The 106,681-nt window shown below is 44.1% G+C and carries 101 protein-coding genes; 97 read left to right on the forward strand and 4 right to left on the reverse strand.

Annotated elements, in window-relative coordinates; translation table 11 throughout:
* Positions 1-877 precede the first annotated feature (877 nt).
* A complete protein-coding gene (locus tag LQ216_RS15570; protein ID WP_230130387.1) occupies positions 878-2,092 on the reverse strand; it encodes a nucleotidyltransferase in 1,215 nt (404 codons plus the stop codon).
* 225 nt (positions 2,093-2,317) lie between these two features.
* Here LQ216_RS15570 and LQ216_RS15575 point away from each other — a divergent pair, with 225 nt between their 5' ends.
* The 4 genes from LQ216_RS15575 (at position 2,318) to LQ216_RS15590 (ending at position 4,892) form a co-directional block, all read left to right on the forward strand.
* Entirely contained in the window at positions 2,318-2,839 is a 522-nt protein-coding gene (locus tag LQ216_RS15575) for a DUF177 domain-containing protein (protein ID WP_230130388.1), read from the forward strand.
* 71 nt (positions 2,840-2,910) lie between these two features.
* On the forward strand, positions 2,911-3,084 hold the full coding sequence (gene rpmF / locus LQ216_RS15580; RefSeq protein WP_230130389.1) for a 50S ribosomal protein L32: 174 nt from the start codon (positions 2,911-2,913) through the stop codon (positions 3,082-3,084).
* A gap of 323 nt (positions 3,085-3,407) precedes the next feature.
* Positions 3,408-4,172, forward strand: coding sequence for an enoyl-CoA hydratase/isomerase family protein (locus tag LQ216_RS15585; protein WP_230130479.1), 765 nt, complete (start codon positions 3,408-3,410; stop codon positions 4,170-4,172).
* 90 nt (positions 4,173-4,262) lie between these two features.
* The gene (locus LQ216_RS15590) at positions 4,263-4,892 is read left to right on the forward strand and encodes an RsfA family transcriptional regulator (RefSeq protein WP_230130390.1); all 630 of its coding nucleotides are present in this window, start codon (positions 4,263-4,265) and stop codon (positions 4,890-4,892) included.
* A 40-nt stretch (positions 4,893-4,932) separates the two neighbouring features.
* Here LQ216_RS15590 and LQ216_RS15595 read toward each other — a convergent pair whose 3' ends face one another.
* Positions 4,933-5,397 (reverse strand): N-acetyltransferase, encoded by a 465-nt coding sequence (locus LQ216_RS15595; protein WP_230130391.1) that lies wholly within the window; start codon positions 5,395-5,397, stop codon positions 4,933-4,935.
* 416 nt (positions 5,398-5,813) lie between these two features.
* Here LQ216_RS15595 and LQ216_RS15600 point away from each other — a divergent pair, with 416 nt between their 5' ends.
* The 42 genes from LQ216_RS15600 to pyrE all read left to right on the forward strand — a co-directional run bounded on the left by LQ216_RS15600 (position 5,814) and on the right by pyrE (position 52,305).
* On the forward strand, positions 5,814-6,704 hold the full coding sequence (locus tag LQ216_RS15600; RefSeq protein WP_230130392.1) for a 2-dehydropantoate 2-reductase: 891 nt from the start codon (positions 5,814-5,816) through the stop codon (positions 6,702-6,704).
* Complete coding sequence (locus tag LQ216_RS15605; RefSeq protein ID WP_230130393.1) at positions 6,701-7,090, forward strand: DUF3397 domain-containing protein; 390 nt, start codon at positions 6,701-6,703, stop codon at positions 7,088-7,090. Before LQ216_RS15600 ends, LQ216_RS15605 begins: the two co-directional genes overlap by 4 nt.
* 112 nt (positions 7,091-7,202) lie before the next feature.
* Positions 7,203-8,819, forward strand: coding sequence for a bacillithiol biosynthesis cysteine-adding enzyme BshC (bshC, locus tag LQ216_RS15610; RefSeq protein WP_230130394.1), 1,617 nt, complete (start codon positions 7,203-7,205; stop codon positions 8,817-8,819).
* Between the two features lie 203 nt (positions 8,820-9,022).
* Complete coding sequence (gene mraZ, locus LQ216_RS15615; protein WP_230130395.1) at positions 9,023-9,454, forward strand: division/cell wall cluster transcriptional repressor MraZ; 432 nt, start codon at positions 9,023-9,025, stop codon at positions 9,452-9,454.
* Between the two features lie 46 nt (positions 9,455-9,500).
* The gene (gene rsmH, locus LQ216_RS15620) at positions 9,501-10,445 is read left to right on the forward strand and encodes a 16S rRNA (cytosine(1402)-N(4))-methyltransferase RsmH (protein ID WP_230130396.1); all 945 of its coding nucleotides are present in this window, start codon (positions 9,501-9,503) and stop codon (positions 10,443-10,445) included.
* A gap of 11 nt (positions 10,446-10,456) precedes the next feature.
* Entirely contained in the window at positions 10,457-10,810 is a 354-nt protein-coding gene (gene ftsL, locus LQ216_RS15625; RefSeq protein ID WP_230130397.1) for a cell division protein FtsL, read from the forward strand.
* Complete coding sequence (locus tag LQ216_RS15630) at positions 10,810-12,972, forward strand: penicillin-binding protein (RefSeq protein ID WP_230130398.1); 2,163 nt, start codon at positions 10,810-10,812, stop codon at positions 12,970-12,972. Before ftsL ends, LQ216_RS15630 begins: the two co-directional genes overlap by 1 nt.
* A gap of 510 nt (positions 12,973-13,482) precedes the next feature.
* Positions 13,483-15,405: a stage V sporulation protein D gene (locus LQ216_RS15635; protein WP_230130399.1), complete on the forward strand. Its 1,923-nt coding sequence runs from the start codon at positions 13,483-13,485 to the stop codon at positions 15,403-15,405.
* 108 nt (positions 15,406-15,513) lie between these two features.
* Positions 15,514-16,983 carry a UDP-N-acetylmuramoyl-L-alanyl-D-glutamate--2,6-diaminopimelate ligase gene (locus LQ216_RS15640; RefSeq protein WP_230130400.1) on the forward strand — a complete coding sequence of 490 codons (1,470 nt, stop codon included), beginning with the start codon at positions 15,514-15,516 and terminating at the stop codon, positions 16,981-16,983.
* Between the two features lie 152 nt (positions 16,984-17,135).
* Entirely contained in the window at positions 17,136-18,113 is a 978-nt protein-coding gene (mraY, locus tag LQ216_RS15645; protein ID WP_230130401.1) for a phospho-N-acetylmuramoyl-pentapeptide-transferase, read from the forward strand.
* Positions 18,114-19,466, forward strand: coding sequence for a UDP-N-acetylmuramoyl-L-alanine--D-glutamate ligase (gene murD, locus LQ216_RS15650; RefSeq protein ID WP_230130402.1), 1,353 nt, complete (start codon positions 18,114-18,116; stop codon positions 19,464-19,466).
* Between the two features lie 158 nt (positions 19,467-19,624).
* Positions 19,625-20,725: a stage V sporulation protein E gene (gene spoVE / locus LQ216_RS15655; RefSeq protein WP_230130403.1), complete on the forward strand. Its 1,101-nt coding sequence runs from the start codon at positions 19,625-19,627 to the stop codon at positions 20,723-20,725.
* A gap of 186 nt (positions 20,726-20,911) precedes the next feature.
* The gene (gene murG, locus LQ216_RS15660; RefSeq protein WP_230130404.1) at positions 20,912-22,009 is read left to right on the forward strand and encodes an undecaprenyldiphospho-muramoylpentapeptide beta-N-acetylglucosaminyltransferase; all 1,098 of its coding nucleotides are present in this window, start codon (positions 20,912-20,914) and stop codon (positions 22,007-22,009) included.
* A gap of 62 nt (positions 22,010-22,071) precedes the next feature.
* Positions 22,072-22,980, forward strand: coding sequence for a UDP-N-acetylmuramate dehydrogenase (gene murB, locus LQ216_RS15665; RefSeq protein ID WP_230130405.1), 909 nt, complete (start codon positions 22,072-22,074; stop codon positions 22,978-22,980).
* A 149-nt stretch (positions 22,981-23,129) separates the two neighbouring features.
* A complete protein-coding gene (locus tag LQ216_RS15670; RefSeq protein ID WP_230130406.1) occupies positions 23,130-23,927 on the forward strand; it encodes a cell division protein FtsQ/DivIB in 798 nt (265 codons plus the stop codon).
* Positions 23,911-24,612 carry a DUF881 domain-containing protein gene (locus LQ216_RS15675; protein WP_230130407.1) on the forward strand — a complete coding sequence of 234 codons (702 nt, stop codon included), beginning with the start codon at positions 23,911-23,913 and terminating at the stop codon, positions 24,610-24,612. The genes LQ216_RS15670 and LQ216_RS15675 overlap by 17 nt, the downstream gene beginning before the upstream one ends.
* 156 nt (positions 24,613-24,768) lie before the next feature.
* Positions 24,769-25,488, forward strand: a complete 720-nt coding sequence (locus LQ216_RS15680; RefSeq protein WP_230130408.1) for a DUF881 domain-containing protein — start codon at positions 24,769-24,771, stop codon at positions 25,486-25,488.
* Positions 25,488-25,850, forward strand: coding sequence for a small basic family protein (locus LQ216_RS15685; protein WP_230130409.1), 363 nt, complete (start codon positions 25,488-25,490; stop codon positions 25,848-25,850). Before LQ216_RS15680 ends, LQ216_RS15685 begins: the two co-directional genes overlap by 1 nt.
* Positions 25,851-26,071: 221 nt before the next feature.
* Complete coding sequence (gene ftsA / locus LQ216_RS15690; protein WP_230130410.1) at positions 26,072-27,367, forward strand: cell division protein FtsA; 1,296 nt, start codon at positions 26,072-26,074, stop codon at positions 27,365-27,367.
* Between the two features lie 39 nt (positions 27,368-27,406).
* The gene (ftsZ, locus tag LQ216_RS15695) at positions 27,407-28,543 is read left to right on the forward strand and encodes a cell division protein FtsZ (protein ID WP_230130411.1); all 1,137 of its coding nucleotides are present in this window, start codon (positions 27,407-27,409) and stop codon (positions 28,541-28,543) included.
* Between the two features lie 488 nt (positions 28,544-29,031).
* Positions 29,032-29,961 carry a sigma-E processing peptidase SpoIIGA gene (spoIIGA, locus tag LQ216_RS15700; protein WP_230130412.1) on the forward strand — a complete coding sequence of 310 codons (930 nt, stop codon included), beginning with the start codon at positions 29,032-29,034 and terminating at the stop codon, positions 29,959-29,961.
* A 56-nt stretch (positions 29,962-30,017) separates the two neighbouring features.
* Entirely contained in the window at positions 30,018-30,737 is a 720-nt protein-coding gene (gene sigE, locus LQ216_RS15705) for an RNA polymerase sporulation sigma factor SigE (RefSeq protein ID WP_230130413.1), read from the forward strand.
* 349 nt (positions 30,738-31,086) lie between these two features.
* Entirely contained in the window at positions 31,087-31,866 is a 780-nt protein-coding gene (sigG, locus tag LQ216_RS15710; protein ID WP_117305208.1) for an RNA polymerase sporulation sigma factor SigG, read from the forward strand.
* 406 nt (positions 31,867-32,272) lie between these two features.
* Positions 32,273-32,518, forward strand: a complete 246-nt coding sequence (locus LQ216_RS15715) for a YlmC/YmxH family sporulation protein (protein WP_230130414.1) — start codon at positions 32,273-32,275, stop codon at positions 32,516-32,518.
* 137 nt (positions 32,519-32,655) lie between these two features.
* Positions 32,656-33,480: a peptidoglycan editing factor PgeF gene (gene pgeF, locus LQ216_RS15720; RefSeq protein ID WP_354959166.1), complete on the forward strand. Its 825-nt coding sequence runs from the start codon at positions 32,656-32,658 to the stop codon at positions 33,478-33,480.
* Positions 33,481-33,487: 7 nt separating this feature from the next.
* The gene (locus LQ216_RS15725; protein WP_230130415.1) at positions 33,488-34,165 is read left to right on the forward strand and encodes a YggS family pyridoxal phosphate-dependent enzyme; all 678 of its coding nucleotides are present in this window, start codon (positions 33,488-33,490) and stop codon (positions 34,163-34,165) included.
* 12 nt (positions 34,166-34,177) lie between these two features.
* Positions 34,178-34,636, forward strand: a complete 459-nt coding sequence (locus tag LQ216_RS15730) for a cell division protein SepF (RefSeq protein ID WP_230130416.1) — start codon at positions 34,178-34,180, stop codon at positions 34,634-34,636.
* 6 nt (positions 34,637-34,642) lie between these two features.
* The gene (locus tag LQ216_RS15735) at positions 34,643-34,906 is read left to right on the forward strand and encodes a YggT family protein (RefSeq protein ID WP_230130417.1); all 264 of its coding nucleotides are present in this window, start codon (positions 34,643-34,645) and stop codon (positions 34,904-34,906) included.
* A 120-nt stretch (positions 34,907-35,026) separates the two neighbouring features.
* Entirely contained in the window at positions 35,027-35,797 is a 771-nt protein-coding gene (locus LQ216_RS15740; RefSeq protein ID WP_230130418.1) for an RNA-binding protein, read from the forward strand.
* Between the two features lie 97 nt (positions 35,798-35,894).
* On the forward strand, positions 35,895-36,398 hold the full coding sequence (locus LQ216_RS15745; RefSeq protein WP_230130419.1) for a DivIVA domain-containing protein: 504 nt from the start codon (positions 35,895-35,897) through the stop codon (positions 36,396-36,398).
* A 403-nt stretch (positions 36,399-36,801) separates the two neighbouring features.
* Positions 36,802-39,567 carry an isoleucine--tRNA ligase gene (gene ileS, locus LQ216_RS15750; RefSeq protein WP_230130420.1) on the forward strand — a complete coding sequence of 922 codons (2,766 nt, stop codon included), beginning with the start codon at positions 36,802-36,804 and terminating at the stop codon, positions 39,565-39,567.
* Positions 39,568-39,810: 243 nt separating this feature from the next.
* The gene (gene lspA / locus LQ216_RS15755) at positions 39,811-40,281 is read left to right on the forward strand and encodes a signal peptidase II (RefSeq protein ID WP_230130421.1); all 471 of its coding nucleotides are present in this window, start codon (positions 39,811-39,813) and stop codon (positions 40,279-40,281) included.
* Complete coding sequence (locus LQ216_RS15760; protein ID WP_230130422.1) at positions 40,274-41,191, forward strand: RluA family pseudouridine synthase; 918 nt, start codon at positions 40,274-40,276, stop codon at positions 41,189-41,191. The genes lspA and LQ216_RS15760 overlap by 8 nt, the downstream gene beginning before the upstream one ends.
* A gap of 182 nt (positions 41,192-41,373) precedes the next feature.
* On the forward strand, positions 41,374-41,916 hold the full coding sequence (gene pyrR, locus LQ216_RS15765; RefSeq protein ID WP_230130423.1) for a bifunctional pyr operon transcriptional regulator/uracil phosphoribosyltransferase PyrR: 543 nt from the start codon (positions 41,374-41,376) through the stop codon (positions 41,914-41,916).
* A gap of 284 nt (positions 41,917-42,200) precedes the next feature.
* Positions 42,201-43,520 carry a solute carrier family 23 protein gene (locus LQ216_RS15770; protein WP_230130424.1) on the forward strand — a complete coding sequence of 440 codons (1,320 nt, stop codon included), beginning with the start codon at positions 42,201-42,203 and terminating at the stop codon, positions 43,518-43,520.
* A gap of 179 nt (positions 43,521-43,699) precedes the next feature.
* Positions 43,700-44,986: a dihydroorotase gene (locus LQ216_RS15775; protein WP_230130425.1), complete on the forward strand. Its 1,287-nt coding sequence runs from the start codon at positions 43,700-43,702 to the stop codon at positions 44,984-44,986.
* Positions 44,983-46,089, forward strand: coding sequence for a carbamoyl phosphate synthase small subunit (locus tag LQ216_RS15780; RefSeq protein ID WP_230130426.1), 1,107 nt, complete (start codon positions 44,983-44,985; stop codon positions 46,087-46,089). The genes LQ216_RS15775 and LQ216_RS15780 overlap by 4 nt, the downstream gene beginning before the upstream one ends.
* Entirely contained in the window at positions 46,068-49,274 is a 3,207-nt protein-coding gene (gene carB, locus LQ216_RS15785) for a carbamoyl-phosphate synthase large subunit (RefSeq protein ID WP_230130427.1), read from the forward strand. The genes LQ216_RS15780 and carB overlap by 22 nt, the downstream gene beginning before the upstream one ends.
* Positions 49,271-50,050 (forward strand): dihydroorotate dehydrogenase electron transfer subunit, encoded by a 780-nt coding sequence (locus LQ216_RS15790; RefSeq protein WP_230130428.1) that lies wholly within the window; start codon positions 49,271-49,273, stop codon positions 50,048-50,050. Before carB ends, LQ216_RS15790 begins: the two co-directional genes overlap by 4 nt.
* Positions 50,047-50,988: a dihydroorotate dehydrogenase gene (locus LQ216_RS15795; RefSeq protein WP_230130429.1), complete on the forward strand. Its 942-nt coding sequence runs from the start codon at positions 50,047-50,049 to the stop codon at positions 50,986-50,988. Before LQ216_RS15790 ends, LQ216_RS15795 begins: the two co-directional genes overlap by 4 nt.
* Positions 50,960-51,676, forward strand: coding sequence for an orotidine-5'-phosphate decarboxylase (gene pyrF / locus LQ216_RS15800; RefSeq protein ID WP_230130430.1), 717 nt, complete (start codon positions 50,960-50,962; stop codon positions 51,674-51,676). Before LQ216_RS15795 ends, pyrF begins: the two co-directional genes overlap by 29 nt.
* Positions 51,673-52,305, forward strand: coding sequence for an orotate phosphoribosyltransferase (pyrE, locus tag LQ216_RS15805; protein WP_230130431.1), 633 nt, complete (start codon positions 51,673-51,675; stop codon positions 52,303-52,305). The genes pyrF and pyrE overlap by 4 nt, the downstream gene beginning before the upstream one ends.
* A 40-nt stretch (positions 52,306-52,345) precedes the next feature.
* Here the strand turns inward: pyrE and LQ216_RS15810 are convergent, their stop codons facing one another.
* Positions 52,346-54,073, reverse strand: coding sequence for an NFACT RNA binding domain-containing protein (locus LQ216_RS15810; RefSeq protein WP_230130432.1), 1,728 nt, complete (start codon positions 54,071-54,073; stop codon positions 52,346-52,348).
* A 152-nt stretch (positions 54,074-54,225) separates the two neighbouring features.
* Here LQ216_RS15810 and LQ216_RS15815 point away from each other — a divergent pair, with 152 nt between their 5' ends.
* The 17 genes from LQ216_RS15815 to spoVM all read left to right on the forward strand — a co-directional run bounded on the left by LQ216_RS15815 (position 54,226) and on the right by spoVM (position 72,342).
* Complete coding sequence (locus LQ216_RS15815) at positions 54,226-56,904, forward strand: calcium-translocating P-type ATPase, SERCA-type (RefSeq protein WP_230130433.1); 2,679 nt, start codon at positions 54,226-54,228, stop codon at positions 56,902-56,904.
* Between the two features lie 94 nt (positions 56,905-56,998).
* Positions 56,999-57,874 carry a YicC/YloC family endoribonuclease gene (locus tag LQ216_RS15820; RefSeq protein ID WP_230130434.1) on the forward strand — a complete coding sequence of 292 codons (876 nt, stop codon included), beginning with the start codon at positions 56,999-57,001 and terminating at the stop codon, positions 57,872-57,874.
* 54 nt (positions 57,875-57,928) lie between these two features.
* Positions 57,929-58,192 (forward strand): extracellular matrix/biofilm regulator RemA, encoded by a 264-nt coding sequence (gene remA, locus LQ216_RS15825; RefSeq protein ID WP_230130435.1) that lies wholly within the window; start codon positions 57,929-57,931, stop codon positions 58,190-58,192.
* Positions 58,193-58,201: 9 nt separating this feature from the next.
* Positions 58,202-58,816, forward strand: coding sequence for a guanylate kinase (gmk, locus tag LQ216_RS15830; RefSeq protein ID WP_230130436.1), 615 nt, complete (start codon positions 58,202-58,204; stop codon positions 58,814-58,816).
* Between the two features lies 1 nt (position 58,817).
* Entirely contained in the window at positions 58,818-59,024 is a 207-nt protein-coding gene (gene rpoZ, locus LQ216_RS15835) for a DNA-directed RNA polymerase subunit omega (RefSeq protein ID WP_230130437.1), read from the forward strand.
* 201 nt (positions 59,025-59,225) lie between these two features.
* Positions 59,226-60,431 carry a bifunctional phosphopantothenoylcysteine decarboxylase/phosphopantothenate--cysteine ligase CoaBC gene (coaBC, locus tag LQ216_RS15840; RefSeq protein WP_230130438.1) on the forward strand — a complete coding sequence of 402 codons (1,206 nt, stop codon included), beginning with the start codon at positions 59,226-59,228 and terminating at the stop codon, positions 60,429-60,431.
* A gap of 7 nt (positions 60,432-60,438) precedes the next feature.
* Positions 60,439-62,850 carry a primosomal protein N' gene (gene priA / locus LQ216_RS15845; protein ID WP_230130439.1) on the forward strand — a complete coding sequence of 804 codons (2,412 nt, stop codon included), beginning with the start codon at positions 60,439-60,441 and terminating at the stop codon, positions 62,848-62,850.
* Between the two features lie 392 nt (positions 62,851-63,242).
* A complete protein-coding gene (gene def / locus LQ216_RS15850; RefSeq protein ID WP_230130440.1) occupies positions 63,243-63,728 on the forward strand; it encodes a peptide deformylase in 486 nt (161 codons plus the stop codon).
* The gene (gene fmt, locus LQ216_RS15855) at positions 63,725-64,678 is read left to right on the forward strand and encodes a methionyl-tRNA formyltransferase (protein WP_230130441.1); all 954 of its coding nucleotides are present in this window, start codon (positions 63,725-63,727) and stop codon (positions 64,676-64,678) included. The genes def and fmt overlap by 4 nt, the downstream gene beginning before the upstream one ends.
* A complete protein-coding gene (gene rsmB / locus LQ216_RS15860; protein WP_230130442.1) occupies positions 64,675-66,024 on the forward strand; it encodes a 16S rRNA (cytosine(967)-C(5))-methyltransferase RsmB in 1,350 nt (449 codons plus the stop codon). The genes fmt and rsmB overlap by 4 nt, the downstream gene beginning before the upstream one ends.
* Positions 66,024-67,115, forward strand: a complete 1,092-nt coding sequence (rlmN, locus tag LQ216_RS15865) for a 23S rRNA (adenine(2503)-C(2))-methyltransferase RlmN (protein WP_230130443.1) — start codon at positions 66,024-66,026, stop codon at positions 67,113-67,115. Before rsmB ends, rlmN begins: the two co-directional genes overlap by 1 nt.
* A 4-nt stretch (positions 67,116-67,119) precedes the next feature.
* The gene (locus LQ216_RS15870) at positions 67,120-67,899 is read left to right on the forward strand and encodes a Stp1/IreP family PP2C-type Ser/Thr phosphatase (protein WP_230130444.1); all 780 of its coding nucleotides are present in this window, start codon (positions 67,120-67,122) and stop codon (positions 67,897-67,899) included.
* Positions 67,877-69,874: a Stk1 family PASTA domain-containing Ser/Thr kinase gene (gene pknB, locus LQ216_RS15875; RefSeq protein ID WP_230130445.1), complete on the forward strand. Its 1,998-nt coding sequence runs from the start codon at positions 67,877-67,879 to the stop codon at positions 69,872-69,874. The genes LQ216_RS15870 and pknB overlap by 23 nt, the downstream gene beginning before the upstream one ends.
* A 22-nt stretch (positions 69,875-69,896) precedes the next feature.
* Complete coding sequence (rsgA, locus tag LQ216_RS15880; RefSeq protein WP_230130446.1) at positions 69,897-70,778, forward strand: ribosome small subunit-dependent GTPase A; 882 nt, start codon at positions 69,897-69,899, stop codon at positions 70,776-70,778.
* Between the two features lie 2 nt (positions 70,779-70,780).
* Positions 70,781-71,425 carry a ribulose-phosphate 3-epimerase gene (rpe, locus tag LQ216_RS15885; RefSeq protein ID WP_230130447.1) on the forward strand — a complete coding sequence of 215 codons (645 nt, stop codon included), beginning with the start codon at positions 70,781-70,783 and terminating at the stop codon, positions 71,423-71,425.
* 70 nt (positions 71,426-71,495) lie between these two features.
* Complete coding sequence (locus LQ216_RS15890) at positions 71,496-72,143, forward strand: thiamine diphosphokinase (RefSeq protein WP_230130448.1); 648 nt, start codon at positions 71,496-71,498, stop codon at positions 72,141-72,143.
* A gap of 118 nt (positions 72,144-72,261) precedes the next feature.
* Entirely contained in the window at positions 72,262-72,342 is an 81-nt protein-coding gene (spoVM, locus tag LQ216_RS15895) for a stage V sporulation protein SpoVM (protein WP_046522178.1), read from the forward strand.
* Positions 72,343-72,706: 364 nt separating this feature from the next.
* Here spoVM and rpmB read toward each other — a convergent pair whose 3' ends face one another.
* Complete coding sequence (gene rpmB, locus LQ216_RS15900) at positions 72,707-72,895, reverse strand: 50S ribosomal protein L28 (RefSeq protein WP_230130449.1); 189 nt, start codon at positions 72,893-72,895, stop codon at positions 72,707-72,709.
* A 251-nt stretch (positions 72,896-73,146) separates the two neighbouring features.
* Here rpmB and LQ216_RS15905 point away from each other — a divergent pair, with 251 nt between their 5' ends.
* From LQ216_RS15905 to dprA, 34 genes are all read left to right on the forward strand, one after another.
* Positions 73,147-73,509, forward strand: a complete 363-nt coding sequence (locus LQ216_RS15905; protein WP_117305293.1) for an Asp23/Gls24 family envelope stress response protein — start codon at positions 73,147-73,149, stop codon at positions 73,507-73,509.
* Positions 73,510-73,527: 18 nt separating this feature from the next.
* Positions 73,528-75,210, forward strand: coding sequence for a DAK2 domain-containing protein (locus LQ216_RS15910; protein ID WP_230130450.1), 1,683 nt, complete (start codon positions 73,528-73,530; stop codon positions 75,208-75,210).
* Positions 75,211-75,432: 222 nt separating this feature from the next.
* Entirely contained in the window at positions 75,433-76,095 is a 663-nt protein-coding gene (sdaAB, locus tag LQ216_RS15915) for an L-serine ammonia-lyase, iron-sulfur-dependent subunit beta (RefSeq protein ID WP_230130451.1), read from the forward strand.
* A 56-nt stretch (positions 76,096-76,151) separates the two neighbouring features.
* Positions 76,152-77,036, forward strand: a complete 885-nt coding sequence (gene sdaAA, locus LQ216_RS15920) for an L-serine ammonia-lyase, iron-sulfur-dependent, subunit alpha (protein WP_230130452.1) — start codon at positions 76,152-76,154, stop codon at positions 77,034-77,036.
* A complete protein-coding gene (gene recG, locus LQ216_RS15925) occupies positions 77,033-79,081 on the forward strand; it encodes an ATP-dependent DNA helicase RecG (protein WP_230130453.1) in 2,049 nt (682 codons plus the stop codon). The genes sdaAA and recG overlap by 4 nt, the downstream gene beginning before the upstream one ends.
* Positions 79,082-79,185: 104 nt before the next feature.
* On the forward strand, positions 79,186-79,770 hold the full coding sequence (fapR, locus tag LQ216_RS15930) for a transcription factor FapR (protein ID WP_230130454.1): 585 nt from the start codon (positions 79,186-79,188) through the stop codon (positions 79,768-79,770).
* The gene (gene plsX / locus LQ216_RS15935) at positions 79,767-80,750 is read left to right on the forward strand and encodes a phosphate acyltransferase PlsX (RefSeq protein WP_230130455.1); all 984 of its coding nucleotides are present in this window, start codon (positions 79,767-79,769) and stop codon (positions 80,748-80,750) included. Before fapR ends, plsX begins: the two co-directional genes overlap by 4 nt.
* Positions 80,751-80,775: 25 nt before the next feature.
* Positions 80,776-81,729 (forward strand): ACP S-malonyltransferase, encoded by a 954-nt coding sequence (fabD, locus tag LQ216_RS15940; RefSeq protein ID WP_230130456.1) that lies wholly within the window; start codon positions 80,776-80,778, stop codon positions 81,727-81,729.
* Positions 81,722-82,462 (forward strand): 3-oxoacyl-[acyl-carrier-protein] reductase, encoded by a 741-nt coding sequence (gene fabG / locus LQ216_RS15945; RefSeq protein ID WP_230130457.1) that lies wholly within the window; start codon positions 81,722-81,724, stop codon positions 82,460-82,462. The genes fabD and fabG overlap by 8 nt, the downstream gene beginning before the upstream one ends.
* Positions 82,463-82,532: 70 nt before the next feature.
* Positions 82,533-82,766, forward strand: a complete 234-nt coding sequence (locus LQ216_RS15950; protein WP_117305311.1) for an acyl carrier protein — start codon at positions 82,533-82,535, stop codon at positions 82,764-82,766.
* A gap of 122 nt (positions 82,767-82,888) precedes the next feature.
* The gene (gene rnc / locus LQ216_RS15955; protein ID WP_230130458.1) at positions 82,889-83,629 is read left to right on the forward strand and encodes a ribonuclease III; all 741 of its coding nucleotides are present in this window, start codon (positions 82,889-82,891) and stop codon (positions 83,627-83,629) included.
* Positions 83,630-83,665: 36 nt separating this feature from the next.
* The gene (gene smc / locus LQ216_RS15960; protein ID WP_230130459.1) at positions 83,666-87,232 is read left to right on the forward strand and encodes a chromosome segregation protein SMC; all 3,567 of its coding nucleotides are present in this window, start codon (positions 83,666-83,668) and stop codon (positions 87,230-87,232) included.
* A gap of 23 nt (positions 87,233-87,255) precedes the next feature.
* On the forward strand, positions 87,256-88,242 hold the full coding sequence (gene ftsY / locus LQ216_RS15965) for a signal recognition particle-docking protein FtsY (protein WP_230130460.1): 987 nt from the start codon (positions 87,256-87,258) through the stop codon (positions 88,240-88,242).
* Entirely contained in the window at positions 88,239-88,595 is a 357-nt protein-coding gene (locus LQ216_RS15970) for a hypothetical protein (protein WP_230130461.1), read from the forward strand. Before ftsY ends, LQ216_RS15970 begins: the two co-directional genes overlap by 4 nt.
* Positions 88,596-89,090: 495 nt before the next feature.
* Entirely contained in the window at positions 89,091-89,423 is a 333-nt protein-coding gene (locus tag LQ216_RS15975) for a putative DNA-binding protein (protein ID WP_230130462.1), read from the forward strand.
* Positions 89,424-89,436: 13 nt separating this feature from the next.
* Positions 89,437-90,780: a signal recognition particle protein gene (gene ffh, locus LQ216_RS15980; RefSeq protein WP_230130463.1), complete on the forward strand. Its 1,344-nt coding sequence runs from the start codon at positions 89,437-89,439 to the stop codon at positions 90,778-90,780.
* Positions 90,781-90,865: 85 nt separating this feature from the next.
* Positions 90,866-91,138, forward strand: coding sequence for a 30S ribosomal protein S16 (gene rpsP, locus LQ216_RS15985; RefSeq protein WP_117305323.1), 273 nt, complete (start codon positions 90,866-90,868; stop codon positions 91,136-91,138).
* 13 nt (positions 91,139-91,151) lie between these two features.
* Positions 91,152-91,382 (forward strand): KH domain-containing protein, encoded by a 231-nt coding sequence (locus LQ216_RS15990; protein WP_117305467.1) that lies wholly within the window; start codon positions 91,152-91,154, stop codon positions 91,380-91,382.
* Positions 91,383-91,587: 205 nt separating this feature from the next.
* Positions 91,588-91,974, forward strand: coding sequence for a YlqD family protein (locus LQ216_RS15995; protein WP_230130464.1), 387 nt, complete (start codon positions 91,588-91,590; stop codon positions 91,972-91,974).
* A 10-nt stretch (positions 91,975-91,984) separates the two neighbouring features.
* Positions 91,985-92,503 (forward strand): ribosome maturation factor RimM, encoded by a 519-nt coding sequence (rimM, locus tag LQ216_RS16000; protein WP_230130465.1) that lies wholly within the window; start codon positions 91,985-91,987, stop codon positions 92,501-92,503.
* Positions 92,503-93,237, forward strand: coding sequence for a tRNA (guanosine(37)-N1)-methyltransferase TrmD (gene trmD / locus LQ216_RS16005; protein WP_230130466.1), 735 nt, complete (start codon positions 92,503-92,505; stop codon positions 93,235-93,237). The genes rimM and trmD overlap by 1 nt, the downstream gene beginning before the upstream one ends.
* 128 nt (positions 93,238-93,365) lie before the next feature.
* Positions 93,366-93,713 (forward strand): 50S ribosomal protein L19, encoded by a 348-nt coding sequence (gene rplS, locus LQ216_RS16010; protein ID WP_230130467.1) that lies wholly within the window; start codon positions 93,366-93,368, stop codon positions 93,711-93,713.
* Between the two features lie 175 nt (positions 93,714-93,888).
* Entirely contained in the window at positions 93,889-94,440 is a 552-nt protein-coding gene (lepB, locus tag LQ216_RS16015; protein WP_230130468.1) for a signal peptidase I, read from the forward strand.
* Between the two features lie 23 nt (positions 94,441-94,463).
* Positions 94,464-95,327: a ribosome biogenesis GTPase YlqF gene (ylqF, locus tag LQ216_RS16020; RefSeq protein ID WP_230130469.1), complete on the forward strand. Its 864-nt coding sequence runs from the start codon at positions 94,464-94,466 to the stop codon at positions 95,325-95,327.
* Between the two features lie 132 nt (positions 95,328-95,459).
* Positions 95,460-96,236: a ribonuclease HII gene (locus tag LQ216_RS16025; protein WP_230130470.1), complete on the forward strand. Its 777-nt coding sequence runs from the start codon at positions 95,460-95,462 to the stop codon at positions 96,234-96,236.
* Between the two features lie 26 nt (positions 96,237-96,262).
* The gene (locus LQ216_RS16030) at positions 96,263-98,203 is read left to right on the forward strand and encodes a hypothetical protein (protein ID WP_230130471.1); all 1,941 of its coding nucleotides are present in this window, start codon (positions 96,263-96,265) and stop codon (positions 98,201-98,203) included.
* Positions 98,200-98,481 (forward strand): FlhB-like flagellar biosynthesis protein, encoded by a 282-nt coding sequence (locus LQ216_RS16035; protein WP_230130472.1) that lies wholly within the window; start codon positions 98,200-98,202, stop codon positions 98,479-98,481. The genes LQ216_RS16030 and LQ216_RS16035 overlap by 4 nt, the downstream gene beginning before the upstream one ends.
* Before the next feature lie 100 nt (positions 98,482-98,581).
* Complete coding sequence (locus tag LQ216_RS16040) at positions 98,582-99,439, forward strand: MurR/RpiR family transcriptional regulator (protein ID WP_230130473.1); 858 nt, start codon at positions 98,582-98,584, stop codon at positions 99,437-99,439.
* A 151-nt stretch (positions 99,440-99,590) separates the two neighbouring features.
* Positions 99,591-100,475, forward strand: coding sequence for an N-acetylmuramic acid 6-phosphate etherase (gene murQ, locus LQ216_RS16045; protein ID WP_230130474.1), 885 nt, complete (start codon positions 99,591-99,593; stop codon positions 100,473-100,475).
* A gap of 30 nt (positions 100,476-100,505) precedes the next feature.
* On the forward strand, positions 100,506-101,867 hold the full coding sequence (locus LQ216_RS16050) for a PTS transporter subunit EIIC (RefSeq protein WP_230130475.1): 1,362 nt from the start codon (positions 100,506-100,508) through the stop codon (positions 101,865-101,867).
* Between the two features lie 66 nt (positions 101,868-101,933).
* The gene (locus LQ216_RS16055; protein WP_230130481.1) at positions 101,934-103,001 is read left to right on the forward strand and encodes a MupG family TIM beta-alpha barrel fold protein; all 1,068 of its coding nucleotides are present in this window, start codon (positions 101,934-101,936) and stop codon (positions 102,999-103,001) included.
* Positions 103,002-103,341: 340 nt separating this feature from the next.
* Positions 103,342-104,502: an ADP-forming succinate--CoA ligase subunit beta gene (gene sucC / locus LQ216_RS16060; protein WP_230130476.1), complete on the forward strand. Its 1,161-nt coding sequence runs from the start codon at positions 103,342-103,344 to the stop codon at positions 104,500-104,502.
* An 18-nt stretch (positions 104,503-104,520) separates the two neighbouring features.
* Positions 104,521-105,423, forward strand: coding sequence for a succinate--CoA ligase subunit alpha (sucD, locus tag LQ216_RS16065; RefSeq protein ID WP_230130477.1), 903 nt, complete (start codon positions 104,521-104,523; stop codon positions 105,421-105,423).
* A 100-nt stretch (positions 105,424-105,523) separates the two neighbouring features.
* Positions 105,524-106,405 (forward strand): DNA-processing protein DprA, encoded by an 882-nt coding sequence (gene dprA, locus LQ216_RS16070; RefSeq protein WP_230130478.1) that lies wholly within the window; start codon positions 105,524-105,526, stop codon positions 106,403-106,405.
* Positions 106,406-106,681: the final 276 nt, after the last annotated feature.

Here is a 106,681-nt window from a genome sequence, read left to right on the forward strand (position 1 = left end):
TAAGTTTACTCATTTTGTTTCCCCCGATATGATCTCTGAAATGATTATAATCGGGTTTCTGTCATATGCATACAAAAAACCCGAATAAGAGACTTTTTTAAGTGTCCATTATTCGGGTCATAGTTCAATCTTCACCGGGAGCGGCTTTTTATAGTTTTATCTTCAATTTTGTAATGGATTATCCGAATTCTGCTCGATAATCTAGGCTACTGCTCGATTAATCGAATTTGTGCTCGATGATCCAGGCTTCTACTCGATTAATCGAATTTGTGCTCGATGAACCGGATTTCTACTCGATAAATCGAATTTGTGCTCGATGACCAGATTTCTGCTCGATTAATCAAATTTGTGCTCGATGAACCGGATTTCTACTCGATAAATCGAATTAGTGCTCGATCAACCGGATTTCTGCTCGATTAACTGAATTTGTGCTCGATGATCCAGGCTTCTACTCGATTAATCGAATTTGTGCTCGATGAACCGGATTTCTACTCGATTAATCGAATTTGTGCTCGATGAACCGGATTTCTGCTCGATTAACTGAATTTGTGCTCGATGATCCGGAATTCTGCTCGATTAATTGAATTTGTGCTCGATGAACCGGATTTCTGCTCGATTAACTGAATTTGTGCTCGATGATCCAGGCTTCTACTCGATTAATCGAATTAGTGCTCGATGAACCGGATTTCTGCTCGATTAACTGAATTTGTGCTCGATGATCCGGAATTCTGCTCGATTAATCGAATTTGTGCTCGATGATCTAAATTTCTGCTCGATTAATCGAATTTGTGCCCGATGAACCGGAATTCTGCACGATTAATCAATTTGTGCTCGATGTCTAAATTTCTGTTCTTTTATCATACTTCTAATCGACTATTCAAAGATTGTCCAGTAGTATCGGGGCCTCAAATTCTCGTTTCATCAGTCTGCTTTGATATGGTTCAGACAGTCCGAGTGCGTAAATCCGGGATGCACGAATGTCCGGCTCAATTTCTTTGGCAACAAACGATGACAGCTTTGAGACTACCGGTATCGGCACTTTCTTTTTTATATTTCGTAAATAGCTTCTTCCGACGGGTGACATGCCTAATAGCCGTAAATAGGAGGGGCTTTCCTGCAAGGGAAACATCTCTGCTTTTGTTGTGTTTGTCAGAATATGCACACACATTCTTTGGAGTCTTGTCCAGGTGTAGCGCTTCGTCTTTAGCGCTGTCATAAATTCATGAAAATTTTGCGCTTGTCCGGCAGCATCCTTTATACGATACTGGATGCCTTCCTCGATTTCATATATTTGTTCTAATTCGTCTGCTGAAGCAGAAAGAATGCAGTATTTCAGAAGCGGCCAATATAGATCCCAGCTATGGAAAAGTTGATACTGATCAAGGTATTCCTTTAAAATAGTACTCGAAGCAGCGGGAACATATCCGTCGATATCTTCGGCTTTTTTTTCATTTTCAAAAAGTGCTTTTCGGATAGCTGTTGCACTTGCGATAGAGTTTTCAGTAAGTGTCGGGTCATGATATTCAGCCTGGATCCGTGGAATTGTCGCGGGCTTGATGGCGAAATCATTCGATAAAGCGGCACGAATGTATTCGATGCCAAGAATGTTATTTGGCTTTGACAAATCGAGTGCATCATCGACCGATAGTCCTCCGAAAGCAAGGGAAGCCGCACGGGGATAACTGTATCCCTCTTTTATATGCTCTTTAATTAACTCATTATACTTTTCCTGATACTCTTCAAGCAGCTGATAGGTACTAAGGAAAGGTTCGATCTGCCCATTTTCGCTGCCGAAGCAGAATGAATCGCATTGCAATGCCTCTAGAATGGAGATCGCACCGCGAGCAAAAATTTCCGCCTTTTGCGAGGCGAAAGGATAGGGAAGTTCAATGACTAGATCGACACCTGCCTGGAGAGCCATTTCCGTTCGCGCCCATTTACTTATAAGTGAAGGCTCGCCGCGTTGGAGAAAAGGGCCGCTCATAACGGCGATAACTGTGTCAGCATCCGCAGCTTCTTTGCTTTTCTTTAAGTGATATGCGTGTCCGTTATGAAATGGATTGTATTCAACAACTAATCCTACCGCTTTCATTGCTTCACCTCCCTTATCATTTTGTTTTTTTAAGTTCTAATGGTAAAATAGGCTATCGTAAAACCTCTTGTTTTATAGATGCGAACATCAGGATTTTGATAACTTTTAATGAGGCATGAACCGGCCGCAAAGCGGGTATAATGTCTAATTATAGTGTAAAGAAAAAATATTGACAAACGGTAGATTGAAAGCTATAATTACCTTTGTTGCCTTGAGGTGATTCATTTGGAATGGACAATTAGTCAACTTCAAAAAATACGGGAAAAAGAACTACAGCTTGATGAAACGGTAGATGTTTCAGATCTAAAGGAGCGGGACAAACAAATTCGTGACGTCTCTCCGATAAAAGTGACCGGCAGAGCTGACATCAGTTCTTCAAAGGTTACCTTCCATCTGCATTTATCCGGACAATTCATTTTGCCTTGTTCCCGAACGCTGGTAGATGTAAAATATCCGATTGATATTGACACAACGGAAACCTTTCTATTAAATGCGGCGAGTTATGATCTGGAAGATGATGATGTTACTGTATTGAAAGGCGATGTTGTAGACCTTATACCGGTAATTAAAGAAAATTTATTGCTCGAAATTCCAATGCAGGTATTTTGCGAGGATGCCCACAGCGAAGATGCTGCTCCTCAATCAGGGAATGACTGGGCTGTTGTGACCGAAGAAGAAAGCAAACAAAAAGTCGATCCCAGGCTGGCAAGTCTTGCGAACTTTTTTGACAACAATAAGGAATCTTGATTGTAAACTCCGAAGACTAAACTTTTCGGTCTTCACTGCTTCTTCATCTATTTTTTAAGGAGGTGGGAATAATGGCTGTACCCGCTAGAAGAACGTCTAAAACTGTTAAAAGAAAGCGCCGTACTCATTTTAAGCTTCAAGTACCAGGTATGGTAGCATGCCCGAACTGCGGTGAAATGAAACTTTCACACCGTGTATGTAAAGAATGTGGAACTTACAAAGGAAAAGACGTTGTGAACAACTAATTCCTTTCGTGTAAAGCACAGAGACCTTGTCTCTGTGCTTTTTTCTATAAACTTTCCGATCTGCGTAAAGCAGAACACAGGCTAAGTGCGCCACGTCCTTATGTCTTCGCCTGTGTGACCCACATCCTCGAAAAGCTATCGCTTTCCTTCGTGCGATGTATCGCTACCGCAGCTTTCCTTGTCCTGTGGGCCTAACTACGTCTAATCTCCGCCTTACGGCTCGTCAATCGACGAATTTTCTATATATTAAAAGCAGGATATCGACCTTACATTCGAGAATGTATTAAAGTTCCTATCAGGATAAGAGAGTGTTGGTGAATAGAATGAATGATGCTGTACTAACTGAAAAAATTGAGAATGGTTGTTTATTGGTGACGATAAACCGTCCAGACAAAAGAAATGCAATAAATGATGAAGTGATGAACGGTCTACATACTGCATTCATGCAGGCAGAAGCTGATGATGCTGTTAAGCTGGTCATATTGACCGGAGCCGGAGATGCTGCTTTTTGTTCCGGTGGGGATCTTAGTGAATTTCATGTTCTTAAGACAGAAGAAGAGTCATCCAAAATGCTATCAAAAATGGGAGAAATCGTATACAAGCTAGCGACGTTTCCTAAACCAACGGTTGCTTTCCTGAATGGAAGCGCTGTTGGAGGAGGCTGCGAACTCGCAACGGCGTGTGACTTCCGAATAGCCAGAGAGAAAGCAAAATTCGGTTTTATCCAAGGCCGGCAAGGAATAACGACAGGCTGGGGCGGGGCCTCACTATTATATGAAAAGTTTCCGTATCAGGTTGCGCTTAGGCTTTTATTGGAAGCGAATGTCTTACCTGTAACAGAAGGAAAGCAAATCGGTTTCATTGATTATATCGTGGGGGATTCTGCATCGGTCTGGAACAGTCCTATCAATGAGCTCATCGGCCTTGAAACAGGGGTTATGGTAGCATACAAGCAGCTGATCGTGAAAAAATGGGAGCAGCTTAGGCTAAAAGAGAGAATAAGCCAGGAAATCGCAGCTTGCGCAAGGCTGTGGGAAACGGAAGCCCATCTTGTTGCTGTTGAAAGCTTCTTAAACAAGAAAAAATAATCCGGGATTTTTCAAGAAACACCTCTATCTCCCTTCTATCTACTCTAGCAAGTGCATATGAATGAATAAAACTTGCTTGGGGGTATAAAGATGTCGTTAGCGAGACAGGATGCATGGACGCAAGATGAAGATTTATTGCTAGCAGAATTAGTATTGAGGCATATCAGAGAAGGAAGCACTCAGCTCAAGGCTTTTGAAGAAGTAGGCAGAAGATTGTCCCGGACATCGGCAGCATGCGGTTTCAGGTGGAATTCATACGTGAGGAAGCAATATCAATCTGGTATTGAGCTCGCCAAAAAACAACGAAAAGAGAATAAGAAAGCAAATGGGGAAGAAATAGACAGCATTCTTGAATCTTCCCGGGTGCCCTTACCTGCTGCTGAACAGATTGAAACGCAAGCTCCCACATCTTCGACAGGGGTCACGATTGAGGAAGTCATTCAATATTTAACGAAGCTCGATGAGTTTTCGAAGCTTTTCAACAAAGAGAGAGATCAGCTGACAAACGGGTATAATGAAGTAAAAAAAGGATATGAAGCCCTGCAGGAGGAAAACAGCAAATTAAAGGAACAACTTAGGGCTGTCGAAGAAGATTATCACTCGTTGCTGCAGATTTTGGAAAGGGCGAGAAAACTGATTATTTTGGAAGAGGACCAGAAAAGCACCAAGGTGAAATTCCAAATGGACAAAAACGGTAATCTGGAAAAGGTAAATAAATAAAGGGTGTGCCCTGTTTGAATTAGGGGCACACCTTTGTAAGTTATTTTGATTGTTCGCCTGGTTGCCATAGAAGTGGATTTTCTCCAAGATCTCTTTCCATATCATATTCAACAGGCTGAAAGTCCATTTTACTCCAGAAATCGTGGGACCGTACCCTTGGATTTGTTTTAATGGGAAGGCCGAACCCTTTCGCGAACTTAACAAGGGCTTCTCCATACCCCTTTTTCTGATAGTTCGGGAGCACTTCCAGTTTCCATAACTCAAGGAAATCCTGCTTCGGTTCAAAATAGTGGTCAAACTTTGCGCTTCTTTCATATAAGCTCATCCGGGCAACCAATTTATCGCCGAAATAAATGCCATAAAAAGGCGACTGGCTATCATTTTCAATGATGTTTGCTTCCAAATCATCCACCATTGATAATTCCTGAAGACCGTATTCTTTAAACTTTTTGAATTCTTCCAGTGTTTTATAATTCACAAGTAAGCGTTCCACCTTGTATTCCATAAAGCTCCCCCTCACGTCTGCAGAATATCTTATTATAAACAGTATATTAGCGTTGATTCTATATAGAAACCACTTTAATTTCATTATATAATAAATCATCAAATTATTCCGCTAAAGAAAACTCGTCGATTGACGAACCGTAAGGCGGAGATTAGACGTAGTTAGGCCCACAGGACAAGGAAAGCTGCGGCAGCGATACATCGCACGAAGGAAAGCGATAGCTTTTCGAGGATGTGGGTCACACTGGCGAAGACATAAGGACGTGGCGCACTTAGCCTGTGTTCTGCTTTATGCAGAAAGGAAAGTAAGCTGGATGGAGTATATAGTTATGAGATAATCTAACAAGTGACATAAATTCTTTCATGGAAAGTGGTTGTTTGTTACAATATGAAGATAATCATACTGGAGCGGGTATTATGAAAGTAGGCATCATTGGCGGGGGAGCAGTCGGTCTGCTTATTGCGTCATATTTAAGTGATTTTCATGAAGTTGTGCTATATACAAGGACGAAAGAACAAGCGGAGCTAATAAACGAGGAAGGCGTAACTCTCTTAAAGGGAAACGAGCGGTTTTATAAAAAAGTGCGCGCGATGACCTCAGGGAATGTCAGCGGTCAGGAAGAGCTATTAATTATCGCAGTTAAGCAATACCATCTCGAGGGACTCATTGAAATAATCAAAAAAAACCCTTCGCCAATATTGTTTATCCAAAATGGATATTCCCACGTGAAGATGCTTAAAGAGCTGCCACAGGACGATATTTATCTGGGCGTAATTGAGCATGGCGCTCTGAAGCATAATGGGAATGCTGTTGAGCATACCGGTGAAGGAATCACGAAGATAGCTCCGTACCGCGGGGAAATAGACCACCTGCAGCTTTTACATAAGAAAATAGCAAGCTTTCCAATTACTGTGAATGAAAATTATCGCCAAATGTTACAGGAAAAGCTGGTCGTAAATAGCGTCATTAATCCATTAACAGGCATCCTTGGCATTAGAAATGGTGAATTAGTGGAAAATCCTTATTATTACGGCCTGTTCAGAGATTATTTCAAGGAGATTAGTGAGATTCTTGAATTGGAAGATGCCGCTGCATATGAAGAGCATGTGAAGCAGGTTTGCCAAAAGACAGCAAACAATCGGTCCTCTCTATTAAAAGACTTAGAAAATGGAAGAAAAACAGAAATTGACGCGATTTCAGGCTATTTAATTTCAATCGCCAAAGAAAAGAACAAGAGCCATCAACTTACAGATGCAGTTTATCGGATGGTTAAAGGCAAGGAATATCGGGGGGAGGATCGTTTGTGACGACTTTATTTTCAGCAATTGCCGCTACAATGATCACAATCCCCTTCTTCGCGTATCTTATTTTTTTCGTAATTGCTAAACAGATTACGAAGAATCATCGTCGGGCTGTTCATCTTTCCATGGATTTCAGCACGCTTTTATTTATTTTATCTGTCCATTATCTGATTCTGGCAATATGGGGGGAGTCTGTGTTTTGGCTGCTCTTGCTGATTATGATTGCGCTGGCCCTTCTAGTGGTAATTGTGCATTATAAAGTAAAGGGAGAAATCGTGATACATAAAGTAGCCAAAGGGTTTTGGAGAATGAACTTTGCCTTTTTCTTCTGTGCCTACTTTTTTCTCGTTCTCTGCGGTCTCGTATTCCGGATTACAAGCGTTTTCATATAGGATGAAAAAAAATGCCCGAGGTGCAGGTTGTTCCGGGCAACTTTTTTTGTTTTCTAAACACACAATGATATACTACTTAAGAAATTGAAAGCTTGAGAAAGGGAGTACATAAATGGAGATTAAAAATCTCATGTTGCCGTTATTAAATCAGTTCGCTTCAGATTATACACAAGGTAATCTGCAAGTGGAAGATTACTTTCATTATAACCTGTCAAGTTCTGACCTTTTTCAGGCAAGATATAACGAGCTCATGACCCGTTCCTTTCTGCGTGATGAATTGGCAGATTACATACAGAATTATATGTCCAGATTTAATCCGGGACCGGAAGTGCTGAAAAATATGGAGGATCTCCGAAAACGAGATTCGGTAGTCGTCATTGGTGGACAACAAGCGGGCTTACTGTCGGGACCGTTGTATACTGTCCATAAAGTCATTTCTATCATTAAGCTTGCCGAGCAACAGGAAAAAGCTCTTGGCAAAAGAGTCATTCCTATATTTTGGATTGCGGGTGAGGACCATGATTTAGCCGAGGTAAATCATGTGTATACGATGCAGGGCAAAAAATCATATCCATTCTATCATCCTTTTAAAACAATGATATCCGATATGAAATTAGATGCCGGGTCGGCAATGGCCTGGATTGAGGATGTTGTGGAAACATACGGAGAAAGCGAATTCACCAACGATCTGCTTCATCAAGCAAAAGAGATGCTTGAAAAGGGAGAGACATTCGTCGATTTTTTTGCTTCGTTAATTCTTGAATGGTTTAACAAATATGGCCTTCTACTGATGGATGCCGGAGATCCCGAACTTCGCAGAATTGAGGCAGGCTATTTTAAAGAACTGATTGAGAAGAGTGGCAAAGTGAAAGACGCTGTTTTATCCCAGCAGGCATTCATGCTGGAAAAAGGCTATAAACGCACAATCCAAATGGAGGAGAGCGCAGCCAACCTCTTCTATTATGATCGGGAAAAACAGGAACGTACCTTGCTTGAGTTGTCCGGGTCAAATTACGTTGGAAAAAATGGTGGCGTTTCTTTCACTGAAGCCGAGCTTATCGAAATGGCCGAGAAACAACCGGAAAAGTTAAGCAACAATGTTGTGACCAGGCCGATTATGCAGGAAATGCTTTTTCCGGTGCTCGCTTTTATTTCGGGCCCCGGCGAAATAGCCTATTGGGCAGAATTAAAGCAAGCCTTTGAACAATTCGGCTTAAAAATGCCGCCTATCATACCGAGATTGAATATTACCATTTTAGAGCGTGGCATCGCAACGGATCTGGAGGAGACTAGACTCGATTTGGAGACTGTTTTAACCACTGGAACAGAGTCTGCAAAACAATCCTTTATTGATTCTGTGAAGGATAAGTCGCTTGAGGATGAATTTAAGTTAGTGAGAACAATATTGGAAGAAAAGCATATCGCTTTAACTAGAAAAGCAGTTGAAGTTGACAAAGGATTACAGCCATTGCTTGAAAAAAACCGGAATTTGTTGATAGGGCAGCTGGATTTTATGTACGATCGAATCATAAACAGCACCAAGGATAAACATTCGGTAGTACTTGCAAAATATAATAGAATAGAAACATCCCTATTTCCGCTTGGTTCACCACAGGAACGAATCTGGAATATTTTTTACTATCTTAATAAATATGGCCCCACTTTCATTGAAGATATCATGAAAATGGACTATGAATTTGATAATAAACACAAGGTTATCTACTTATAATCTTTACAATTTAGTTAAGAGGCAGGAATTATTTCCTGTCTTTTTTTTATGCGAAAAATAAAAAACGAAAAAAAATACGCGACAAAGACCTATATAAAAGGGTTTTTAATCGATGAATCCAATCGTTGGGAAATAATTTTAAAAAGTGGTGGTGAAAAGTGGGGGATTGTGGTACATTTATATGGAAAGTGGGGTAAGTGGCTATGTTCATGGGTGAATACCATCATAACATCGATAATAAGGGTCGCTTAATCGTACCTGCCAAGTTCAGGGACAACCTCGGTGATGAGTTTGTGATTACCCGCGGACTGGACCAGTGTTTATTTGGTTACCCAATGGACGAATGGAGACAGCTTGAAGAAAAGCTGAAAGCCCTGCCTTTAACCAAAAAAGATGCCCGCGCTTTTACACGATTTTTCTTTTCAGGTGCGACGGAATGTGAATTGGACAAGCAAGGACGGATTAATATCCCTGCTCCGCTTACTTCCTATGGTCAGCTTGAAAAAGAATGCGTCATTCTCGGAGTTTCCAGTCGAATTGAGATTTGGAGCAAGTCCCTTTGGGAAGACTATTTTTCAACCTCAGAAGATTCTTTTGCTGAGATTGCAGAGAATATGATTGGTTTTGATATTTAATTTGCAGTCTTTAAAGGAAGATATCAGCGATTGGAAGGATGTTAATATGTTTCAACATACAACTGTATTACTTAGGGAAACGGTGGATGGACTAGACATTAAGCCCGATGGCGTCTATGTCGATTGTACACTTGGGGGCGCAGGACACAGCGAATATTTACTATCAAAACTTTCGGAAACTGGCAGGTTATATGGGTTTGATCAAGATATAACCGCGATTAGAAATGCCGAAGAAAAGTTAAGCGGCTATGGGGAACGTGTCACCCTTATTCAAAACAATTTCAAACATATTAAAGAAGAGTTAACAAGCCGGGGAATACATAAGGTCGATGGGATTTTATATGATTTGGGAGTATCGTCTCCGCAACTAGATACACCGGAGCGTGGCTTTAGCTATCATCATGACGCGCCACTCGATATGAGGATGAATCAAAGCGCGCGGATCTCCGCCTATGACGTTGTAAATACCTGGTCATTCCAGGATCTTACCAGGATTTTCTTTCAATATGGAGAAGAAAAATTCGCTAAACAAATATCAAGAAAAATAGAGGCTGCAAGAGAAAAAAAACCGATTGAGACAACCTATGAATTAGTCGAGCTGATTAAAGACGGAATACCAGCACCGGCTAGGAGAAAGGGAGGACATCCCGCAAAGAGGATTTTCCAGGCGATTCGCATTGCCGTGAATGATGAACTAGGCGTGTTTGAAGATTCTCTGGAACAATCGATCTCGATTTTAAAGCCAGGGGGAAGAATTTCGGTTATCACCTTTCATTCGCTAGAAGACAGGATTTGCAAATCTGTCTTTAAGAAATACAGTGATCTACCAGAGCTTCCACCGGGACTTCCTATCATTCCCGATGAATTTCAGCCGACACTAAAGTTGGTAAACAGAAAACCGCTCTTGCCAAGCGACGAAGAACTGGAAAAAAACAATCGATCAAGATCAGCTAAGTTAAGAATTGCAGAAAAAATTAAAGAGATTATTTAGGGGGAATTCCGATGAGTTCTATCGCGAAAAGAATCCAAGAACAGCAACAATCAGAACAACAAAAAACAGTCCAGACAGTCATAATCCATAAAACAAAAATATCCTTTGGGGAATTGGTGCTTTTATGTGCGTTGGCTCTGGCGATTGCCTTTGCCGGGGTGAAAATCATTTCGAACCAAAGCGCCATTTATCAAACGAATAAAGAAATCCAGCAGACAGAAGCATCCATTGATGAACAAATAAAAGTAACGAATGATTTGGCGGTCCAGGTAGATGAGCTAAGTACTTATGAACGCATCTGGAAGAAAGCTGCTGAGCTTGGCCTCATGTTAAACGAAAATAATGTGAAGGTTGTGCAGGAATAATGCAAATCAAGCAAAAAAATATGAAAACAGGAGCAGCGCTGCTATTTGTATTATTCGCTCTGCTCTTTTTTGTATTAATCGGCCGCTTTCTCTATATTCAAACTACGGGTAGGGCTGGCGGTGAAGCGTTAGCTGCCAAAGTGGAGGAAAAGTATGAAAAGCAAAGAGTCATCGAAGCAGAACGCGGCACGATCTATGACGCAAAAGGCGAAGTGATTGCCGAAGATACATCTTCCTATTCGCTTCAGGCAGTGCTGGATAAAAAGATGCCTAATCATGTTGTGGATCCTGAGATGACGGCTAGACAACTAGCCAAATATTTAGATAAGGATAAGCAGTATTTTTATGAACGTCTGACAAAAAAAGGCTCTGACCAAGTAGAATTCGGCACAGTTGGAAGAGATATAACTCATGAAATAAAGGGAAAAATTGAAAAGCTGAATTTGCCAGGCATTACCTTTGGCCGCGATACAAAGCGATTTTATCCGAATGGCGTATTTTCATCGCACTTAATCGGCTATGTGGAAAACGATAATAAAGGCGAAGTAGTTGGCAAACTGGGTGTTGAACGCTTTTTGAACAGTGATCTCAAGGAAGAAGATGGCGCTTTGAAATACGATAGCGATTTCTGGGGTGTTCTGCTTCCGGGAAGTGAAGAAAAGATTACTCCTCCCAAAAACGGAAAAGATGTAACCTTGACGATCGATAAAAAAATCCAGACATTCCTAGAGGACTCGATCACGAAAGTCCAAAATGAATACAAGCCGGAACAGATCATTGCGATTGTATCTAATCCAAAAACAGGCGAAATCGTTGCCATGGCACAACGGCCAACCTTCCATCCGCAGACGAAGGAAGGGTTAACCGATACTTGGCATAACCTTGCTGTGGAAGAAAGTTTCGAGCCGGGTTCTACAATGAAAACATTTACTTTGGCAGCTGCTGTGGAAGAAGGAAAGTTTAATCCGACTGCGACTTTCACGACTGGTTCATATAAAGTGCCTGGCACTAAACCGATAAATGACCACAGCGGAATCCCTAAAGGAAAGCAGATAACATTTTTGGAAGGAGTGCAGCGATCTTCCAATGTGGGTTTCTCAACTCTGGCTATGGAAGGAATTGGATCAGAGAAATTGAGGCAGTACTTAACGGATTTTGGCTTTGATAAGCCTACAGGAATTGATTTGCCCCATGAAGCGACCAGTAAAATACAATACAAGTATAAACGTGATAAAATTTCTACGGCATTCGGACAAGCCAGTGCGATTACACCCATTCAACAAATTCAAGCCGCATCAGCAGTAGCCAATGCCGGAAACATGATGAAGCCTTATGTCATAAAAGAAATCAGCGAAGCAGGTAACGATAGGGTAATCAAAGAAACAAAACCCCATGTGGCCGGTAAGCCAATATCGGCAGAAACAGCAAAAAAAGTCCGTGAATATTTAGGTACCGTCATTACAGCAAAGAATGGAACGGGGAAAAAATATAAAATTGACGGCTATGAAGTTGCCGGTAAAACAGGTACGGCTCAAATGTCCGGACCTGGAGGCCTTTATCTCACAGGCTCTGAGAACTATACGTTCTCATTCCTTGGAATGGCTCCAAAGGATGACCCGCAATTGGTCATGTATGTTGCGGTCAAACAGCCGGAGCTAAAAGGTGGCAAGGTAGGTGCTGATCCGCTCTCTGAAATCTTCAATCCTGTTATGAAGAGCAGCCTGCAGTACCTGAACATAAAGCCTTCTAATTTCGATAAAAAAGAACTGAAAAAGATCGACGAATATAGCGACCAGCCTGTAGAGGAAGTTGTTCAGCAATTAAAAGAAGCTGGTTATGATGCCGTAACCATTGGGAAAGGAAACAATGTTGCGGATCAAGCGCCAAAAGCGGGAAGCGTGCTCCTTGAAGGTGAAAGGGTCATCATCAAAACGGATGGTGAAATGACGGTTCCTGATATGCATGGATGGTCATTAAGGGATGCGATGAAGGTTGCGAGCCTTGCAAAGCTGGATTTAAACACGGCAGGCAGCGGATATGTCAGCAAACAAAATCTAAAGCCGGGAAGCATCGTTAACGAGGGAGATTATTGTATCATCGAACTGAAAAAACCAGAAGATATATTAAAAAAGTCAGCGAAAAAAAATGAAGTACATGATTAACTTTGCAAAGGAACCCGCCAAAAAGTGGGTTCCTTTGTTTTAGTTGAAAAAAGTATAATTTATTACTTTGATAGTTAAGTAGAGGACTTACAGAATTAGTCTTTCTTCCTTTGGTACCGAAAATAAGGACCGGCAACAAAAATTATATTCCGGCAACGAAAGTCCCTGTTCCGGCAACAAAATGAAAAAAGCGGCAACAAAACGGAAATTTCGGCAACAAAAACAGGGGCAGGCAACAAAAACTATAATCCGGCAACGAAAGTCCCTGTTCCGGCAACAAAATGAAATAAGCGGCAACAAAATGAAAATTCCGGCAACAAAAAATGGGCCCGGCAACAGAATGAAAATGCCCCTATAAACCTCATCAATCTACTTCAATCAGCAAAAAACTCGCTACAATATTGAACTTTCCGTTAAAAGACTGCCAATCGCTGAGTTTTGTTACAAGGTTCTAGGTTGGTTCGGACGAGCATATAGTTGAACATGCTGAAATGGAGGTAGGTGCTTTTTTTGCGTGTTTCTAATGTGACGGTCAGAAAGAGGCTGTTGATAGCGTTATTGGTAGGCTTGGGCATATTTCTTATCATTGATATCCGCCTGGGAATTGTCCAGCTTTATTTAGGGGAATGGCTCACTGGACAGGCAAAGGAATCATGGAGCCGTGATATTCCGTTTGAGCCTCAGCGGGGAGAAATTCTTGACCGTAACGGCGTCCCGCTTGCCACGAATGTTTCCGCGCCGACTGTTTATGTCGTTCCCAGGCAAGTAGAAGATCCTGCCGAGACTGCCGGGAAGCTTGCAGGTATTTTGGACATGCCTAAAGAAACGGCTTATAAAGAAATCACAAAAGGTGAAATGTATATCCGCCTTTCCAAAGGAAGAAAGATTTCTCATGAAAAAGCCAAAGAAATCAAGGCACTCGGTTTAAAAGGCATATACATAGCCGAGGATTCCAAACGCCATTACCCTTTTGGATCCTATCTGTCTCATGTTCTCGGTTTTGCCGGTGTTGATAATCAGGGGCTTACAGGAATTGAGCTTTCCTATGATGAGGAATTAAAAGGAGAGAAGGGGTATGTTAAGTTTTATTCAGACGCCAAGGGAAAGCGGATGGAAAACATGGCGGATGATTACAAACCGCCTAAAAATGGCTTGAACCTAAAGCTTACGATCGATAATAAAATTCAGACAATTATAGAAAGGGAGCTTGAAATCGCGGAGGCGACCTATAAACCGGATGGCATCGTTGCCATTGCCATGAATCCTACTAACGGGGAAATCCTTGCGATGTCAAGCAAGCCTTCTTTTGATCCGACGAACTTCAGGAATGTACCTCAGGAAATCTATAACCGAAATTTACCGGTATGGAGCACCTATGAGCCTGGATCTACCTTTAAAATCATTACCTTGGCCGCTGCTCTTGAGGAAAAAAAGGTGAATTTACTAGACGACCATTTCTTTGATTCAGGACATGTGAAGGTGGGAGGTGCCACGCTCCATTGCTGGAAAAGAGGCGGACATGGCTCACAATCTTTTTTGGAAGTTGTCGAAAACTCTTGCAACCCTGGATTTGTGGAGTTGGGCAGTCGCTTAGGAAAAGATACCCTTTTTAAATACATTAAAGATTTCGGTTTTGGCCAAAAAACTGGAATCGACCTTCAAGGCGAGAGTACTGGAATCATGTTCAAAATGGATCGGGTCGGTCCTGTTGAGCAAGCAACGACTGCTTTCGGACAAGGTGTTTCCGTTACTCCGATCCAGCAGGTCGCAGCCGTTTCTGCCGCGGTCAATGGAGGCACGCTATACACACCATATGTCGCCAAGGAACTCGTTGACCCCGTAACGGGCGAAGTCGTCATGAGGAAAACACCTCAATCAAAAAGGAATGTCATTTCAGAAGAAACGTCCAAGCAAATCCGTGGTGCCCTAGAATCTGTCGTCGCCAAAGGAAGCGGAAGAGGAGCTTTTGTTGAATCGTACCGTGTTGGGGGAAAAACAGGTACCGCCCAAAAAGCGCAGGGAGGCCGCTATTTGGAAAATAACCATATTGTCTCTTTCGTCGGCTTTGCCCCTGCCGATAAGCCGGAAATTGTCGTTTATGTAGCTGTTGACAATCCGAAAGGTGTCAGACAATTCGGAAGCACTGTTTCAGCACCGATTGTCGGTAAAATCATGGAAGATGTTTTGCGAGCGTTGAAGGTGGAACCTCGTAAAGAACAGATAGAAAAAGAAAAAAAATACGGAGATCCGATTATGGTGGAAGTTCCTGAGCTTGTCGGGATGAGTAGGAAAGATTTGCAAACACAGCTGATCGATTTAAGACTGGATGTCGCCGGACAAGGAGAGAACGTGGTAAAACAGTCACCCGAACCGGGAGTGAAGGTAAAAGTAGGCTCAACTATAAGAATATATCTTGGCGAAAGCACAGAATAAGTATAAAATAATAAATGGCAGAAAAGCGGCTGGGTACTTTCAGCCGCTTTCTTTACTGAATAAAAAATTACTAATGCCTCAAGTCAGGCTTGAGAGGAATGGAAAAAAATGAAGCTCCACACTTTACTTTCTTACTTGCACTCATTTTCCAAATATACAGGAGACAACCCGGATATCACATCCATCGAACATGATAATCGGCAAGTGAAAGCAGGAAGTTTATTTATTTGCGTTAAGGGCTACACAGTAGACGGTCATGATTATGCCGCCCGCGCTGTCAAAGCAGGCGCTGCCGCCGTCTTAGCTGAAAGAGAGATGTCTCTGTCGGTGCCGGTAATCGTCGTGAAGGATACACAGCGGGCGATGGCTGTGCTTGCGGATGCCTTATACGGCCATCCGACCCAGAAGCTCCGACTGATCGGGATAACGGGAACGAACGGCAAAACGACAACAAGCCATTTACTAGAAAAAATCTTTCATGACGCCGACCAAAAGACCGGATTGATCGGTACGATGTATACAAAAGTCGGAGAGAAAATCTACAATACCCGGAACACGACCCCAGACAGCGCAACGCTCCAAAAGGTCTTTCATGAAATGGAAGAAAGCAGCGTAGAAACGGCGATTATGGAGGTCTCGTCACATGCCCTTGAACTCGGCAGGATACATGGCTGTGATTTTGACATTGCCGTGTTTACGAATCTTACCCAGGACCATTTGGACTTCCACGGAACGATGGAACGTTATAAGTATGCGAAATCCTTGTTTTTTTCCCAGCTTGGCAATGCCTTTATCGAGGGAAAGCCGAAATTTGCCGTTTTAAACGCGGATGACGAAGCGACTGAGGATTACAAAAAATGGACCGCAGCTCATGTGCTGACTTACGGGATTGATAAGGACGCAGATATAAGGGCAAAAAAAATCAACATTACATCAGAGGGTACCGAATTTTTACTTGAGACCCCTCAGGAAATGAGAAAGGTTACATTGAAGCTCGTAGGGAAATTCAGCGTATATAACGTGTTGGCTGCACTGGGAGCTGCGATGTGCGCGGGAGTCGGCCTCGATCAAATACTTGCTTCGATCGAAGAGGTTGAAGGAGTGTCGGGAAGGTTTGAACTTGTCCAAGCCGGACAGGATTTTTCGGTAATTGTTGATTATGCCCATACCCCTGACAGCCTTGAAAATGTGTTGAAGACGGTTGGAGAATTTGCCGAGAAGAGGATCTTTGTGATTATCGGCTGTGGTGGGGACCGCGATAAAACAAAACGGCCGATCATGGCGAAAATAGCATGTGATTTGGCGACGGATCCCATTTTTACTTCGGATAACCCGCGAAGCGAGAACCTGCACGAGATTCTTCGGGACATGGAAAAAGGTGTCGAAGGCAAATCTTATCTGGTAATCGCAGACAGAAAAGAAGCGATACAGCATGCTGTATCAGAGGCAAATGCGGGGGATGTAATCATCATTGCCGGAAAAGGTCATGAAACCTATCAAATCATCGGCGATGAGGTTCTCGATTTTGATGATAGGATTGAAGCAAAAGCAGCGATTGTAGCTAATAAAATTAAATGAAAAGTTGAAGAATGCGGCGAGCGTAAAGAATGATTATCAATAAATGTAACAATTGCATTCTGAAAAAAACAACGATAACATATCATGAAAGTGATGAAATACACATGAATATTATGAATAGCTTAATTGCGTCAGGAATGAGGGAGTAAGGCATGTTGCAGCAGGTTATTTTTTATACAATACTAATGGGGTTTCTAATAACGGTTCTTCTCTCTCCTATATTTATCCCGTTTCTAAGAAGACTGAAGTTTGGGCAAAGTATTCGCGAGGAAGGACCTGAATCACATCAAAAGAAGACCGGTACACCAACAATGGGAGGCATTGTCATCCTCTTGTCTATCACATTGGCGACATTGGTCATGACTTTTAAGTTTTCGGAGCCATCCGTGAGAACCTATCTTCTTCTGTTTGTCACTCTTGGTTTCGGATGCCTCGGATTTCTTGATGATTTTATCAAGGTGGTCATGAAAAGAAACCTGGGCTTGACTTCACGCCAGAAGTTATTCGGCCAGATTATCATAGCAGTCATTTTTTATTTTGTTTACAGACAAACTGATGAATTCGTGCCGGATATTTCGATTCCGGGAACCGCTTTGTCGATTAATCTCGGCTGGTTCTATGTGCTTGTGATCATTTTTTGGCTTGTCGGTTTTTCGAATGCCGTAAATCTGACGGATGGGTTGGACGGGCTGGTTTCAGGAACAGCAGCTATCGCGTTTGGTGCGTATGCGGTGCTTGCCTGGAATCAGTCGCAATATGACGTAGCCATCTTTTCTGTTGCAGTCGTGGGAGCGGTGCTTGGCTTTTTAGTATTTAATGCCCATCCCGCAAAGGTATTTATGGGGGATACTGGCTCGCTTGCGCTCGGGGGGGCAATCGCAACGATTGCTTTACTAACAAAACTTGAGCTTATGCTTGTCATCATCGGGCTTGTGTTTGTCATCGAAACGCTGTCCGTCATCCTGCAAGTCGCTTCTTTCAAGTTAAGGGGAAAGCGGATTTTTAAGATGAGTCCTTTGCATCATCATTATGAGCTTGTCGGCTGGTCTGAATGGAGAGTGGTCGTGACCTTTTGGTCTGTAGGCCTGCTTGCGGCGATACTCGGAATCTACTTAGAGGTGTGGTTATAATTGAAACAGACTGATAAATATTTAAGAAAAAAAATACTCGTATTAGGGCTGGCAAAAAGCGGTGTAACGGCAGCTTCTCTTTTGCATAAGCTCGGGGCCTTTGTTACTGTGAATGATGTGTTGCCTCTTTCTGAAAATCCAGAGGCGCAAGGATTGCTTGAACAGGGCATTAAGGTCATATGTGGAAGCCATCCGATTGAACTGCTAGATGAGGGCTTCGAACTAATCGTAAAAAACCCCGGCATTCCATATACGAACCCTCTTATTAAAGGAGCGATAGAGAAGGGGATAACCGTTATTACTGAGGTGGAGCTTGCCTATCAAATAAGCGAGGCGCCGTTCGTAGGGATTACCGGCACGAACGGAAAAACAACGACGACGACTTTGATTTACGAAATGCTAATAGAGGGAGGAAAGCTGCCGCTGATCGCCGGTAACATTGGCACGGTCGCTTCCGGTGTGGCAGAGGAGGCTGAGGCGGAGAATACGATCGTAATCGAGCTTTCTTCCTTCCAGCTTATGGGGATAGAAGAATTCCAACCAGAAATTGCCGTAATGACGAATTTATTTGATGCTCACCTTGACTATCATAGTTCGAAGGAAGAATACGCCCACGCGAAAGAGAACATAACCAAAAATCAGACAGATAAGCAGTTTTTTATCTATAATGGTGACCAGAAAGAAGTTTCTGAAATGGCCGAGCGCTCGAACGCCCAATTAATACCATTTTCAGCTAGCAAGAAATATGAAAATGGAGCTTATGCAGATGATGGTTTTCTTTTCTTCCAAGGCGAAAAAGTCGTCCGGATAGCTGACATCGTCCTGCCTGGTAAGCATAACTTAGAAAATATTTTGGCTGCCCTATCTGTCAGTAAGCTAAAGGGAGTGTCCAATGACGCGATTCAAAAAGTGGTAAGCAGCTTCCGCGGCGTTACCCACCGGACACAATATGTGGCTACGATTGATAACCGGAAATTTTATAACGATTCAAAGGCAACGAACATTTTGGCGGCGTCAATGGCTCTTTCTTCTTTTAGTGAGCCAATCATCCTCCTTGCAGGGGGTCTTGACCGCGGCAATGAGTTTGATGATTTGAAGCCTTATTTAAAAAATGTCAGGGCGCTTGTCACTTTTGGACAAACAGCCGAAAAACTAGAACGTGTGGCAAAGGAATCGGGAATAACAAATATAAAACGTGTCGATAATGTAGAAAGTGCTGTACCGGCTGCTTTTGAATTGTCTGAAAGTGGCGACTGCATTCTCCTCTCCCCGGCTTGTGCAAGCTGGGACCAGTATAAAAGTTTTGAAATCAGAGGGGACATGTTTATGACAGCGGTGCATAAACTGAAATAAGGGCTTGCCCATCGAGCTTTGCATAAGGAAGACTTTTCTTCCATCTTCGACACCTCAGAAAAAAAGCGATAAGAAGGTTTATCGCTTTTTTTTGGCAGATGCGGACTTTTAGGTCCGAGGCTCATACGGCTCTAATATCTTGCTAGAGGTGTATTTCTGTGCCATTAAAAAAATCCCATCCCGATCTGATCCTCATTCTTGTCACATTAACGCTGCTGTCTATTGGACTGATCATGGTGTACAGTGCCAGTGCTATATGGGCAGATTATAAATTCAGCGATTCCTTCTTCTTTGCAAAAAGGCAAATGCTTTTTGCAGGTGTCGGGATTGCCGCGATGTTTTTTATTATGAATATCGATTATTGGACATGGAGAACATGGGCAAAGGTTTTAGTTATCGTCTGCTTCGTTTTGCTCGTGGCCGTGTTAATCCCGGGTATCGGTAGAGAACGAAACGGAGCCCAGAGCTGGATTGGGGTAGGTGCCTTTTCAATTCAGCCTTCTGAATTCATGAAGATTGCGATGATTATGTTTCTTGCCAAATACCTCTCTGAAAGGCAAAAACTGATTACCTCTTTCAAGAAAGGCCTGCTTCCTTCGCTTTCGCTTGTTTTTCTGGCGTTTGGCATGATCATGCTTCAGCCTGATTTAGGGACAGGGACAGTTATGGTCGGCACCTGTATCGTGATGATTTTTATTTCCGGTGCCCGGATTTGGCACTTTGCGGGACTTGGGCTTTTAGGGATAGCAGGGTTTGTAGGATTAATCCTTTCGGCGCCTTACCGGATGAAGCGGATTACCTCGTTCCTTGATCCATGGCAGGATCCGCAGAACAGCGGGTTTCAAATCATTCAATCACTGTTCGCAATCGGTCCTGGCGGCCTGTTTGGGCTGGGACTTGGCCAAAGCAGGCAGAAGTTTTTCTACCTGCCTGAACCTCAGACGGATTTCATATTTGCGATTTTATCCGAGGAGCTTGGCTTTATTGGTGGCTCACTCGTTATCTTGTTGTTTGCGCTGCTTTTATGGCGAGGAATCCGGATTGCTCTGGGTGCGCCTGATTTGTACGGGAGTTTCCTGGCGGTGGGGATCATTGCAATGGTGGCGATTCAGGTCATGATTAATGTCGGGGTCGTCACTGGACTGATGCCCGTTACCGGAATCACCCTTCCCTTTTTAAGCTACGGCGGATCGTCCTTGACACTCATGCTTATGGCAATAGGGGTGTTATTGAATATAAGTAGATATTCAAGGTATTAAGGTAGACAGCAAACTCCTCTACATTGTTAGGGGAGTTTTTTATCAATTTTCCAAAATCCATTCATTACAAAAGCGAAGAAATGGTTGGCTTTGCCCGCTGTTTAGACTATAGTATATAGAGGGTAAAGCGTCACAGAGCTTTACTTTTTTCGCTTTTTATACAGAACGATGTTGGGGTGACTAAACATGAAGATTGTTGTTAGCGGCGGAGGAACAGGGGGACACATTTATCCGGCTCTCGCGCTCATACGGGAAATCAAAAATAAGGATAAAAACAGTTCATTCCTATATATTGGTACAGAAAACGGCCTCGAGAAGGATATTGTTACTAGCGAACAAATCCCGTTTAAATCCATACATATTACCGGTTTCAAACGTAAACTTTCTTTCGAAAACGTGAAAACGGTCACGAGATTTCTTAAGGGTGTTCGTGACAGTAAAAAAATGCTGAAGGAATTCAAGGCCGATGTGGTCATTGGAACAGGGGGATACGTCTGCGGACCCGTCGTTTATGCTGCGGCAAAGCTCGGCATTCCATGCATTGTCCATGAACAGAACAGCATACCTGGACTGACTAATAAATTTTTGAGCAAATATGTTGATAAGGTAGCGATTTGTTTTAATGAAGCAAAGCAATTTTTCCCGGAAAACAAGACCGTCCTGACAGGAAATCCTCGCGCGTCAGAGGTGCTCCATTTCGAAGGCAAAGCAGGATTAAAAAAGCTTGGCTTAAATCCTTCGATTCCCACGGTGTTAATCTTTGGGGGAAGCCGCGGTGCGAGGCCGATTAATGAAGCGGTTTTAAAGGTCATGTCAGAGCTTAGAGGGAAATCTTATCAGGTTTTGTATGTGACTGGTGAGGTCCACTTTGATCAGATCTCTAGGGAAATAGAACTGATCGGTAACCCCGAAAATGTGATGATTAAGCCATATTTGAGTAATATGCCGGAAATTTTATCAGGAGTTGATTTAGCGGTAACCCGCGCGGGCGCGACGACACTTGCCGAACTGACGGTACTCGGGATACCAAGTATTTTAATTCCAAGTCCGTATGTTACGAATAATCATCAGGAAAGGAATGCCCGCTCCTTAAGCGACCACGGCGCAGCTGAGCTTGTACTCGAAAAGGAACTGAACGGCAGCAAACTGATCAGCACGATCGATTCCATCATCACTGACAAGAAGAAGCTTGAATCAATGAAACAGGCAGCAATTGACCTCGGTCTGCCGGATGCAGCTGACAGGCTGTATCAAGTAATCATGGACATTGCTAAAAAGAACTGATCCATAGTGAAAGCATACAATGTAACAAACATTTTATTCAGTCATATATTGGGAGGATTATCATGAAAGAGGCAGTTGAAAAACTGAAGGACTTACAGGTAGGAAAAGTACTTGAAAATGAAGCGCTTGCCAACCATACAACGATGAAAATAGGAGGGCCGGCTGATCTGTTCATTGAGCCATCCTCCGTTGACAATCTTGAGAAAACCATGGAAGTTATAAAGGAATTTGAGCTTAAGTGGACGGTTATTGGGAGAGGCTCCAATCTTCTTGTATCAGACATGGGGATTGAAGGGGCCGTCATTAAGCTTGGAAAAGGTCTGGATAATCTTGAGATAAATGATACGGAGATAACAGTCGGAGCTGGATTCTCCCTCGTAAGCTTGTCTGTGCAAATCAGTAAAAAAGGACTTGCGGGGCTTGAGTTTGCGAGCGGTATCCCCGGATCGGTAGGCGGTGCGGTTTATATGAATGCAGGTGCCCACGGCTCCGATATCTCCAATATATTAAAAAAAGCTTATGTGTTATTTGAAGACGGAAGCCTGGAATGGTTGACAAAAGAGGAAATGGAGTTTTCTTACCGAACTTCGGTCCTACAGAAAAAACGGCCAGGAATTGTGGTCGTTGCCGTTTTCAGCTTGCATTCAGGCAATCGCGAAGAAATTGTCGAAAGAATGCAGAACAACAAAAACTACCGTAAAGAAACCCAGCCATACAATCTGCCATGTGCAGGAAGCATTTTTAGAAATCCGCTCCCAAATCATGCGGGCAAGCTTGTTCAGGAAGCCGACCTAAGAGGCCATTCCATCGGGGGGGCAAAGATTTCCGAAATGCATGGAAACTTTATTGTCAACGCAGGAAATGGCAGGGCGGAAGATGTCTTGGCTTTAATCCAGCATGTAAAAGATACCGTATATGAAAAGTACGGCATCGAAATGGAAACTGAAGTTGAAATTATTGGACGGAAATAGCCGGTAACCATACTTATGCATCCGAATTTTTGATATAATATCCTGGAAAAGATTTGTCCTGCTTTCAGGACACATCGCTTTTTATATGGACAGGCTGCGGTTAACAGTAGTTTAGGTGTCCATTTGTTTTCAGGAAGAGGTGAACAGGGATGGAGAAAGGGAAAATCGTTTCCATTGAGGATCGCATCCCCAAGCTTAAAGAATTAAGAAAAAGAAAAGCCAACCGGCGAATGATACTGCTGCTTTCTTTGTTCTTCGTGTTGATTGCGTGTGTTATGTATTTTCTCTCACCGCTCAGCCACATTCGTACAATTGACGTTGAAGGTAACCGTTATATCTCTTCCGAGCAGGTTGTCAAGCTAAGCGGGTTAACAAACGATACGAATATATGGCAGATTGATAAAAAGCAAGTCAGTAGAGAAATAAAAACGAATCCGGAAATCAAACGGGTTGATATAAAAAGAAGAATCCCAAATTCTGTCGTTTTTACAATAACTGAAAGAGACCGGCTCGCCTACGTCGTGAAAGAAGGCCGCTTCCAGCCTGTTTTGGAAAATGGTGAGATTCTCGAACCTCTACCGAAAGGGGAAATCCCTGTTTATGCCCCTGTTTTGGTCGGATTTTCAAAAGGTCAAGAGCTTAATCTGCTTCTTGGGGAATTGGGCAAGCTGCCGCAGGAGATTTTGAATTCTATTTCCGAAATACACGAAGCACCCACAAAAACTGACAACTATCAGATAACTTTATATATGAATGACGGTTTTGAGGTAAGGGCGACAAGCAGGTCTTTATCAGAGAAGCTTGTGCATTATCCGGCGATAATCAGCCAGTTGGATCCCAATGTCAAGGGGGTCATTAATCTTGAAGTAGGTTCTTATTTCAAGGCTTATGATTCACCTGATACAAAAAACGATAAGGAAACGAAGAAAAATGCCGATGAAAGTTAAAGGGAAGCAAGTCATTCTTTCTCTTGTTTGTTTAGTGCTGGGGTTCATGGTTGCCTTTTCGTATAATTTGACGCAAAGGGAAAATAACAAGCCGGACTCAGATAATAAAGGATGGGATCGAGAATATCAGCTTAGAACTGAGCTGATCGAGCAGGAAGAGAAAAACCGGGAATTGCAAAAAGAATTGATTCAAAAACAGTCGGATATAACTGCAATCGAAAAAGAACTTTCACAGGAAGCCCGGGTGTTTTTTAACTTAGCTGAAGATACGGAGAAGTATCGGCTGTTCCTTGGGAAAGTAAAAGTGAAGGGCAAGGGTGTGGAAGTGACTCTCGAAGATGGTGCAATGGATGAGGCAACTGAAAATCCGAACAGCTATATAGTCCATGAACAGCATGTATTTAACGTTGTAAATGAACTCTACATATCCGGTGCGACAGCGGTAGCGATTAATGGCCAAAGATTGAAGCACAATTCTTACATTGTCTGTGATGGCCCGGTGATCACTGTTGATGGCAGACAACATCCGGCTCCGTTCATCATCTCCGCAATTGGTAGCCCAGACGTATTGGCGGCTGCTCTAAATCTGTCCGGTGGGGTAAAGGATCAGCTCGTGAACGACAATATTGTGTTCAAGCTTGAGAGGCAGGATAACATGATTCTGGATCCGACTGTGGGAAGCTAGACCCTCTGGACTGATGTATAGCTGCGACGTACAAGATGTGGCGGTGTTAGTCGTTCTTCCATACTTGCAGGGCGCTTCCGCTTAGGCCCACACGATGTGGGTCATGAAGGCGAAGACATAAGGCCGTGGCGTGTTCCTTTAGAAAGATTGGTGGGAATGTTGAAAAGAATAAATAATTTTGCTTTTACTTTTATAGCTGTTATTATCGGATTTATGCTTGCCATTCAATTTCAATCTCATAAAAATCCTGAAGTCCGTGATACGAGAGATACATGGGAGCTTCGGGGAGATTTGTTGCAGGAGCAGCAGAAACAATCTGAATTGATCAAGGAAATTGGCGCTCATGAAGAAAAGCTGGCAAAATATCAAACTGAGCGAAGCCTTGGCAAGGAAGAAGTACTCCGGGAAACGCTGGCCGAACTGAAAAGGGAGGCAGGACTTACTGATATTCGTTCTGAAGGAATTATTCTGACGATTGAACCTTCCAAGGAGAGTCTGTTGCTCGGTGAACGGGCGAAAAATGTCTCACCACATTTACTAAAGAGATTGGTGAATGAGCTAAATATGTATGAAGCAGAGCATATTTCCATAAATGGACAAAGAATCATTAATACAACGGTGATTCGTGATGTTAATGGAGAGACAAAAGTTGACGGGTTCTCGCTTGATGATTACCCGGTTGAAATAAAGGTCATCGCTCCAGATGCCAAAGAACTGAAGAATCGTATCCAAGTCTCCGAATCGGTCGATAATTTTTTTGTGGATAATTTGAATGTCAACATATCAAACCCTCTGGAAGTTACCATTCCCGCTTATGGTGACACGATAAGAGTTAAGGAAATGGAACCTATTGAAGGAAATGGGGGAGAATCATAATGTGGCTTCCTATTTTCGGACTTCTAATAGGTGTCCTGCTTGGCTTGCTCACCGACTTGAAAATACCCGAAGAATACTCCAATTACCTCTCAATTGCTGTGCTTGCCGCTTTTGATACCCTTTTTGGCGGAATCAGGGCTCATTTGCAGGATATTTATGATGAATGGGTATTTGTATCAGGATTTTTCTTTAATATTATCCTGGCTGCAAGTTTAGCTTTTCTAGGCGTACATCTTGGTGTAGACTTGTATTTAGCCGCTGTATTTGCATTTGGTGTCAGGCTCTTCCAAAACATAGCGGTGATTAGAAGAATCCTGTTGTCCAGGTGGTCCGATTCCCGCAAAAAAGCTGAAAAAAATTAAAGGGAAAAACCCATGCATGACGAATAGGTAAAAGATTAAAAACGTGTTACCTGCGCGATTTTAACATCAATACCTTACAAAAATTTCTGTTTAATGACGGATCTTGGATTTCCATTGGTAATTTGTACAGTAGTATACTATCCTATATATAATAGGTTTTTTCTGGTATAATCATGGATTTAAGAAACAAATTTGTTTTATTCAGAAGGAGGTGCCATGGAATGAACAACAATGAGATAAACGTAAGTCTTGACATCGGTACATCCAGTGTAAAAGTTATCATTGGGGAAATGGTCAATGACACATTAAACATAATTGGCGTAGGAAATGTAAAATCAGAAGGCTTGAAAAAAGGCTCAATCGTCGACATAGATGAAACAGTCCACTCCATCAAACAGGCAGTGGAACAGGCTGAAAGAATGATCGGCATGGATATCAAAAAAGTAGTCGTCGGCATCGGCGGAAGCCACGTAACGCTTCAGCCTTGCCATGGTGTTGTAGCGGTATCCAGTGAGAACAAAGAAATTACGGATCATGACGTACAGCGCGTAAAAGAAGCTGCGGAGTTAATTACAATTCCATCTGACAGGGAGATCATTAGTATTTTGCCCATTCATTACAAAGTGGATGAATTAGACGAAATTAATGATCCGAGAGGCATGATCGGCGTCCGTCTTGAAATGAGAGGGATTTTAATAACAGGGCTGCGGACACTATTACATAATACTCTGCGTTGTGTCGAACGGGCAGGGCTTGAAATTACTGATATAGCGTTACAGCCTCTTGCCGCAGGTTCTCTGGTTCTTTCTAAGGATGAAAAGGAATTGGGTGTAGCCCTTATTGATATTGGCGGAGGTTCTACTACTTTAGCAATCTTTGAAGAAGGGCATATGAAGTATACCTCTGTTATCCCAATAGGCGGGGAAACGGTAACGAAGGACCTTTCCATCGTTCTTCGCACGACTATGGATGATGCTGAAAAAATTAAAATCAAACATGGACATGCTTTCTATGATGATGCTTCAGAGGATGATGTCTTCAATATTCCAATCATCGGCAGCGATCAGCAGCAGCCATGCAATCAACTGATGATTTCGGAAATTGTCGAAGCCCGTCTAACTGAAATCTTTGAAATTATCGTAGATGAATTGGAAAGATTGGGCTATCGGGACGTGCCGAGCGGCTTTGTCTTGACCGGTGGTGTCGTGAAGATGCCTGGTGTTCTTGAACTTGCCCAGTATGTATTCCAAAACAGGGTGAGAGCTGCTGAACCGAATTATATCGGTGTGCGTGAGCCTCAATATACAACGGCTGTAGGGCTGATAAAACATGCCTTCAAAAAAGAGCGAACTTTGAAGAAAAATGGCGAATCTGAAGTCAGGGCCCCTGCTATATATGATAACACCGAAATGAGAAGCCAAAAAGCAGCTCCTCAGCCAAAGGAGCGTTCTGAGAAAAACCAGGCTGACAAAGGTGATTCTAAATTCAAGAAAATAATCGGCTATTTTTTTGAGTAAGCAATACAAGCCAGGAATTCATCAAATAGGAGGATTATCATGTTAGAGTTTGATTCTAATTTAGATCAATTAGCTACAATAAAAGTCATTGGCGTCGGCGGTGGCGGCAATAACGCGGTAAATCGTATGATTGAGCATGGTGTTCAGGGTGTGGAATTTATTTCTGTCAATACGGATGCCCAGGCTCTTAATCTATCAAAAGCTGAAATTAAAATGCAAATTGGCGGTAAACTGACCCGTGGTCTTGGAGCAGGTGCTAATCCTGAGGTTGGTAAAAAGGCTGCTGAAGAAAGCAAAGAACAAATCGAGGAAGCGCTTCGCGGTGCTGACATGGTGTTCGTTACTGCCGGTATGGGAGGCGGTACAGGGACAGGAGCTGCACCAGTCATTGCAGAGATTGCGAGAGATTTAGGTGCGCTGACAGTTGGGGTCGTCACACGTCCATTTACATTTGAAGGTCGTAAACGTGCAACCCAGGCACAGGGTGGCATTTCTTCCATGAAGGAAGCCGTTGATACATTAATCGTCATCCCGAATGACCGTCTTCTTGAAATCGTTGACAAAAGCACACCAATGCTTGAAGCATTCCGTGAAGCCGATAATGTTCTTCGTCAGGGTGTTCAGGGTATTTCTGACTTGATTGCCACTCCGGGGTTAATAAATCTTGATTTCGCTGACGTGAAAACGATCATGTCAAGCAAAGGATCAGCGTTAATGGGTATCGGTGTTTCCACCGGTGAAAACCGCGCTACCGAAGCAGCCAAAAAAGCAGTTTCAAGTCCGTTGCTGGAAACATCCATCGAAGGTGCACAAGGTGTCCTGATGAATATTACGGGCGGAACCAATCTAAGTCTGTTTGAAGTCCAGGAGGCAGCTGATATCGTCGCAAGTGCTTCAGACCAGGACGTAAATATGATATTCGGGTCTGTCATTAATGAAAACCTGAAGGATGAGATCATAGTCACGGTCATTGCAACTGGTTTTAACGAAGCTGAAGTCAATCCGCGCCAAACAAACCGTCCGGCATTTGGTCAAACCAGGCCTGTGGCTCAACCGGTAAAACGCGAAATGAAGCGCGAGGAAACAAACGAGCCGGTGCGTACTAATAATACAAACCAGGCTGATGATGCACTCGATATTCCGGCATTTCTTCGCAATCGTAACAGACGTCGTTAATGGAATACTTATAATGAAAGCTGTCCTATATTTAGGGCGGCTTTTTTTTGAGAGAAAGGGTATAAACTTTCCTTTCCTTTCTGCATCAAGCAGAATCACAGACTAAGTACGCCACATCCATATGTCTTCGCCTGTGTGACCCACATCCTCGAAAAGCTATCGAGGAAAGGCGAAACGTCGGCTAAAACCTGCCACGTCCTTATGTCTTACGCCGACGCCAGCGCATCCGCGCTAGTGATGCATCGCTGTCGTAGAATTCCTTGTCCTGTGGGCCTCAACTACGTTTAACCTCCACCTTACGGCTCGTCAATCGACGAGTTTTTCTTTAGATTATTTATCTAAATTATTTATAAAAATTTTTCTACAAAATTTGAACAAATTACTAAAAAACTCTTTGGTTTCCAATACAAAAAGCGACACACTTACATCGGGGATGTACGATATACTTTTGAAAATAGCAGATAGAAGAGTTTCGAGGAGGGGAGTGCTTGACATTATACTTAGATGTTATCTGGCTGTTGAATTGGTTATTTGATTGCCTCCTCTTATATTGGACCGCGATTATTTTAAAGAGAAGAGCGGCGGCGTGGAGGATTATTTTTGGAGGGCTGATAGGCTCCTCGATTGTAGTGCTTGCCTTTACTCCATACCATCACTTGGTTGATAACCTATACATGAAGCTCAGCTTTTCCGTATTCATGATAGTTGCTGTTTTTGGATTTATCAGGTTGAAGGTTTTCTTGAAAAATTTGGCTTCGCTTTATTTGGTCACATTTTTGTCCGGGGGAATATTGCTTGGCCTTCATTATTTATTCCAATTTAATATCCATACGCTGCACCCGGGAATGGGTGCCGGCATCAACAGGTTTGGAGATCCTGTGAGCTGGATATTCGTCATGTTCGGTTTTCCGCTCGCATGGCAATTCTCAAAACGCGCCTTTGGCAGTATGGAAATGACCAGCATAACCTTTGATCAAATGGCGAGGGTACATGTGAAAATGGAAGGCTTTGAATGCAGTGTGGATGGCTTGATTGACAGCGGCAATCAGTTGTATGATCCCTTGAACCGCTCTCCGGTCATGATTGTCTCATTGGAAGGCATTGATGTAACCGGCATTCCAAACGACGTGCTTGAGCTTATCCACGATCCCGACGTTCTCCTGCAGCACCAAGATTCATTTGATTACACTTGGTCAGAAAGAATGAGGATCATCCCGAGTAAAGTGGTTGGCAACGATCATCAACTGTTAATAGCCTTTAAACCGGATTGGATTAACATCCACCACAACGGAAAAGAATACCATGTCCACAAAGGGTTAATATCATTTACTGTCCAAAAGTTGTCTTCAGATCAGTCGTATCAATGCATCGTCCATCCGAAAATGCTAACAGGCATTCCGGAACAAAATGCTTCGTAAAATCATGCGTTATTAATCTATACTCCAAATCTAAAAAATTAGAAGGGAGAATCCTTTTGAAAAAATTACGGCTCCGTTTCACATATTATTGGTATAAACTGTTAATCAAACTCGGGTTGAAATCAGATGAAGTTTTCTACATCGGTGGGAGTGAAGCATTGCCGCCACCGCTTTCCAAGGACGAAGAAGAACTGCTAATCCACAAGCTTCCGAAAGGAGATGAAGCGGCACGTTCCATCCTTATCGAACGTAATCTGCGGCTGGTCGTATATATTGCCAGAAAATTTGAAAACACCGGCATTAATATTGAGGACTTAATAAGCATCGGAACGATCGGGTTAATAAAAGCGGTAAATACATTCAATCCCGAGAAGAAAATCAAACTTGCTACATATGCTTCGAGATGTATTGAAAACGAAATTCTCATGTACTTGCGCAGAAACAATAAAATCCGTTCTGAGGTCTCGTTTGATGAGCCGCTTAATATCGATTGGGATGGAAATGAACTTCTTCTATCAGATGTGCTTGGTACAGAAGAAGACATTATCACAAAGGATCTTGAAGCAAACGTAGACCGCAAGCTCCTTACAAAGGCGCTCACCCAACTGAGTGATCGTGAAAAGCAAATCATGGAACTTAGGTTCGGGCTTACCGGCGGGGAAGAAAAGACGCAGAAAGATGTGGCTGACATGCTCGGCATCTCCCAGTCGTATATTTCGAGACTGGAAAAAAGGATCATTAAAAGGTTAAGGAAAGAATTTAATAAAATGGTTTGACACTCCTACAGCTGAAGCAGTGGGGGTTTTTTCCCCACATGCCATAAGTCGCCATATCTCTAAATGTTCCTAAACAAGATATACGCCATTAAAAAAGAAAAGTTGAACGATTAACGTATCTAAAGATATGCCTGGTTCGACCTCCCTTTCAGCCCACCCCTAAAGGAGTGGGCTTTCTCGTTCACGGGAATGGTAAAAAAAATTTCCTCGCCTTAGAATCAAATCATATCAATGCTTGTACAATAATTTACCCTGTTCAACAAAATATTGCGGTGTGTGTATGTGCATATTTTTCCCTCTCGAGGAGATACTGTCTTTTGTACAGCAGCTCCTGTAAGGAGGGAATATTTTGTCTCGAAACAAAGTTGAAATTTGTGGTGTGGATACATCAAAATTACCGGTTTTAAAAAATGATGAAATGAGAAAGCTCTTTAAAGAAATGCAGGACGGCGAAACGTTAGCAAGAGAAAAACTGGTAAACGGAAATCTCAGGCTTGTATTGAGCGTAATTCAGCGTTTTAATAACCGTGGAGAATTTGTGGATGACTTATTTCAGGTCGGTTGTATAGGCTTAATGAAGTCGATTGATAACTTCGATTTAGGTCAAAATGTAAAATTCTCTACATATGCTGTACCAATGATTATCGGTGAAATCAGAAGATATTTGCGTGACAATAACCCGATAAGAGTTTCCCGTTCTTTGCGAGATATTGCCTATAAGGCATTGCAGGTAAAAGAACGGCTGATGAGCCAGACATCAAGGGAACCAACCGCGGAAGAAATCGCTAAAGTATTGGATGTTACACACGAAGAAATTGTTTTTGCCCTTGATGCCATCCAAGATCCCGTTTCCTTATTTGAGCCGATTTACAATGACGGCGGTGATCCGATTTATGTACTGGACCAATTGAGTGATGAGAAAAATCGCGACAGCCAGTGGATTGATGAAATTGCCCTTAATGAAGGTATGAGGCGATTGAATGAACGGGAAAAAATGATTCTGCGAAAAAGATTTTTCCAAGGGAAAACCCAGATGGAGGTAGCCGAAGAAATCGGCATTTCACAGGCACAGGTGTCCCGTCTCGAAAAAGCGGCCATACGGCAAATGAATAAAAATATTCAACAATAAGGATGACGTCTTAAAATGTTTCAGGGTCAGGCCCCTGTGTCACATTTTAAGACGTCATTTTTTGGCAGATAAGAAAGTTTATACTTTCTTATCTGCATAAGCAGAACACAGACTAATTGCGCCACCTCCTTATGTCTTCGCCTGTGTGACCCACATCCTCGAAAAGCTATCGAGGAAAGGCGGAACGTCGGCTAAACCCTGCCACGTCCTTATGTCTTACGCCGACGCCAGCGCATCCGCGCTAGTGATGCATCGCTGTCGTAGAATTCCTTGTCCTGTGGGCCTAACTACGTCTCTGATTTCGCCTTTCAGGCTTGCCAATCGGCGAGCTTTCTTTATACCGTGCCACATGGTTACAAGCGGGTCATCATATACATAAATAAGAAGACAAAGGGAGTGGATAGCATTGCTCAAAATTTCGGAATTCCAGGTGAAGGATATCGTGAATGTTTCGGATGGAAAAAAGCTCGGGAGCCTGGCGGATCTAGATATAAATTTATCGACAGGAGCGATCGAAGCCATTATCGTATCGGATGGCAGCAAGCTTATGGGGTTGTTTGGCAAGGAAGCGGATCTTATTATCCCCTGGCACAGGATCAAAAAAATAGGAGCCGATGTCATACTGGTAGATTACAATACCAGAGATAAGTAACGATTTTTACTTGTGGAAAGCGTGGCTGGGAAGTGAGTCAGTCAATTCCAAGAACCTCTGGCGCGTGAGTAACAGCTGATAAGTAAAAAAACTCGGGCATTTGTGTTAAACTATTAAAAAATAAATGGAGAGGTTTAATGATGAGTGAACCGTTTGTTTTAAAGAAAAAACAATACTTTGAAATCAATTGCTGGCAATCAGCCTGGCCCGGGCTGGTTGTCGGATTTACGACAAAAAATGGGGGCAGCGGAAAGGCGGAATATGAAAGTTTGAATACAGGCTTTCATGTCGGAGACAAATTGGAAGATGTCGTCAGAAACCGTGAATTAATTGCGGATCAACTTAAGTTTCCCCTTTCTTGCTGGGTCGGCGCTGAACAAACACACGAAACCAACATTGTGAAAATTGATGCCGGTGAAAAAGGCAAAGGCGCAAGAGATTATGGTTCCGGCTTGAGGGCAACGGATGGGTTTTATACCGACCAAAAAGGAATATTGCTTACACTATGTTATGCTGATTGTGTCCCGCTGTATTTTATGGCACCTAGGCTAGGATATATCGGAGCAGCCCATGCTGGCTGGAAGGGAACGGTTGGCGGAATTGGACGGAAAATGATTGAAAGATGGAACGACGAAGGCATTCCTTCCTCGGAAATATATGCGGTAATTGGTCCCTCAATTTGCAAAAACTGCTACATTGTGGATAATAAAGTTATCACATTGGTGCAAAATATGCTGGAAGAAAATGACGAAAAGCCATATACTTTAATCAGTGAAGGACAATATCAATTGAACTTAAAAAAAATGAACGCACTCCTAATCGAGAGAGCGGGCGTTCCCGAAAACCAGATCGAAGTATCTTCACTGTGTACAAGCTGTGAAAACGAGCAGTTTTTCTCTCATCGGCGCGATAAAGGGAAAACGGGACGCGAGTTGAGCTTCATCGGCTGGAAGGAGGACTAAAGAGAGAGTGAAAGTTGCAGAGAATTTGGCATCAATCGAAGAGAAAATCCGGCAGTCCTGCCAAAAAAGCGGCAGAAACCGTGAAGAAATAACAATCGTAGCCGTCACGAAATATGTCTCAACCGAACGGGCCATAGAAGCTGTAGAGGCAGGGGTCATTAATCTTGGAGAGAACCGCGACGACGGCTTATTAAATAAATATTCCGTTTTGAACGACAAAGCTGTCTGGCATTTCATCGGCAGTCTGCAGTCGAGAAAAGTGAAGAATATAATCGATAAAATAGAATACATCCATTCGCTTGACCGCTTTTCTTTAGCTGAAGAAATTCAAAAAAGGGCGGATCGGCCGATAAAATGTTTAATCCAGATCAATGTTTCCGGGGAGGATTCCAAGCATGGCATCACACCGGCGATGGCACTCCCATTCATTAACAGTCTTAAAGAATTTGACAAGGTTACTGTGGCCGGTTTAATGACGATGGCGCCATTTACCGAAGATGAAGCTGTGCTTCGAAGCTGTTTTAGACAATTAAAGGAGCTTCAAACAGAAATCCAGCATGCGGGTCTTGACAATGCGCCATGTACAGAACTGTCAATGGGAATGTCTAATGATTTCCAGATTGCCATCGAAGAAGGCGCAACGATGATTCGTATAGGAACCGCCCTTGTTGGCAAAGATTCTTAAGGAGGTACATTTATGTCTATCGTATCAAAATTCAAATCTTTTTTTGCACTTGAAGATGAATATGAATACAGAGAAGAAATTATCGAACAAGAGGTCGAGGAACCAAAGGCTAAGAACCCTTCTGCTAAACAGTCCCAGGCGGCCGGAACGGTAAACCAGAATGTTGTGAGTCTGCAAAGCTTACAAAAGTCTTCGAAAGTGGTATTATTGGAACCTAGAGTATATGCCGAAGCTCAGGAAGTGGCCGATCATTTGAAAAACCGTCGGGCCGTTGTCGTTAACCTGCAGCGTATTCAGCATGACCAGGCCAAAAGAATTGTTGATTTCCTGAGTGGAACCGTGTACGCCATCAGCGGCGACATCCAAAAAATTGGAACGGATATTTTCCTATGTACTCCTGACAACGTGGATGTTTCAGGAAACATCGCCGGCTTTGCTCTGGAAGAAGAGTTTGACGATGCGAGGTGGTAAGCTTTAATGGGATTGGTACTTAATATTTTATTGAATTTAATCACGATTTATTCTATGGCTTTAGTCATATACATATTGATGTCTTGGTTTCCAAATGCAAGAGAGACATCAATCGGACGATTCCTGTCTAGAATTTGTGAACCGTACTTAGAACCTTTTCGAAAAATCATCCCGACGATTGGCATGATTGATATTTCACCAATCGTGGCTTTGCTTGTCCTGCGATTTGCCGAGAGCGGATTAAGACAGCTTTTCAGATGGCTGATGTAGAGATGGATTTTAGGACTGGCCATAGGGACCCACGCAGAAGGAACTGGTATACAGTTCCTTTTTGCTGCCCTATGGATAGTCTTTTTTTATTTTTCTATTAGACCGTAAAGGAGAATACATATGAGCATCTATCAGCACTTCAGGCCGGAAGAGAAAGAATTCATTGATCAGGCCCTGAATTGGATCACGCAGGCAAGAACTTTATATGCTCCTAAACTGACGGATTTTCTTGATCCACGCGCGCAGCAGATCGTACAAACCTTACTTGGAAACGATGAAGAAATTTCGTTTCATCTATTTGGCGGGAATGATACGGCGGAAAGAAAGAGAGCGATTCTTTGCCCGGACTATTTTTCCCCTGCGGAAAGCGATTTTCAGGTCGCTTTATTCGAAATCACCTACCCCAGTAAATTTGTGAACATCGATCACAGGCAGGTGCTCGGTACACTGATGTCACTTGGGTTGAAGCGCGAAAAATATGGGGACATTCTCATTTCCGGCGAACGGGTGCAGTTTATTGCTGCCGCAGAAATTGAAACCTATTTGCTAAACAATCTGGACAAAATCGGAAAGGCTTCAGTTACGCTAAAAAAGCGGGCGTTAAAGGACGTCCTTCAATCAGAAGAAGAATGGGTGGAACATACCGTCACGGTCAGCTCGATGAGACTTGACACAATCATTTCGACGGTTATTAATCTCTCCCGTCAGAAAGCGCAGGTCTTGATTTCAAGCGGCAAAGTCAAAATGAATTTTAAGCAAACGGAGAATGTATCCATCGAATGCAAAGAAGGGGATACGCTGTCCATCCGCGGATTCGGGCGCTGTAAAATCATGTCGTTAGAAGGAAAAACCAAGAAGGACAAATGGAGAATCACAATTGGAAGGTTATGAGAACCAAAAATAATTGAAAAATAAGCAGGATTTACTAAATTGTTGTCGAAACTTATAGTATTATATAATAGAGTAGAATTTGTTTTGGAGGTGCCATATGGCCTTAACCCCGTTAGATATACATAATAGGGAATTCAGTAAAGGATTCCGTGGGTATGATGAGGATGAAGTAAATGAATTTCTTGACCAGATTATAAAAGATTATGAGATTGTTCTTCGCGAAAAGCAGGAACTTGAACACAAGTTGAATGAAGTACACGATCGGCTGGGCCATTTTACTAGTATCGAAGAAACATTGAACAAGTCTATCGTGATTGCCCAGGAAGCTGGAGAAGATGTAAAAAGGAATGCCCAAAAAGAAGCAAAGCTTATTATAAAAGAAGCTGAAAAGAACGCTGATCGCATCGTCAATGATTCCTTGTTCAAAGCGAGAAAAATCGCGATGGATATTGAAGAGTTGAAAAAACAGTCCAAAGTTTTCCGGACACGTTTTAAGATGCTCGTTGAGGCACAGCTTGATTTGCTGGATAATGATGACTGGGACAACCTGTTGGAATACGATATCGATGCCACCGATATAACCGTTGACGAAGAAATGTAAGAGCTCACTTGACGGTTCGCACTTATTTCGCATATAATTTGTAAACAATAGAATCATATCGATATCATACGATGAGAGGGACAGTACGTTTCTTCAAAGCCATATGAAAAAAGGTTCTTCCTTACAATGAGCGAGCCGGGGAAAGTGGAAGCCCGGTATAGGCGGAGAAATGGAAAATCACCCTGGAGTTCCGAGTTGAACCCGAAAGGAAGTAAGCGAGGCGAGTCATTCACGTTACGAATGCTCAAGAGGACAAAGCGTGGCTGTAAGCCTCGTTTATGTCTAACCAGGGTGGTACCGCGGGAATCAAGCTTTCTCGTCCCTTATATGGGATGAGAGGGCTTTTTTTATTTTCTTGAACCAGATCTTCATTATATCGATATAAAAATTTGGAGGAATGGAAATGGAGTACAAAGATACATTATTGATGCCAAATACTGAATTTCCAATGCGCGGCAACCTGCCAAAGCGTGAGCCGGAAATCCAGGCAATTTGGAATGAAAAAGATATTTATCGTAGGGTACAGGAACATACAAAGGGCCGCCCTTTATTTATTTTGCATGACGGACCGCCCTATGCAAATGGGGATATTCATATGGGGCATGCGCTAAACAAAATTCTGAAGGATTTTATTGTCCGTTATAAATCGATGAGCGGCTATCATGCCCCGTATGTGCCCGGCTGGGATACGCATGGTCTTCCAATCGAAACGGCCCTGACGAAAAAGGGAGTAAAGCGTAAAGAAATGAGCGTGGCGGAATTCCGCAAGCTGTGTGAAGAATACGCATACGAGCAAATTAGTAGCCAACGTGAGCAATTCAAGCGACTTGGCGTTCGCGGCGATTGGGAAAATCCTTATATTACGCTCAAGCCTGAATATGAAGCGCAACAGATTAAAGTATTCGGCGAGATGGCGAAAAAAGGGTATATCTATAAAGGGCTTAAGCCGGTTTACTGGTCACCGTCCAGTGAGTCTGCGCTTGCCGAAGCCGAAATCGAATACCAGGACAAACGTTCAGCATCCATTTATGTAGGGTTTGAGGTTACCGATGGAAAAGGCGTAATTGAAGAGGGCGTTAAAATTGTCATTTGGACGACTACGCCTTGGACAATTCCAGCGAATCTCGGAATTTCGGTCCACCCTGACTTAACTTACGTGGTCGTTGAAACAGAAGGCGAAAAGTATTTAGTAGCGGAAGCTTTACTTGAATCTGTGGCACAAGAGGTTCCATGGGAAAGCCATAAAGTTGTCAAAACAGTAAAGGGAAGTGAGCTTGAAAGAATCGTGGCCAAACATCCGCTCTACGATCGTGAATCTCTTGTTGTACTCGGTGATCATGTTACGACGGATGCCGGAACAGGCTGTGTCCACACGGCACCAGGTCACGGGGAAGACGACTTCATTGTCGGGCAGAAATATGGGTTAGACGTACTTTGCCCGGTCGATGAAAAAGGAGTTATGACAAAAGAAGCCGGAGAATTCGCGGGGTTATTCTATGATGAAGCGAACAAGCCGATCACGGAAAGGCTTCAAGAAGCAGGTGCTCTTTTAAAGCTTTCGTTCATTACCCACTCCTACCCGCATGACTGGCGTACGAAAAAGCCGACGATCTTCCGGGCAACGGCGCAATGGTTCGCCTCAATCAAGGATTTCCGCCAGGATTTATTAAAGGCTGTGGAGGAAACCAAATGGGTGCCCACATGGGGTGAGACACGTCTGTATAACATGGTGCGTGACCGTGGGGACTGGTGTATTTCCCGCCAGCGTGCATGGGGTGTTCCGATTCCGGTCTTTTATGCAGAAAACGGAGAACCGATTATTACCGACGAAACAATTGAACATGTTTCCGGCCTGTTCCGCGAGCATGGTTCTAATGTATGGTTTGAGCGTGACGCTAAAGATTTGCTTCCGGAAGGCTTTACGCACGACGGCAGTCCAAATGGAAAATTCACAAAAGAAACGGATATCATGGATGTTTGGTTCGATTCCGGATCTTCCCACCAGGCAGTGCTTGTAGAGCGTGAAGAACTAGAGAGGCCTGCTGATTTGTATCTGGAGGGCTCTGACCAATATCGCGGCTGGTTCAACTCTTCGCTTTCCACAGGTGTAGCGGTAAGCGGAAAAGCTCCTTATAAAGGCGTGTTAAGCCACGGTTTTGCTTTGGATGGCGAAGGAAGGAAGATGAGTAAATCGATTGGTAATACCGTTGTACCTGCAAAAGTCATGAATCAACTCGGTGCTGACATACTGAGGCTGTGGGTGGCATCTGTTGACTATCAGTCAGATGTACGTGTGTCCAATCCAATCTTAAAGCAGGTTTCCGAAGTGTATAGAAAGATCCGTAATACGTTCCGTTTCCTTCTCGGAAACCTGGATGGATTTAATCCTGAAACGGATAAAGCTAGCTTTAACGAGCTTCGCGAAGTCGACCGATTTATGCTTATTAAATTGAACAAGCTTGTGAAGCATTCAAAAAAGGCATACGACAATTACGAATTTGCAAACATTTATCACCTGGTCAATAATTTCTGTACGCTTGACCTCAGTGCTTTCTATCTTGATTATGCGAAGGATATTTTATACTGTGAAGCGCCGGACAACCATGAAAGAAGAGCGATCCAAACGGTTCTTTATGAATCATTACTAGTCCTTGCCAAGCTTGTATCGCCAATTCTTTCCCATACAGCGGATGAGGTATGGACCTTCATTCCTGGCGTAAACGAGGAAAGCGTTCAAATGACGCTTATGCCTGATGAAATTGAAATAAATAATGCACAGGAAATCGAAGAGAAATGGAACACGTTTTTATCTTTGCGTAACGATGTTCTAAAAGCATTGGAAGAAGCACGTAATGAAAAAATCATCGGTAAATCTTTAAATGCGAAAGTGACGGTTTATGTAAATGAGGATAGCAAGCAATTGCTTGACAGCATCGATGAAAACCTGGAGCAATTGTTCATCGTCTCTGCATTCGAGGTAGCAGGCAATATCGAAGCCGCTCCCGAACATGCGCTTAAACTCGAAAAAGCAGCGATTGTAGTTACGAAAGCGGACGGGGAGACATGCGAGCGCTGTTGGAATGTTTCTGAAGATGTTGGTCATGTTGAGGAGCATCCAACTCTCTGCTCTCGCTGTGCTACTGTCATCCATGAACATTATTCAAACTAATAATTGTAATGAGGAGTGGTAGCCTTTTGGCTCTGCTCCTTTTTCTATAGCACGCAGGGGTCCCCCCTTGAACTTTCGCTGAAATCAGAGGTATTTTCGCTTATGTACGGGCAGTTTGCGTAAATGGACATTCTTTTCGCGTAAGTCGGCTTGCGATTTTTCTAGCTGATTTTAATTAGGCAAATTTTTCGGAGTATGCTACAATTCAAAAGGAAACTTTTTAGATAGTTTGGGGGATAAAGTGTGTTTTATTACTTGATTGCCATGTTGATTATTGCTCTGGATCAGTTTACGAAATGGCTGGTCGTGAAAAACATGGAGCTTGGACAAAGTATCGAAATTATCAATAACTTTCTATACATAACGTCGCATCGCAATCGCGGGGCGGCTTGGGGTATTTTAGAAGGGCAAATGTGGTTTTTTTACTTGATTACGACTATCGTGATCATTGGCCTCGTATATTACCTTCAGAAAATGGGAAAGCAAAGTGTATTGCTTGGAACAGCGCTTGGTTTTATGCTCGGCGGTGCGATTGGCAACTTTATTGACCGATTAGTGAGAAAAGAAGTGGTCGACTTTGTTCATACGTTTCCTTTCGGTTATAATTTCCCGATATTCAATATTGCGGATTCGGCCCTTTGTATTGGAGTAGGGATGCTAATTATTTATATGTTTTTAGAAGAAAAGCTAGCCAAGGAGAAAAAGAATGGATAACGTAACATACACCCTGAATGAAACACATCAAAAAGAACGGATTGATAAAGTACTGTCCGTCTTAAATGAAGATTGGTCCAGGTCATATGTACAGCAGTTGATAAAGGACGGGCATGTACTTGCTAACGGGGCGGTCATTAAGACGAATTACAAATGCAGTTCCGGGGACGAGGTCGAAGTGAATCTGCCTGATCTCCAGGAGCTTGATGTAATGCCTGAAGACATGGATCTCGATATTTACTATGAAGACAGCGATGTGCTCGTCGTCAACAAGCCGCGCGGAATGGTCGTCCACCCCGCACCCGGTCATACATCCGGCACGCTTGTAAATGGTTTGATGGCGTATTGCCAGGACTTATCAGGCATCAATGGCGTCATGCGTCCGGGAATTGTGCACCGGATTGATATGGATACGTCTGGGCTTCTAATGGTTGCGAAGAATGATATGGCCCATGAAAGCCTCGTGCAGCAGCTTGTTGATAAAACGGTTACCCGCAAATACCAGGCAATCGCTCACGGTGTGGTCCCGCATGATTACGGAACGATCGACGCGCCGATCGGTCGCGATAAAAAAGACCGGCAAAGCATGACGGTAACTGAAGAGAATTCGAAGCATGCAGTGACCCATTTTAAGGTTCTGGAGCGGTTTCAATCATTTACTTATGTGGAATGCCAGCTTGAAACAGGCCGGACCCATCAGATTCGAGTCCATCTGAAATATATTGGCTACCCAATTGCCGGAGACCCGAAATACGGCCCGAGAAAAACCTTGACCGATATTAAAGGACAGGCGCTACATGCAGGAGTTTTAGGATTTGTGCACCCAAGGACAAAGGAATATATAGAATTTGAGGCGCCGCTTCCGAAGGATTTCGAACACGTGCTTGACTATTTGCGAAAAAGCAATTGACAAAATCCGCAAAAAAATTTAAGATGAATCTAATCAAATAAGAACCTTTAACACAGTCCAGAGAGGCTGAGAAGGAAGCGGAGCGTTAAGGATATACTACAGCTATATCCTGATTCTAACGAGCAAAATCCTCATGCCCTCTTGGCATGGGGATTTTTTTATATGAAACGGGGTGAATCTATATGAGTGAAAAGGCAATTGTTTTGGATGAACAAGCGATCCGCAGGGCCCTGACGCGAATTGCTCACGAAATGATTGAAAGAAATAAAGGAGTCGAGGATTGCATATTAATCGGCATCCGGACACGCGGGATTTTCCTTGCCAACCGGCTGGCTGAGAGGATCAGCGAGATTGAAGGTAAAGATATTCAAGTCGGTGAACTGGACATTACTTTATACAGAGACGATTTGAGTAAAAAAACAAGTGATGGAGAGCCGCTTGTCAAAGGTTCAGACATCCCTGTTGATATTGCTGACAAAAAGGTAATCGTCATCGATGATGTCTTGTTCACAGGGAGAACGATCAGGGCGGCAATGGACGCTTTGGTCGATATCGGCCGGCCTTCGCAGATCCAGCTTGCTGTATTAATCGACAGGGGACACCGGGAGCTGCCGATCCGCGCCGACTATGTCGGGAAGAATGTGCCTACTGCACAGACCGAAAAAATCGCGGTAGCTTTAGCGGAAGTAGATGGCATTGATCAAGTAAGCATCATTGAAAAATAAATTTAGAGCCTTTTTAAAAGCAGTCCAGCGAGGCTGACAAGAGGAGTATAAGCTGCATGGAAACGGCATGCTTACTTTCAACACAACCTCTTTGTCATTCAGACAAAGAGGTTTTTAAAAAGAAGAAAGTATAATTTTTCAATAAGGACAGGTGTCTAGCTCCAGCGCCTAGCCCCTCGAGGTCATAAGCCACCCCGCTTCAGAAATCAGGATTTCCTGCGTGGGGTTGTCTTATGCTTGTCGGGGCTGAGCAAGGCGCTTGCGCTTTTCAAGGGGGAATTGTCATGGAAGAAACAAAAAGAGATGTCATTTTAGATGTAAGGGACGTACCTTCACCGGCTCAATGGTTTACGTTAAGCTTGCAGCATTTATTCGCCATGTTCGGGGCTACCGTTTTAGTACCCTTCCTGGTGGGATTGAGCCCGGGTATCGCACTCATATCAAGCGGCCTTGGAACGCTATCATACTTACTTATTACAAAAGGGCAGATTCCGGCCTATCTCGGATCATCTTTCGCGTTCATCGCGCCGATTATCTCGGCAAAAGCGCTCGGTGGACCGGAAGCAGCGATGATTGGTTGTTTCTTCGCAGGCATGGTATACGGAATCATCGCTTTGATTATCAAAAAGGTCGGGCTACAATGGCTGATGAACATTCTGCCTCCAGTAGTTGTCGGTCCGGTCATTATTGTTATTGGATTGGGACTCGCAGGTACAGCAGTTAATATGGCGATGTATGAAAATCCCGGGGCACCTGCGGATGAACTCATTTACAGTACAACCCATATTACCGTCGCCCTGGTTACATTGGCTGTGACCATTGTATGTTCGATTTTCTTAAGAGGGTTCCTTGGGCTGATTCCAATCCTGATTGGGATCATTGTCGGCTATGCCACAGCTTATTTTTCTGGAATCATCGATTTCAGCGGAATCCAAAACGCTAAATGGTTCCAAATGCCCGACTTCATGGTTCCGTTCGCCACATACACACCGAACTTTTCATGGGAAGTAATTTTCATCATGGTGCCGGTGGCCATTGTCACGCTGGCGGAACATATTGGCCATCAGATGGTGTTAAGCAAAGTAGTTGGAAAGAACTTTATTGAAAAACCGGGTCTGCACAGATCGATTGCCGGTGACGGGGTCGGAATTATGATTGGCTCGGTTATCGGAGGACCGCCGCTAACCTCTTACGGGGAAAATATCGGTGTGTTGGCAATCACACGGGCATTCAGTGTCTATGTCATCGGGGGAGCCGGCGTAATCGCCATTATATTCGGCTTTATTGGAAAAATTTCAGCCGTCATCAGTTCGATTCCGCAAGCTGTCATGGGAGGGATCTCCATCCTGCTTTTTGGGATTATCGCTTCCAGCGGACTGCGTATGCTGATTGATAATAAAGTTGATTTTGGAAAGAACCGAAACTTGATGATCGCTTCTGTAATTCTTGTCATCGGCGTCGGCGGTGCGTTTGTAAAACTATCTGATAAAATTTCACTTTCCGGAATGGCCTTAGCCGCGATTATCGGTATCTTGCTCAACTTGGTTCTTCCGGGAAGGGATCAGGCAACCAGTGCTAGTGCTACAATTGTAGAAGAAAAATAAACGAAGCAAATAATGATTCACCTTTTAATTGAAGTCCAGAGAGGCTTAAAAGGGTGGTGCGAAAATCAAAGACAGGAAGGCTGGCAATGACTGCTTTTCATCTTTGATTTGCATATTGCCGCCCTGAGCCTATCTTTGGCCAGGGTGTTTTTTATTGAAAAAGCAGAGGAGGAAGATTCATGAAAACGGTCATCAAAAATGGGGTATTACTCGATAATGAAGGGAATCTTGTGCAAGCTGACATTGCTTTTGAAGGAAAGATAATCACCGATGTGGCAGAAGATATTTCGACCGAAGACTGTGAAATGATAGATGCGGCCGGAATGCTTGTAGCCCCAGGTTTTATAGATTTGCACATCCACTTGCGAGAGCCGGGCGGAGAAAAGAAAGAGACGATTGAGACGGGTACGATGGCCGCTGCCAGGGGCGGATATACAACAGTGGCCGCAATGCCAAACACTCGGCCGGTGCCGGACAGCAAGGAACAAATGAACTGGCTCAAGCAAAGAATCGATGAAACCGGGCATGTCCGGGTGCTTCCTTACGCTTCGATTACCGTACGGGAGCTTGGAAAAGAACTGACCGATTTTGAAGGGTTGAAGCAAGCAGGCGCATTTGCATTCACAGATGACGGGGTTGGAGTCCAAGAAGCAGGAATGATGCTTGCCGCCATGAAAAAAGCCGCTGCTGTGAATATGCCGATTGTCGCCCATTGCGAGGATAATACGTTAATCAATAAAGGATCTGTTCATGAAGGTGATTTTTCGAGATTAACCGGATTAACCGGGATTCCTTCAGTTTGTGAATCCGTGCATATCGCCAGGGACGTTCTGTTAGCGGAAGCCGCCGGCTGCCATTACCATGTCTGCCATATCAGCACGAAGGAATCAGTAAGGGCAGTAAGGGACGCTAAAAGAGCCGGGATCCATGTTACCGCTGAAGTGACACCCCATCATCTGTTGCTTTGTGATGAGGACATTCCGGGACTGGACCCGAATTATAAAATGAATCCCCCGCTAAGAGGTCGGGATGATCGCGCTGCACTGCTGGAAGGGCTGCTGGACGGAACGATCGATTTTATCGCCACAGACCATGCTCCCCATACGGCTGAAGAAAAAGCGGAAGGCATGAAGCTCGCTCCATTCGGAATTGTTGGTTTGGAGACGGCATTCCCGCTTCTTTACACCCATTTTGTAAAAAAAGGAATTCTCTCTTTGAAAGAATTAATCGACTTTTTAACGGTGAAACCTGCTGAAAGCTTTTCGCTGCCATATGGCCGGTTAGAAGCAGGCGCGATTGCCGATATGGTTTTACTTGATTTAGAAACAGAAAAAGAAATTGACATCCGAGAATTCGCATCCAAAGGGAAGAATACTCCTTTTCATGGCCAAACCTGCTGTGGCTGGCCGGTTATGACGATTGCGGAAGGCAAAAAGGCTTGGGAAAAAGGACGTGGAAATCAATGAAAAGACAGCTGATTCTTGAAGACGGTACTGTATTTATCGGCGAAGCATTCGGAAGCGATACAGAAAAAATCGGAGAAGTTGTATTCAACACGGGTATGACGGGCTATCAGGAAATCTTATCCGATCCTTCTTACTGCGGACAGATTGTGACTCTTACCTATCCCCTTGTAGGGAATTACGGAATAAACCGGGACGATTTCGAATCGATTAATCCAGCGATTTCAGGTTTTATAGTCAAGGAAGCAGCTGATTTTCCTTCTAACTGGAGAAGCGAAATTTCTTTGGATGAATTTTTTAAAGAAAAAAACATTCCTGGAATCAGCGGGATTGATACTAGAAAGCTAACGAGAATCATCCGGCAGTATGGGACATTGAAGGGAGCCCTATGCAATATCGAAAAAACAGCGGAAGAAGTACTTCAGCTGTTGAAGGCGACAGTATCCCCGAACGACCAAGTGAAACGAGTGTCTACAAAAACGGCATATCCAAGCCCGGGAAGAGGCAGACGGGTCGTTCTCGTCGATTTTGGAATGAAACATGGCATCTTAAGGGAATTGAATGACCGGGATTGCGATGTAATTGTCGTCCCTTACAACGTAACCGCCAAAGAAATTCTGTCCTTACACCCGGACGGAATCATGCTGTCAAACGGACCGGGAAACCCGAAGGACGTCGATGAAGCCATCGAGATGATCAAGGAAATCCAGGGGAAGGTGCCAATATTCGGAATCTGTCTAGGCCATCAGCTGTTTGCGCTCGCGAACGGGGCTGATACCGAAAAAATGAAATTTGGCCATCGCGGCTCCAACCACCCGGTTAAGGATTTGCGGTCCGGAAAAATTGCGCTGACTGCACAAAACCATGGCTATACAGTCCGGAGTGAATCGGTTGACCAAACAGGATTGGAAGTAACCCATATCGCTTTAAATGATGGAACAGTGGAAGGGTTAAGACATAAGCAATTCCCGGCATTTACGGTGCAATACCATCCGGAAGCATCCCCTGGGCCGGAAGACGCCAATTATTTATTTGATGAATTTATAGATATGATCGAATCGGCTAAGACGGAAGGGGAATTGACATGCCAAAACGTACAGATATAAAAAGCATCCTGGTGATTGGTTCAGGTCCAATCATAATCGGGCAGGCAGCGGAATTTGATTACGCGGGCACCCAGGCATGTATCGCCTTAAGAGAAGAAGGATATAGGGTCATTCTCGTAAACTCGAATCCGGCGACAATCATGACCGATACCGAAATTGCCGATGCCGTTTATATTGAACCGATCACGCTCGAGTTCGTCAGCAAAATCATCCGCAAAGAACGGCCAGATGCCTTATTGCCTACGCTGGGCGGGCAGACTGGGCTTAACATGGCCGTTGAACTGGCAAATGCAGGTGTTTTGGAAGAATGCCATGTGAAAATTCTTGGGACAGAACTTTCCGCGATTCAAAAAGCGGAAGACAGGGATTTATTCAGGACACTAATGAATGAACTGGGAGAACCGGTCCCTGACAGTGATATCGTCCATTCAATAGAAGAAGCGCGCCGCTTTGTTGATCGCGTAGGCTATCCGGTCATCGTCCGTCCGGCATTTACGCTCGGTGGGACAGGCGGGGGCATTTGCGTCAATGAAGAAGAGTTAGTTGAAATTGTCACCGGTGGATTGAAAAGCAGCCCGGTAACCCAATGCTTATTAGAAAAAAGCATTGCCGGCTTTAAGGAAATAGAATACGAGGTTATGAGAGACAGCAATGATAATGCGATTGTCGTCTGCAATATGGAAAACTTTGACCCGGTCGGCATCCATACGGGTGATTCAATCGTAGTTGCACCGAGCCAAACGCTCAGCGACCGGGAATACCAGATGCTGCGGAACACCTCTTTAAAAATCATCAGGGCACTTGAAATTGAAGGCGGTTGTAACGTACAGCTTGCTTTAGATCCAAATAGTTTTGATTACTTTGTAATCGAAGTCAATCCGCGGGTCAGCCGCTCGTCGGCGCTAGCTTCGAAAGCGACCGGGTATCCAATTGCCAAGCTGGCGGCAAAAATCGCAGTCGGCTTAACACTGGATGAAATGTTAAACCCTGTAACAGGAAAAACGTATGCAAGCTTTGAGCCTGCCCTTGACTATGTGGTCACAAAAATCCCACGCTGGCCGTTTGATAAGTTTGAATCCGCCAACCGTAAACTCGGGACACAAATGAAAGCAACCGGAGAAGTGATGGCAATCGGCAGGACATTTGAAGAGTCGATCCTGAAAGCCGTTCGCTCGCTTGAGGCAGGTTTCTCTCATATCGGACTGGATGAGCCAATCGTAGATGAGTTAATCGAGAAAAGAATCAGAATGGCCGGCGATGAACGGTTATTTTACATCGGGGAAGCGTTGCGAAGAGGAATCAGCATGGAGAGAATCCATGAGTGGAGCCAGATTGATTTGTTTTTCCTTTATAAACTCCATAAAATCGTCGTATTTGAAGAACGTCTCCTCGAGAATCCTTTTAACGAAGAAATCGGTCGGAAAGCAAAGCAGATGGGCTTTGCTGATGTAACACTTGCGTCTCTATGGAACGCAAGTGAAAAATCGATTTATGAATGGCGAAAAGACAAAGGGATCATGCCAGTATATAAAATGGTCGACACTTGCGCCGCAGAATTTGAATCCGAGACACCTTATTTTTACGGAACGTATGAGGACGAAAACGAGTCGATCGTCACTGACCGGAAAAGCGTGGTTGTCCTCGGTTCAGGCCCGATCAGGATCGGCCAGGGGGTAGAATTCGATTACGCAACCGTGCACTCGGTCTGGGCGATTAGAGAAGCGGGATATGAAGCGATTATCATCAATAACAATCCGGAAACCGTCTCCACCGATTTCAGCATTTCCGACAAGCTTTATTTCGAACCGCTGACAATCGAAGACGTCATGCATATCATTGACCTCGAAAAACCAATGGGTGTTGTGGTTCAATTCGGGGGACAGACAGCGATCAATTTAGCGGACCAGCTTGTAGAGAGAGGCGTGACCATTTTAGGAACAACGCTTGAAGACCTGGACCGCGCGGAGAACCGGGATAAGTTCGAACAGGCGTTGCGTACTTTAGAAATTCCCCAGCCGAAAGGAAAAACGGCCACTTCGATTGAGGAGGCGGTTAAGATTGCTGAAGATATCGGCTATCCGGTGCTGATCCGGCCGTCGTATGTTCTGGGCGGTAGAGCGATGGAAATCGTCTACCAGCAGGAAGAATTGCTTCACTACATGAAAAATGCCGTCAAAATCAACCCTGAGCATCCCGTCTTGATTGACCGCTACTTAACCGGAAAGGAAATCGAAGTCGATGCCATTTCAGACGGAAAAGACGTCGTCATACCGGGAATCATGGAGCATATTGAACGCGCAGGCGTCCATTCCGGTGATTCGATCGCGGTATACCCGCCGCAAAACCTTACAAAGCAAATCAAAGAAAGAATAGAGGAATATACAACGAAGCTGGCAAAAGGTTTAAAGATTATCGGACTATTAAACATTCAATACGTCGTCAGCAATGATGAAGTGTTTGTTATCGAAGTAAATCCACGCTCAAGCCGCACGGTTCCTTTTTTAAGCAAGATTACGAATGTGCCGATGGCGAATCTTGCGACGAAAGTGATCCTTGGGAACTCACTGGAATCGATGGGCTATAAAAGCGGCCTTGTCCCGGAAAAAACGGGCGTATACGTAAAAGTGCCGGTATTCTCCTTTGCCAAACTTAGAGGGGTCGATATCACGCTAGGCCCTGAAATGAAGTCAACGGGAGAAGTGATGGGGAAAGACACTACGCTCGAGAAAGCACTTTATAAAGGGCTCGTAGCTTCCGGAATCCAGATTAAGGAACACGGCTCCGTACTCTTGACAGTAGCGGACAAGGATAAACAGGAAGCGCTGCAAATTGCCCGCAGGTTTAACAATTGCGGTTATCGTTTAATTGCCACTCATGGAACAGCGACCTTATTAAAAGAAGCGGGAATTCCAGTCGCTGTCGTCGATAAAATCGGAGAAGCCGGACACAACCTTATTGATGTAATTCGAAGCGGAGAAGCGCAGCTGGTCATCAATACGTTAACGAAAGGCAAGCAGCCGGAACGGGATGGTTTCCGCATAAGAAGGGAATCTGTCGAAAATGGAATTCCATGCTTAACTTCATTGGATACAGCAGAAGCCATTCTTCGGGTAATCGAATCGATGACATTTTCCGCGGAGGCAATGGGAAACGCTGAACCGAGTCGTGAGGTGACTTTTTCATGATCAAAAAAGAAGAGATGAAGATTGTCAGCCAAAGAGAAATCTCCAAATCGATATATGAGCTCACCCTTCAAGGTGAGCTTGTTTCTGAAATGAACGAGCCGGGGCAGTTTGTCCATGTGAAAGCGGGAAAAGGCATTGATCCTTTGCTGAGACGGCCGATCAGCATTTCGTCTATCAATCTTAAAGAAAAACAATTTACAATGATTTACCGCGCCGAAGGAAAAGGGACCAGACTGCTCTCACATAAGCGAATAGAGGGGAGTGTGGATGTGCTTGGGCCGCTTGGGAACGGTTTTCCAGTCAGCGAGGCAGCAAAGGGCGATTCAGTTCTTCTCGTCGGAGGGGGCATTGGTGTCCCTCCTTTATACGAACTTTCTAAACGGCTAAGAGAAAAGGGAATCTCTGTAACCCATGTATTGGGATTTCAAACAAAAGAGAATGTTTTTTATGAAGAAGAATTTTCAGCTCTGGGAGAAACATTCGTGGTAACGAACGATGGCTCATACGGTGCAAAAGGATTCGTAACCGATGTGATCGGGGATTTGCCCGGTGATTTTCCAGTGATTTATGCTTGTGGGCCGACACCGATGCTGCGGGCAGTGGAAACAGCTTACAGCCATAAGAAACTATTTTTATCACTGGAGGAGCGGATGGGCTGCGGAATCGGCGCCTGCTTTGCATGCGTGTGCCATACAGCGGACGACCCAACCGGCCATTCCTATAAAAAAGTGTGTAGCGACGGACCGGTATTCCGGGCAGGGGAGGTTCTATTATGAAATCACTTTCGATCAATCTACCTGGATTGGAACTGAGAAATCCCGTCATGCCGGCATCAGGCTGCTTTGGCTTTGGGCGTGAATACAGCCAGTTTTATGACTTAAGTAGGCTTGGGGCAATCATGATCAAAGCGACGACGCCGCTGCCGCGGTTTGGTAACCCGACACCGAGAGTAGCGGAAACGTCCGCAGGCATGCTGAATGCGATCGGGCTGCAGAATCCGGGTCTCGAAAAAGTGATTGAGGAAGAACTGCCATGGCTTGATAACTACAATGTTCCGATTATCGCAAACATTGCCGGTTCGCAGATTGAGGATTATATCGAGGTTGCGCGTGAGATAAGCAAGGCCCCGAACGTGAAGGCATTGGAATTGAATATCTCCTGCCCGAATGTGAAGGAAGGCGGAATCGCTTTTGGAACGGATGCGGCAACAGCGAAAAGCGTGACCAAAGCAGTGAAGGAAGTTTCACAGGTACCTGTTTATGTCAAACTGTCACCGAATGTCACCAATATTACCGAAATTGCGAGAGCGGTCGAAGAGGGCGGTGCTGATGGACTGACGATGATTAACACACTGCTCGGGATGAGATTGGACTTGAAAACAGCAAAGCCGGTCCTCGCCAATGGAACGGGTGGCTTATCCGGTCCGGCGATTAAGCCTGTTGCGATCAGGATGATTCATGAAGTTAGCCAGCATGTATCGATTCCGATTATCGGCATGGGCGGGATTGCAACAGCTGAGGATGTAATCGAATTTTTCTATGCCGGGGCAAGCGCCGTCGCGGTTGGTACAGCCAATTTCGTCGATCCTTTTGTATGCCCGAACATCATTGAAGAGCTGCCGCTTTTGCTCGAAAAGCTAGGATATGGTCATATTTCTGAATGTACCGGAAGGAGCTGGGGAAAGAATGAATCACTCGCTTATCATCGCACTTGATTTTCCAGGACAAAAAGAAACAAAGGAATTTCTGGACCAATTCGGCAAAGAACGATTATTTGTTAAAGTCGGGATGGAACTGTTTTATCAAAACGGTCCCGCGATCCTTGATTTGATTAAGGGCAAAGGCCATGATGTATTTCTCGATTTAAAGCTTCATGATATCCCGCATACCGTAAAGCAAGCGATGAAGGGGCTCGCACGGTTGAATATTGACCTGGTGAATGTCCATGCCGCCGGCGGACGGAAGATGATGGAAGCAGCATGGGAAGGCCTGGAAGCGGGAACCCCTGCGGGAAAGTTGAGGCCTGCATGCATTGCGGTCACCCAGCTGACAAGCACCTCCACGGAACAAATGAACAAAGAACAGTTGATTAAGTCAAGCCTTGAAGAATCGGTTCTCCACTATGCTGAATTGGCTAAACGATCCCGCCTTGATGGAGTCGTCTGTTCAACACATGAAGTAACAAAGATTCATGAGAGAACTGGGAAGGGCTTTTTGACGGTAACACCGGGCATCCGCATGGCCGATGGGGAACACCATGACCAGAAGCGAGTGGCGACCCCCGAACAGGCAAGGCTGCTTGGAGCGGATGCCATCGTTGTCGGCCGGGCGATTACAGCCGCAAAAGATCCGGTACATTCTTATCAAATGATAAAGGAAGCCTGGGAGGGAATCGGTGTATGAAACATTCAATCGCAGAGCATTTATTAGAAATCGAGGCCGTCTATTTACAGCCGAATAACCCATTTACATGGGCGTCAGGAATCAAGTCGCCGATCTATTGTGATAACCGCTTGACGCTTTCCTATCCGGAAATCCGCTCAAAAATAGCCAAAGGCTTGCAAGTTTTGATTACAGAGCATTTCCCAGATGCGGAAGTGATTGCCGGCACAGCAACGGCCGGAATCCCCCATGCGGCATGGGTAAGCGATTTGTTAAATCTCCCTATGTGCTATGTTCGTTCAAAGCCAAAAGGCCACGGGAAAGGCAATCAAATCGAAGGTAAAGCTGCACCCGGTCAAAAGGTTGTCGTTGTCGAAGATTTGATTTCGACAGGCGGCAGCGTAATTGAGGCAGTAAAAGCATTACGTGAAAATGGTTGTAATGTTTTAGGGGTCGTTTCGATTTTCAGCTATGAACTGCAAAAAGGAAAAGAACAGCTCAATTCAGAAGGCATCCTAGCATACTCTTTAAGTGATTACACAACGCTGATTGAAGTAGCGGTAAAACATGGCTATATCGAAGAGAGCGATCTGGAGAAGCTGAACAAGTGGAGGGGAAATCCGGCTGATACCGGTTGGATTACCGCTTAAGACAAAGAGCCAGTTGGGAAATTCCAACTGGCTCTCTGTTTTAGCTTTTTGATGCAACTGCTTCCTTCATCCCGATCACCTGATCAGCATCCGGCGTAACGAAGATCGTTTGCTGGTTATCATAGATCACAAATCCCGGTTTTGCGCCGCTTGGTTTTTTTACATGCCGCACTTTTGTGAAATCTACTGGCACGGAGCTGGAATCTTTCGCTTTGCTGAAATAGGCCGCGAGCACCCCGGCTTCCTTTATCGTTTGCTCGCTTGGGTTTTCATTGCGAATTACCACATGCGAGCCAGGAATATCCTTCGTATGCAGCCATATTTCGTCTCTTCTCGCAAATTTATTAGTTAAATAATCATTTTGTTTATTGTTTTTTCCAACGAAAATTACATCGCCATCGGATGATACATAGCTATCAAGCTGCGGTTTGGCATGAGCGGGTTTTTTCATGCCTTTCCGCTGCTTTTTCTTTAGATAGCCTTCCTCCTGAAGCTCTTCGCGGATTTCCTCGATATCCTTCGGGGAAGCGGAATGGAGCTGCTGCAGAAGGGTATCGAAATAAGCCACTTCTTCATTGGCAAGTTTGATTTGTTGTTGGACAATCCCGATTGCGTTTTTCGCTTTTTGATAACGTGTAAAGTATTTCTGGGCATTTTCCGAAGGTGTTTTCTGCGGATTAAGCGGAATGATGACGATTCTGCCATCTTCTTCATAGTAATTGCTTACTTCAATGTCCTTCATCCCTTTTTTGGCTTGGTAAAGGTTAGCCGTCAACAGCTCCCCGAATAATTGATATTGCTCACTCCGTTCACTTTCCTTCAGTGTTCTCTCGAGCTTTTTGACCTTCTTTTCGTTTTTCTCGATCTCATTTGAAATAAATCGTTCCAGATCATTTCCCTGCTGCTTCACCCGGTCCCGCTGTGCTTTTCCAAAATAGAAGCGGTCAAGCATTTCACTTAATGTAGCAAAAGGGCGGCTTTCTCCCTGCAGATGCTCCAATGGAATCATATAAAAAGCTTCTTTGTTGCCATCGGCAATAAGGGTGGGGCTGTAATCTTTTTTTGCGAGCCTGTCAATAAGCTTCAAAAATGTCTCAGGCAAAGTTGAGCGGTTGGCAAGCCCGGCTCGGTGGATGACTTCCTTTGCAAATAGAGGAGAGACACCGGAAAAATGATCGACAATCTGCTTGTCGAGCTTTCCGGCATTGAAATCAAGCCTTTGCAATATTTCCTCTTCTTTAGCTGTGAATGGATTTACTTTCTCCTGGGCAGGAGGAGCTTTGTAATCCTGGCCGGGCAGCACAGCCCGGTAGCTATTGACAGCATAGGAAACATGCTTAATGCTGTCTAAAATCATATGCTTCTCTTTATCAACTAAAATGATATTGCTGTGCCTGCCCATGATTTCAACAATTAACTGCTTCTGGGAAACGTCTCCGAGTTCGTTCCTCCCTTTTACTTCAAAAATAATCATTCGATCGAGCCCGGATTGATAAATGTCTTCTATTACATACCCTTCCAAATGCTTGCGCATCATCATACAAAACATCGGTGGTTCCTTGGGGTTGTCATAGCTCTCCTGTGAAATTTGGACCCTGGCATAGCTTGGATGTGCAGACAGCAACAATTTATGATTTTTACCGCCTGAACGGATGACAAGTATCGCTTCATTTTTATATGGCTGATGAATTTTATTGATGCGTCCGCCCTTAAGCAGACCGGATAATTCCTCTGTCATTGCTTTTGTAAATAAACCGTCAAAAGACATCTATATAACTTCCTTTTCGTTGAGATCATTATTTGCTGTGGATTAGAGTTCACAATAAAGTATAGCATTTTTTTGGACGAGACTGAATAAGCATGGAAGGAGAGAAGAATTATGCCGGTTTAATACTATGTGTGGAGGATGTGTGATACTTAATGAAGTTCCGTGAAATGGATACACAAGATGTTGAAGCAGCCCTTCAAACCAACATTGAAAAAGGGTTGGAAGGGAATGAGGCTAGGAGAAGGCAGCAAAAACAAGGGTTTAATGAACTTCAAGAAGGTGAAAAACAATCAGCCCTCCTGTTATTTTTTGCTCAATTCAAGGACTTCATGGTGCTCGTTTTGCTCGCAGCTACGTTAATTTCGGGGCTGCTCGGGGAGTATATCGATGCCATTGCGATCATCGCCATCATCTTAATAAATGGATTTTTAGGTTTTTTCCAGGAAAGAAAGGCGGAAAAGTCGCTTGATGCTTTAAAAGAAATGTCTGCGCCGCAAGTATATGCATTAAGGGATGGGGAATGGTCGAAAATTCCGTCAAGGGAAGTCGTGGCAGGTGACGTCCTGAAATTCTCAAGCGGTGACCGGATAGGTGCAGATATGAGAATTATTGAGGCGGTGAGCCTTGAAATAGAAGAATCGGCACTGACAGGCGAATCCGTTCCATCGGTCAAGTATTCCTCTCCGTTAAAGAATGATATCGACAGCATAGGCGACCAGGAAAATATGGCGTTTATGGGGACAATGGTGACAAGGGGAAGCGGTATTGGCGTTGTTACGGACACAGGGATGGATACCGCGATGGGCAAGATCGCCGATCTGCTGCAATCAGCGGCAACGATGGACACCCCGCTGCAAAGGCGACTGGAACAGCTTGGGAAAATCCTGATCATCACAGCGTTATTCTTAACTCTGCTTGTCGTCATTATCGGGGTTATCCAAGGCAACGATTTGTATACGATGTTTTTAGCGGGTGTTTCGCTTGCGGTAGCAGCAATTCCTGAGGGGCTTCCCGCGATCGTTACTGTCGCACTGTCTCTCGGCGTACAGCGGATGATTAAGCAAAAGTCCATCGTCCGCAAGCTTCCCGCGGTTGAAACGTTGGGATGTGCTTCCGTCATATGTTCAGATAAAACCGGGACAATGACTCAGAATAAAATGACGGTTACCCATCTTTGGAGCGGAGGAAAAGAGTGGAATGTAAGCGGCACAGGCTATGAACCAAACGGGATCTTTATGGATGAAACCGTTGAAGTAAATCCGAAACAGGAGAAAGCACTCCACCAGCTTTTGACTTTTGGCCTTCTTTGCAATAAAGCCGGGCTTCTGACAAAAGACGACCAATATGTCCTGGATGGTGATCCGACTGAGGGAGCGCTGTTGGTCGCAGCCATGAAAGCTGGATTAACGCGCGATAAGCTGAAGCAGAAATTTACGATTGTCAAAGAGTTTCCGTTCGACTCGACCCGGAAGATGATGAGTGTCGTCGTGAAAGATGAGAACGGGAAGCAATTTGTGGTGACAAAAGGAGCACCGGATGTGCTCATATCTCAATGCGGTTCTATTTTATGGGATGAAAAACTTCAACAACTAAACCGCGACATGAAGAATTCCGTGCAGGCTGCCATCGATGGCCTAGCAGCGCAAGCACTGCGTACCATCGCGGTTGGGTATAAACCGATCAGTCCCAATACGGTATTGTTGGATGAAGCCGAAGCAGAAAAAGAATTGACGTTCATGGGGCTCCACGGCATGATTGATCCTCCTCGTCCGGAAGTAGCCCGTGCAGTTAAAGAGTGCAGGGAAGCCGGAATCAAAACGGTCATGATCACCGGGGATCATGTTTCCACGGCCAAAGCGATCGCGAAACAACTGGGAATTTTAAGAGGAAAAGATAAAGTATTAGATGGAAAAGCTTTGTCGGACATGTCGGTGGCCGAGCTGGAAGACGTCGTCGAGAACGTTTCCGTTTTTGCTCGCGTCTCGCCTGAACATAAACTGAAGATTGTTAAAGCTTTCCAAAACAAAGGACATGTCGTGGCAATGACGGGTGACGGGGTAAACGACGCCCCGGCAATCAAATCAGCCGATATCGGGATCTCGATGGGGATTGCCGGTACCGATGTTGCCAAAGAAGCTTCATCACTTATCCTGCTTGATGATAATTTCGCAACCATTAAATCGGCGATTAAAGAAGGACGTAACATATATGAAAACATCCGGAAGTTCATCAGATATTTGCTGGCATCCAATGTCGGTGAAATCCTCGTCATGTTTTTTGCGATGATTTTGGCCCTGCCGCTGCCGCTTGTCCCCATTCAAATATTATGGGTGAATCTTGTGACGGATGGTTTGCCGGCTATGGCCCTTGGTCTCGATAAGCCGGAAGGAGACGTAATGAAAAGGGCCCCACGCAGTCCAAAGGAAGGTGTATTTGCCAGAGGACTAGGCTGGAAAGTCATTTCACGGGGATTTTTAATCGGAATCTCGACGTTGATTGCTTTTATGGTTGTTTATAAGAATGATCCGGATAACCTTGCATATGCGCAAACAATCGCATTTACGACTCTCGTCTTGGCGCAGCTGATCCACGTTTTTGATTGTCGCAGCGAACGGTCCATATTCTCCCGAAATCCTTTCGGAAATAAATATCTCGTTTGGGCGGTTATTTCTTCTTTATTGTTGATGCTACCGGTCCTATACTATCCACCGCTGCAAGCAATCTTCCATACCTTACCGATCGAGCCAAGAGACTGGCTGCTCGTTATAGGCATGGCGTCGATTCCAACTTTTTTACTGGCGGGATCATTTTTGGTAAGTAAATCAAAATAGTTTATGATATAATTCTAAAGGTAGTAGAGACTTCTCTATTACCTTTTTACTTTATAAAACGAAAAACATTTAACGTTGGATAGGAAGTGTTGCCGTGGTTGTAAGTATGACAGGCTACGGGATTGGGATGGCGGAGAATACCAATATAAAGGTGACCGTCGAAATAAAAACTGTTAACCATCGTTTTTGCGAATATCATATTCGGATGCCGCGCCAGCTCTTCATTTTAGAAGATAAAGTCAAAAGACAAGCAAATGAATACATAAGAAGAGGCCGGGTTGAAATATTCATTGCGATTGAAGGCGAAGGCCTTTTGACAAAACGGCTTAAGCTCGATTGGTCGCTCGCTGATCAATATTTTGCCATCATGAGTGATGTGAAAGATAAATATTCTTTAAGCTCATCTCCTTCCTTGCAGGATTTGCTGCACATCAACGATGTTTTTTCAGTGGAGGAAATACAAGCTGAGAATGAGGAACTGGACACGATTTTGCGCACGGCCACTCAAGCTGCCTTGAGCAATGTCAAAGCTATGAGGTTGCAAGAAGGTGCTGAGCTGAAGATTGACCTGCTGAAACAGCTCGAAAAGATTTCTTTTATCGTCGGCGGGCTAAAAAATTATGCTCCCGCTGTCGCTGAAGCCTATAAAGAAAGGCTGAAAACAAAATTGGCAGAAGTTACATCAGGAATGCTGGATGAAAGCAGACTTTTAACAGAGGTTGCAATTTTTGCCGATAAAGCCGATATAAATGAGGAACTAACACGCCTTGAAAGTCATCACATCCAATTTTTAGAAACGCTTGAAATGATAGAGCCGATTGGCCGGAAGCTGGACTTTCTCGTACAGGAAATGAACAGGGAAGTCAATACGATCGGTTCCAAAGCAAATGATTCAACGATTACGAAAGAAGTCGTTGAAATGAAGAGTTTACTTGAAAAAATAAAAGAACAGGTTCAAAATATCGAGTAGCTTGTTTATGATACTTATATCGAGGCGAGAATAGAATATGATCGGGGGACAAAAATGTCTATCAAGCTCATTAATATCGGTTTCGGGAATATCGTTTCCGCTAATCGGATTGTATCGATTGTGAGTCCGGAATCGGCTCCAATAAAAAGAATCATCCAGGACGCACGTGATCGCGGCTCCTTAGTGGATGCTACCTATGGAAGAAGAACGAGAGCTGTCATCATTACTGACAGTGACCATGTGATTCTTTCTGCTGTTCAGCCGGAAACCGTTGCGGCCCGGCTGCATGACCGGGATGACAGTGGGGAAGAGGGGTAAAGGAAGTTTATGAGAGAAAAAGGTCTGCTAATCGTATTATCCGGCCCGTCCGGCGTCGGCAAAGGAACGGTCAGAAAAGAAATCTTTTCCCAACCCGACACAGCTTTTGAATATTCGATTTCAATGACGACGAGAAAACCGCGGGAGGGAGAAGTCGATGGCATCGATTACTTCTTCAAAACCCGCGAGGAATTTGAGGAATTAATTGAACAGGATAAGCTGCTGGAATATGCCGAGTTCGTTGGCAATTTCTACGGGACACCGGTTGACTATGTAAGGGAAACACTTGTGGCTGGCAAAGATGTTTTTCTTGAAATCGAAGTACAAGGCGCAAGGCAGGTCCGTGAAAAATTTCCGGAAGGTCTGTTTATTTTCTTGGCGCCACCGAGTCTTTCTGAACTGCAAAACCGAATCGTCACACGCGGCACCGAAACAGAAGAAGTCATCCAAAGAAGGATGCAGACCGCCAAGGAAGAAATCGAATTAATGGACTTATACGATTATGTAGTGGAAAATGATCGGATAGAGGCGGCTTGCCAAAAGATAAACGCAATCGTTATCGCAGAGCACTGCCGAAGAGAGAGAGTATCAATCCGATATAAAAAAATGCTGGAGGCTGAATAATATGTTGTACCCTTCTATTGATGCACTATTAGAAAAGATTGATTCAAAATATTCGCTTGTATCCGTTGCCGCAAAACGCGCACGCCAAATGCAGCAAAAGGATGATACGAAAATTGAAAACCCGGTATCGTTTAAACAGGTTGGCAAAGCACTCGAGGAAATTCACTCGGGGAAACTGACCTATCAAAACGAATACGAGGAAAAATAAACGAGACATCTGGGCCGGACGCCTTCTAATACATATATTTCAGCAATTGGAAATTTGTTGAAATCATGTGAGGGGGTTCCGGCCCTTTTGTATTGTCAAATTAAATTAGAAGGTTTACAGCTCGTCTAACTCAAAAAGGTGAAAAAAATGTCATAATCCTTCATAATAAAGACAAAGAATGCTTAAGTTGGGGGAAACAGCATGCTAACAGATAAAAAGATTCTACTCTGCGTAACAGGCGGCATCGCCGTATACAAAGCGGCCGCGTTAACGAGCAAACTTACCCAGGCAGGCGCGAAGGTAAAGGTGATCATGAGCGATTCCGCCGGGAAATTTGTCACTCCGCTTACCTTTCAAGCGCTTTCCAGACACGATGTCTATACAGATACATTTGATGAGAAAGACTCTTCAGTCATTGCTCATATAGATCTGGCTGACTGGGCAGATCTCGTCTTGGTGGCGCCTGCGACCGCAAACGTAATCGGAAAGCTGGCAAACGGGATTGCAGACGACATGATCACGACCACATTGCTTGCGACAAGTGCGCCTGTATGGGTTGCGCCGGCCATGAATGTGAATATGTACGGTCATCCTGCCGTCGAGAAGAACTTGAATACGCTAAAGAAGTTTGGGTATCAATTGATTGAACCCTCAGAAGGCTATCTTGCCTGTGGGTATGTTGGAAAAGGCAGATTAGAGGAACCCGAAACGATTGTGGAACACTTGACGTTATTTTTCAATGCTCAAACAGAACAGCCGTTAAAAGGCCAAAATATCATTGTTACAGCAGGACCTACAAGAGAGAATATTGATCCCGTCCGTTTTATTATGAACCGGTCAACGGGGAAGATGGGATATGCAATCGCGGAACAGGCTCAAAAAATGGGCGCGCGGGTCAAATTGATTTCCGGTCCGGTTTCGCTTTCACCACCAGCGAATGTGGACGTAATCCATGTGGAATCCGCAGCTGAAATGTATATAGAAGTGATGAAACATTTCACCGGTGCCGATGCCATCATTAAAACAGCGGCAGTAGCGGATTATAAGCCAAAAGTTTACCAGGAACAAAAAATAAAAAAGCAGCCTGGTGACAGCAGCATCACCCTGCAACGGACTGTGGATATTTTGAAAGAGCTTGGTGCTAAGAAAGACAATCAAGTCGTTGTTGGCTTTGCCGCGGAAACGGAGAAAGTGGAGCAATATGCCACGGATAAGCTTCAAAAGAAGAATGCTGATATGATCGTAGCCAATAACATCGCATCTGACGGGGCTGGATTTGGAACAGACACAAATATCGTTACGATGTATAAGCGAGATGGCAGTAAAGTGGAACTGCCGAAAATGAGCAAGGCTGAAGTGGCAAAAAATATTCTAATTGAAGTAAGCCGGATGCTGAAAAAGGAATGATGGATTTATGAATATTGCCTCTGTAATTGTAGATGTCCCCGCGAAACAAACGGATAGGGAATTCGATTATCAAGTTCCGCCTAAATGGAAAAATGTTGTCCAGCCGGGAATGAGAGTGATTGTCCCGTTTGGTCCAAGAATGGTACAAGGCTTTGTCACGGAACTCAAAAACGAATCAGAGCTGACAAAACTCCGCGAAATTAAAGAGATCCTCGATTTGGAGCCTGTCCTGAATCATGAGCTCCTGCAGCTTGGCGAATGGCTGACGACTGAAACCATGTGTTTCAAGATCTCTGCGCTGCAATCCATGCTTCCGGCTGCGTTGAAGGCAAAATACGAAAAAGTGCTCCGGATAAGCGCGGGCAAGCAGGAATTAGTAGATGAAAAAGTTCTTGCTGCTTTCGGGGCCAAAGAAATCATTTCCTGGAAAGATGTCCTTCAGTTTGAACATGCAGCGCTTTTCCAAAAGCAGGTTCAAAAAGGAAATCTTGAAGTTTTATATTATGTGAAAGACAAATTGAATAAAAAAACGGTTCGGTTCGTGGAACCACTCATGAATAGAGAAGATCTGGCCCAATACGCGTCGACCCTTTCTCCCAAAGCTAAAAAACAGAACGAGGTGCTCCAATTTTTCATCGAGAATCCGAGTGAAATCCAGCTTCGCGACTTGCTTGAAGCTGTGAATGCGTCGAACGGAACGATTAAGTCTCTTGTTGAAAAACAGATACTGGCTGAAAAAGACGTAGAGATCTATCGTGATCCATACGAAAACAGGGTATTTGAAAAAACCGAGCCATTCAAGCTGACCGATGAGCAGGCAGCGGCCTTGATGCCGATCAATCAATCTATAGAAGAAAATAGTCATGAGGTTTTTCTCTTATACGGTGTGACCGGGAGCGGGAAAACGGAAATCTATTTACAGGCGATTGACACGGTCATTAAAAAAGGCGAGGAAGCGATCATGCTCGTTCCGGAAATCTCTTTAACGCCGCAAACCGTCAAACGTTTTAAAGAAAGATTCGGCGATCAGGTGGCTGTTATGCACAGTGGTTTGTCGATTGGGGAAAAATATGATGAATGGCGTAAAATCCACCGGAAGGAAGTAAAGGTGGTCGTTGGGGCCAGATCGGCGATTTTCGCACCTTTTGAAAATATCGGGCTCATCATTATTGATGAAGAGCACGAATCCAGCTATAAACAGGAGGAAACACCGCGTTATCATGCACGTGATGTAGCGATTGAGCGGGCGAAGCACCATAACTGCGCCGTCATCCTTGGGAGTGCCACTCCTGCGTTGGATTCTTTTGCAAGAGCAAAGAAAAACGTGTATCACCTTTTGACCTTGAGCAAACGAATGAACAACAATGAGCTTCCCCAGGTTGAAATTGTAGATATGCGGGAGGAACTGCGCGGAGGCAACCGTTCCATGTTTTCAGAAAGTTTGTTTGCTAAGCTCAAGGACCGGATAACTAAAAAAGAACAAATTGTTCTGTTATTAAACAAGCGCGGTCATTCCTCATTTGTCATGTGCCGGAGCTGCGGCCTCGTGGTCAATTGTCCGAATTGTGATATCTCGCTAACGTACCATCGCTACAATAACACCTTGAAGTGCCATTATTGCGGCCATGAAGAAGGCATGCCGCAAACGTGCCCGGATTGCGGAAGCGACCATATCCGTTTTTTCGGAACCGGGACACAAAAGGTCGAGGAAGAGCTAGGCAAGATTCTTCCTGAAGCAAGGGTCATCCGAATGGATGTTGACACGACAAGCAAGAAAGGTTCGCATGAACGTCTGCTGAACGACTTTCAGGAAGGCCGGGCCGATATTCTCCTTGGTACGCAAATGATTGCCAAGGGGCTGGATTTTCCAAACATCACCCTTGTTGGCGTACTTTCAGCGGATACGATGCTCCATCTTCCCGATTTCCGGTCATCGGAGAAAACGTTCCAGCTTCTGACCCAGGTCAGTGGGCGGGCCGGACGCCACGAGCTAGAGGGGGAAGTGGTAATCCAAACGTATTCTCCCGAGCACTATAGTATCGAGCTTGCGGGTAACCAAGACTTTGATGTTTTTTACGAGCGGGAAATGTACATGAGAAGGCAAAGTCATTATCCGCCCTATTACTATGTCGCCCTTATTAATGTTTCTCATGAAGATTTAATGAAGACAGTCGCGATCACTGAAAAAATCACGAAATATATAAGTTCCGGTTTAAGCCAGGAAGCGATCGTATTAGGACCGGTTGCGTCCCCGATCAGCCGTATCAAAAATAGATATCGATATCAATGTTTGATAAAATACAAACGAGAACCGCAATTGAAAAAGCTGTTGAGGACCATTCTTGAGAACTATCAGCAAGAGACGGCCCAAAATCAGCTGCAAATTACCATCGATTTGAATCCGCAAATCATGATGTAACAGCTATTTTGGATTGTGGTATATAATATGTTCTAAATAATAAAGTGCTTTCTGGTTAAGGCATGTAACATGTCTTAACTTTTCTAATAGTGAAAGAAAGTTTAACTTTTTTAATTTTGACAGGTGTCTAGCTACAGCGCCCAGCCTCTCGGACTTGCCCAGGATGGGTTGACCTCGGCGTTTGCCACACGATGTGGCAGGTTTTAGTCGAGGATCCGCTATTGCCAAACCACTGTAGTGACGGAGAACTGCCTCCTCGCGGTTCGTCTTATGCCTGTCGGAGGCCCACAGGATGTGGGTCAGAACGACGAAGACATAAACGATGTGGCGGTCTTAGTCGTTCTTCCATACTTTCCAGGGCGCTTTCGCTTTTCTAATAGGAGGATTCATTTTTGGCTATTTTACCTATCGTTTTGTTTCCGGATAAAATTTTGGAACAAAAATGTGCAAAAGTAACAAGTTTTGATAAAAATTTGGCTAAGCTGTTAAATAACATGCATGAAACAATGCTTAAGGCAGATGGGGTCGGTCTTGCCGCGCCACAAGTTGGAGTGAAAAAACAAATCGCGATTGTCGATCTAGGCGAGGATGAGGGTCTTATTGAGATGATCAATCCCGAGGTTCTGGCGGCATCCGGAGAACAGACGGACCCGGAAGGATGTCTCAGTTTTCCAGGTGTTTACGGAGAAGTCACCAGACCGTACAACGTGAAAATTCGTGCGCAGGACCGCAGAGGAAAAACGTACGAACTTGAAGCAGAGGAATTTCTTGCAAGAGCCATCCAGCATGAGATCGACCATTTGAACGGGGTTTTATTTACCACCAAAGTGTTAAAGTACTATACAGAAGAAGAAATGGAAAGGTATGGGGACGAATGACGAAAATAGTCTTTATGGGCACACCGGATTTTTCAGTACCCGTTCTGCAGCGTATCATCAGTGACGGCTATGAAGTGATCGGTGTCGTCACACAGCCTGACAGGCCGGTAGGAAGAAAAAAAGTGTTGACCCCGCCGCCTGTTAAGGCCGAGGCTCTAAAACACGGAATTCCAGTCTATCAGCCAGAGAAAATAAAAATAAAAGAAGAGATGGATAAAATCATCGCTTTACAGGCAGATTTGATTGTCACGGCTGCTTTTGGACAAATACTTCCGAATGAGTTGCTCGCGGCACCAAAATTCGGCTGCATTAATGTCCATGCCTCCCTATTGCCGGAGCTCCGCGGCGGTGCCCCTATCCATTATTCGATTCTGCAAGGGAAAGAGAAGACAGGCATCACAATTATGTATATGGTTGAAAAACTGGATGCTGGCGACATATTGACGCGAGCAGAGGTAGCTATTGAAGAAGATGACAATGTTGGAACGCTGCATGACAAGCTGAGCGCAATCGGTGCGGATTTGTTATCGGAAACAATTCCTAAGCTGTTAAAGGGTGGGCTCACACCGATCAAGCAAAATGAAGAGGAAGCGTCGTTTGCACCGAATATTAAGCGTGAACAGGAGAAACTCAACTGGCAACAAAACGGGGAAGACATTTATAATCATATCCGCGGGTTACACCCATGGCCAGTTTCTTATACAACCTTGAACGAAGACATCATCAAAGTCTGGACAGCGAGAAAACACAAACATGATAAGACAGGCGAGCCGGGTGAAATTCTGGATGTCACAGGAGATGGACTTCTTGTCGCGACAGGCAATGAGATCTCGATTCTGATTACTGAGCTGCAGCCATCCGGTAAGAAAAAAATGAAGGCGAAGGACTATTTGCACGGGGCTGGCTCGTTCATTCAGCCGGGGATGAAGTTAGGAGATCATAAGGAATGACAGAAATGAAAAAGAACGTTCGCGAAATAGCGCTCGATATTCTTGAGTCGATCGAAAGAAACCAGTCATACAGCAACCTGCTGTTAAATTCGAAGCTCCAAAAGTATCAGTTAAAGAGCGTCGATAGCGGATTGCTGACGGAAGTTACTTATGGTACGATTCAAAGAAAAATAACCTTGGATTATTATTTGCAACCCTTCATTAAGAATCAGAAAAAAACTCTTTCCTGGGTAATCAATCTTCTTCGTCTATCTCTTTATCAAATGATTTATTTAGATAAAGTACCGGATCATGCGATTATTTTTGAAGCTGTTGAGATAGCCAAAAAACGAGGTCATAAAGGAATCTCATCTATGGTAAATGGCGTATTGAGAAGTATTCAACGGCAAGGTCTTCCATCGTTTGACTCCATTCGGAATGAGGTGGAGCGCTTGTCAATTGAAACCAGCCACCCCAAGTGGCTGGTTGAAAGATGGCTAGAGCAATTTGGTTATGATAAAACAAAGGAAATGTGTGAAATCAATCTTACGGCCCCTCCGCAAACGGCCCGAGTGAATCTTAAAAAGATTTCCCGCGATGAACTGATTAGTGCTTTAACAGAAGAAGGCTATCATGTGGAGATTAGCAAGATTGTACCTGAAGCGATTCATTGCTTTAGAGGGAATTTAGCTCACTCCGAGAGCTATCAACTAGGTTACTTAACGATTCAGGATGAAAGTTCCATGCTTGTTGCTCATGCACTGGGTGCGAGCGGGAATGATATGGTGTTAGACTGTTGCGCGGCGCCAGGCGGCAAAACAACCCATATTGCCGAAGGGTTAACGACGGGGCAGGTAACCGCCCTTGACCTTCATGAGCATAAAGTAAAGCTCATCAAGGAACAGGCAACACGTCTTGGATTACGGAATATTAAAACATATGTATCCGACAGCAGAAAAGCACATGAACTTTTTCATAAAGAAGGCTTTAATCGGATTCTCGTCGATGCCCCGTGCTCGGGACTCGGAGTCATGAGAAGAAAACCGGATGTGAAGTATACGAAGTCAGAGGAAGATATATCGAGGCTTTCAAGTATTCAAGAGCAGCTCTTAAACGCTGCAGCTCCACTTTTGAAACAGGGAGACCGGTTGATTTACAGCACTTGCACGGTCGATAAAGAAGAAAATGACCTCGTTGCTGCAGCATTTTTAGAGAATCATGCAGATTTTGAAGCAGATCTTACGTTAATAGACAGAATGCCTGAAGCAGTTAGACCGTTTATAGTAGGCAACTCAATCCAAGTGTTCCCGCAATATTTTGGCAGTGATGGATTTTTCATCGCCAGCTTTAGAAAGAAGGTGCAATAATGGCAAAGATAATTACAACAAAAGAAAAGAAAGAAACGACGCAACAAAAGCCATCGATTTATTCCCTTGAACTTCATGAGCTGCAGGAATGGCTGACAGTGAACGGAGAAAAAGCGTTTAGGGCAAACCAGATTTTTGAATGGCTATATAAAAAACGGGTAAAAAGTTTCGAAGATATGTCAAATCTATCAAAATCACTGCGAGATAAGCTTGAAAGCGGCTTTACGATAACGACCCTGAAAACGCTTATCCAGCAAACATCTAAAGATGGTACGATGAAATTTTTGTTTGAGCTTCATGATGGTTCTTCCATCGAAACGGTGTTAATGCGTCATGAATACGGAAATTCAGTTTGCGTCACCACCCAGGTGGGATGCCGGATTGGCTGTACGTTCTGTGCATCTACCTTAGGCGGATTAAAACGTAATTTAGAAGCAGGAGAAATCGTTGCCCAGGTCGTAAACGTACAACAGGCGCTTGATGAAACGGACGAGCGAGTTAGCTCGGTGGTCATTATGGGTATCGGTGAGCCTTTTGATAATTATGATGAAATGATGTCATTCCTGAAAAATATCAATCATGAAAAAGGGCTGAATATCGGCGCCCGACATATTACCGTTTCCACGAGCGGGATCATTCCGAAAATTTATAAATTTGCTGATGAAAGTCTGCAGATTAATTTTGCTGTATCGCTTCATGCACCTAACAGCGAACTCCGAAGCAAGTTAATGCCGATCAACAGGGCTTACAAGTTGCCGGATTTAATCGAAGCCGTAAAATACTACACGGATAAAACCGGGAGACGCGTAAGCTTTGAATACGGTTTATTCGGCGGCGAAAATGACCAGGAGGAGCACGCTGAACAGCTTGCTGACCTGATAAAGGATATCAAATGTCATGTAAACTTAATCCCGGTTAACTATGTTCCTGAACGGAATTATGTTAGAACACCTCGTGAACAAATCTTTGAATTTGAGAAAACCCTCAAAAAGCGTGGGATTAACGTGACCATTCGAAGAGAGCAGGGACATGATATTGATGCAGCCTGTGGCCAGCTGCGTGCTAAGGAGCGTAAGGAAGAAACGAGGTGAGCCTATGAAGGCCGTATTTAAAACAGATCGCGGAAAGGTCCGTCAGCATAATGAAGATAATGGCGGAATATATATAAACCCGGAAGGTGTGCGCTTTGCCGTCGTTGCTGATGGCATGGGCGGACACCGTGCCGGCGATGTCGCAAGTTCTATGGCAATTGAACATATGCGTAAAAGCTGGGATGATTCAAAATCGTTTCACACTCCACAAGAAGCGGAAAGCTGGCTTAGAGAGAAAATAGAGAGTGTGAATAAATTGCTTTTCCAGCATTCTGAACAATATTCTGAATGCCAGGGAATGGGAACGACAATCGTTGCCGCCATTTGTACGGACAAATTCGCCACAATCGCCAATATTGGTGACAGTCGCTGTTACCTATATAACGAAAGCGGATTTAAACAGATCACCGAAGACCACTCGTTAGTGAATGAGCTTGTGCGTTCCGGACAAATATCCAGGGAAGATGCTGAACATCATCCGCGCAAAAATGTTTTATTACGCGCGTTAGGAACAGAGACCCATGTGGATATGGATATAACGACCATCGTCTTTGAAGAAGGGGACATGCTGTTGCTTTGCTCAGACGGCCTGTCCAATAAAGTATCAGAACAAGAAATGATTGATATTGTTATGGATGAAAGAAGTCTGGAAGAAAAAGCCGAGTCTTTAATAGCGCTTGCCAATGTTCATGGCGGCGAAGATAATATTACTCTCGTCCTTGTTCATTTCGATGACGAAACTGAGAGTGGGGGTGAAGCGGATGTTAATCGGAAGAAGGATTAACGGTCGGTACAAGCTCCTGGACATGGTGGGCGGCGGCGGAATGGCCAATGTTTATCTTGCCCGTGACATGATTCTCGAGCGCGAGGTTGCCTTAAAAATCCTCAGGATGGATTTTTCGAATGATGAGGAATTCATCAAGCGTTTTGATCGCGAAGCTCAATCCGCAACAAGTCTGGCCCATTCGAATATCGTCAGCATTTACGATGTCGGGGAAGAAGACGATATTTATTATATTGTTATGGAATATGTAAAGGGAATGACCCTGAAACAATACATACAAAAACATTACCCAATCCCTGTTGAACAAGCACTGGATATTATGAAGCAGACCACCGACGCGATTGCCCATGCCCATCATAATGACATTATTCATAGAGATATCAAGCCGCATAATATTTTAATAGATGAAGACGGAAATGCGAAAATAACCGATTTTGGCATTGCGATGGCCCTTAGTTCGACAAACATCACCCAAACAAACGCGGTGCTCGGTTCTGTCCATTATTTATCCCCAGAACAGGCAAGGGGAGGCATGGCCAATAAAAAATCAGACATTTACTCGCTCGGCATCGTCATGTTTGAGCTAATGACCGGACGTTTGCCGTTTTCTGGAGAATCAGCGGTATCAATCGCTTTGAAGCATCTGCAATCCGAAACCCCGTCGCCGAAACGGTGGAACCCGGATATCCCGCAAAGTGTCGAAAACATTATTCTTAAAGCAACTGCAAAGGATTCGTCTTACAGATATGCAAGCGTGGATGAGATGCATGAGGATATCAGGACAGCCCTTGATCCTGATCGATTGAATGAAAAACCGTTTGAAACTCCCGAAGACAACGATGTCACTAAGGTGATTCCAATCATCACAAACGACAAATTTGTTTCGGACATTGATCATACGATCGTTCGGGGACCGGAAAAGGATACAGTGGCTGAAGAGGACACAAAACTGGCAGTAAAAACAAATAAAAAGAAAAAAGATAAAAAGAAAAAAGCAAAAGACGGGAAGAAGAAAAGTAAGCTGCCAATCATTCTAGTTTCGCTTTTTTTACTACTGGTGACTCTTGGGATATTGGCTATCACTGTTTTCCCAGATATGTTTGCTACCGATGAAATAACGGTTCCTGATGTGAGGGGTGAAGAATTGGAAGAGGCCATTTCACAGCTTATTGAAGCCAGATTAGAAACCGGTGCTATAATAGAAATCGAAGATAAGGAAATTGAAGCCGGAAAAGTCATTCAAACCGATCCTGAAGCTGGCAAAGTTGTCAAAAAAGGAAAACCAATCAAAATCTACCAGAGCATTGGCAAAGAAAAGCTGGAAGTCACGGATTATACCGGGAGAAAAATAGAAGTTGTCGAACCGCTCTTGAACGAAATGGAATTTAAGGACGTCGATGTGATAGAGGAATTTGATAACAGTGAACAGGGGACGATTCTATCCCAAAACCCAAAACCTGGCGATGAAGTCGTCGCTTCAGAAACTGTTTTTGAACTCACAGTCAGCAAAGGTCCCGATAAAATCACATTAAAAGATTTAAGAAATTTCAACAAAGAAAGCTTGGATGATTACGCGAACGAAGTAGGTATTATAATTAGCCAAAGTGAAGAATACCACGATTCCGTAAGAGAAGGCAATGTCATCTCGCAAACACCGCGCCCTTACTCGAAAATAGACAAAGGGAGCACTGTGAACGTGGTGATATCGAGAGGAAAAGAAGAGATTCCGCCCAAGGCTGTAACAAAGGATATTGTTATCGAATATGATCCGGAAGCCGCAGGGAAACCTCAGGAAATCCAAATTTTCATTGAGGATTTGACTCGGGACATGACCGAGCCGGTTGAAACGGTTCTCATAACTGAATCGATCAGGCGTAAGCTGGATTTTATGGTACCTCATGACAAGAAAGCAGGCTATAAAGTAATGAGGGATGGAAATGTCATCATGGACGAAGTGGTTCCATATCCGGATTAATGATTAAAAAAGGAGTGAAGCTATGCCTGAAGGCAAGATTATTAAGGCGCTTAGCGGTTTTTATTACGTTCTTGACGGCAACGAAACAATCCAATGCAGGGGCAGAGGCATTTTTCGCAAAAATAAGATAACGCCCCTGGTCGGTGATTATGTTGTTTACCAGGCTGAAAATCCAAAAGAAGGTTACCTCCTGGAAATTAAGGAGCGGAAGAATGAACTCATCAGGCCTCCAATCGCTAATGTGGATCAGGCAATCCTTGTGTTTTCAGCGGTTGAACCAGACTTCAGCACAGCGTTGCTTGACCGGTTTTTAGTGCTGATCGAGGATAATGAAATTGAACCGATTATTTGCATAAGCAAAATGGATATTGTCCCAGATACGGACCGGTTTCAATTAGAAGAGTATGTAAAATATTATGCTGCTATCGGATACACGGTCTTGACAACATCCTCGGTCTCTTCTGAAGGGACAAAAGTGCTCCAGCCATATTTACAAGATAAAACGAGCGTGTTTGCCGGACAGTCAGGTGTTGGTAAGTCATCGCTCTTGAATGCGATAGATCCCGAGCTCGCATTAAAAACGGATGATATTTCCTCGCATCTGGGGAGAGGCAAACATACGACAAGACATGTCGAGCTGATTCATATCGGGACAGGCCTTGTCGCCGATACTCCCGGCTTCAGTGCGCTGGAGTTTTTAGAAATGGAGGCCGAGCGGCTGTCGTATTGCTTTCCTGAAATATATGAAACGGGTGAAAAATGCAAGTTCCGCGGCTGCCTTCATGACAAGGAACCGAAATGTGCCGTTAAAGAAGCAGTGAAGACCGGTGAGATCAGGCAATATCGGTATGATCACTATATGCAATTTTTTGAGGAGATTAAAGAGAGAAAGCCGAGGTATTAAATATGGTAAAGATTGCTCCATCTATTTTATCCGCTGATTTTTCAAGACTTGCTGAAGAGATTCTGGATGTTGAGAGAGGCGGGGCTGATTATATCCATGTGGACGTGATGGATGGTCACTTTGTGCCGAACATAACGATCGGACCATTAATCGTGGAAGCGATCCGTCCGGTTACGAAGCTCCCGCTCGACGTCCATCTAATGATAGAGAATCCAGAGTCTTATATTGAAGCCTTTGCAAAAGCAGGCGCAGATTATATCACGGTGCATGTTGAAGCATGCCCGCATCTTCACCGTACGATCCAGTTCATCAAATCATTTGGGGTAAAAGCGGGAGTGGTGCTTAATCCGGCAACGCCTGTATCATCGATCCAACATATCATCGGTGAGATTGACATGGTTCTGATAATGTCCATTAACCCGGGGTTTGGGGGCCAGACATTTATCACGTCCGTCCTGCCAAAGATCAGCGAGGTTAAAGCACTCGCCGAAAAGCATGATGCCAATATTGAGATTGAAGTGGACGGCGGCGTGAATCAAGAAACAGCCAAGCTATGCATCCAGCACGGGGCCAATGTTCTAGTTGCCGGCACCGCTATTTACAATCAGCCTGATCGAAAAAAAGCGATAGAAGCAATCAGGGGATAACCCCGCTATATTAGGAAGCCGGCCGCTATTTTGGAAGGTTTCCTTTTTACTATGAAGGAAGGTGATCCAGTTGAAGATTTGCATTTTAGCAGGCGGGCCGCCGGAATTTTTACCAGACTTACACACATATAGGGATGTTTTATGGGTTGGGGTCGACAGGGGTGTACTGACATTGCTGGAAACAGGGATAACACCGCAAGCTGCATTCGGGGATTTTGACTCTGTTTCCGATACAGAGATGCAAATGATCAGAAAGGCAATGAAGGATATCCATCTTTATCCTTCTGAAAAGGACGAAACAGATCTTGAGATTGCCTTGCATTGGGCTATCGCGCAGGCTCCCGGTGAGATCTGTATCTTTGGCGCAACAGGCGGGCGTTTGGATCATTTGTTAGCGAATATTCAATTGCTGCTCAAAGAAGAAGTTCAAAACAAAATGGCGGAAACAGACATTTTCATCATCGATAAAACAAATATTTTAACAGCTAAACTGCCCGGAGAGTATAAAATTAAGGCAATCCCCGATAAAAAGTACGTTTCGTTCGTACCTGTCACAACAGAAGTGAAAGGCATTACGTTGCTTGGCTTTAAATATCCTCTGGAGAACAGCCATATCATGATGGGATCAACCTTATGCATAAGCAACGAACTAATTTCTGAATCTGGTACTTTTTCGTTTTCAAATGGCATATTATTGGTGGTAAGAAGCAGTGATTAACATTCACGCTCACAGTTATCATCAAATATAATATATTTCAGGCAATAGCTACCTGAGCTAATCTCGTATGAAAAGGTTTCATTTATAGGGATAGTGATATGTACAGAGGAGGGGCATTATGAAATTTTATACAATAAAACTGCCAAAAGTGCTGGGAGGCCTTGTCAGGGCGATGCTCGGTGCATTTAAAAAAGGTTGAGGAAAGCATAGAGTGAGATGGCACCCTGTATAGTCAGGGTGTTATTTTTATATGTTGACCTTTTTTTATCCTGCCTGTTGACTTCCGCTCCGGGCGCTCGCTTTCCGCGGGCAGTCCGGGAGCCTCCTCGGCGAAAAGCGCGCCTGCGGGGTCTCCCCTGTCCTGCTCTTCCCGCAGGAGTCTCGCGTCCTCCGCTCCAATCAACGTAGACAAACTTGCTGAATTCAGGTTCACCTATAGTCTTTTGTGTGTGGAAAATTAGTTTTCGTGTAAATCAGCTGAACTGCCGTGTCAATCCGCTTTTTCGTCTGTCGCATCATATAAAAAGGCAGGTGCCTTTATGAAAGGACACCTGCCTTGAACATTATACGCGCTCTACTTTGCCAGATTTAAGGGCTCTTGCAGAAACGTATACACGCTTAGGTTTACCGTCAACTAAAATACGCACTTTTTGAAGGTTAGCACCCCATGTACGCTTGTTGGCATTCATAGCGTGGGAGCGTTTGTTTCCAGAACGAGTTCTTCTACCTGTGATCACACATTTACGTGCCATGTATTATTCCCTCCTAACTACCGCTAACTTAAGTTTCAAAAATTATCTTAAGTCTTTTCGCAAATACTTTAATAATTTATCATACCTTTCACGAGAATGCAATCATTCAATTCATTCCTTTCAAGAAAAAAACCTTGACATACTACCCTAAGAATTGATTTATTAGTATCAGTGTGACTATTACTTTTAAAACAAGGGACAATATAGTAAAATGTCTTTAGCTAAGGAGATTTTGGGAGGGGGAAAGTTGTATGTCCATCGAATTACAAACAAAATTCGGGCAAATTGATATATCCAATGATGTTATTGCGACAGTTGCCGGAGGAGCTGCGGTTGACTGTTATGGTATAGTAGGAATGGCTTCTAAAAAGCAATTAAAGGACGGCATTGCTGAAATATTAAGAAGAGAGAACTTCACTAAGGGTGTTATCGTCCGCCAGGAAAACGATCAGGTACATATCGATATGTTCATTATCGTCAGCTATGGAACAAAAATTTCCGAGATTGCGCATAATGTACAATCAAAGGTAAAATACACCCTGGACAAAACGGTCGGATTAGCTGTGGACTCCGTAAATATTTTTGTACAGGGAGTTCGCGTGACAAACCCTTAAGTCGAGGAGGAAAGTTTTGTGTCAATTACAAGTATAAATGGAGAACGATTCGCGGAGATGATCATTCAAGGTGCCAACCATCTGGCAGCTAACGCTAATATGGTTGATGCTCTCAACGTTTTCCCAGTGCCGGATGGTGATACCGGTACGAACATGAATTTATCTATGACTTCCGGAGCAAAGGAAGTGCAAAATAACGTACAAGAACATATTGGTAAAGTAGGAACCTCTTTATCACGAGGATTGCTTATGGGAGCACGCGGAAATTCCGGTGTCATCCTGTCACAATTATTCCGTGGATTTTCAAAATCGATTGAAACGAAGGCTGAAATTAACAGCCAGGAATTCGCAGGCGCATTGGAAGCGGGAGTGGAAACGGCCTATAAAGCTGTTATGAAGCCCGTTGAAGGTACGATTCTTACCGTTGCCAAAGATGCGGCTAAACAGGCTGTTGCGTCCGCAAAGAACCAAAAGGATATCATCGCGGTGATGCAGGCTGTAGTGAAAGAAGCGAAGGCCTCACTTAACCGCACGCCTGACCTACTTCCTGTCCTTAAGGAAGTTGGTGTTGTTGATAGCGGCGGCCAGGGGCTCGTATTCGTTTATGAAGGTTTTCTCGCTGAATTGAAAGGGGAGCAACTCCCTGATACGCCTTCCAGTGTCCCGACAATGGGTGAACTTGTCAGCGCTGAGCACCATATGAATGTCCAGGGCCATATAAATACTGAAGATATCGTTTTTGGCTATTGTACGGAGTTCATGGTCAGATTGGAAGCGGGCAAGACCGCCAAGAAACCATTCGTTGAAGAAACGTTCCGCAATGATTTAAGTGAATACGGAGATTCTTTATTGGTTATCTCAGATGATGAAGTCGTAAAGGTACATATTCACTCTGAAGAGCCAGGGAACTGTTTGAACTATGGCCAGCAATACGGAAGCCTGATCAAACTTAAGATTGATAACATGCGAGAGCAGCATTCTAACATCGTGGGCGAAACACACGCCCCGCTTAAAACGGATGTAAGCAAGAAGCCTAAGAAAAAGGATGAATATGGGATTGTATCCGTCTCAATGGGCTCTGGTATAAGCGATCTGTTCAAAAGCATCGGCGCCAAATCCGTGATTCAAGGTGGACAAACGATGAATCCAAGTACGGAAGACATCGTCAAAGCTGCCCGGGAAGCGAATGCGAAGAATATTGTTATCCTGCCAAATAATAAAAACATTATCATGGCAGCCGAGCAGGCCGCGGAATTACTGGATGAGAATGTTATCGTCATTCCTTCCAAGACAGTGCCACAGGGGATGTCAGCATTATTAGCATTCAATCCTTCTGCAAGTGCCGAGGACAATGAAAAGGCCATGAAAGAAGCTCTTTCACATGTGAAGACAGGCCAAATCACGTATGCGGTTCGCGACACTAGTATTGATGGGCTTGAAATCGAAACAGGCGATTTCATGGGTCTCGCCGAAGGAAAGATCCAAGTGAAAAATAAGAGCAAGCTTCAAACAGCGAAGGAACTTCTCTCTAATATGATGGATGAAGATTCAGAGATTCTTACCATCCTATATGGCGAAGATGCGACGAAAGAAGAGGTTGACGAGCTGGTGGCATTTTGTCACGAAAACTTTGAGGATGCTGAGATCGAAATCCATAACGGAAACCAACCGTTATACTCGTTCATTTTCTCTATTGAATAAAGAAACGCCGCCGGTTGACGACCCTTTAAAGGTGATGATCAGGCGTAGTTGCACTTAAGAAGATTGGAAAGTGTAGACTTTCCAATCTGCCAAAAAAGAAACTGCATGTTTGACCGTGCAGTTTCTTTTTTGTTTGTGTATGATAGTAATAGGGGAAAACTATGTCCCTGTTTTTTCATGCATTAAGAAAGTAAAACTGCGGTTCAGGAGGCAGAATAGATTATGAAATATAAGAGTGTATTTGACATAATCGGTCCAGTCATGATTGGTCCGTCCAGCTCGCATACGGCCGGTGCCGTAAGAATCGGAAGGGTAGCGCGGGATTTATTCGGAAGAGAGCCTAAGTGGGCGACCATTTCTTTTTACGGATCTTTCGCGAAAACCTTTAAAGGGCACGGTACGGATGTGGCAATCGTGGGAGGATTGCTCGACTTCGACACATTTGATGAGAGAATTAAAGAATCGCTTGAAATTGCCAGAAGCAAAAAAATAAAAATTAAGTTCATAGAAGAGGAAGCCATTACCGATCACCCCAATACGGCAAAAATAACCATGGGTGATAAAAACGGCGAAATGGAATTAACGGGCATTTCCATTGGCGGAGGGAAAATCGAGATTATTGAATTGAACGGTTTTGTATTGAAGCTTTCCGGCCATCACCCGGCGATACTCGTAGTTCACAATGACCGTTTTGGGGCCATAGCCAACGTTTCAAATATCCTAGCTAAACACCAAATAAATATCGGGCAAATGGACGTTTCGCGTAAAGAAAAAGGCAAGATGGCATTGATGACCATTGAGGTAGACCAAAATATTAAAGAAGGGGTGCTCAGTGAAATTTCGGCCCTTCCAAACATTGTTCAGGTAACAAGAATCTCGGATTGATTCACTGAAAAAATATGAAAACGCATACAAAGACCGTGTGAAGAGGAGGAGAATGAATGTTCCGCAATGTTGCTGAATTGGTAGAATTAGCAGAATCAAAGAATACTAAAATATCGCAGATCATGATTGAGCAAGAAATGGAAGTGACAGGCAAAGCCCGTGAGGAAATCCTTCGTCAGATGGAAATAAATCTCGATGTGATGGAACAAGCGGTTGAACGGGGACTTAAAGGCGTAAGGTCTCATTCCGGCCTCACCGGCGGAGATGCGGTCTTGCTTCAGGAATATATAAAAAAGGGCAATTTCTTATCGGGGGAATTGCTTTTGGATGCAGTAAGCAAAGCAGTTGCCACGAATGAAGTGAACGCGGCGATGGGGACCATTTGCGCCACTCCTACAGCGGGTTCTGCCGGGGTTGTGCCCGGAACGTTATTTGCGGTACAACGGAAGCTCAATCCGACCCGTGAACAGAAAATAGAATTTCTATTTACGGCAGGCGCTTTTGGATTCGTGATCGCAAACAATGCCTCGATTTCCGGAGCTGCAGGCGGCTGTCAGGCTGAAGTAGGCTCTGCGGCAGGTATGGCGGCTGCGGCAATTGTCGAGATAGCTGGCGGAACTCCTTCGCAAAGCGCTGAGGCAATGGCCATCACGCTGAAGAATATGCTTGGCCTCGTCTGTGATCCTGTAGCGGGGCTTGTAGAAGTTCCGTGCGTGAAACGGAATGCGATGGGAGCGGCCAATGCGATGGTTGCCGCCGATATGGCGTTAGCGGGGATCACAAGCCGGATACCGTGTGATGAAGTGATCGGCGCCATGTTCAAGATCGGTCAATCCATGCCGTCTGCATTAAGAGAAACTGCGCAGGGAGGGTTGGCGGCAACACCTACAGGCCGTGAATTAGAAGCAAAAATATTCGGTTTGCCGCTCATGAAAAAGTGATAACAAATATACAAGAATCCATAAAAGCCATTAAAGGAGTAGGCGATGAATCAGCGTCTGCGCTTCAGGAAATGGGCATCTACACGATTGGGGATCTTATCGAGCATCTTCCCTATCGTTACGAGGATTATCGTCTGAAAGATCTAGAAGAAACGGAGCATGATGAAAGAGTCACCGTTGAAGGTAAAATTCACAGCCAGCCAACATTGGGGTATTTCGGAAGAAAGAAATCCCGGCTTACCTTTAAAGTGCTGGTCGGCCGTAATTTAATAACAGTCACGTATTTCAATCAGCCGTATTTGAAAAATAAGCTTAGCATCAATGACATTGTGACAGTAACTGGCAAATGGGACCGGCACCGCCAAACCATTAACGGTAGTGAATGCCAGCTCGGCCCATATCGGAAAGAAAAAGAATTTGAACCTGTTTACTCAACAAAGGGAAGCATTACAGTAAAAGGGCTGCGCCGTTTTATTGCCAACGCTTTTTCACAGTACGGGCAGGACATCGAAGAAAATCTGCCCCAGCGGTTTTTGGATGAATATAAGCTACCTTCTCGCAAGGATGCGTTGCGCGGCATGCATTTTCCTTTGTCTGAGAACGATGTGAAACATGCGCGCAGACGTTTCGTTTACGAGGAATTCTTATTTTTTCAGCTTAAGATGCAGACGATCCGAAAAGTTCAGAGAGAACAGTCAAAAGGCATCGAGCAGTCATATAAGCTTGATTCTTTGAAGAAATTTATCGCTGCCTTGCCTTTCCCGTTAACAAAAGCCCAAAAAAGAGTGGTCAATGAAATAATGGCGGACATGAAATCTCCCTATAGGATGAACAGGCTGCTCCAGGGGGATGTAGGCTCCGGAAAAACTGTCGTGGCAGCAATTGCCCTGTTCGCTTCTGTATCTGCGGGGTATCAAGGTGCGCTTATGGTGCCAACTGAAATTTTAGCAGAGCAGCATACAGGCTCCCTTCATTCAATGCTCGAGCCTGCTGGGATTCGCACGGCGCTTTTGACCAGTTCGGTAAAAGGGAAGAAGCGCCGGGAACTTCTGCAGGCTTTGCAGGATGGCGAAATTGATATTTTGATCGGAACCCATGCGTTAATCCAGGATGAAGTGAATTTCAATAATCTGGGGCTGGTTATCACCGATGAACAGCATCGCTTTGGCGTAGAACAGAGGAGAGTGCTCCGCGAAAAAGGCGAGAATCCCGATGTGCTGTTTATGACGGCGACACCGATTCCTAGAACGCTTGCGATTACGGTCTTCGGGGAAATGGATGTTTCTGTCATCGACGAAATGCCCGCAGGGAGAAAAGCGATTGAAACATTCTGGGCCAAACATGAGATGCTTGACAGAATCTTGAGCTTCGTAGAAAAAGAGCTTCGACAGGGTAGGCAGGCCTATGTCATCTGCCCGTTAATCGAAGAATCCGAGAAGCTCGACTTACAGAATGCGCTCGATGTTCACGCCACGCTCTCCCAATACTTTGGTGACCGCTTTCGTATCGGGCTAATGCATGGCCGGCTGCCATCCGATGAAAAGGAAACGGTGATGAAGGAATTTAGCCAAAATGATTTGCAGGTTCTAGTCTCGACGACAGTCGTTGAAGTCGGTGTAAACGTACCGAATGCAACAGTCATGGTCATCTATGATGCGGAGCGTTTCGGGTTGGCTCAGCTTCATCAGCTTCGCGGCCGGGTAGGACGGGGCAGTGAGCAATCGTATTGTATTTTGCTCGCAGACCCAAAATCCGAGGTCGGTAAGGAACGGATGAAAATCATGACCGAAACGAATGATGGATTTGTCTTATCCGAAAAGGATCTGGAACTGAGGGGACCAGGGGACTTCTTTGGCAAGAAGCAGAGCGGCCTTCCTGAATTTAAAGTCGCGGACATGATCCATGATTACCGCGCGCTTGAAGTCGCAAGAGATGACGCCGTAAAGCTCATTGCTTCAGAAAGCTTTTGGAAGGATCCGGAATATATTCCGTTGCGGAATTATCTTGAGGAAACAGGTGTCTTAAATGGGGAAAAACTAGACTGATTTTTGGCAGATTGCGAGATTACATTCCTATCTTGCAATCTGCTTTTAATATATATATACTACTATTAGTACCTAGTCATAATACTACGGATGGTGACCTTCATATGAAAAAAAATAAGAAGGAACGCCAGCGCCTGTTAATGGAAACGATTAAGGAAAATCCGTTTATAACAGATGATGAGCTGGCTGGAAGTTTCGCTGTGAGTGTGCAGACAGTCAGGCTTGATCGTCTGGAACTTTCGATTCCCGAGCTGCGGGAAAGAATCAAGACTGTCGCAGAAAAAAGATTCAACGATGAAATACGCGCGCTTCCACTGGATGAAGTAATCGGGGAAGTAATCGATATAAATCTTGATGAGAACGCGATCTCCATATTAGATATAAAAAAAGAGCATGTCTTTAAACGGAACGGCATCGCCCGGGGACATCATTTGTTTGCCCAGGCAAATTCCCTTGCTGTAGCTGTCATTGATGATGAGCTTGCCTTGACGGCTAAGGCCCATATTATATTTTCCCGGGCAGTGAGGGAGAATGAACGAGTGGTCGCCAAAGCTAAAGTTTTGCAAACAGGACTGAATGCTGACCGCACCTCAGTGGAGGTAAATAGTTTCGTAGGGAACGAACTGGTTTTCAAGGGTGAATTTGAAATGTTCCGATCCAATCAGCAAGAAAAGGATGAAGCAGAATGAAAATAGCAATTGATGCGATGGGCGGAGATAACGCGCCAAAGGAAGTCGTACTTGGTGCAATGAAGGCTGTCAGAGAGTTTCCCGATATCGAAATTTTATTAGTGGGAAACGAGGCGGACATAAACAAGCATTTAACAAACGGTGAAAGAATATCCGTCCTACATACAGAAGAAAAAATATTAGCGACCGACGAACCGGTGCGCGCAGTCCGCCGTAAGAAGACAGCGTCAATGGTGCTGGCGGCCCAGCAGGTCGTGGATGGTGTAGCAGAAGCTTGTATCTCTGCCGGAAACACGGGAGCGTTAATGGCATCCGGATTGTTTGTGATTGGACGTATTGAAGGGATAGAGCGTCCGGCACTTGCGCCAACGCTACCAACCATTGATGGTAAAGGGTTTGTCCTTTTGGATGTCGGTGCAAATGCGGATGCGAAACCAGAGCATTTGCTGCAGTTTGCGATCATGGGTTCAATTTATGCTCAAAAGGTTAGAGGCATTGCTAACCCTCGTATTGGACTTCTGAATATCGGCACCGAAGAGAAGAAAGGCAATGAGCTTACTAAGCTGGCATTTGATCTTTTAAAAGACGGAGATATCAATTTCGTCGGCAACGTGGAAGCGAGGGATTTATTAGAAGGCCCAGCGGACGTCGTCGTAACGGATGGTTTTACCGGAAATATGGTGTTGAAGACAATTGAAGGAACGGCCATGTCTGTTTTTTCCATGCTGAAAACGGCATTGATGAGCAATCTGAAAAGCAAGCTTGCTGCCGGGGTGTTGAAACCGGAATTAAGGGGCATTAAGAATCAAATGGATTATTCCGAATATGGCGGAGCCGGATTATTCGGTTTGAAGGCACCGGTCATCAAAGCTCACGGTTCTTCGGATGCCAATGCGTTTTTTAACGCGATCAGGCAGACGAGGGAAATGGTCCAGCATGATGTCATTGAGAATATTCGTGCAATGATTGAAAATCGATAACCTTATCAAGTTAGGAAGTGTGCAAATGGGAAAGATTGCTTTTGTATTTCCGGGACAGGGTTCGCAGACGGTTGGGATGGGCAAAGATTTGTTTGATCATTCTGATGCGGCAGCAGAGGCTTTTCAAGTTGCGGATCGGAAATTAGGTTTTTCGCTATCACAATTAATCTTTAACGGACCTCAAGAAACATTAACGTTAACAACGAACGCACAGCCTGCCTTGCTTACGACCAGCTATGTTTTTTATCAGGCGCTGGACGCAGCAGGCATAAAGCCTGATTATACGGCAGGACACAGCCTGGGAGAATACTCTGCCTTAGTTGCTTCCGGTGCATTAAGTTTTGATGATGCTGTCTATACTGTCAGAAAGCGCGGCGAGTTCATGGAAGAAGCCGTGCCGAACGGGCAGGGCTCGATGGCAGCGATTCTCGGGATGGAACGTGAAAGTTTAATCGGGGTTACCGAAGATGTTTCTTCCGGAGGAAAACCTGTGCAGCTAGCGAATATTAATTGTCCAGGACAGATTGTCATTTCTGGCAGCACTGAAGGCGTACTCACGGCATGCGAGCTCGCCAAGGAAAAAGGTGCAAAACGCGCGATACCGTTAGAGGTGAGCGGCCCTTTTCATTCTTCATTAATGAAACCAGCTGCTTCCCGTTTTGAGAAGACATTGGAAGAAGTTGCGATCAGGGAAGCAGCGATTCCAGTGATTTCGAATGTAACGGCAGAGCCGATCCATCTACCTGAAGAAATAAAACAAAAACTGTTGGAGCAGCTTTATTCGCCGGTTTTATGGGAGGACAGTGTGAGAACATTGCTTTCGCTCGGCGTTGATACGTTTGTTGAAGTAGGTCCCGGAAAAGTGCTAAGCGGACTGATTAAAAAGATAGACCGTTCTGCTGTTATTTTTTCAGTGAATGACGAGGAAAGCCTTGTAAAAACCATTGAATCATTAAGGGGGGCTGATACGGATGCTTAAAGGAAAAGCAGCACTAGTTACCGGTGCATCGAGAGGGATCGGTAAAGAAATCGCATTGGAGCTTGCAAGACAAGGCGCAAGCGTCGCCGTTAATTATTCAGGTAGCGCGGCCAAAGCGAATGAGGTTGTTGATGAGATCAAAGCAATGGGAAGGGAAGCGTTCGCTGTCCAATGCAATGTAGCCGATTCTGGCTCTGTTACGGAAATGGTGAAAAGCGTGATTGATCAATTCGGAGCTATGGATATACTCGTCAACAACGCCGGGATTACCCGTGATAATCTTCTTATGAGGATGAAGGAAGAAGAATGGGATGATGTCATCAACACGAACTTAAAAGGAGTTTTCCTTTGCACCAAGGCTGCTACCCGCCAAATGATGAAACAAAGGAGCGGTAGAATCATTAACATCGCCTCCATCGTCGGGATCAGCGGCAATCCGGGGCAGGCTAACTATGTCGCGGCCAAGGCGGGAGTGATCGGCCTGACGAAAACTACGGCAAAAGAGCTTGCCTCAAGGGGAATAACCGTAAACGCCGTTGCACCTGGGTTTATTTCCACCGATATGACGGACAAGCTTACTGTAGAAGTTCGCGAGGCGATGCTGCAGCAAATCCCGCTCGCCCGTTTCGGAGACCCTAAGGATATTGCCGGCGTCACTGCCTTTCTTGCCTCCGAGACCGGCTCTTATATGACTGGCCAGACGCTCCATGTGGATGGTGGAATGGTTATGTAGCGTTCCAGTTAACAATATATTTATTAATTCCCGGAAATACACTATAATGGCTTGAGGGGAGGTGAATGCAGTGGCAGATGTACTAGAGCGTGTAACAAAAATCGTCGTGGACAGATTAGGTGTCGAAGAATCAGAAGTAAAACCTGAAGCTTCGTTCAAAGAAGATCTAGGTGCCGATTCCCTTGATGTAGTAGAACTTGTTATGGAACTTGAAGACGAATTTGGTATGGAAATTTCAGACGATGATGCTGAAAAGATAGCCACAGTGGGTGATGCTGTGAATTACATACAAAGCACTATGTAATTGAATGCATTCTAAGCTAAAGCTCCGTTTTTTAAACGGGGCTTTCTCTTATGCCGACATTTGGTTATGATAGTACTAGGCTTTAATAGGCAGTTGATTTTTAGAAATGTACGGAGGGCACAATGTTAAGGAATGGAAATAATCGCAGGCAAGGGAATCCAGAAAATAAATTTAAGCAATTTCAGGAAAAAGTCGGTTTTCAGTTTCATGATGAGAAGTTGCTAAAGCAAGCATTTACCCATTCATCTTATGTGAATGAGCATCGCCGTAAGCCTTACGAGGATAATGAAAGGCTTGAATTTTTAGGAGACGCAGTACTAGAGCTTACCATTTCTAATTTTTTATTTAACAAATATCCGATGATGAGTGAGGGAGAATTAACGAAACTCCGAGCGGCTATTGTGTGCGAACCTTCGCTCGTTTCCTTTGCAAATTCACTTTCCTTTGGGGAATTGGTTTTGCTAGGAAAAGGCGAGGAATTGACGGGCGGAAGGGCGCGTCCTGCCTTGCTCGCTGACGTTTTCGAAGCCTTCATCGGGGCTTTATATTTAGATTTGGGTCTGGACGCGGTTGTCCAGTTTTTGCAAAATGTTGTCTTTCCTAAAATAAATGAGGGTGCTTTTTCTCATGTGATGGATTATAAAAGCCAATTACAGGAATTGGTTCAAAGAGATGGTACCGGTGCTCTGGAGTATAAGATTCTTCAGGAAAAAGGTCCGGCACATAATCGAGAATTCGTCTCGACTGTCTCTTTAAACGACGAAATAATGGGGACCGGCACGGGCAGGTCCAAAAAGGAAGCGGAACAGCATGCGGCACAGCACGCGCTGACTTCCATTAAAGAAAAAAGAAACATACAGTAACAGCTATGTACGAAGTTTGGAGAAGGGGGAAGAGTAATGTTCCTCAAACGCTTGGATGTTGTAGGATTTAAATCATTTGCAGAAAAAATTTCTGTGGACTTTGTTCCCGGTGTAACAGCGGTGGTAGGGCCAAATGGGAGCGGTAAAAGCAATATTACTGACTCGATTCGCTGGGTGCTTGGGGAGCAGTCAGCCAAATCGCTGCGCGGAGTGAAAATGGAAGATATCATTTTTTCCGGAAGCGATTCGCGTAAAGCATTGAACTTTGCGGAAGTCTCGTTAACGCTAGATAACGAGTCAAATTCCTTGCCAATCGATTTTCATGAAGTAAGTGTAACCCGCCGCGTATCTCGTTCAGGCGAAAGTGAATTTTTCATTAATAAACAGGCCTGCAGACTGAAGGATATCGTGGACTTATTTATGGATTCAGGACTCGGGCGAGAAGCATTTTCGATCATCAGCCAGGGGAAAGTGGAAGAAATCCTGAGCAGCAAATCGGAAGAAAGACGGGTCATCTTCGAGGAAGCAGCTGGTGTTTTAAAATATAAAACCCGAAAGAAAAAGGCGGAGAGCAAGCTTTCGGAGGCACAGGAAAATTTGAACCGGGTACACGATATTCTCCATGAACTGGAAGGACAAGTGGAACCACTTAAGATTCAATCTTCGCTCGCGAAAGAATATCTTGAAAAAAAAGATGAACTTGAACAAATCGAAGTCGCTTTAACCGTCCATGAAATCGAGGCCCTTCATGAAAAATGGCAGAGATTATCAGCCGAATTGAAGGAGCATAGCGACAAAGAAGCGAAAATGTCGCTCGATCTTCAAGAAAAAGAATCCGGAGTTGAAGAAATTCGCAACCAAATCACCATGCTTGATGAATCGGTCAACCAGCTGCAGGAAGTATTGCTTGCCGCCAGTGAAGAGCTTGAGAAACTTGAGGGACGCAAAGAAGTTTTAAAAGAACGCAAGAAAAATGCGAGCCAAAATAAACAACAGCTGGAAAAGTCGATCGAGGAAGCTGAAAACCGAATCGCTCTTTTATCAGAACAAAAAGAGCGCGAGAAAAAAGCACTCTCTGAGCTCGAAACTGAAGTAAAACAGCTGCATGAAAACTTGAACGAAAAGCAAAAAGGATTAAGTCTACTCGATGGAAACCTCGATGAAACAATCGAGATGAAAAAAAGTGATTACATCGAATGGCTGAATAAGCAGGCTGCTTCGAAGAATGAACTGCAATTTTTACAGCAGCAGCAAAATCTGCAGGAAAACCGGAATGTTAAGCTTGATCAGGACAATGCCAAGTTTCTTGACGAAAGACTTGAAATTGAAGAGAAGAAAGCAGGACTGCAAGCAGCGCTTGAAGCCGTTCATAAAGAATTGGAAAAACAGATCCACTTGTATAGAGAGGATCAGAGAAAGCTTGAAAATATAAGGTCATCCTATCAAAAGCAGGAAACGACCCTTTACCAGGCTTATCAGTTTTTGCAGCAGTCTAAATCACGTAAAGAAATGCTCGAGGAAATGGAAGATGATTATGCGGGATTCTTCCAAGGGGTAAAGGAAGTATTAAAAGCGAAAAATGACAGCCTTTCCGGTATAGAAGGCGCTGTAGCTGAGTTAATTGCCGTTCCGAAACAATATCAAACAGCCATTGAAACCGCGCTCGGTGGGGCTATGCAGCATGTTGTCATGGATAAAGAAGAGCATGCGAGACAGGCGATCACTTATTTAAAGAAAAATGGATATGGACGCGCAACCTTTCTGCCCCTATCCGTAATTAAAGGCCGTGAACTGCCTCAAACACAGCTGAACTTGATGCATAATCACGCTTCATTTATCGGAAGGGCGGCAGATTTAATCGAGTATGACGATAAATACGAGGCAATCGCCACAAACCTTCTTGGTACAGTCGTAATTACGAAGGATTTACAAGGAGCTAACGAGCTTGCCAGACTTGTCCAGCATAAATATCGGTTTGTGACCCTTGACGGCGATATCGTCAATCCTGGTGGCTCAATGACCGGCGGCGCGCTTAAACAGAAGAATTCATCATTGCTTTCCAGAAAAGGCGAGCTGGAAGAATTGAAAGAAAAGCTCGTCGGAATGGAAGACAAAACTAATAAGCTTGAACTGCATGTAAAACAGCTGAAAAGCGACGCAGGCAAACAGGAAGACAAAATTGAAGAAGTGAGAAAGTCCGGAGAAACACTCCGGCTAAAAGAACAATCCATTAAAGGCGACATCCGGGAAGTTGAGATTCAGGAGAAAAATATCAACGATCGGCTGCATCTCTATGATCTCGATAAAAAGGCAATCGACGAAGAACAGCAAGAAAAAAACACCAGGCTTGTTAACCTTCAAGAGCTTCTCGTAACGTGTGAAGCGGAGATTAAAAAGCTTGATCAAGAGATAGAAGAGCTTACCAAGCAGAAGCAAAATCAACAGTCATCGAGAGAAACCCTTTCCGAAGAAACAAACGAGCTAAGAGTCCATCTTGCTTCAAGACGTGAACAGCTGCAAAACCAGAAGGAAAAATACGAGCGGCTTGCAAGCGAGCATGCTCTGGAAACTGAAAGAGCTGCCGAATTCAATGAAGATCTTTCCTTGCTGACAGATGAAATGTCCGACAGTTCAAGCGGTGAAGAGATGCTTGAAGAAGCAGCAACAGAAAAGCTTAATGATAAAACCGGGACAATCGATTTAATAGCATCGAAAAGGAAAGAACGCACAGAGCTGCAAACAAACCTCGAGAACCTGGAACTTGAGCTTAAAGAGTTAAAACGTCAGCATAAAGGCATGGCTGAGGTTGTTAAGGATGAGGAAGTCAAATTAAATCGAATGGACGTTGAACTGGAAAATCGTCTTGACCATTTACGGGAAGAATATTTTCTGACATTTGAAGGGGCAAAAGAAAAGTACCCATTGTTGATTCCGGCTGATGAAGCGAAGAAAAAAGTGAAACTCATCAAGATGGCTATGGAAGAAATCGGCACAGTCAATCTGGGAGCGATTGAGGAATATGAGCGAGTTTCTGAACGCTATGATTTCCTGATTGCCCAAAAAGACGATCTACAACAGGCGAAAGACACGCTGTTCCAGGTGATCGAAGAGATGGACGATGAGATGAAGCGGCGTTTTTCTGATACCTTCTTTGCGATCCAAGCGCATTTTGAAGAAGTTTTCAAAGCCCTCTTTGGCGGAGGAAGAGCTGAATTAAAGCTGACAAATCCGAATGATTTACTGTATACAGGGGTAGATATCATCGCGCAGCCTCCCGGAAAAAAACTGCAGAACCTCGGTCTGTTATCCGGCGGTGAACGGGCGCTGACCGCCATTGCGTTGTTATTTTCGATTTTGAAAGTCCGCCCGGTCCCATTCTGTATTCTTGACGAGGTGGAGGCGGCGCTTGACGAAGCGAATGTTATGCGTTTCAGTCAATATTTAAAACGATTCAGTGCCAATACGCAATTCATCGTCATCACCCACCGCAAAGGGACGATGGAAGAAGCGGATGTCCTTTACGGGGTAACCATGCAAGAATCCGGGGTCTCAAAACTGGTTTCCGTGCGTTTGGAGGAATCGAAGGAATACGCTGAAGTATAGAAATTAGTAAAGGAATGGATTACATGAGCTTTTTTAAGAAGCTGAAGGAAAAATTCACCGATCAGTCTGACTCTGTTTCCGAAAAGTTTAAACAGGGTTTATCTAAAACGCGTGATTCCTTTACCGGAAGGGTAAACGACCTCGTTTCCCGATACCGTAAAGTAGACGAGGATTTTTTCGAGGAACTGGAGGAAATCCTGATTCAGGCTGACGTTGGTTTCGAGACGGTGATGGAGTTAATCGATGAACTAAAGTCAGAGGTAAAGCGACGCAATATTTCCGACCCTGCAGAAGTGCAATCGGTCATTTCGGAAAAACTCGTCGAGATTTATCAAGGAGAGGATGGAACAACCGCAGAGTTGAACATCCAGGAAAATGCTTTGACGGTCATTTTATTTGTCGGTGTCAATGGTGTAGGAAAAACAACAACAATCGGTAAACTGGCTCACAAATTTAAATCAGAAGGAAAATCGGTTATTCTCGCGGCCGGGGATACCTTCCGAGCCGGTGCAATTGAACAGCTTGAGGTGTGGGGAAACCGTGTCGGAGTTGAAATCATCAAACAAGCAGAAGGCTCAGATCCGGCTGCGGTCATGTTTGATGCTGTCCAATCTGCTAAGGCGCGTAAGGCTGACATCCTCATATGCGATACCGCAGGCCGGCTGCAAAATAAGGTCAACCTGATGAAGGAGCTTGAAAAAGTTAACCGGGTAATCGAACGAGAGATTCCCGGCGCTCCGCATGAAGTGCTGCTTGTCTTAGATGCAACAACAGGCCAAAATGCGCTGATTCAAGCTAAAACGTTCAAGGAAGCAACAAATGTGTCGGGAATCGTCTTGACAAAACTGGACGGCACGGCAAAAGGGGGCATCGTCATAGCCATCCGTAATGAATTGTCTATTCCGGTCAAGTTTGTCGGACTCGGAGAACAGATGGACGATCTCCAGGAATTTGATGCTGAAAAGTATGTATACGGACTTTTTGCAGATTTTGTGGAAGAAGAAGATTGACTTTAAACCGGAGAGGCACCCAAGGGGGCCCCTCCGGTTTTTTTAAAAGTTGGATTCGCCTCGAAATTGAAATTTCGAACTTCGAAATCAGAGACTGGCTACAAAACCGAAATTCCGGCAACAAAAGTCCCTGTTCCGGCAACAAAACTAGTCAAATCGGCAACAAAACTGGAATTTCGGCAACAAAATTGGAGACTGGCTACAAAATCGAAATTCCGGCAACAAAAGTCCCTGTTCCGGCAACAAAACTAGTCAAATCGGCAACAAAACTGGAATTTCGGCAACAAAATTGGAGACTGGCTACAAAATCGAAATTCCGGCAACAAAAGTCCCTGTTCTGGCAACAAAACTAGTCAAATCGGCAACAAAACTGGAATTTCGGCAACAAAATCGGAGACTGGCTACAAAATCGAAATTCCGGCAACAAAAGTCCCTGTTCCGGCAACGAAACTAGTCAAATCGGCAACAAAACTGGAATTTCGGCAACAAAATCGGAGACTGGCTACAAAATCTAAATTCCGGCAACAAAAGTCCCTGTTCCGGCAACAAAACTAGTCAAATCGGCAACAAAAACTGGAATTTCGGCAACAAAATCGGAGACTGGCTACAAAATCCTAAATTCCGGCAACAAAAGTCCCTGTTCCGGCAACGAAACTAGTCAAACCGGCAACAAAAGTCCTGAAACGTTTACAATATGATGAACTTCCTCAACTGTTCTGATTCTGCAGCAAAGTCCCTTTAAAACCCCACTTTCAACTGTAAAGGTTTTATCTTGACATCCATCCGAAAACTGTGTAAACTGAGAACTTGTAAAGTGCTTTCACTTAACACATAGGGGGGGCTTCGATATGCTTGAAAAAACAACGCGCATCAATTATCTGTATGATTTTTATCAATCGTTGTTGACAGAAAAGCAGCAGAGCTATATGTCCCTTTACTTTTTGGACGATTACTCACTTGGCGAAATTGCCGACGAATATCAAGTTAGCAGGCAGGCAGTCTACGACAATATAAAACGTACGGAAGCAATGCTTGAGGAATATGAAGCAAAGCTGTCATTATTTCAAAAATTTCAAGAGCGAACCAAATGGATTTCGGATATGAAGGAACTCGTTGAAAAGGAACATGTTTCAAAAGAGGAACTTTTATCCGTTGTCACGGAGCTTGAGAAATTAGATTAGGAGGCGGGCAAGAATGGCATTTGAAGGATTGGCCGACCGACTGCAGAGTACGATGCAAAAAATTCGTGGCAAAGGGAAGGTCAATGAGGCTGATGTTAAAGAAATGATGCGGGAGGTCCGTCTCGCGCTATTAGAAGCTGACGTTAACTTTAAAGTCGTGAAGGATTTTGTTAAGCGTGTCAGTGAGCGGGCTGTAGGTCAGGAAGTACTGAAAAGCTTAACCCCTGGCCAACAGGTAATCAAGGTTGTTCAAGAAGAATTAACAGAGCTTATGGGCGGAGAGCAAAGTAAAATTGCTGTATCAAACAGGCCGCCAACTGTTATCATGATGGTTGGTCTTCAAGGTGCGGGTAAAACGACGACATCCGGAAAGCTTGCGAACTTTCTTAGAAAAAAATACAACCGTACACCATTGCTGGTTGCGGCCGATATTTATCGTCCGGCGGCAATCCAGCAGCTCGAAACGCTCGGAAAACAGCTAAGCATGCCGGTATTTTCATTGGGCGACCAGGTAAGCCCTGTGGAAATCGCCAGACAGGCCATCGAAAAAGCGAAGGAAGAGCATAACGATTATGTGCTGATCGATACGGCGGGCCGTCTTCATGTTGATGAAAACCTGATGGGCGAGCTGAAGGACATCAAGGAATTGACGAAGCCGGATGAAATATTCCTTGTAGTCGATGCCATGACAGGTCAGGACGCGGTCAACGTTGCCGAAAGCTTTAACGAACAGCTTGGCTTGACCGGCGTTGTTTTGACGAAGCTTGATGGCGACACACGGGGCGGTGCGGCGCTTTCAATCCGCGCTGTCAGCAACACGCCGATTAAGTTTGTCGGTATGGGTGAGAAATTGGATGCTCTTGAAGCTTTCCATCCAGAGAGAATGGCCTCGAGAATTCTTGGAATGGGTGATGTTTTGACCCTTATCGAGAAAGCCCAAGCAAATGTCGATGAAGAAAAAGCGAAAGAGCTGGAGAAGAAAATGCGCACCGCTTCATTCACTTTTGACGATTTTCTTGATCAGCTTGGACAGGTCCGCAATATGGGACCTCTTGACGACATCCTAAAAATGCTCCCTGGCGCCAATAAAATAAAGGGCATCGATAACATGTCGATCGATGAAAAGCAAATCGGGCATGTCGAGGCGATTATCTGTTCCATGAATAAGCATGAAAAGGAACATCCAGAGATTATTAACGCTGCACGAAGAAAACGGATAGCGAAGGGAAGCGGTAGGACCATACAGGAAGTGAACCGCCTTCTCAAGCAATTCGAAGACATGAAAAAAATGATGAAGCAAGTCACAAACATGCAAAAAGGGAAGAAAAAAGGCGGTTTAAAATTCCCATTCATGTAACTGTTAAGAAAAAAACCTTTACAACACAAATGACATTTGATATTATACTATCTTGTGTAAAACTATTCGGAGGTGCTTGTTTATTATGGCAGTAAAAATTCGCTTAAAACGTATGGGAGCTAAAAAATCTCCTTTCTATCGTATCGTAGTTGCAGATTCCCGTTCACCGCGTGACGGTCGTTACATTGAAGTGGTTGGAACATACAACCCTATTACTCAACCGGCTAAAGTTGAAATCAACGAAGAACTTGTTTTAAAATGGATGCAAGACGGTGCAAAGCCATCTGACACAGTTCGTAACTTATTCTCAAAAGAAGGCATTATGGAAAAATTCCACAATGCTAAACTAAGCAAGTAATCGACCATTATCAATGAAAGAATTAATCGAAACGATTGTTTCTGCACTTGTGGATCATCCCGAAGAAGTCCGAGTGACTTCTAGGGAGGAAGATGACAAAATCACCTTCATCCTTTCTGTAAGCAAGGATGATATGGGGAAAGTTATCGGAAAACAAGGGCGCGTTGCTAAGGCGATTCGGACTGTGGTCTATGCAGCAGGATCTTCACAGCATAAGAAAATCTATTTGGAAATTTCCGAATAAGGGAGGGGCTAACACCCTTCCTTTTTTAATATACAGCTATGTTAAATATCTCTATTGATCAACAATCCTTTATAACAGAGCCAATATCATAAAAAAGTGTATCACCGGTGTCTAATAGAAAGAAACTTGAGTAGGATTCTGATATCAGGAAATTCTAAGTTAATATACATAGACATTACGTACCTAAGTTAAAGGAGGCGCTGGAATGAAAATTCTCCAGAATGTAATTGTCAATCAAGTATTGACCGACTCCAGCAAGAATCAGCTCCTTGAGAAATATAAGTCAAAGAAAGCACAACTGCAAAAAGAAGGCGACCAGCTGCGTTTTGAATTAAAGAAGCTCGAGAAGACGAAAAAGTTCCAACCAGCCAGCCTTCGCGCCCATTTTGAAAAAGAAATCAACAGCAGACAGGAAAAAATAAAACTTCTCGATTTCCAAATTGAGCAATTAGACATCCTGCCAGTTGGCAGCGAGTTAAAGGAGAGAGAAGTTGAAAGTATTGTCGATGTTGAAATCGGCGCCAATTGGGATGAACTCATCCAAACGAAGACCATCGTAGTCAAAGATGGAATCGTTTCAGAAATCCGTTAGAGGTGAGAGAATGGAAAAATGGTTTAATGTCGGTAAAATTGTTAATACGCATGGAATCATGGGGGAAATCCGGGTTATTTCAAGAACGGATTTCCAGGAGGAACGATATAAACCAGGCAATACGCTATATCTTTTTAAGGAAAATGAAAACAAGCCCATTGCCTTAAAAATAATGTCTCACCGCACCCATAAGAATTTCGATTTATTAACATTTGAAGATTACACCAATGTCAATTTATCAGAATCGCTCAAAGGCGGGATATTGAAGGTTCCGGAATCTCAGCTGGGAGAGCTGGATGAAGGAGAATTCTATTTCCATGAAATCATCGGCTGTACGATTTTCACCGATGAGGATGTGGAGATAGGAAAGATAATGGAGATATTAACGCCGGGTGCTAACGATGTCTGGGTCGTTAAGGGAAAAGGTGGAAAAGATATCTTGATTCCCTATATTGATGATATCGTTTCAGAGATAGATATTAACTCGAAAAAGATCACCATTGTTCCGATGGAAGGACTGCTTGACTGATGAAGATTGATATTCTGTCTATCTTTCCGGAAATGTTCGAAGGTGTCCTTGGCTCATCCATTTTAAAAAAAGCGGCCGAGAAGGAAGCTGTGACGTATAAGGTGACCAATTTCCGCGATTTTGCGGACAACAAGCACGCAACGGTCGACGATTATCCATATGGGGGCGGAGCGGGGATGGTTTTGAAGCCGCAGCCGATTTTTGATGCGGTATCATCCTTAAAGGAAGAAGCTGTGCAAAAGCCACGGATTATCCTCTTATGCCCTCAGGGGGAGCAATACAGCCAAAGAAAAGCGGAAGAGTTGGCTAAAGAGGAACACTTGATTTTCGTATGCGGCCACTATGAAGGCTATGATGAAAGAATTAGGGAGCATCTCGTTACCGATGAAATATCGATTGGCGATTATGTGCTTACCGGTGGGGAGCTAGGGGCCATGGTGATTATCGACAGCGTTGTCAGACTGCTTCCCGGCGTGTTAGGTAACGAAGATTCTCCTGTGCTTGATTCCTATTCGTCTGGCCTGCTTGAGCATCCGCACTACACCCGTCCGGCTGATTTTCGCGGGATGAAGGTGCCTGATACGCTTGTATCAGGGAATCATAAGAAAATTGAAGAGTGGCGGATGAAGGAATCCTTGCGGCGGACATGGACGAGACGTCCGGATTTACTTAAAGATTATCAACTAAGCGATATCGAAAAGAAATTGCTAGAAGAGTTAAAAAAAGAGGGTTGACCATATTGCAATAGCCCGCCATATATGGTATGATGATTTTCGTGACTTGGGTCCAAACGCTTAAGTCTTATAACGATGTTCCGCTGCAAAGGCTAATGTGTAAGAGCATCCGGGAGGAGTAGAAAACTATGCAACAACTTATTCATGACATTACTAAAGAACAGCTTCGCACTGACCTTCCTTCATACCGTCCTGGTGACACTGTACGTGTACACGTAAAAGTTGTCGAGGGTACGCGTGAACGTATTCAGGTTTACGAAGGTGTTGTAATCAAGCGTCGTGGTGGCGGGATCAGCGAAACTTTCACTGTCCGTAAGATTTCTTACGGTGTCGGAGTCGAGCGTACATTCCCTGTGCACACACCAAAAATCGCCAACCTCGAAATAATACGTCACGGTAAAGTACGTCGTGCCAAACTGTACTATCTTCGTGAACTACGCGGTAAGAAAGCTCGTATCAAAGAGATCCGCCGCTAATAAAGTAATTTTCTTAAAAAAAGGAGCTTGTTCATCAGGCTCCTTTTTTAATGCTGTTTCTGAGGGAACTGTTAATGGAAGATTTATTCTGAATTATCTGGATAGGTTTATTTTCCTTCCTATTTGTAAAATTAAATTGTAAGATGTTATTATTCTTTCATTAAGGGTGATGAAAATGGCGAAGAAGAAAAACGAGATTTGGGAATGGACGAAGGCGCTGATCATTGCCGTGCTTTTAGCGGTGGTCATCAGGTATTTCTTATTCGCCCCGATCGTAGTTGAAGGCTTATCGATGATGCCGACACTGCACGACCAGGATCGTATGATTGTCAATAAAATCGGTTATACTTTTGGAGAACCTGACCGTTTTGATATTATCGTATTCCATGCTCCCGAAAAAAAGGATTACATAAAGCGCGTAATCGGTTTGCCAGGCGACCGGATCGAGTATAAAGACGATACATTGTATGTGAACGGCAAGGCTTATGAAGAACCATATCTTGATGAATCCAAAAAGCAGGTCATAGACGGGCCGCTGACCGAACCATTTACGTTAGAGGACTATATCGGTCGCGATACGGTACCGGAAGGCACCCTGTTTGTAATGGGTGATAACCGGCGCTTCAGCAAGGACAGCCGCCATATCGGCGCAGTAAAGATGGAAGACGTACTGGGTGAAACCGACATGGTCTATTGGCCGATTGATGATTTCCGGATGGTAAAATAGAAGAGCAAGAAAGGTGAACCCCATTGACAATACAGTGGTTTCCGGGCCATATGGCCAAAGCGAGAAGACAAGTAACTGAGAAGCTAAAGCTCATTGATATAGTCTATGAGCTCGTCGATGCACGGATTCCTTTAGCATCGCGAAATCCGATGATTGATGAAATCATCCAGCATAAACCGCGAATTATTTTACTGAATAAATCGGACATGGCTGATCCGGCGAAAACGAAGCAGTGGCTTGATTATTATAAAGGCCAGGGGAAAATGGCGATTGCGATTAACTCCCAGGCAGGCGACGGTTTGAATAAAATTACGGCAGCTTCCAAGGAATTGCTGAAAGAGAAATTTGACCGCATGAGGGCTAAAGGAATCAACCCGAGGGCCATCCGGGCGATGATTGTCGGGATTCCAAATGCCGGGAAATCGACGCTGATAAACCGGCTGGCCAAAAGAAATATTGCCAAAACCGGGAATACTCCCGGTGTGACAAAAGCACAGCAGTGGATTAAGGTTGGCAAAGAGCTTGAGCTTTTGGATACCCCGGGGATCCTCTGGCCTAAATTTGAGGATCAGGAAGTCGGAACGAAGCTGGCGCTGACCGGCGCGATTAAAGATACGTTGTTGAACCTCCACGATATTTCTCTTTACGGGTTGAGATATCTCGAGAAAGAGTACCCGGAGCGATTAAAGAAACGGTACAACCTTGATGAGATCCCGGAGGAAACAGTGGAGCTTTTTGATAAGATTGGATCGTTTAGAGGCTGTTTAATGGGCGGCGGAATGGTCGACTATGATAAAACGGCTGAACTGGTCGTCAGGGAAATCCGGTCTGAGAAATTTGGGCCTTTATCATTTGAAACACCGAACGATGTTGCAGGGTCAGAATAGCAAATGCGGGTACTGGAGCTTATTGATAAAACAATGCGAGAGTTTGGCATTTTATCCGGAGCTTTAGTCCTGCTTTTTTTATGAAAATTTTGAAAGACTAACCGATAAAAGTAATGAAGATGGTGAGCTGAAATGAAACAGACAAAAAATATAAAAGAAATAGAGCGGACCCTTAGAGAAATCAGCGATCCCGCCGATCCTTTTTTGGCGGAATGCAAAGCGGATACGAGAATAGGAGTTATCAATCTTGTAAGCAAGTGGAATCGCGACTATGAAAAGCAAATGAATGCGCAGAAGCATTTCGAACAGATGTCGAATTATGAACAATCACTGCGGAGTCAGGGATTTCAATCCATTGCGGGTATTGACGAGGTGGGACGAGGGCCGCTGGCAGGACCAGTCGTTGCCAGTGCGGTAATTTTACCGGAAGGCTTTTATCTGGAAGGGTTGAACGATTCAAAGAAAATCCCTGAGGCCAGGCGCGAGATTTTTTACGAAATCATCATGAAGGAAGCCGTTTCGACTGGTATCGGAATTTTGCATAGTGAAGAAATTGACCGCTGGAACATATATGAATCAACCAAAAAAGCGATGCTTGCGGCGATAGCGGACCTTGTCGTAACACCGGACCATTTGCTGATAGATGCGATGGAGCTTGTCGTCCCGATGCCTCAGCTTTCAATCATTAAAGGGGATGCAAAGAGTATTTCAATCGCTGCCGCTTCGATTATCGCGAAAGTGACAAGGGACGGAATGATGCGGGAGTATGCTAAAAAGCACCCGCGTTACGATTTCGAAAACAATATGGGTTACGGAACCGCGAAACATTTGGAAGCCTTACATACATATGGAGCGACACCATGGCATAGGAGAAGTTTTTCTCCAGTCAGGGAAGTGGACGGAGAATAAAAAGATGCATGAAAGGAAGTGAAAGCATGCAGCCAGTAAATCTGATACAACAGCCGCTAACTCAAAATATGCAACCGCAACCGGCCGGGCTCCAAACTGGCCAGATTATTCTCGGGAAAATAAATAAAATCTATCCGAATCAGACCGCGGAGGTCCAAATCGGAAACCAAAAAATCATGGCCGTTCTCGATGCTCCGCTTAAAGTTGGTGAAAGATACTGGCTGCAGGTACAACCGGGGGAAGGAAAGCTGCATTTAAAGTTGCTGAATCCCGCTCCAGGTTTTGAAAATATCGGGCTAAAAGGGGCCGCAGAACAGCTGGTGGCTCACTTAGCCGTGCCTCAAGGGAAGGAATCGCTCGAACTGGCAAGGTTTCTATTGAAAAATCAGCTGCCGGTTACGAAAGAGAACTTTGAATTGTCTTTGCGGTGGCTCAAAACATCGGCTAACACCGGAGGCACTCTTGCCAATATTAAGACGATGCATGCAATGAACCTTCCTTTTACGAATGATGTCTTCGCTGCCTTACAATCATTAGGGAAGGCTGAATCGCTTTCTTCCGATTTAACGAAGCTGCATCAACAAATTAGCCGCCATATCGAGGGCACTGATACGGAAATTTTACAACAGGTAAAAGGTCTCCTAGAAAAAGTGATTGTTCCAAAACAAAATCAGAACGCTTCGAATGCGCTTGATAAATTGCTTGCAAGTTGGCTTGATCTAAAAACACCTTTGGAAACGCAAAAATCCGCTTATACGATTCTTCAGAAAGCAGGCTTTATCCCTCAAAGCATCAATGAGGGAGAGTTTATCGAAAGAATAATCCTGGCTTCTCAAAACGATAAAAGTCAATTGCCGCCCGTCCTTAAAGAGAGCCTGTCGCTTATCCTGCAATATGCCGTCGCAAAACAAAAGGGAGCCGCTCCAGAAGCCGAAAAGCTTTTGACGCTATTTAACCAGCTGCTAAGCCAGTCGGGGAAAGTAAATGTTGAATTAGCGGTGAAGCGAGGAACTGAATCCTTAAGCAAGCTCGATAGGCCAGATTCCCCTCTTTTAAGGGGAAATGAAGTGGTGCAGCTTACCAAAAAGCTTCTGCTAACACTTTTAGTCAGCAACGGAGAAGAACGTATCACGGAACAAAAGCCAATCAATAAGGACATCCTTTTTTCAGCAGTGAACGGCAGCCACTATAAACCGGAACAGGCGCGTGGACGACTTGCGGAAATGATTCATGTAGAATTGGAAGCAGCTCAGCAAACAGTCGAGCTTGAACCAGTGGAAAGAAGATTATTAAAACAAATCATCGCCGCGGCAGAAAGACCTATTGATTTCACGAAGGGTGCTCCAACCTCAGAATTTGTGAAAGATATCGTAAAGCTGCTCGGGCTGAACATGGAGCATTCTTTAGCGAACGGAAGAGGGATGGAGACGAAGGCATCGACCGAGGAGCTGGCCACGCTAAAGCCGCTGCTCATGAAGCTGCTTGTCGAAACTCAGCATCCACCGATTAAGGATGCTGCAGAACAGGTTTTGAACCGGATAACGGCGCAACAGTTGTTGTCTCAGGACAACGGGCCGCTCCAAAATATTTTTATGCAACTCCCGCTGAACCTTTCCGGCTTTCAAACAGATTTGACATTACAATGGAGCGGAAGAAAAAAAAGCAGTGGGGCGATTGATCCGGATTATTGCCGGGTATTATTCTATCTGGATCTCGAGCAAATGCGGGAAACAGTGATCGATATGCAGATTCAAAACAGAATCTTGAAGATCAGCGTGATAAACGAGCATTTCGAAAAACTGGAGCAGCTTTCCCGTCCTTTGACGGAATCACTCAAAAACAATCTTGGGGATATGAATTACAGGCTATCGAGTCTTGTTTTTGAAGGTGAAGCAAAGCAAATAAGCCAAAAACAAAACATATCTGCGGGCAGTAAACCTTATAGTGGGGTCGATATCAGAATATGAAAGCAAATAAACGAAAAGAAGCGATCGCACTTAGATATGACAGCGAAAAGAATTCTGCGCCTAAGGTCATTGCAAAAGGCAAAGGCAAGGTGGCGGATAATATTCTCGAAGCAGCTAATAAGCATGATATTCCGGTCATGGAGGATCCATCCCTGGCTGAATTTCTCAGCAAACTTGATATTAGCGAGACCATCCCTGAGGAATTGTATCAGGTGGTTGCTGAGGTGTTTGCCTTTATCTATAAAATAGATAAAGGAATGAAGAATCACCCTGAGTAACAGGGGGATTCTCCCATGTATAGGTTGAGACTGCCTGAAAAGGATAAAATAAAAAAGCAGATAATAAAAATTTTATCAAAAAATAAAAGGGGCTTGGCGCGTGAATGAATTACGAATTCTGACAAAAATCAAAAATAATATTTCGCAATTTACGGATGCTGAAAAAAAAGTTGCATTGTATATATTGGATCATCCTAATTTTATTCCGACAATGACGACCAAGGAACTGGCAAGGCAAGCCGAAGCGAGCGAAGCAAGCATTGTCCGCTTCTGCAAGACAATTGGCGTCGGCAGCTTTAAAATGCTTAAAGTTGTGCTTGCAAAAGAAAATACTGTCTCAGAGGAAAACATAAATGATTTTTCGCTTTTGCAGTCGAAGGATACTCCATCAAGCCTTTTTCATAAAGTTACTTATTTCAATAAGTCAGCCATCGAACTCTCTTTAAATACGTTAGATAAAAAGGAATTTGAACTGTCGGTAAAAAACATAAAGTCAGCGGGAAAAATTGCATTATTCGGTGTAGGCGGCTCATATGCTCCGGCCATTGACGCGCAATATAAACTTATGAAACTCGGACTTAATGCCACTGTATCCGCTGATTTTCATTATGCCGTTTCACTACTGTCGGTAATGAAGCAGGGAGATGCCTTGATGCTGATCAGTACTTCCGGAAAAACAAAGGAAGTTTTAGAGCTGGCCGCGTTTGCGAAGGAACAGAAAGTCACGGTAATTGCTTTGACTGCTTTGAAAAAATCGCCGCTCTATAAGGCAGCCGACCTAAAGCTATGCATTCCTGATGTCGAAGAAGAACATCGTATCGGCAGTATTGCTTCGAGAATGGCTCAATTAAATATCATTGATGCCCTTTATTTAAGCATCTTCCATCAGATGGGGGAAGGTGTTTTAGGCTCCTTTAACAAGTCGAGAGAACAGGTAACAAAGAAGAAAAAAAGCTAAAAAGAGAGATTTTTTTTTGGTATATATGAAATTTAAATTCATATATATTAATATATATATTGATTTTAAATTTCTATTTCGCTATAATGAAAGCGTAATCAATACATGAAATGGCCCATTTCATAATTTGTGTGTACTTTGAGGTGATTGCGTGCTGGAGAAACTAACAACTGAAAACCGAAATGATCGAACAATGAATTTAGATGAAATGAGCACGGAGGAAATTCTGCGGGTCATGAATGAAGAAGACCAAACGGTGCCGCGTGCCATTCAAAAGGAATTAAGCCAGATTGAAAAGCTGGTAAAACTGGCCATCCAATCCCTGAAAAGCGGGGGAAGAATGATCTATTTGGGCGCAGGCACGAGCGGCAGGTTAGGAATACTGGATGCAGTGGAATGTGTGCCTACTTTTGGGACTTCCCCTGAAATGGTGAAAGGTCTCCTTGCCGGAGGGAATAAGGCATTCATGGCTGCGGTCGAAGGTGCGGAAGATTCAGAGGAATTAGCGGCGTCAGATCTTGCAGAAATCAATCTGAATAAGAACGACATCGTCATTGGAATTGCCGCCAGCGGGAGAACTCCCTATGTGATTGGTGGGCTGAAATTTGCTAAAGAGCAAGGAGCGTTTAACGGTAGCATCGCCTGCAATAAAGATGCTGAAATCAGCAAATATGCAGAAATCGCGCTTGAAATCGAAACCGGCAGCGAAATCTTGACAGGATCTACACGTTTAAAGGCGGGCACCGCCCAAAAATTGGTGCTGAACATGATTTCAACAGCGACGATGATCGGCATTGGCAAGGTGTATAAAAACTTAATGGTGGATGTACAGCCAACCAACCTGAAGCTTGTGGAACGTTCGAAAAGAATTATCATGCAGGCGGCCGAAACAGATGAGAAAACAGCCGAGATTTTTTACCGGGACGCAAACGGGGATGTTAAAACTGCTATCGTCATGATCCTGACTAATTGTTCGGCAGAAGAAGCGCGAAACCGCCTGAAACATTCAGAAGGATTTGTCAGAAAGGCATTATAAGCTTTAGATATAAGAAAGCGGGGGAGAAATATGAAAAAGGAAGAGCGTTTGGCAAAAGAAATCAGTGAAAAAGTCGGCGGGATTTCTAACATCGGGCGTGTTACCCATTGTATGACCCGGCTGCGCCTTCAATTAAAAAATGGTGATCAAGCAAATATTTCAGAAATCAAGGCCATTGACGGTGTGATGGGTGTCATAGACGATGAAACACTTCAAATCGTTATCGGCCCAGGGTTGGTGACAAAGGTAGCAGCTGAAATGAGCAAGCTGACCGGACTTCCAGTCGGGGAGGTAGCCGATGATGGAGATATAGCCACAAGGCAGCGGAATGAAATCAAGGCGAAAAATAACAAACCTTTCAAAAATCTGCTCCGCAAGGTCGGAAATATCTTCATCCCGTTAATTCCGGCCCTGGTTGCTTCAGGTATCATCAACGGGGTAGCGAATTTTGCTAAAAATGCCGGTGTTGATGAGAAAACAACTTGGTTACAGCTTTTGTTATTTATGGGTGGCGGGATTTTTGCCTACTTAGGTGTGCTCGTTGGCTGGAACACCGCGAAGGAATTTGGAGGGACACCTGCCCTTGGTGCCATTGCCGGTATCTTTGTTTTTAATCCTGCACTGGCGACAGTAACATTGTTTGGAGAAGCATTGGTGCCGGGCCGGGGCGGATTGTTTGCGGTTATTTTCGCAGCATGGCTGATGGCCGTAACGGAAAAGCGAGTCCGAAAATTTGTGCCCAATGCTGTCGATATCATTTTCACTCCATTAATCACGGTATTATTTGTTGGTATCTTAACACTGATAGTGATCCAGCCGGTTGGCGGATATTTGTCTGAAGGAATCACAACCGGAATCAACGCAATCCTCGATGTCGGTGGAGTGGTTGCAGGAGCGGTCTTGGCCGGAACATTCCTCCCGCTGGTTATGGTCGGTCTCCATCACGGGTTAACGCCGATCCATCTGGAGTTCATAACCACGACAGGTGTAACCCCGCTTCTTACGATTCTTGCCATGGCCGGAGCGGGCCAAGTTGGCGCATCGATCGCCGTTTATGTTAAAACGAAAAATAAGAAAATAAAAAATGTCATAAAAGGGGCCTTGCCGGTCGGGTTTTTAGGAATCGGGGAACCCTTGCTATATGGAGTAACGCTTCCGCTCGGACGCCCATTTATCACTGCCTGTCTTGGCGGGGCCATGGGCGGAGCCTTCCAGGCATTTGCAAAGACTGCCTCCGAAGGAATCGGGGTATCCGGATTGACGCTTATTCCTTTGATCGCAGACAATAAGTATATCCTTTATTTTCTTGGGCTGGTTGTTGCTTATACCTTTGGGTTTCTGTTCACTTATTTGTTTGGATTTAAAGAGGAAATGGCAGATAATATGAAATAATGGACGAAGGAGAGAAGAAATTCTCTCCTTTTCCATTTTAGGAGAATAATAGAAAGGGTGTTTAATTTGCTTGGTATATCTGTTTATCTAGGAAAGCTCAACCATTCGTCACAGGGGGATTATATAAAAGATATGTCCTGCGCAGGATTCAGGTCGATTTTTACCTCACTCCATATCCCGGAAGATGTTTCAGAACAGGATAAGGTATTATTGGAGGCTTTAGGTGAGCAGGCGAGAGAAAACGAAATGGAATTGATGGCCGATATTTCGCCCGCCACTCTGAAAAACCTAGGCTATACGTATGAAAAAATTCCGGAGATCCGTTCGCTCGGCGTAACGGGATTGCGGATGGATTACGGCATTCCTCCAAAGGTGATGGCAGAATTATCAAGAAAAATGAAAATTTCGCTGAATGCCAGTACGATCAATCAAGCATTATTAATAGAATTGGAGGAACATAACATTGATCTCTCCCAAACAGAAGCATGGCATAACTTTTATCCGCGTCCGGAAACAGGACTCGATAGAGAAAGATTCATCCAGAGAAATATATGGCTGAAGGAAAGAGGATTCACCGTGATGGCCTTCATCCCGGGGGACAAGGATTTACGGGGTCCGCTTTTTCAGGGGCTGCCAACACTCGAGGACCATAGGCATATATCCCCGTTCCATGCGGCATTAGACCTGCAAAACAATTGCCACATTGATAAAGTCCTTATTGGTGACCTGTCTGTAAATAATGAAACTTTGTCGCAGTTTTCATCCTACCAAAAAGGGTTCATTCCAATCAGGTACAAAAAAAATCAAACCGATGAAGCAACGAATCGGACGCTCCAGGCCGAGCATCGAAACAGATGGGACCAGGCTAGGGACGTTATCCGATCAGAAACATCAAGGGGCATGGCGCAAGTGACAGGCAATACATTTGAGAACGTAAACACGGTAGCCCGATCAAAAGGCTGCATTACCATCGATAATAATAAGTACGGAAGATATCAGGGGGAATTGCAGATTGCGCTTAAGGATTTGGAGCAGGATGAAAAGGTAAACGTGGTCGGGAAAGTGATCGATGAAGATGTGCCACTGCTTCCATTTATCAATGGAGGTACAAACTTCAGACTGATCGAAATATAATGTTCTGATTTGGTATGTTAGGAAATTAATTGCATGAATTCTCTTAAAGGGACACTTCAAAATCAATTATAATAGCAAGGCAAATAATTATATTAACATAAAAATAAACCGCTTGCAGAAGAATAGTAGAAAAATTAAATAAGTTCTATTAATTTAAGAGGTTATAGTAGACAAGCAATTTTACTTTTTATACAATTAAAAAGCAGTCGAATAAATAATTTCCGACATCATTTAGCAATTATTTGATGCCTGGACTGGAAAAATGGTGTACCAGGACTTAATGTGTCTGAAAATACACTCATTTTCTCAAAAATCGCATAGTCGACAAGGAGGATGGGAAATGAATATCCATGAGTATCAGGGGAAAGAAATCCTCAGAAAATACGGGGTATCCGTTCCGAATGGCCGTGTGGCATTTACTGTTGATGAAGCAGTGGAAGCTGCCAAGGAATTGGGTTCACAGGTTGTAGTCGTTAAGGCGCAAATCCATGCGGGCGGACGCGGCAAGGCCGGCGGTGTTAAAGTTGCGAAAAATCTTGACGAAGCACGTACATATGCACAGGAAATTCTGGGGAAAACGCTTGTTACGCACCAAACAGGACCAGTTGGCAAAGAAGTAAAGCGCTTACTGATCGAAGAAGGCTGCGACATCAAGAAAGAGTATTATATTGGTCTAGTATTGGACCGCGCTACTTCCTCAGTTGTCCTGATGGCTTCTGAAGAAGGCGGTACCGAGATCGAAGAGGTAGCCGAAAAGACACCGGAAAAAATCTTCAAAGAAGTAATCGATCCGGTTGTCGGCCTTACAGGCTACCAGGCTAGAAGAATAGCATTTAACATTAATATCCCGAAAGAACTTGTTAATAAAGCCGTTAAATTTATGAACGGACTCTATACAGCTTTCGTTGAAAAAGATTGCTCCATTGCAGAAATTAATCCGCTTGTCGTAACAGGTGATGGTGATGTCATGGCATTGGATGCGAAGTTGAACTTCGATTCCAACGCTCTATACCGCCATAAAGACATTTTAGAATACCGTGATCTTGATGAAGAAGATCCAAAGGAAATCGAAGCTTCCAAATATGACTTAAGCTATATTTCCCTAGATGGAAATATTGGCTGTATGGTTAATGGTGCGGGACTTGCGATGGCGACGATGGACATCATCAAGCACTACAGCGGAGATCCGGCAAACTTCCTTGATGTTGGGGGCGGTGCCACAGCTGAAAAGGTTACGGAAGCATTTAAAATTATCCTTTCTGATACAAAAGTTAAAGGCATCTTCGTTAATATCTTCGGCGGTATTATGAAGTGTGATGTAATCGCTGAAGGGGTAGTGGAAGCTGCGAAACAACTTGGCTTGCAAGTGCCGCTTGTTGTCCGTCTTGAAGGGACAAACGTCGATCTTGGTAAGAAAATCTTAAAAGAATCAGGTTTAAACATTACGCCTGCTGAATCTATGGCAGACGGTGCACAAAAAATCGTAGAGCTTGTAGGATAATAGGCAGGGGGGACCAAAATGAGCGTATTTATTAATAAAGATACAAAAGTCATTGTTCAAGGTATCACTGGTTCAACGGCTTTATTTCATACAAAACAAATGCTTGAATACGGTACAAAAATTGTTGCTGGTGTAACTCCAGGCAAGGGCGGTACAGAAGCAGAAGGCGTACCTGTATACAATACAGTCAGCCAGGCAAAAGAAGCGACTGGTGCTACTGCTTCAGTTATCTATGTCCCGGCCCCTTTTGCGGCTGATGCAATACTCGAGGCTGTAGATGCCGAGCTGGATATTGCCATTTGTATTACAGAACATATACCAGTTCTTGACATGGTAAAAGTCAAGCGCTATATGGAAGGCAAAAAAACGCGTCTTGTCGGACCAAACTGCCCGGGTGTTATCACACCGGATGAGTGTAAAATCGGCATCATGCCTGGCTATATCCATACAAAAGGGCATGTAGGCGTCGTTTCCCGTTCAGGAACATTGACATATGAAGCCGTCCACCAATTAACACAGGCTGGAATTGGACAGTCTACAGCTGTTGGGATCGGGGGAGACCCTGTAAACGGAACAGACTTCATTGATGTATTAAAGGCATTCAATGAAGACCCTGAAACATATGCAGTGATCATGATCGGTGAAATCGGCGGAACCGCTGAAGAAGAAGCAGCACAGTGGGTGAAGGCTAACATGACAAAGCCTGTTGTCGGCTTTATCGGCGGACGCACTGCACCTCCTGGAAAGCGCATGGGCCATGCCGGTGCGATTATTTCCGGGGGCAAAGGGACAGCTGACGAAAAAATCCGTGTCATGAACGAATGTGACATTAAAGTGGCTGAGACTCCATCTGTAATGGGAGAAACCTTAATTTCTGTCCTTAAAGAAAAAGGTCTATACGACAAGTGTAAGACCCATTAATTTTGCAATGATCGCCCCTCATTTTTTGTTGAGGGGCGATTTCTGTATTGAATTTTTACAATTCCTCGCAAAAAAATCCCCAAAAAGGAGTGATCTCTTTTTGAACGTAAGAGAAAAGTTAATTCATTTGCATCACTGCCGTGGTATTGGCTGGAAATCAATCCGTAAGGTTCTGGCTCACGATCCTTCGCTTAAAAATCTCTATAATTGGCCATTGAATACATGGCAGGAAATTCTCCCTCTGACCTCTTCAAAACTACAGCTGTTTTTCAAAGACCTCCACTCGCTTGATATGTTTTCACTAACCAAACAATACTCTGAAAACAAAATTGAATGTATGACGATCATGGATGAGGATTATCCCTTTTTATTAAAGCAAATATTCGATCCGCCCTGGGTGCTTTATTTAAAAGGACAAAGAACTTTATTGAGAGAAAGTCCTGCTTTAGGTGTCGTAGGATCAAGAAAGCCTTCAACGTACGGAAAAGAGGCGTTGAATTTGATTCTGCCTCCGCTTATTCACAAAGGATATGTTATCATCAGTGGAGCGGCTGCCGGAATTGACGCCCTTTCACATGAAATTTCCTTAAAGGAAAAAGGAAAGACAATTGGAGTGTTAGGCGGAGGACTTTTTCACATGTATCCAAAGGAAAACCTCCCTTTAACGCTCGAGATTATGAAAAAAGGATTGTTGCTTTCAGAGGTTCCCCCGGGAAGGCGTCCGGAGCCATGGATGTTTCCGATGCGAAACCGAATTATCAGCGGACTGTCGCAAGGTGTGTTTATAATAGAAGCAAAGCGGAACAGCGGCTCGTTAATTACGGCCGAATATGCCCTTGAGCATGGAAGAGATATATTCGCGCTGCCTGGAAATGTGACAAGTGAGCTTTCTTTAGGCTGCCACTTATTAATTCAGGACGGGGCAAAGCTTGTATTCCAGGCAAGTGATATTGAAGCCGGAATGAGCAGGGTATTTAAATAAATCATACACATCCTGAGTTCTTTATCTTTTTGCTTATCGGCAGAAACGTGTATGATTTTTTATAAGCCGATATATCATGCTATATAAGTTGAACTGAAGATTACGCATTAATAAATTTTTGGCTCATTTAAGCTCCAACAGGATAGGCCGGGGAGAAAGCGAGCTTTCTCTCGGCCTATCCTGTTGGAGCAACCTTTCAGCTTTGGCTCATTCATGTGAAACTCTGGTTTCACATGAATGAGCCAAAATTAAATCATTAAATCATTAATTATATAG

The sequence above is a fragment of the Bacillus sp. CECT 9360 genome, from assembly GCF_918741275.1.
Lineage (GTDB): Bacteria > Bacillota > Bacilli > Bacillales > DSM-1321 > Peribacillus.

Bases quoted from the DNA above. Each gene is read 5' to 3' on its own strand.
- LQ216_RS15570 (WP_230130387.1), bottom strand. From the start codon at position 2,092: ATGAAAGCGGTAGGATTAGTTGTTGAATACAATCCATTTCATAACGGA.
- rpmF (WP_230130389.1), top strand. From the start codon at position 2,911: ATGGCTGTACCCGCTAGAAGAACGTCTAAAACTGTTAAAAGAAAGCGC.
- LQ216_RS15585 (WP_230130479.1), top strand. From the start codon at position 3,408: ATGAATGATGCTGTACTAACTGAAAAAATTGAGAATGGTTGTTTATTG.
- LQ216_RS15590 (WP_230130390.1), top strand. From the start codon at position 4,263: ATGTCGTTAGCGAGACAGGATGCATGGACGCAAGATGAAGATTTATTG.
- LQ216_RS15595 (WP_230130391.1), bottom strand. From the start codon at position 5,397: ATGGAATACAAGGTGGAACGCTTACTTGTGAATTATAAAACACTGGAA.
- LQ216_RS15600 (WP_230130392.1), top strand. From the start codon at position 5,814: ATGAAAGTAGGCATCATTGGCGGGGGAGCAGTCGGTCTGCTTATTGCG.
- bshC (WP_230130394.1), top strand. From the start codon at position 7,203: ATGGAGATTAAAAATCTCATGTTGCCGTTATTAAATCAGTTCGCTTCA.
- mraZ (WP_230130395.1), top strand. From the start codon at position 9,023: ATGTTCATGGGTGAATACCATCATAACATCGATAATAAGGGTCGCTTA.
- rsmH (WP_230130396.1), top strand. From the start codon at position 9,501: ATGTTTCAACATACAACTGTATTACTTAGGGAAACGGTGGATGGACTA.
- ftsL (WP_230130397.1), top strand. From the start codon at position 10,457: ATGAGTTCTATCGCGAAAAGAATCCAAGAACAGCAACAATCAGAACAA.
- LQ216_RS15630 (WP_230130398.1), top strand. From the start codon at position 10,810: ATGCAAATCAAGCAAAAAAATATGAAAACAGGAGCAGCGCTGCTATTT.
- LQ216_RS15640 (WP_230130400.1), top strand. From the start codon at position 15,514: ATGAAGCTCCACACTTTACTTTCTTACTTGCACTCATTTTCCAAATAT.
- mraY (WP_230130401.1), top strand. From the start codon at position 17,136: ATGTTGCAGCAGGTTATTTTTTATACAATACTAATGGGGTTTCTAATA.
- murG (WP_230130404.1), top strand. From the start codon at position 20,912: ATGAAGATTGTTGTTAGCGGCGGAGGAACAGGGGGACACATTTATCCG.
- murB (WP_230130405.1), top strand. From the start codon at position 22,072: ATGAAAGAGGCAGTTGAAAAACTGAAGGACTTACAGGTAGGAAAAGTA.
- LQ216_RS15670 (WP_230130406.1), top strand. From the start codon at position 23,130: ATGGAGAAAGGGAAAATCGTTTCCATTGAGGATCGCATCCCCAAGCTT.
- LQ216_RS15675 (WP_230130407.1), top strand. From the start codon at position 23,911: ATGCCGATGAAAGTTAAAGGGAAGCAAGTCATTCTTTCTCTTGTTTGT.
- LQ216_RS15680 (WP_230130408.1), top strand. From the start codon at position 24,769: ATGTTGAAAAGAATAAATAATTTTGCTTTTACTTTTATAGCTGTTATT.
- LQ216_RS15685 (WP_230130409.1), top strand. From the start codon at position 25,488: ATGTGGCTTCCTATTTTCGGACTTCTAATAGGTGTCCTGCTTGGCTTG.
- ftsA (WP_230130410.1), top strand. From the start codon at position 26,072: ATGAACAACAATGAGATAAACGTAAGTCTTGACATCGGTACATCCAGT.
- ftsZ (WP_230130411.1), top strand. From the start codon at position 27,407: ATGTTAGAGTTTGATTCTAATTTAGATCAATTAGCTACAATAAAAGTC.
- pgeF (WP_354959166.1), top strand. From the start codon at position 32,656: ATGATGAGTGAACCGTTTGTTTTAAAGAAAAAACAATACTTTGAAATC.
- LQ216_RS15730 (WP_230130416.1), top strand. From the start codon at position 34,178: ATGTCTATCGTATCAAAATTCAAATCTTTTTTTGCACTTGAAGATGAA.
- LQ216_RS15735 (WP_230130417.1), top strand. From the start codon at position 34,643: ATGGGATTGGTACTTAATATTTTATTGAATTTAATCACGATTTATTCT.
- LQ216_RS15740 (WP_230130418.1), top strand. From the start codon at position 35,027: ATGAGCATCTATCAGCACTTCAGGCCGGAAGAGAAAGAATTCATTGAT.
- LQ216_RS15745 (WP_230130419.1), top strand. From the start codon at position 35,895: ATGGCCTTAACCCCGTTAGATATACATAATAGGGAATTCAGTAAAGGA.
- ileS (WP_230130420.1), top strand. From the start codon at position 36,802: ATGGAGTACAAAGATACATTATTGATGCCAAATACTGAATTTCCAATG.
- LQ216_RS15760 (WP_230130422.1), top strand. From the start codon at position 40,274: ATGGATAACGTAACATACACCCTGAATGAAACACATCAAAAAGAACGG.
- pyrR (WP_230130423.1), top strand. From the start codon at position 41,374: ATGAGTGAAAAGGCAATTGTTTTGGATGAACAAGCGATCCGCAGGGCC.
- LQ216_RS15770 (WP_230130424.1), top strand. From the start codon at position 42,201: ATGGAAGAAACAAAAAGAGATGTCATTTTAGATGTAAGGGACGTACCT.
- LQ216_RS15775 (WP_230130425.1), top strand. From the start codon at position 43,700: ATGAAAACGGTCATCAAAAATGGGGTATTACTCGATAATGAAGGGAAT.
- LQ216_RS15780 (WP_230130426.1), top strand. From the start codon at position 44,983: ATGAAAAGACAGCTGATTCTTGAAGACGGTACTGTATTTATCGGCGAA.
- carB (WP_230130427.1), top strand. From the start codon at position 46,068: ATGCCAAAACGTACAGATATAAAAAGCATCCTGGTGATTGGTTCAGGT.
- LQ216_RS15790 (WP_230130428.1), top strand. From the start codon at position 49,271: ATGATCAAAAAAGAAGAGATGAAGATTGTCAGCCAAAGAGAAATCTCC.
- LQ216_RS15795 (WP_230130429.1), top strand. From the start codon at position 50,047: ATGAAATCACTTTCGATCAATCTACCTGGATTGGAACTGAGAAATCCC.
- pyrF (WP_230130430.1), top strand. From the start codon at position 50,960: ATGAATCACTCGCTTATCATCGCACTTGATTTTCCAGGACAAAAAGAA.
- pyrE (WP_230130431.1), top strand. From the start codon at position 51,673: ATGAAACATTCAATCGCAGAGCATTTATTAGAAATCGAGGCCGTCTAT.
- LQ216_RS15810 (WP_230130432.1), bottom strand. From the start codon at position 54,073: ATGTCTTTTGACGGTTTATTTACAAAAGCAATGACAGAGGAATTATCC.
- LQ216_RS15815 (WP_230130433.1), top strand. From the start codon at position 54,226: ATGAAGTTCCGTGAAATGGATACACAAGATGTTGAAGCAGCCCTTCAA.
- remA (WP_230130435.1), top strand. From the start codon at position 57,929: ATGTCTATCAAGCTCATTAATATCGGTTTCGGGAATATCGTTTCCGCT.
- gmk (WP_230130436.1), top strand. From the start codon at position 58,202: ATGAGAGAAAAAGGTCTGCTAATCGTATTATCCGGCCCGTCCGGCGTC.
- rpoZ (WP_230130437.1), top strand. From the start codon at position 58,818: ATGTTGTACCCTTCTATTGATGCACTATTAGAAAAGATTGATTCAAAA.
- coaBC (WP_230130438.1), top strand. From the start codon at position 59,226: ATGCTAACAGATAAAAAGATTCTACTCTGCGTAACAGGCGGCATCGCC.
- priA (WP_230130439.1), top strand. From the start codon at position 60,439: ATGAATATTGCCTCTGTAATTGTAGATGTCCCCGCGAAACAAACGGAT.
- fmt (WP_230130441.1), top strand. From the start codon at position 63,725: ATGACGAAAATAGTCTTTATGGGCACACCGGATTTTTCAGTACCCGTT.
- rsmB (WP_230130442.1), top strand. From the start codon at position 64,675: ATGACAGAAATGAAAAAGAACGTTCGCGAAATAGCGCTCGATATTCTT.
- rlmN (WP_230130443.1), top strand. From the start codon at position 66,024: ATGGCAAAGATAATTACAACAAAAGAAAAGAAAGAAACGACGCAACAA.
- LQ216_RS15870 (WP_230130444.1), top strand. From the start codon at position 67,120: ATGAAGGCCGTATTTAAAACAGATCGCGGAAAGGTCCGTCAGCATAAT.
- pknB (WP_230130445.1), top strand. From the start codon at position 67,877: ATGTTAATCGGAAGAAGGATTAACGGTCGGTACAAGCTCCTGGACATG.
- rsgA (WP_230130446.1), top strand. From the start codon at position 69,897: ATGCCTGAAGGCAAGATTATTAAGGCGCTTAGCGGTTTTTATTACGTT.
- rpe (WP_230130447.1), top strand. From the start codon at position 70,781: ATGGTAAAGATTGCTCCATCTATTTTATCCGCTGATTTTTCAAGACTT.
- spoVM (WP_046522178.1), top strand. From the start codon at position 72,262: ATGAAATTTTATACAATAAAACTGCCAAAAGTGCTGGGAGGCCTTGTC.
- rpmB (WP_230130449.1), bottom strand. From the start codon at position 72,895: ATGGCACGTAAATGTGTGATCACAGGTAGAAGAACTCGTTCTGGAAAC.
- LQ216_RS15905 (WP_117305293.1), top strand. From the start codon at position 73,147: ATGTCCATCGAATTACAAACAAAATTCGGGCAAATTGATATATCCAAT.
- sdaAB (WP_230130451.1), top strand. From the start codon at position 75,433: ATGAAATATAAGAGTGTATTTGACATAATCGGTCCAGTCATGATTGGT.
- sdaAA (WP_230130452.1), top strand. From the start codon at position 76,152: ATGTTCCGCAATGTTGCTGAATTGGTAGAATTAGCAGAATCAAAGAAT.
- fapR (WP_230130454.1), top strand. From the start codon at position 79,186: ATGAAAAAAAATAAGAAGGAACGCCAGCGCCTGTTAATGGAAACGATT.
- plsX (WP_230130455.1), top strand. From the start codon at position 79,767: ATGAAAATAGCAATTGATGCGATGGGCGGAGATAACGCGCCAAAGGAA.
- fabD (WP_230130456.1), top strand. From the start codon at position 80,776: ATGGGAAAGATTGCTTTTGTATTTCCGGGACAGGGTTCGCAGACGGTT.
- fabG (WP_230130457.1), top strand. From the start codon at position 81,722: ATGCTTAAAGGAAAAGCAGCACTAGTTACCGGTGCATCGAGAGGGATC.
- rnc (WP_230130458.1), top strand. From the start codon at position 82,889: ATGTTAAGGAATGGAAATAATCGCAGGCAAGGGAATCCAGAAAATAAA.
- smc (WP_230130459.1), top strand. From the start codon at position 83,666: ATGTTCCTCAAACGCTTGGATGTTGTAGGATTTAAATCATTTGCAGAA.
- ftsY (WP_230130460.1), top strand. From the start codon at position 87,256: ATGAGCTTTTTTAAGAAGCTGAAGGAAAAATTCACCGATCAGTCTGAC.
- LQ216_RS15975 (WP_230130462.1), top strand. From the start codon at position 89,091: ATGCTTGAAAAAACAACGCGCATCAATTATCTGTATGATTTTTATCAA.
- ffh (WP_230130463.1), top strand. From the start codon at position 89,437: ATGGCATTTGAAGGATTGGCCGACCGACTGCAGAGTACGATGCAAAAA.
- rpsP (WP_117305323.1), top strand. From the start codon at position 90,866: ATGGCAGTAAAAATTCGCTTAAAACGTATGGGAGCTAAAAAATCTCCT.
- LQ216_RS15990 (WP_117305467.1), top strand. From the start codon at position 91,152: ATGAAAGAATTAATCGAAACGATTGTTTCTGCACTTGTGGATCATCCC.
- LQ216_RS15995 (WP_230130464.1), top strand. From the start codon at position 91,588: ATGAAAATTCTCCAGAATGTAATTGTCAATCAAGTATTGACCGACTCC.
- rimM (WP_230130465.1), top strand. From the start codon at position 91,985: ATGGAAAAATGGTTTAATGTCGGTAAAATTGTTAATACGCATGGAATC.
- trmD (WP_230130466.1), top strand. From the start codon at position 92,503: ATGAAGATTGATATTCTGTCTATCTTTCCGGAAATGTTCGAAGGTGTC.
- rplS (WP_230130467.1), top strand. From the start codon at position 93,366: ATGCAACAACTTATTCATGACATTACTAAAGAACAGCTTCGCACTGAC.
- lepB (WP_230130468.1), top strand. From the start codon at position 93,889: ATGGCGAAGAAGAAAAACGAGATTTGGGAATGGACGAAGGCGCTGATC.
- LQ216_RS16025 (WP_230130470.1), top strand. From the start codon at position 95,460: ATGAAACAGACAAAAAATATAAAAGAAATAGAGCGGACCCTTAGAGAA.
- LQ216_RS16030 (WP_230130471.1), top strand. From the start codon at position 96,263: ATGCAGCCAGTAAATCTGATACAACAGCCGCTAACTCAAAATATGCAA.
- LQ216_RS16035 (WP_230130472.1), top strand. From the start codon at position 98,200: ATGAAAGCAAATAAACGAAAAGAAGCGATCGCACTTAGATATGACAGC.
- LQ216_RS16050 (WP_230130475.1), top strand. From the start codon at position 100,506: ATGAAAAAGGAAGAGCGTTTGGCAAAAGAAATCAGTGAAAAAGTCGGC.
- sucC (WP_230130476.1), top strand. From the start codon at position 103,342: ATGAATATCCATGAGTATCAGGGGAAAGAAATCCTCAGAAAATACGGG.
- sucD (WP_230130477.1), top strand. From the start codon at position 104,521: ATGAGCGTATTTATTAATAAAGATACAAAAGTCATTGTTCAAGGTATC.